At 45.3% G+C, this 115343-nt stretch carries 80 protein-coding genes and 1 pseudogene (2 of these 81 only partly in view); 70 read left to right on the top strand and 11 right to left on the bottom strand.

What is annotated here, in order from left to right; all coding sequences use genetic code 11:
* From GC096_RS01005 to GC096_RS00920, 18 genes are all read left to right on the top strand, one after another.
* On the top strand, nucleotides 1-1027 hold the 3' portion of the coding sequence (locus GC096_RS01005) for a response regulator (RefSeq protein ID WP_171628435.1). It extends 650 nt beyond the left edge of the window; only the last 1027 of its 1677 coding nucleotides appear in the window; the start codon falls outside the window, past its left edge; the stop codon is at nucleotides 1025-1027.
* 212 nt (nucleotides 1028-1239) lie between these two features.
* A complete protein-coding gene (locus tag GC096_RS01000; protein WP_171628434.1) occupies nucleotides 1240-2136 on the top strand; it encodes an ABC transporter permease in 897 nt (298 codons plus the stop codon).
* 17 nt (nucleotides 2137-2153) lie between these two features.
* The gene (locus GC096_RS00995; protein WP_171628433.1) at nucleotides 2154-3044 is read left to right on the top strand and encodes a carbohydrate ABC transporter permease; all 891 of its coding nucleotides are present in this window, start codon (nucleotides 2154-2156) and stop codon (nucleotides 3042-3044) included.
* Between the two features lie 48 nt (nucleotides 3045-3092).
* Nucleotides 3093-4790 carry an extracellular solute-binding protein gene (locus tag GC096_RS00990; RefSeq protein ID WP_171628432.1) on the top strand — a complete coding sequence of 566 codons (1698 nt, stop codon included), beginning with the start codon at nucleotides 3093-3095 and terminating at the stop codon, nucleotides 4788-4790.
* Nucleotides 4791-4906: 116 nt separating this feature from the next.
* Nucleotides 4907-8092, top strand: coding sequence for a golvesin C-terminal-like domain-containing protein (locus tag GC096_RS00985; protein WP_171628431.1), 3186 nt, complete (start codon nucleotides 4907-4909; stop codon nucleotides 8090-8092).
* A 73-nt stretch (nucleotides 8093-8165) separates the two neighbouring features.
* On the top strand, nucleotides 8166-9413 hold the full coding sequence (locus tag GC096_RS00980) for a carbon-nitrogen hydrolase family protein (protein WP_171628430.1): 1248 nt from the start codon (nucleotides 8166-8168) through the stop codon (nucleotides 9411-9413).
* Nucleotides 9414-9439: 26 nt separating this feature from the next.
* Nucleotides 9440-10372 carry a dienelactone hydrolase family protein gene (locus tag GC096_RS00975; RefSeq protein WP_171628429.1) on the top strand — a complete coding sequence of 311 codons (933 nt, stop codon included), beginning with the start codon at nucleotides 9440-9442 and terminating at the stop codon, nucleotides 10370-10372.
* Nucleotides 10373-10796: 424 nt separating this feature from the next.
* Nucleotides 10797-11630, top strand: a complete 834-nt coding sequence (locus GC096_RS00970) for a class I fructose-bisphosphate aldolase (protein ID WP_171628428.1) — start codon at nucleotides 10797-10799, stop codon at nucleotides 11628-11630.
* 30 nt (nucleotides 11631-11660) lie between these two features.
* On the top strand, nucleotides 11661-12818 hold the full coding sequence (locus tag GC096_RS00965) for a Gfo/Idh/MocA family protein (protein ID WP_171628427.1): 1158 nt from the start codon (nucleotides 11661-11663) through the stop codon (nucleotides 12816-12818).
* Between the two features lie 2 nt (nucleotides 12819-12820).
* Nucleotides 12821-14047, top strand: a complete 1227-nt coding sequence (locus GC096_RS00960) for a carbohydrate kinase family protein (protein ID WP_312886155.1) — start codon at nucleotides 12821-12823, stop codon at nucleotides 14045-14047.
* Nucleotides 14044-14592 carry a D-lyxose/D-mannose family sugar isomerase gene (locus GC096_RS00955; RefSeq protein ID WP_171628426.1) on the top strand — a complete coding sequence of 183 codons (549 nt, stop codon included), beginning with the start codon at nucleotides 14044-14046 and terminating at the stop codon, nucleotides 14590-14592. Before GC096_RS00960 ends, GC096_RS00955 begins: the two co-directional genes overlap by 4 nt.
* Before the next feature lie 10 nt (nucleotides 14593-14602).
* Nucleotides 14603-15625 (top strand): aldose 1-epimerase family protein, encoded by a 1023-nt coding sequence (locus tag GC096_RS00950; RefSeq protein ID WP_171628425.1) that lies wholly within the window; start codon nucleotides 14603-14605, stop codon nucleotides 15623-15625.
* 46 nt (nucleotides 15626-15671) lie between these two features.
* The gene (locus tag GC096_RS00945; protein WP_171628424.1) at nucleotides 15672-16439 is read left to right on the top strand and encodes a DeoR/GlpR family DNA-binding transcription regulator; all 768 of its coding nucleotides are present in this window, start codon (nucleotides 15672-15674) and stop codon (nucleotides 16437-16439) included.
* A gap of 305 nt (nucleotides 16440-16744) precedes the next feature.
* Nucleotides 16745-19072, top strand: coding sequence for a helix-turn-helix domain-containing protein (locus GC096_RS00940; protein ID WP_171628423.1), 2328 nt, complete (start codon nucleotides 16745-16747; stop codon nucleotides 19070-19072).
* Between the two features lie 151 nt (nucleotides 19073-19223).
* The gene (locus GC096_RS00935) at nucleotides 19224-20174 is read left to right on the top strand and encodes an ABC transporter permease (RefSeq protein ID WP_171628422.1); all 951 of its coding nucleotides are present in this window, start codon (nucleotides 19224-19226) and stop codon (nucleotides 20172-20174) included.
* 22 nt (nucleotides 20175-20196) lie between these two features.
* The gene (locus GC096_RS00930) at nucleotides 20197-21063 is read left to right on the top strand and encodes a carbohydrate ABC transporter permease (protein WP_171628421.1); all 867 of its coding nucleotides are present in this window, start codon (nucleotides 20197-20199) and stop codon (nucleotides 21061-21063) included.
* Between the two features lie 29 nt (nucleotides 21064-21092).
* Nucleotides 21093-22628 carry an extracellular solute-binding protein gene (locus GC096_RS00925; protein WP_246302499.1) on the top strand — a complete coding sequence of 512 codons (1536 nt, stop codon included), beginning with the start codon at nucleotides 21093-21095 and terminating at the stop codon, nucleotides 22626-22628.
* Nucleotides 22629-22646: 18 nt separating this feature from the next.
* Nucleotides 22647-24044: a sulfatase family protein gene (locus GC096_RS00920; RefSeq protein WP_171628420.1), complete on the top strand. Its 1398-nt coding sequence runs from the start codon at nucleotides 22647-22649 to the stop codon at nucleotides 24042-24044.
* Between the two features lie 119 nt (nucleotides 24045-24163).
* Here the strand turns inward: GC096_RS00920 and GC096_RS00915 are convergent, their stop codons facing one another.
* A complete protein-coding gene (locus tag GC096_RS00915; protein ID WP_171628419.1) occupies nucleotides 24164-25963 on the bottom strand; it encodes a sensor histidine kinase in 1800 nt (599 codons plus the stop codon).
* Nucleotides 25956-27056, bottom strand: coding sequence for a response regulator (locus GC096_RS00910; protein WP_171628418.1), 1101 nt, complete (start codon nucleotides 27054-27056; stop codon nucleotides 25956-25958). Before GC096_RS00910 ends, GC096_RS00915 begins: the two co-directional genes overlap by 8 nt.
* A gap of 232 nt (nucleotides 27057-27288) precedes the next feature.
* On the opposite strand from GC096_RS00910, the gene GC096_RS00905 reads away from it, so the two are divergent.
* From GC096_RS00905 to GC096_RS00875, 7 genes are all read left to right on the top strand, one after another.
* Nucleotides 27289-28239 carry an ABC transporter permease gene (locus GC096_RS00905; protein WP_171628417.1) on the top strand — a complete coding sequence of 317 codons (951 nt, stop codon included), beginning with the start codon at nucleotides 27289-27291 and terminating at the stop codon, nucleotides 28237-28239.
* 19 nt (nucleotides 28240-28258) lie between these two features.
* Entirely contained in the window at nucleotides 28259-29155 is an 897-nt protein-coding gene (locus tag GC096_RS00900; RefSeq protein WP_312886154.1) for a carbohydrate ABC transporter permease, read from the top strand.
* Between the two features lie 89 nt (nucleotides 29156-29244).
* The gene (locus GC096_RS00895; protein ID WP_171628416.1) at nucleotides 29245-30855 is read left to right on the top strand and encodes an ABC transporter substrate-binding protein; all 1611 of its coding nucleotides are present in this window, start codon (nucleotides 29245-29247) and stop codon (nucleotides 30853-30855) included.
* An 80-nt stretch (nucleotides 30856-30935) separates the two neighbouring features.
* A complete protein-coding gene (locus GC096_RS00890; protein ID WP_171628415.1) occupies nucleotides 30936-36317 on the top strand; it encodes a chitobiase/beta-hexosaminidase C-terminal domain-containing protein in 5382 nt (1793 codons plus the stop codon).
* A 72-nt stretch (nucleotides 36318-36389) separates the two neighbouring features.
* Nucleotides 36390-37826, top strand: a complete 1437-nt coding sequence (locus tag GC096_RS00885) for an alpha-L-fucosidase (protein WP_171628414.1) — start codon at nucleotides 36390-36392, stop codon at nucleotides 37824-37826.
* Nucleotides 37823-38836: an SGNH/GDSL hydrolase family protein gene (locus GC096_RS00880; RefSeq protein ID WP_171628413.1), complete on the top strand. Its 1014-nt coding sequence runs from the start codon at nucleotides 37823-37825 to the stop codon at nucleotides 38834-38836. The genes GC096_RS00885 and GC096_RS00880 overlap by 4 nt, the downstream gene beginning before the upstream one ends.
* 137 nt (nucleotides 38837-38973) lie before the next feature.
* Complete coding sequence (locus tag GC096_RS00875) at nucleotides 38974-39843, top strand: alpha/beta fold hydrolase (RefSeq protein ID WP_312886153.1); 870 nt, start codon at nucleotides 38974-38976, stop codon at nucleotides 39841-39843.
* 132 nt (nucleotides 39844-39975) lie between these two features.
* Here GC096_RS00875 and GC096_RS00870 read toward each other — a convergent pair whose 3' ends face one another.
* On the bottom strand, nucleotides 39976-40086 hold the full coding sequence (locus GC096_RS00870) for a YjcZ family sporulation protein (RefSeq protein ID WP_171628410.1): 111 nt from the start codon (nucleotides 40084-40086) through the stop codon (nucleotides 39976-39978).
* A 305-nt stretch (nucleotides 40087-40391) separates the two neighbouring features.
* Entirely contained in the window at nucleotides 40392-42293 is a 1902-nt protein-coding gene (locus tag GC096_RS00865; RefSeq protein ID WP_171628412.1) for a TOMM precursor leader peptide-binding protein, read from the bottom strand.
* Nucleotides 42294-42542: 249 nt separating this feature from the next.
* On the opposite strand from GC096_RS00865, the gene GC096_RS00860 reads away from it, so the two are divergent.
* Nucleotides 42543-42824, top strand: coding sequence for a 50S ribosomal protein L33 (locus GC096_RS00860; protein WP_171628411.1), 282 nt, complete (start codon nucleotides 42543-42545; stop codon nucleotides 42822-42824).
* 234 nt (nucleotides 42825-43058) lie between these two features.
* On the opposite strand, the gene GC096_RS00855 is transcribed toward GC096_RS00860, so the two are convergent.
* Nucleotides 43059-43169 carry a YjcZ family sporulation protein gene (locus GC096_RS00855; RefSeq protein WP_171628410.1) on the bottom strand — a complete coding sequence of 37 codons (111 nt, stop codon included), beginning with the start codon at nucleotides 43167-43169 and terminating at the stop codon, nucleotides 43059-43061.
* Between the two features lie 632 nt (nucleotides 43170-43801).
* Here GC096_RS00855 and GC096_RS39275 point away from each other — a divergent pair.
* The 10 genes from GC096_RS39275 (at nucleotide 43802) to GC096_RS00805 (ending at nucleotide 60936) form a co-directional block, all read left to right on the top strand.
* Nucleotides 43802-45586 carry a sensor histidine kinase gene (locus GC096_RS39275; protein ID WP_171628409.1) on the top strand — a complete coding sequence of 595 codons (1785 nt, stop codon included), beginning with the start codon at nucleotides 43802-43804 and terminating at the stop codon, nucleotides 45584-45586.
* 2 nt (nucleotides 45587-45588) lie between these two features.
* Entirely contained in the window at nucleotides 45589-47181 is a 1593-nt protein-coding gene (locus GC096_RS00845; protein ID WP_171628408.1) for a response regulator, read from the top strand.
* A gap of 144 nt (nucleotides 47182-47325) precedes the next feature.
* On the top strand, nucleotides 47326-48279 hold the full coding sequence (locus GC096_RS00840) for an ABC transporter permease (RefSeq protein WP_171628407.1): 954 nt from the start codon (nucleotides 47326-47328) through the stop codon (nucleotides 48277-48279).
* Nucleotides 48280-48306: 27 nt separating this feature from the next.
* On the top strand, nucleotides 48307-49173 hold the full coding sequence (locus GC096_RS00835) for a carbohydrate ABC transporter permease (RefSeq protein WP_171628406.1): 867 nt from the start codon (nucleotides 48307-48309) through the stop codon (nucleotides 49171-49173).
* 74 nt (nucleotides 49174-49247) lie between these two features.
* Nucleotides 49248-50765, top strand: coding sequence for an extracellular solute-binding protein (locus tag GC096_RS00830; RefSeq protein ID WP_171628405.1), 1518 nt, complete (start codon nucleotides 49248-49250; stop codon nucleotides 50763-50765).
* Between the two features lie 194 nt (nucleotides 50766-50959).
* Nucleotides 50960-54442, top strand: a complete 3483-nt coding sequence (locus GC096_RS00825) for a right-handed parallel beta-helix repeat-containing protein (RefSeq protein WP_171628404.1) — start codon at nucleotides 50960-50962, stop codon at nucleotides 54440-54442.
* A gap of 101 nt (nucleotides 54443-54543) precedes the next feature.
* Nucleotides 54544-58008, top strand: coding sequence for an endo-1,4-beta-xylanase (locus tag GC096_RS00820; RefSeq protein WP_171628403.1), 3465 nt, complete (start codon nucleotides 54544-54546; stop codon nucleotides 58006-58008).
* Between the two features lie 103 nt (nucleotides 58009-58111).
* Nucleotides 58112-59017 carry a carbon-nitrogen hydrolase family protein gene (locus GC096_RS00815; RefSeq protein WP_171628402.1) on the top strand — a complete coding sequence of 302 codons (906 nt, stop codon included), beginning with the start codon at nucleotides 58112-58114 and terminating at the stop codon, nucleotides 59015-59017.
* A 33-nt stretch (nucleotides 59018-59050) separates the two neighbouring features.
* The gene (locus GC096_RS00810) at nucleotides 59051-59842 is read left to right on the top strand and encodes a sugar phosphate isomerase/epimerase family protein (protein WP_171628401.1); all 792 of its coding nucleotides are present in this window, start codon (nucleotides 59051-59053) and stop codon (nucleotides 59840-59842) included.
* Nucleotides 59843-59937: 95 nt separating this feature from the next.
* Nucleotides 59938-60936 carry a hydroxyacid dehydrogenase gene (locus tag GC096_RS00805; RefSeq protein WP_171628400.1) on the top strand — a complete coding sequence of 333 codons (999 nt, stop codon included), beginning with the start codon at nucleotides 59938-59940 and terminating at the stop codon, nucleotides 60934-60936.
* 624 nt (nucleotides 60937-61560) lie between these two features.
* Here GC096_RS00805 and GC096_RS00800 read toward each other — a convergent pair.
* Entirely contained in the window at nucleotides 61561-62118 is a 558-nt protein-coding gene (locus tag GC096_RS00800) for a DUF420 domain-containing protein (protein ID WP_171628399.1), read from the bottom strand.
* A gap of 314 nt (nucleotides 62119-62432) precedes the next feature.
* Between GC096_RS00800 and GC096_RS39685 the strand changes: the two are divergent.
* The 12 genes and pseudogenes from GC096_RS39685 to GC096_RS00745 all read left to right on the top strand — a co-directional run.
* A pseudogene (locus GC096_RS39685) lies at nucleotides 62433-62558 on the top strand (DUF3977 family protein); the annotation flags it as partial.
* Between the two features lie 318 nt (nucleotides 62559-62876).
* Entirely contained in the window at nucleotides 62877-63302 is a 426-nt protein-coding gene (locus GC096_RS00795) for a hypothetical protein (RefSeq protein WP_171628398.1), read from the top strand.
* A gap of 70 nt (nucleotides 63303-63372) precedes the next feature.
* On the top strand, nucleotides 63373-63849 hold the full coding sequence (locus GC096_RS00790) for a UPF0158 family protein (protein WP_171628397.1): 477 nt from the start codon (nucleotides 63373-63375) through the stop codon (nucleotides 63847-63849).
* 238 nt (nucleotides 63850-64087) lie between these two features.
* Complete coding sequence (locus GC096_RS00785; protein WP_171628396.1) at nucleotides 64088-65047, top strand: AraC family transcriptional regulator; 960 nt, start codon at nucleotides 64088-64090, stop codon at nucleotides 65045-65047.
* Between the two features lie 79 nt (nucleotides 65048-65126).
* A complete protein-coding gene (locus GC096_RS00780) occupies nucleotides 65127-66539 on the top strand; it encodes an effector binding domain-containing protein (protein WP_171628395.1) in 1413 nt (470 codons plus the stop codon).
* A gap of 232 nt (nucleotides 66540-66771) precedes the next feature.
* Complete coding sequence (locus tag GC096_RS00775) at nucleotides 66772-67173, top strand: hypothetical protein (RefSeq protein ID WP_171628394.1); 402 nt, start codon at nucleotides 66772-66774, stop codon at nucleotides 67171-67173.
* Nucleotides 67174-68034: 861 nt separating this feature from the next.
* A complete protein-coding gene (locus GC096_RS00770) occupies nucleotides 68035-68265 on the top strand; it encodes a hypothetical protein (RefSeq protein ID WP_171628393.1) in 231 nt (76 codons plus the stop codon).
* Between the two features lie 546 nt (nucleotides 68266-68811).
* On the top strand, nucleotides 68812-69243 hold the full coding sequence (locus GC096_RS00765; protein WP_171628392.1) for a hypothetical protein: 432 nt from the start codon (nucleotides 68812-68814) through the stop codon (nucleotides 69241-69243).
* Between the two features lie 150 nt (nucleotides 69244-69393).
* The gene (locus GC096_RS00760; protein WP_171628391.1) at nucleotides 69394-69777 is read left to right on the top strand and encodes a nuclear transport factor 2 family protein; all 384 of its coding nucleotides are present in this window, start codon (nucleotides 69394-69396) and stop codon (nucleotides 69775-69777) included.
* 204 nt (nucleotides 69778-69981) lie between these two features.
* A complete protein-coding gene (locus GC096_RS00755) occupies nucleotides 69982-70614 on the top strand; it encodes a stalk domain-containing protein (protein ID WP_171628390.1) in 633 nt (210 codons plus the stop codon).
* A 167-nt stretch (nucleotides 70615-70781) separates the two neighbouring features.
* Complete coding sequence (locus GC096_RS00750; RefSeq protein WP_171628389.1) at nucleotides 70782-71036, top strand: hypothetical protein; 255 nt, start codon at nucleotides 70782-70784, stop codon at nucleotides 71034-71036.
* 322 nt (nucleotides 71037-71358) lie between these two features.
* On the top strand, nucleotides 71359-71829 hold the full coding sequence (locus GC096_RS00745) for a pentapeptide repeat-containing protein (protein ID WP_171628388.1): 471 nt from the start codon (nucleotides 71359-71361) through the stop codon (nucleotides 71827-71829).
* A 305-nt stretch (nucleotides 71830-72134) separates the two neighbouring features.
* Here GC096_RS00745 and GC096_RS38550 read toward each other — a convergent pair whose 3' ends face one another.
* Nucleotides 72135-72353 carry a LysR family transcriptional regulator gene (locus GC096_RS38550; RefSeq protein ID WP_246302497.1) on the bottom strand — a complete coding sequence of 73 codons (219 nt, stop codon included), beginning with the start codon at nucleotides 72351-72353 and terminating at the stop codon, nucleotides 72135-72137.
* 254 nt (nucleotides 72354-72607) lie between these two features.
* Between GC096_RS38550 and GC096_RS00735 the strand changes: the two genes are divergently transcribed.
* The 12 genes from GC096_RS00735 (at nucleotide 72608) to GC096_RS00685 (ending at nucleotide 88707) form a co-directional block, all read left to right on the top strand.
* Nucleotides 72608-74431 carry a sensor histidine kinase gene (locus GC096_RS00735; RefSeq protein WP_171628387.1) on the top strand — a complete coding sequence of 608 codons (1824 nt, stop codon included), beginning with the start codon at nucleotides 72608-72610 and terminating at the stop codon, nucleotides 74429-74431.
* Complete coding sequence (locus GC096_RS00730) at nucleotides 74424-75944, top strand: response regulator transcription factor (protein ID WP_171628386.1); 1521 nt, start codon at nucleotides 74424-74426, stop codon at nucleotides 75942-75944. Before GC096_RS00735 ends, GC096_RS00730 begins: the two co-directional genes overlap by 8 nt.
* A gap of 172 nt (nucleotides 75945-76116) precedes the next feature.
* Nucleotides 76117-77595, top strand: a complete 1479-nt coding sequence (locus GC096_RS00725) for an ABC transporter substrate-binding protein (protein ID WP_171628385.1) — start codon at nucleotides 76117-76119, stop codon at nucleotides 77593-77595.
* A gap of 75 nt (nucleotides 77596-77670) precedes the next feature.
* Entirely contained in the window at nucleotides 77671-78609 is a 939-nt protein-coding gene (locus GC096_RS00720) for an ABC transporter permease (protein WP_028553304.1), read from the top strand.
* Between the two features lie 29 nt (nucleotides 78610-78638).
* Entirely contained in the window at nucleotides 78639-79559 is a 921-nt protein-coding gene (locus GC096_RS00715) for a carbohydrate ABC transporter permease (protein ID WP_171628384.1), read from the top strand.
* Between the two features lie 45 nt (nucleotides 79560-79604).
* Nucleotides 79605-80924 carry a glycoside hydrolase family 125 protein gene (locus GC096_RS00710; RefSeq protein WP_171628383.1) on the top strand — a complete coding sequence of 440 codons (1320 nt, stop codon included), beginning with the start codon at nucleotides 79605-79607 and terminating at the stop codon, nucleotides 80922-80924.
* Nucleotides 80921-84040: a beta-galactosidase gene (locus GC096_RS00705; RefSeq protein WP_171628382.1), complete on the top strand. Its 3120-nt coding sequence runs from the start codon at nucleotides 80921-80923 to the stop codon at nucleotides 84038-84040. Before GC096_RS00710 ends, GC096_RS00705 begins: the two co-directional genes overlap by 4 nt.
* A 3-nt stretch (nucleotides 84041-84043) precedes the next feature.
* Nucleotides 84044-86773, top strand: a complete 2730-nt coding sequence (locus GC096_RS00700; RefSeq protein WP_171628381.1) for an alpha-mannosidase — start codon at nucleotides 84044-84046, stop codon at nucleotides 86771-86773.
* A 163-nt stretch (nucleotides 86774-86936) separates the two neighbouring features.
* A complete protein-coding gene (locus GC096_RS00695) occupies nucleotides 86937-87062 on the top strand; it encodes a DUF896 domain-containing protein (RefSeq protein WP_246302496.1) in 126 nt (41 codons plus the stop codon).
* A 215-nt stretch (nucleotides 87063-87277) separates the two neighbouring features.
* Nucleotides 87278-87430, top strand: coding sequence for an NADPH-dependent FMN reductase (locus GC096_RS38545; protein ID WP_246302495.1), 153 nt, complete (start codon nucleotides 87278-87280; stop codon nucleotides 87428-87430).
* Nucleotides 87427-87666, top strand: coding sequence for a hypothetical protein (locus GC096_RS38540; RefSeq protein WP_246302494.1), 240 nt, complete (start codon nucleotides 87427-87429; stop codon nucleotides 87664-87666). Before GC096_RS38545 ends, GC096_RS38540 begins: the two co-directional genes overlap by 4 nt.
* Nucleotides 87667-87705: 39 nt before the next feature.
* Nucleotides 87706-88707: a type I glyceraldehyde-3-phosphate dehydrogenase gene (locus GC096_RS00685; protein WP_171628379.1), complete on the top strand. Its 1002-nt coding sequence runs from the start codon at nucleotides 87706-87708 to the stop codon at nucleotides 88705-88707.
* Between the two features lie 149 nt (nucleotides 88708-88856).
* Here GC096_RS00685 and GC096_RS00680 read toward each other — a convergent pair whose 3' ends face one another.
* Together GC096_RS00680 and GC096_RS00675 are read right to left on the bottom strand one after the other, a co-directional pair.
* Nucleotides 88857-89972 (bottom strand): response regulator, encoded by a 1116-nt coding sequence (locus GC096_RS00680; RefSeq protein WP_171628378.1) that lies wholly within the window; start codon nucleotides 89970-89972, stop codon nucleotides 88857-88859.
* Nucleotides 89953-91701: a sensor histidine kinase gene (locus GC096_RS00675; RefSeq protein WP_171628377.1), complete on the bottom strand. Its 1749-nt coding sequence runs from the start codon at nucleotides 91699-91701 to the stop codon at nucleotides 89953-89955. The genes GC096_RS00680 and GC096_RS00675 overlap by 20 nt, the downstream gene beginning before the upstream one ends.
* 270 nt (nucleotides 91702-91971) lie before the next feature.
* On the opposite strand from GC096_RS00675, the gene GC096_RS00670 reads away from it, so the two are divergent.
* From GC096_RS00670 to GC096_RS00640, 7 genes are all read left to right on the top strand, one after another.
* Nucleotides 91972-94977 (top strand): cadherin-like beta sandwich domain-containing protein, encoded by a 3006-nt coding sequence (locus tag GC096_RS00670; protein WP_171628376.1) that lies wholly within the window; start codon nucleotides 91972-91974, stop codon nucleotides 94975-94977.
* 105 nt (nucleotides 94978-95082) lie between these two features.
* Nucleotides 95083-95823, top strand: a complete 741-nt coding sequence (locus GC096_RS00665; RefSeq protein ID WP_171628375.1) for a LamG domain-containing protein — start codon at nucleotides 95083-95085, stop codon at nucleotides 95821-95823.
* Nucleotides 95824-96596: 773 nt separating this feature from the next.
* Nucleotides 96597-98501, top strand: a complete 1905-nt coding sequence (locus GC096_RS00660) for a golvesin C-terminal-like domain-containing protein (protein ID WP_171628374.1) — start codon at nucleotides 96597-96599, stop codon at nucleotides 98499-98501.
* A gap of 223 nt (nucleotides 98502-98724) precedes the next feature.
* A complete protein-coding gene (locus GC096_RS00655; RefSeq protein ID WP_171628373.1) occupies nucleotides 98725-104931 on the top strand; it encodes a golvesin C-terminal-like domain-containing protein in 6207 nt (2068 codons plus the stop codon).
* A 20-nt stretch (nucleotides 104932-104951) separates the two neighbouring features.
* On the top strand, nucleotides 104952-106904 hold the full coding sequence (locus tag GC096_RS00650) for an S-layer homology domain-containing protein (RefSeq protein ID WP_171628372.1): 1953 nt from the start codon (nucleotides 104952-104954) through the stop codon (nucleotides 106902-106904).
* A 178-nt stretch (nucleotides 106905-107082) separates the two neighbouring features.
* Nucleotides 107083-108615: a response regulator transcription factor gene (locus GC096_RS00645; protein ID WP_171628371.1), complete on the top strand. Its 1533-nt coding sequence runs from the start codon at nucleotides 107083-107085 to the stop codon at nucleotides 108613-108615.
* The gene (locus tag GC096_RS00640) at nucleotides 108612-110390 is read left to right on the top strand and encodes a sensor histidine kinase (protein ID WP_171628370.1); all 1779 of its coding nucleotides are present in this window, start codon (nucleotides 108612-108614) and stop codon (nucleotides 110388-110390) included. The genes GC096_RS00645 and GC096_RS00640 overlap by 4 nt, the downstream gene beginning before the upstream one ends.
* A gap of 295 nt (nucleotides 110391-110685) precedes the next feature.
* Here the strand turns inward: GC096_RS00640 and GC096_RS00635 are convergent, their stop codons facing one another.
* Complete coding sequence (locus tag GC096_RS00635; protein WP_171628369.1) at nucleotides 110686-111696, bottom strand: HAAS signaling domain-containing protein; 1011 nt, start codon at nucleotides 111694-111696, stop codon at nucleotides 110686-110688.
* The gene (locus GC096_RS00630) at nucleotides 111696-112046 is read right to left on the bottom strand and encodes a PadR family transcriptional regulator (protein ID WP_171628368.1); all 351 of its coding nucleotides are present in this window, start codon (nucleotides 112044-112046) and stop codon (nucleotides 111696-111698) included. Before GC096_RS00630 ends, GC096_RS00635 begins: the two co-directional genes overlap by 1 nt.
* A 283-nt stretch (nucleotides 112047-112329) precedes the next feature.
* Between GC096_RS00630 and GC096_RS00625 the strand changes: the two genes are divergently transcribed.
* The 3 genes from GC096_RS00625 to GC096_RS00615 all read left to right on the top strand — a co-directional run.
* Complete coding sequence (locus tag GC096_RS00625) at nucleotides 112330-113292, top strand: ABC transporter permease (RefSeq protein ID WP_171628367.1); 963 nt, start codon at nucleotides 112330-112332, stop codon at nucleotides 113290-113292.
* Nucleotides 113286-114146, top strand: a complete 861-nt coding sequence (locus GC096_RS00620) for a carbohydrate ABC transporter permease (protein WP_171628366.1) — start codon at nucleotides 113286-113288, stop codon at nucleotides 114144-114146. The genes GC096_RS00625 and GC096_RS00620 overlap by 7 nt, the downstream gene beginning before the upstream one ends.
* A gap of 80 nt (nucleotides 114147-114226) precedes the next feature.
* Nucleotides 114227-115343 carry the 5' portion of a type 2 periplasmic-binding domain-containing protein gene (locus GC096_RS00615; protein WP_171628365.1) on the top strand. Its footprint extends 437 nt past the window's final position, so only the first 1117 of its 1554 coding nucleotides appear in the window; its start codon is at nucleotides 114227-114229; its stop codon lies off the right edge, out of view.

Genomic DNA, 115343 nt, shown 5'->3' with positions numbered 1-115343 from the left:
GGCAGACAAGTTCCGGTTTTTATTTCTGTTGTACGATCGCTTTCGATTCGTCTGGTTCATTCAACCTAAGCAGTTCGCACTCCCTCAAGGGGAAGAAGCTGAGGTGGCCTGGGAGCGTGTACGGCAATTCGTAAAAGGAACATCTGAATCCATCCAAGCGACCTGCAGTCAGTTGCTAAAATTGCCGATCTCTCTCATGCTAAGTTCAAAGCCAAGTTCGTGGGAGAAGGCGGCAGGTCAATTCGATTCGCTCAAGCTTAATCTTAGCAGCGGACTGATTCGAAGCGAAGAAAAGCTAGTTGTGGAGCCTAGTTCAGACGCAGCCGGGCTAGAACGTTCCAGTAAAACTTTTTTCGCAGAGATGGCGGTGCGAAATCATATGCGGAAACTAGACCTGTTGGAGGCTCATTTGGATAGCGGGGATAAAGTTCAGTTCGTTCAACATTTCCATGAGTTTACTCGGCTGAGCAACATGGAATTGTCCGAGACAAAGCTGACCTATTTAACCATGGAAATGTTCGCAAATCTATCCTCCTTCTTTCTCTCCTATATGAGTCGGCGAAATCTCATTGACGAGCTTGGCGCTCCAATGAAGTTGGATAAATATGTGCAATTCGATAACCACAGCTCTTGGGAGGCTGCATTAGCTTATTTCCGACAGCTAGGGGAGATGGGGGCTGACTTCAACGGTAGACTGCAGCAAGAAAGAACCCATGAAATGATCCGTATTTTACACCAATATGTGCATGATTATATGAGGGAGGATTTGACACTTACGCGGTTGGCCGAGGTCGTCTATCTCAGTCCGCCGTACTTGTCTCGGTTGTATAAGCAGCTTACCGGCAATAACCTGACGGATTATGTTACCGAACAACGAATGGTGCGTGCAAAGAAGTTGCTCAAAAACACAACGATGAAAATCCACGAAATTGCCTACGAAGTTGGCTTTGAATCGGCGCCGTATTTTACCCGAGTATTCAAGAAACTGACAGGTTCTACGCCAATTGAGTATCGCGAAAGTAATTAAATGCTGTGTGAATGAACTACCGCCGGACATGCGAGCCCCCCTCGTTGATGTGGATTCGGCGGTATTTTTGCGTGTCGTGGAGAAATAGAGATTTATTTTATAAAGTTCAAGAGAGAATATAAGGAAGTATGAAATGTCTCGTATTTTTACATCCCAATACCTTTTATGATGAAAGAGAAGCAGGGCATAACGAAGGGGGTGAGAGAAAAGTAATGAATAATCGATGGGTTTCCAAGGTTTCCTTGCATCTTATGGTTTTGCCAGGCATTATCACAGTCCTTATTTTCAGCTACATACCGTTGTTCGGTTTAGTGATGGCATTTGAAAAGTATGTGCCCTCCAAGGGAATATTGGGCTCGCATTGGGTGGGGCTTGATAATTTTCGCTATGTCATTCATCTGCCCGACTTTTTCCAAGTAATCTTAAATACCATTATCATCGCAGTCATGAAAATTATAGTGGGTCTTGTGGTACCTATAGCCATTTCGCTGCTCTTAAATGAAATGCGCATTACGTTCATCAAGAGAAGCATCCAAACGCTTGTATATTTACCGCATTTTCTGTCCTGGGTAATCTTAGGGGGCATCCTAGTGGACATCTTGTCCCCATCGACAGGAGTTGTGAATCAACTGCTCCAAGCAGTTGGAATCGATCCGATATTTTTTCTAGGCGATAATAAGTGGTTTCCTTTTACGCTGGTGTTGTCCAACGAATGGAAAGAATTTGGTTTCAGTACGATTGTATATCTGGCCGCCATTGCAGGTATCAATCCGTCGCTCTACGAGTCGGCCGTTATAGATGGCGCCAATCGCTGGAAATGTGCGCTTCATATCACGTTGCCTGGTATTGCGCCGATCATCGTGTTAATGGCTACGTTAAGTATCGGTAGCATTTTGAATGCCGGCTTTGAGCAAGTGTTTAATCTCTACAGTCCAGTTGTCTATCAAAGTGGTGACATTATTGATACTTTTGTATACCGGATAGGCTTGATCGACGCGCAATATGGTGTGGCAACAGCAGTTGGCATGATGAAGTCAGTAGTCTCGCTAGTACTCATTTCCGTGTCCTACTATCTTGCCTACCGGATTGCGAACTATAGAATCTTTTAGAGAGAAGGAAGTTGAACTTGGTAGATCGTTACTCTTGGTCGAGATGGCTGTTCGTTGTGCTCAATTATACGTTTCTGATCCTGCTGGCGGTCTTATGTTTCCTTCCGCTGATTCATGTACTCGCTATCTCTCTTAGCTCAAATCTTGCCGTCTCTGCTGGATTGGTCAAGCTTTGGCCGAAAGATTTAACGTTCATATCCTACGAATTTATTCTCAGAAAGTCGGAATTTTTATTGTCTCTGCTTGTTACACTGAAGCGGGTTCTGCTAGGGGTGGCAGTCAATATGTTGCTTACGATATTGGCAGCCTATCCACTGTCGAAGGAATCGTCTGAGTTCAAAGGTCGAACGGTGTATGTCTGGATCTTGGTGTTTACGATGCTTTTCTCGGGCGGTCTTATCCCTTTGTATATGACGGTTAAGACGCTAGGCATGCTGGACTCCATTTGGTCGCTGATTCTGCCACATGCCCTTCCGGTTTTTAATGTCGTGCTGCTCCTGAACTTTTTTAGAGGAATTCCTAAAGAGTTAGAGGAAGCGGCTTTCATCGACGGGGCAGGATATATGAGGATCTTATGGAAAGTATATGTTCCGTTATCTATGCCATCCATCGCGACATTAACGCTGTTTGCTACTGTTGGTCATTGGAACGCTTGGTTCGATGGACTCATTTTCATGAATTCACCGGCAAATTATCCGCTTCAAAGTTATCTGTACACCATCGTTAATAATGTAGATGCCATTATGGGGAACCTGGATCTTGTTAATATCAAGTTATACGAGGAAGTTTCAAGCCGGACTGCCAAAGCGGCACAAATCTTTTTAGGTGCGCTTCCTATTTTGCTCTTGTACCCATTTCTTCAACGTTTCTTTATAAAAGGAATTGTTGTAGGCAGTGTAAAAGGTTAAGTTTAGAAAAATTAGTAGGCAACAAACTTATTCCCAGGGGGATTGAAAATGAAAGTTAAAAATGTCAACGCGCTGAATATTATTATGATTGCTGCTCTCATGACGCTTTCCGCGTGCAGCAGCGATACGAATGAAAAGGGGAGTCCAAGCCCATCCGAACCAGCCAAAGAAGCTAATTCGCAGTCAGCAACGCCAACCAATGGTAAGTACAATCCGCCTATTGAAGTATCGACGGTAAGGTATATCGATGCCGGGTTTAAATTTAAAGATGGAGAGTCGCTGGATAAAAATATTTGGAACGGTATTTTTGAAGATGAACTTGGCGTGAAGGTGAAAAATATGTGGGTTGTGGACAAATCGCAGTACAACCAGAAATTAAATGTAACGATTGCTTCAGGCAGTTTGCCTGACTTCTTTGAAGTCGACAAGGTGACCATGCAGCGACTCGTAGACGAAGGAGCGCTCGAAGACTTGACGGCTGTCTACGAGAAGTATGCAAGTCCATTTGCAAAGAAAACGCTTACAGTCGATGGTGGGGCGGCTATCAAAGCAGCGACCGTGAACGGTAAATTGATGGCAATTCCGCATACAGCCTCAAACGGAGGCGTTGCTTCGACTGAAATGATCTGGCTTAGAACCGATTGGCTGAAAAAAGTGAACCTTCAAGCGCCTAAGACGATGGATGATGTGATGAAAATTGCAGAAGCATTCAGCAAGATGGATCCGGATGAGAACGGAAAAAACGACACGTACGGTCTTGCAATTAACAAAGAGATGCTGCAAAATTTTGGATCGGTCAGGGGCTTTTTTAACGGGTACCATGCTTATCCAGATTATTGGGTAAAAGACGCATCGGGTAAAATCGTATTCGGTTCGGTGCAGCCAGAAATGAAAGTCGCGTTGCAGAAGCTTCAGGATTTGTATAAAATTGGCGTCCTAGACAAAGAGTTTTCCGTCAAGGACACGAACAAGATTCTGGAAGACGTGAATGCGGAGAAAATCGGCTTAATATACGGGCATCTTTGGGATCCACCAGGCAAAACGTATGACATTAATTATTTGAAAAACAAGGATGCCGCTTACCCGCTTTGGCAGACATATCCAATCGTCTCTGTAGACTCCGCCCCGGCGAAGGTACAAGCGAATCCAACGGCAGAAACATTTTTTGTTGTAAGAAAAGGTGTGAAGAACCCGGAAGTTGTTATCAAGCTGCTGAACACTTATTTGAAAAAATATATTGAAACCGATTATTCCGGTTCAGTCAATCCTTTTATTGCGAAAGACGGGATTTTCCCTGCCAAATTTGCTCCGGTGCAACTAGAGTCACCTAATCTTAATCTAGAAGCTTGGTATAAAGTTGTCGACGCACTCAAGACAGGGGATGGCAGCAAACTTGATTTCCCTGCCTCTGTTCACTTTGACCGTATTTCCAAGTTTAGAAATGGCGATTACAAGATGTGGTATTCAGATCGGACGTTTGGTCCAGAGGGAGCCTTTAAAGTCATTGATCAGTACGATAAGCAGAAAACATTTGTTTTTGACGAATTTATCTCTTCACCGACACCAACAATGGTCGATAAGCTTTCAACGCTAACGAAAATGGAAATGGAAGTTTTCACTAAAATTATCATGAATGCAGCACCGATCTCTGATTTTGATAAGTTTGTTGAGCAATGGAAACTGTCAGGTGGAAGTAAGATCGAACAGGAGGCTAACGAGGCGTACAAAAAAAATCAAGGTAACTAACAGAATCTGCAGGAGGGCAGGGAATGTTCTGTCCTCCAATCCAACAACATTCCCTTATTAAAAAGGAGGAAATGAAATAATGAGATGTAAATGGATGGCTTGTAAAGTGGGTGAAAATGCCGATAATGATGGCGGCTTTTGCGATTACGGCTATGTTTGGAGCATCATCTGTGTATGCATCTGTCTCAACAGTAACCATAGATACATCTTCCATTGTTAACAATGATTTCCTCGGATTCGGTGGCGAGTTTGATCCTACGCAGTTCATGAGTGAAGCTGTAGCCAATGGTTTCAATGATGACTGGTGGGAAGTGGAGAAACAGCGGGTAGCAAAGTTGCATCCGAGCCTTGTTCGCGTGTGGTATCAGACCGATTGGATGGAGCCTGCGAACGATAACAACGACCCTGACGTCACGAACTGGTCGAATATGCAGACGAATAGCGCTAAGATGCAGTCTGTCTACAAAGTGCTTGATTTCCTAAAGTCAGAACATATTGATGTAATGCTCGTTGCCGGTTGGAAAATGGATGCTGCCGTACAGAGTTGGCTCGCATTCAGCGGATTACCGAGTCCAGTCAATAGCGCCCCGAACGATCTGGATGAGTGGGCCGAGTGGGTTTCGGCATCGCTGCACCAACTGATTACGGTGAAGGGCTATGATAACATTAAGTATGTGATGTCCTTCAATGAACCAAGTGGTGGTGATTTCGAGACACCAGCTGGCATTGATCCAAAGGACTATTACAAGGACATGTACAAAGCTATTCACGATCGGTTAATTGCAGATGGCATGCGCTCCGCGATCAAATTAGTCGGGCCTGATGAATCCGGTGGAAGTTCAGAATGGACAGCGTATGCAGCGACGTATATGAATGACGTTCTCGATATTTACGATGGTCATGCTTATAACATGGATTACAGCACATTGCCGGTTTGGCTTTCAAATCGCAAAAATTATGTCACGCCTACGGGGAAACCACTCATCTTGACCGAATTTGCAGCTCGTGGGACCAATGAAGACCGTAATACCTTTCAGTATGGCGTTAATCTTGCAGATTTAATGGTATCAGGAATGCGAAATGGCGTATCCAGTATGCTATATTGGCGCCTTGCCGATCAACAGTTGGTAGATCCGCTGAACTTTATCGATACTTCTTTTGGGGCTTGGCCATGGCTGCCGGAATCAACGATGCCCCGGTATTCGTACTATTCGCTTGGCTTGTTTTCTAATTATACAGGTTCGCATGCGCAGGTGCTATCGACAACGTCGGATGATCCTGACTTGCATGTAACGTCAGTGAGAAGATCTGATGGCGAGTACACGGTGTACGTTGTTAACAGCAGTTCTTCGAATAGTAAAAGCGTATCCTTTCAGTTTGACTCGAATCTGAACAAGACCGTAAGCCGGCATTTATATACCAGCACGTTGGTGCCTACACCAGGAGCTGTAACGATACCTAGTGATGCCTCTTGGACGAGTGTTGGGAGCAGTTTTAGTGATACGAATCTGCCTGCGAATAGTGTAGCCGTGTACACGACGGTTGGAGAACAGGAGCAGATTGAGATTACGCCTGGAGAAATCTCTGCTGTCTTGGGAAGCACAACTACGTTCAATGATACAGTCATTGGCAGCACGTACGGAACGACATGGTCTGTGCTTGGCAGTGTGTCGCAAGGAGCGATCTCGACCAGCGGGACATTTACTGCGCCGAACGCCATGCCGCCTATGCCCCAGACCATTGTTAAGGCAACGAGAGTCGGCGATCCAAGAGTATATGGATTAGCTGTGATTCAGTTCAAAGTACTTGGACTCAAAGCAGTTGGCGATTATCCGAATGTGAATTTAAGTTGGCGGCCTTCCCAAGGGGCATCTAGTTATAACGTTAAACGAAGTACGACTCCAGGCGGACCTTACACGGTGATTGCTTCAAGTGTGACGGCAACTACTTATGTAGATTCTGATATATCGGATGATACGCTCTATTACTATGTCGTCTCTGCCGAGAGTGCGTACGGAGAAAACGGAAATTCGAGTGAAGTCACACCGAGCAATTATTTTATTGATAATTTTAACGGCGCGGCAATTGATGTAACAAAATGGAGAGTCATCGACAAGGGATTTCGGTCGACAGCTGTGACTGGCATTGGTGCCAGCCAATCCAGCGGATCGTTGACATTTTCAGGTACGACCAGTGTGAACTACTGGGGTGGGAAAGGAGTGCAATCCGTTCCTTATTTTCAGGCGACAGCGAGTTCACCATTAACCGTGAAAGTAGATCGGGTTTCTGCGAATGGTACGGGCTCTGGGTATCGCAGCGGCATTAAGCTGTGGCGGAGCTATACAGAGAATATTCATTTTAGTCAAAATAGTGATACGGGCGTATGGGCATACAATTTAAATGATGGTAGTGATGTTACCATGTATACGAATTCGGATCATGGTGACCATCACATGAAACTTGTCCATGATGGCAGCAGTGTCCATTTCTTTGTTGACGATGTGGAATATGCGAGTGTTCCCGTCATATGGAATAATGATTTCAGTATCATGGTGACTGGAGAAGCGAGGCAAAACGGAGATTCCGTAACCGCAGTATTCGATAATTTCGAGGCATATTCTTCAACGCAGTTTTTGCCTGCTCCATCAGGTTTAACGGCAGTTGCAGGTGATTCACAGGTCAGTTTAAGCTGGGGAAGTGTGCCTGGTGCAACCAGTTATACAGTTAAGCGACGTACTGTCGCTGGCGGGCCATATACCCAAATCACGTCCAATCTAGTGTCTCCCGCCTATACGGATACAGGTTTATCCAATGGAACTGCTTACGATTATGTTGTAACGGCTGTAAATAGTACACTGGCGAGTGTTCACTCCGCCAAAGCTCTGGCTACGCCTACTGACGGCAGCATTATTATTGATAATCTGCAAGCCGAGAAGACAGGTACCTGGAACTCTTCGGCCTCGCTTCCTAATTATTACGGTTCGGATTATGCGGTCAATGCAACAGGAACCGGAGCAGATTCCATTCGTTGGAGGCCAACGATCACGCAGGCTGACAACTACAAAGTGTATTATCGATTGCCGAATGGGAATGGTGATCGGGCTTCCAATGCACCATTCACCGTGTACTACAATGGTGGCTCCCAAACGTTCTTGGTCAACGAGCAATCGTCGCCTGGAGGCAATTGGATTTTATTAGGTACTTTTGACTTTGCCCTAGGGACTACAGGGTATGTAGAGCTTACTGACAATGCCAACAGTAATTATGTGATTGCCGATGCAGTGAAGTTTACTAAAGATTAGGTTCTCTGGAGGGGCTGAAAAGCCCCTCTTTCAGAATGCGATCATGCATAGAATCAGGAGGGAACTCGCCCCGATGCGAACAATCATGAGTATGGAAGATGGGGAATGGCAATTCTGGGCACCCAGAGAAGAAGTATCGCCTTCCTATGCGCGAATTGCGTTGGACGAAGGATTACAACTGGAGATGAGCGGTGCAGGGAAAAAAGGGTGTTATGGAAGTTGGCATAGCCGGAATATCCATATTAGAGAAAAGCAGAATTATGCCATTCAAGCGGAATATCAGGTGAGTGATGTTCTCCATGAGCACGTGAGCGTCTATATGATTGCTACATGGATGGACGATGAAGGTACTTTACTGCAGCGAGACTATCTTGAACTCGTTGAAAAAAACGATGAAGCGTGGAGAACTTTGCAACGTACATTGGATGCGCCTTCGCGTGCCGCACAATTGCGTCTGGAGCTGACGTTTCGTTGGAGTGCTGATGGAACCGTCATGTGGCGAAACGCACAGGTTCAAGCGTGCGAAGCTACGACCCCAAGAGCTGTACGAGTCGTCACTACCTACGCCAAACCCACGGAAGACATGGATACCAATCTGAAATTAATGCTGGATTTGCTTCATATGGCGGGGCGTCATCATCCGGATATCATTGTGCTGACAGAGACATTCTATGAAGGCTTCGTGCAGCTTCCATTGGTTCAGAGATGCCAGCCTATCCCGGGTCCGCTTACTGAGATCCTATCGGAGCAAGCGAGGGCTCTTAGCAGCTACATTCTCTTTACAATGTATGAACGCGACGAAGGACATATTTACAATACGGCAGTACTGCTGGACCGTGAAGGCAAGATTGCGGGCAAGTATCGGAAAATACACCTGCCGTTGTACGAAGCGGAAATGGGCGTCATGCCCGGCAATGCGCATGTTGTCATAGACACTGACTTTGGTCGAATGGGGATTTTAATTTGCCATGACCAGGAGTTTCCCGAATCAGCGCGGGTCTTGGCGCTGCAAGGTGCGGAAGTCATTTTTATCCCAACGATAGGAAATGGCTTATTGCAGACAAGAGCCAGGGCACGGGATAATGGACTGCATGTCGTCGTGGCTGGTTGCGGGGGCGGAGCTAACGCCAGTCGAGTGATTGCTCCTAACGGTGAACTGATCGGATATGTTCAGGACCAGGAGATGGGTGTTTTTGCTGTTGATCTTAACTTGGATCAACGGTTGTATAAGTATTGGCTGTCGGTAGGCCCAGGAAATGGGGAAGCGCGTAGCCTATTCAGAAAAGAAAGAAGACCTGATGCTTACGCGGATCTAATATAAATCGTACTTTGGGGAGGCTGTGAATCATGAGCATCGTTGATCGCAGAGAAGAATTGATGGGACTGCTGGGCAAGCTGCCGTCTCGAACGAAGCCGATTCAAGCGCATCTGTTGCAAGAACAAGAGAACAGTTCATATATACTAGAGAAACTCGTATTGGAATTGAATGATCGCGAGCCAGTTCCTGCTTATTTTTTACGCGCCAAGAATGCAAGTCCCCGTTCGCCGGTTATTCTCTACAACCACTCGCATGGCGGGCGATACAAGGTTGGCAAAGAGGAGTTGCTGTCGCCAGCCCCTTATATGTACGCGGCATCCTATGGCGAGAGTCTCACGCAACTGGGGATTTCTGTGTTATGTATTGACGCTTGGGCGTTTGGGGAGCGAAGTGTGCGCAGCGAATCGACCATCTGTAAGGAGCTGCTCTGGCAAGGGCGGACGATGTGGGGAATGATGGTATTTGACAGCCTGCGTGCTGTGGATTATCTCGTATCTCGTTCTGATGTAGATCCTGAACGGATAGGTACGCTAGGAATGTCGATGGGGAGTACGATGGCATGGTGGCTCGCAGCGTTGGATCCGCGTATCCAAGTGACGGTTGACATCTGCTGCCTGACTGATTTTGAGACGCTCTTGGAGGAAGACGGGCTCAACCGACATGGATTATACTACTACGTACCCGATTTATTGAATCATTTTACAACGGCTCAAATTAATGCCTTGATTGCCCCGCGATCCCATTTGAGCTTGGCTGGGAGTCTTGATCCCTTAACCCCGGTCAAGGGCTTAGATAAGATAGATCGCGAGTTAAGAAGTGTCTATAAAGCATTAGGAGCTTCCGAGTCATGGAAGTTATCCAGGTATGACGTTGCCCATCTGGAGACGAAGGCGATGCGCGAGGAAGTTATTGCTTACTTACGAGCGTGGAGAGATTCGGGATTTTTTAGGTTAGGGAGATGACTATGTGGGGAAATATCGAGTCACTGTCACTGAAGAAATACGAGCGAAAGTGCAATCGCTCAGCCATAAACAAAGTCAGGTAGAGGTGAGACGGCCAAGTTGTATTTCCCGGAAAATAACTTGCATAAGGAAATCAAGTTGAAAGGCTTCGAAATTGTTACGCTACGGTATCGTAAAGAAACAGGAGAAGTTGTGCAAGAGTCATTAATGGAAGGTTATTAAGGTTGATTCCAAGTATTGCAATCTGGGATCTGTAAAAGAGTACGTTAACCATGCGAGCCCTAGAGTTGGATCTAGGAGCTCGTATTTTTTTTATCGCAGTAGAATAGAAATAGAGATAGACGGATGTTATAAAATAACATATTATAATGTTATAAATAGACTTTTTAATGTTATTTTAAAACAAATGAAAAGGGTGGTAGACATGTCCGTTCAACCAAGATTAAATCGCATGTTTAGTGAGCAGGGGAAATGCTTTGATGTAGCTATCGATCATGGCTTCTTTAATGAGGCTCAGTTTCTAACCGGAATTGAAAATATGAAGGAAGCCGTTGAAACCATCGTTCATGCGGGTCCGAACTGTATCCAACTTAGCATAGGTCAAGCCAAGCATTTGCAAGCCATCCCAGGCAGTCATAAACCAGGACTTGTGCTTCGTACAGATGTTGCCAATATTTATGGGCATGTGCTTCCTGCGTTTCTTTTCAGCGAACTGATTGACAAAGCGATTGAACAAGCGGTCCGGATGGATGCTGTAGCTGTATGTGTGAACCTGTTGCAATTGCCGAATCAGCCCCAACTTCATTATCAATGTGTGAAAAATGTCTCACATCTTAAAACAGCATGTGAAAAATTCGGCATGCCGCTGATGGTAGAGCCTCTAGTTATGCTCGCAAACGAGGAAAAAGGCGGCTATATCGTCGATGGCGATATTAACAAAATTATGCCGCTTGTTAGGCAAGCTGTTGAACTTGGGGCAGATGTCATTAAAGCAGACCCATGTGAGCATGTAGAAGAGTATCATCGTGTCATTGGGATTGCTTCTGGCGTTCCTGTCCTTGTCCGCGGCGGAGGCCGAGCAAGCGATGAAGAAATCATGAGCCGCACGGTGGAGCTGATGAAGCAAGGCGCATCGGGTATTGTGTACGGCCGCAATGTCATTCAGCATCCGAATCCTGCTGGCATGACCAAAGCTTTAATGTCCATTGTTCACCACGGGGCTTCGGAAGATCAGGCGCTTGCGTTACTGCGTAAATAACTTAACGTACCAGAAGGAGGTCATCTCATTTTGACTAGGACAATTATTCGGTTTGGCGTTATCGGCTGCGGCTTGATGGGCAAAGAATTCGCTAGCGCCGCAGCAAGATGGTGTCATCTTACCGAGATGGATAGTGAACCCCGAATTATAGCGGTTTGTGATGCCAACCCTGCAGCGACACAGTGGTTCAAGGACAGCTTATCAAGTGTGGAAGCTACCTATACGGATTATAGGGAGATGCTTGCGAACCCGAATATTGACGCGATTTACTGTGCGGTTCCCCACAATCTGCATGCTCAAATCTATATCGATATCATTGAAGCAGGTAAACATTTGTTAGGTGAAAAGCCATTTGGTATTGATCAGGCATCCAATACCTTGATATCGGAAGCTATTTCACGCAATCCGCACGTCATCGTCCGCTGCTCATCGGAATTTCCATTTTTCCCAGGCGTTCAACAAATGGTTCAGTGGGTAGAAGAGAATAAATTTGGGAAGATCATTGAGGTTGAGGCTGGATTCTGGCATTCAAGTGACTTGGATCCGACGAAACCAATCAATTGGAAAAGGCGTATCGCTACGAATGGCGAATATGGTTGTATGGGCGATCTTGGGATGCACGTTCTTCATTTGCCTTTGCGTTTTGGTTGGAAACCGAAATCCGTAAGAGCTTTGCTATCCAAAATTGTCCCAGAACGTCCCGATGGCAAAGGGGAGATAGTTCCTTGCGAAACGTGGGATAATGCCATATTGGCCTGTGAGGTAGATACGGGAGGGCAACAATTTCCGATGGTCTTATCGACGAAGCGTATTGCCCCAGGACATGCCAATACGTGGTTCATCCGGATTATGGGTACGGAATTCTCTGCGGAATTTACAACCAAAAATCCAAAGCAAGTGAGTTCATTACCTTACAGTCCTGGCGGGGTACAGTCCTGGCATAGCACAGATTCTCCTTATAAGTCGGCATACAGTACCATTACAGGAGCTATCTTTGAGTTCGGCTTCTCGGACTCGATCTTACAAATGTGGGCTGCATTCTGTGATGAATTAGCACACCCTACAGAGATGGCGCAGCCTTTTTATTGCGCCACGCCAGAAGAAGCGGCAGCCAGTCATCAGGTGTTTACAGCCGCGTTAGAATCCAATCGAACCGGTCAAACCATAGCGCTACATTGGGAGGAATAAATGTGAGCGGCAAAGAGGAAGTCATCGTGGCTGGGCATATTTGCTTGGATATTATTCCAACGATGGATGAGAAACAATCGAGCTTGGCTGCCCTGCTATCACCGGGGAAGCTTGTGAATATCGGACCAGCCGTTATTTCAACGGGAGGTGCAGTTTCGAATACCGGAATTGCGCTTTATCGTCTGGGAAGTAAGGTGAAATTAATGGGGAAGATAGGAGCGGACCCCTTCGGTGAAGCCATACTTACCCTGTTGAGGCAGCAGGATCCTTCCTTAGTTGAGGGGATGATTGTATCGCCGGAGGCTAATAGTTCCTATTCCATCGTCATTAGTCCACCGAATATGGATCGGATGTTTCTGCACTCGACGGGTGCAAATGATACGTATGCGGCTTCTGATTTGAAACAGGAACAATTGCAAGGAGCAAAGCTGTTTCATTTTGGTTATCCACCTCTCATGAAGAACATGTTCGAGAATGAGGGGGCAGAGCTTGTATCCTTATTGAAGAAAGTCAAAGCGAGTGGCTTGACGGTTTCTCTTGATATGGCAAAACCAGACCCCGAATCAGCTGCTGGAAGGGGGAATTGGCGAGAAATTCTGACGCAAGCTCTTCCTTATGTCGATGTTTTTTTACCAAGCTTCGAAGAAATTGTTTATATGCTCGACCGAGAGCGTTACGACCTCATGGAAAAAACGGCTACAGATGGCGACCTGTTGTCTTATGCTGATGGCGTATTATTAGCTCAACTATCCGCTGAACTCATCCAAATGGGGGTGGCGATTGTAGTCATTAAACTCGGGGAGCATGGGTTATATGTACGAACAACCTCAGATGAGAAGAGATTTGCACGGATAGGGCTAAGTTCACCCCAGCAGAATCAATTCGATGATTGGCTAAATTGCGAATACATTTCCACTTGTTATGAAGTGGATGTTGTAGGTACAACAGGGGCAGGTGACTGCACAATTGCAGGTTTCCTATTCGGTCTGACAAGGGGCTTAACATTGAAGGAGTCATTGCAGAGTGCTGTTGGCGTAGGCGCGTTCAATGTTGAACAAGCGGATGCTACTAGCGGCATACCCGAATGGACAGCTGTCCGAGACCGAATGAACAAAGGATGGAAGAAGCGGGCGACGAGTTTGAAACTGGTCAATTGGCATTTGCATGAAGATCTGATCTGGATAGGACCTTATCATAAGTCTCCGAAAGAGAGCGTGAGAAGCGAATGAAGCGAAGTGAGATTAAGCAAGCTCAGCAGCGGGCTGAACATATGTTGACATCATCAGGCATTCAATTAACTGAGGAAGAGATTGCGCGCATTGAAGTTGCAGACTTTGGACTGGGACAGCTTGAGGTACAAGGACTGGAGCTAATTACATATATAAATACCGACCGATATTGTGCCAAAGACTTAGTTCTTTTTCCACGACAAACTTGTCCCGAACATCTTCATCCTCAGATCGCGAACGAACCAGGTAAAATGGAAACCTTTCGCTGCCGCGCAGGGGTTGTCTATTTATACGTAGAGGGAGAGCCTACGCCAGAGATAGCGGCCATTGTACCTTCAGGCAGTGAAGATTCCTATACCGTCATGAACGAAATCGTTCTCCAACCTGGCGAGCAATATACCATTGAACCTGGGATAAAACATTGGTTTCAAGCTGGCGATGATGGAGCCATCATTTCCGAATTTTCAAGCACGAGTCGGGATGAGTTGGATATCTTTACAGATCTGCACATTCAACGAATGCCGATTATTCATGAAGATGCGTAGGTAGAATCCTATGGACCTATATGGAAAAGCATGGTCGCGACGAGAAATAGAAGCGCGAGTCGGCAAGATGGAGCAGATAGCTGGCATCAAACGCTTCGTTGCTATAGAAGGTAAAGATGCAGGTGTGGTGTACATTCAGGTGCGTACAGGTGCAGGCTTAAGTTATAACGTGACGCCATCCAAGGGTTTAGATATCTCATTGGCTGAGTATCATGGTGTGCCGATTAGTTGGCAATCGCCGAATGGAGATGCTCATCCATCATACTATGAGGCGGAAGGCAATCAATGGCTTCGGACAGCATCTGGCGGGCTGCTTATGACATGTGGGCTCATGCAAGTAGGGGCTAGTTGTGAGGACAAGGGGGAGCGTCTTGGACTTCATGGACGTTACCATCATACACCAGCAGAACAAGTATGTGCGCGAAGCACTTGGCAGGAAGATGAAATGGAAATGTGTATTTCAGGGCTCGTCAACGAGACATCCATATTTGGTGGAAGGCTTCAATTAGCTAGAGAAATCAGTAGTCGAGTTGGTGACAATACAATTCTGATTAAGGACGAAGTTCGTAACATGGGTTTCGAGTCCTGCCCGCATATGATTTTGTACCATTTTAACTTTGGATTCCCGTTACTTATGGAAGAGACACGCATTCAATTCTATAGTGATCAAGTGAGTCCGCGTGATCAAGATACTTCTATCCATGCCTATGGTGAGTGGCAGGCCCCTGATGCTGCTTATCTAGAACGTGTGTATTATCATGAGTCTCCCAAAAAACCGCTGGTGCACATTAGTAATCCTCATTTTCCTCTTCATGGTGGGACAACGCAGGTTCAAGCGACGCTTCAATGGTCTTCACAAACACTGCCTAACCTCGTCCAATGGAAAATGCCAGGTAGCGGGACGCATGTGCTTGGTATCGAGCCTGCCAATTGTCATGTGGGAGGTCGTAAAGAAGAGCGTGAGCGAGGGACTTTGGTATTTCTGGAGCCAGGTGAAACGGTAAAATATGAAATCAGGTTGAACCTCAGTTAAATGATTGGGATAATAAGATGAAAAGAAACATTGACGGGGGTTCTTCATGATAACAAATCAAATTAATGGTCGGCAGCAACAAATCTTAGATCGGATGGCACTCGACGGTGAGATTCGAATTGCTGAATTGAAAGAAATGTTTGATGTCACTGAAATGACGATACGTCGTGATATAGAGAAGCTTGAGATCATGGGACTGCTTAGACGAACCTTTGGAGGCGCTATCCTCATAGGCAAGGATATTGCCCTGCAAGATCGTACAGGCGTCATGATGGAAGAAAAAATGAAAATGGGCCTCCGCGCTGCACAGCTCATTAATGAAGGGGAATCCATCTTTCTGGATGGAGGTTCAACGACACTTCAAGTAGCAAAGTATTTAACACCGAATATGCCGATCACTGTGGTTACCAATGCATTGAATATTGCAGCCGAGCTGCAAGGCAAGCAAATTCCGACCATTGTCGTGGGAGGCATGCTGCTGGATAAAACATCGACACTCGTTGGCCCAGTCGCAGCCGTAGCGATTGCCAAAATGGCGTTTGACCGCGTATTTATTGGAACAACGGGTCTCACCATCAAACACGGATTCAGCAACTCCAATATGCACGAGGCTGAAATCAAAAGGCTTGTTATCGAACAAGCGTCTGAAGTAACCGTAATGATGGATCACACGAAGTATGGCGTTCGGGATCTGTTTTCATTTGCTGAGATAGGTGCGGTGCATCGCATTATTTCAGACAAGTACCCAGAAGGTGAACTTCATGCGACTTTAAAAGAAAGCGGAGTTCAATTGCTTGTATGTTCGGATGCATGATCATCAGATAGCGATACTGGCGAAGCGGGTTGTACGTTTTAGGGATGGGCGGTTGTTGGAGAGTGTTTAGAATAAGATTGAAATAAGGCCAGGACTCCTTGGGTAATTGGGGTTCTGGCTTATTTTAATTGGATTCTTGCCATGGTTTCGTTTGATATAGAAAGTGAAGAGTTACAGCGAAATTCTTTTTTTAATTCTGGCGTGGAAGCGATGATAATCAGAGGAGGCATTTCAAGTTTCTATCTGGACGGAAGATACCCATCACGGTAAAATATAGAAATTACCAAAAAGGGGGAGGGCATCCGGTGAAACGATCCATCTATATCCGTTTGTTGCTTCATTTGACAATTGCTGTCATTCTGATTACATGTCTTGTTGGAGCTCTCGTATACCGGTACACGACAGCTATGCTGAAGGAGGAGGTTATCGGTGCCAATAATGAATTGTTATTGCAGACGAGCAAAATTGTCAATCAGTCGCTTGGTGAAGTCCAACAAATTGCTACGACGCTTGCTTTGAACAGTGACGTGCAAAAATCAGTTTGGCTCCCGTGGAATTTGGAAGAAGAATATCGGTTTCTGAAAAATACAGGAGCGTTGTTCGATGAACGAATCAATTCGTCCAACTACGTACACTCCATATATTTATATAGTTCCGTCAACCGGAAGCTAATATCGAGCTCGGGCATAACCGACATGGCTGACTTTTCGTATCGATCGGTATTAGATCGTTTTGTAGAAGGTCCGAACAGCTCTTCCTGGTTAGCGGCAAGCATGTTGACGACAGGTGGCGATCGGGACAACGTCATTAGCTTTTTAATTACTGTACCGTTCAATAGCGTAGAAAAGAAGGGTGTCTTGCTGATTAATCTCAAAGAGGACGTGCTCTACAATGCGGTAGTCAATACGAACAACCGGAAGCTTGGCAATGTCGCGGTTCTCAATAGCAACGGCGAAGTGCTGTCCTACAAAGATAAAAGCATGCTGCTCGAACAGTTCAAGCAGGCAGACATCAAGCGAATTAGCGAGCATAAAGAAGGATATTTCGTGGAAACAATCGGCGGTAAAAAGATGTTCGTATCGTTTCTGAGCTCGTCGTTTAACAACTGGATATACATTACGTTGAACCCGCACGGAGAGTTATTTAAACGCTCCAACGAAGTGATTCGGATTACACTGCTTATCTCAGTAATTAGCTTGGCAGCGGGAATGTTGCTGATGGTAGTCGTCTCGAGACGGCATTACCAGCCGGTCCGGAACATGGTGCAAGCTCTCATCTCTTACATGGAGAAGCCGCTGCCGAAGGCGAAATACGGGGATGAGTTCGGATTTATCCGCGAGTCGATCGACCGGTTGCATCACGAAAACGAGGAGTTCAAGACAAGGTTTCGCGGACAGGAGCTCATTTTGAAGGATCATTTACTTCTAAATCTGTTATCAGGCAAAACGGCCGACGAGGATGAAATGATCGGGCAATTGAACTATTATCACCTTAATCTAGAGCCGCACGGTTTTCTGGTGATGGCCATGCGGGTCCATTTGAATGGTCCTATGCTCAGGTCTTCTGACGAGCAGGTTCGTAACCTGATTCATTTCCAGATCCGCACCATTTGTGAGGATGCTATCGGTCTCTATGGTAAAGGTGCTTACATCAGCAGGTTTCATAAGCACGATGTCATCATTCTCAACACGGGACATTGGGATTCGGCTAACCCAGCAATCGACAAGGCGAAGGAACTCGCTTTCCGGATCAAAAACGAGGTGACCTCGACACTCGAAGGCGTCGTCGTTACATTCGGAATAGGCGGTAATTACGAGCTTATTACGGAAATACCACTTTCCTACAACGAAGCAACCGAAGCGCTTTTGCACGAAAGGATTGCCGGGATCGGAAGCATCTTGTCGATTCACGATCTAGATGTCAACCGTGCTAATCGGAACCAGTTTATCGCGTACCGTCAGCAAGTAGACAAACTTGTCGGCGATCTGAAATCTGGCCATTTAGATAAAGTGAAAGAAACGAAGGACAGCATCATCAACCAGCTCGAACATGACGGCCATTTCGGCCTCTCCTACAAAAACATGATATTGCTCCACTTGCTGAACGCTCTCGTGACAGTACGGGTAGAGCTTGCCATATCCGGAGAAGAAACGGTCGAGCAAGTAAACCGATGGCACCACGAATTCGCTAAGCTTCAAAATTTAGAAGAAATCACTCTTTGGCTGGACCGTATCCTGACTAGTATCGCTGGCGACATAGAGCATAGGCGTGACAATAAAAACGCAGAAGTGATCGCTAAATTGGCGGCCTATATTCGCGATCACTACCGAGAGCCTCTCGGTCTTCAGCTGCTGGCCGACATGGCATACATGAACAGTCAATATTTATCGAAGCTGTTTAAGGAAATGACGGGATCGACGTTTATCGATTATTTGACGGAGACGCGTTTCCGTGAAGCGTGCCGGCTATTGAAAGAGACGGACCGTAATATTAACGATATCGCCGAAGCGACGGGGTTCGGACAAAAGCAAAATTTAATTCGCACATTCAAAAAAATGACAGGTTTGACGCCAACAGAGTACCGGAATGGGGAGGTATTGGACCGTCTTGAGAGCCTAAATACGAACGAATGAATCTAATCCGATGAATTGACACCTAACGCAAATGACATTATGAAACCGTTATCAACAATTGAATCTTGAGGACACTTCCCCCTCCACTTTATGCTGAAAGTGCTTACTTGAGCTACAGATAACAAGCATAAGGAAAGGGGGAATTTTGTCCATGGCTGTTCCATCGACCACGTCGGGGCCGAAACTCGATATACGGAGACGATTGTTGTGGAAACGCATCGCATCCAACCGTTATATTTATTTGATGCTTTTGCCTGCGATTGTTTATTACGGTGTCTTCCATTATTACCCGATGTATGGAGCTCTAATTGCGTTTAAGCAATTCAGCATTACGAAGGGGATTATTGGGAGTCCATGGGTAGGGTTTAAGCACTTCGAAACGTTGTTCGCGCTCGACAAGTTTTGGCAAGTGTTTTGGAACACAATCGTCATCAGCTTATATAGGCTTGTTTTCGGTTTTCCGTTGCCTTTGTTTGTGGCGGTATTGATGAATGAAGTTCGCAAGATTGCATTCAAGCGCACGGTACAAACGGTTATTTACTTGCCTCACTTCATTTCCTGGGTCATCCTCGGTGGGCTGTTGATTAATCTGCTATCGACCGACAGCGGTGTCGTCAACAACGCGATTCGCTCGTTTGGGGGCGAGCCGGTAGGCTTCCTGACCGATGAAAGCTATTTCCGCAGCACACTCGTCTGGTCGATGATCTGGAAGGAGTTCGGTTGGAGCACAATCATTTATATGGCTGCTCTCGCCGGAGTCAATCCGCAGTTGTATGAGGCTGCGGTAATGGATGGCGCCAACCGGTGGAGGCGTATCTGGCATATTACGTTGCCGTGTATTCGCAGCACGATCATCATTTTATTGATTTTGCGGATTGGCCATCTGATGGAGGCGGGTTTCGAACAGATTTTCGTGTTGTACCATCCTGGCGTCTATCAAACATCCGATATTATCGACACCTATGTGTACAGGATCGGGTTGACCGAAGGACGGTTTAGCCTGGCCGCAGCAGTCGGCTTGTTCAAATCGGCGATTAACTTTTTGCTGCTTATTATCGCGAATCGGCTGGCCCGTATGATGGGTGAGCAAGGTATTTACTAAAACGGCAAAGGAGGAATGCAGCATGGTTCGCGGCAGTTTCGGCGGAAAGTTATTCGACGCAGCGAATGTTATATTTCTGGTGTTGATCACGCTGTTGACGCTGTACCCGTTCTGGGACTCGCTCATCGTCTCGATCACGCCCATTCAAGAAAGTCTGTCATCAAGCATCCATCTCTATCCACAAACAATTACATTCGAAGCGTACACCTATATTCTCGGTTTGAAGCAGTTGTGGGTTTCGTACAAAGTGAGTGTCATCGTTACTGTACTCGGAACATTGATCAGCATGATAGCGACCCTATTGGCCGCTTACGCACTCTCCAAGAAGGAGTTGCCAGGCGGACGTATCATCATGTTCGCGATCGTATTCACGATGATGTTCGGCGGAGGCATCATTCCAAATTATCTGGTAGTCAAACAGCTCGGAATCATCAATTCGATGTGGGCAATGATGATTCCCGCAGCGATTCAGACGTATAATTTGATTCTCATGCGCAGTTTCTTCTCATCCGTTCCGGAAAGCTTGGAAGAGTCTGCGCGCATCGACGGCTGCAATGATTTCGGTATATTGCTGCGAATTATCGTCCCACTGTCGATGCCAGCCATCGCTACCATATCCTTGTTTTATGCGGTATCGAAATGGAACGAATTTTTCACAGCGGTCATGTATGTGACGGATAAGGAAATATGGCCGCTCCAGTTATTTTTGCGGTCCATGCTCATTGATAACGAGGCCGCCTTTCAATCTGGAGGTGACAGCCCGTTTCTGCTCGGTCAATCGATCAAGATGGCGACGATTATGATTTCCACCATTCCAGTCATGCTCATATACCCGTTCTTTCAGAGGTATTTCGTGCAAGGGGTTACGCTAGGAGCGGTTAAGGAATGACGGTTCGTATTAGAAGAGGAGGACAAACGATGCTAAAAAATAATAAATGGCTTGCACTTGCACTTTCCGGGGTGCTGGCGGTATCTGTAGCAGGATGCGGAAACTCCGAGAATGAGTCTGGGGCAGGTGCCACCGGAACGAATAAGGAAGACAAAAAGGTCAAAATCGTATTTCTCACCCCAGGCGATGGTGCTGCCAAGGCAATCAATCCGGGAGACCGGGTTATTGCTGAAATCAATAATAAACTCGGTATTGATTTGGAAGTCAAGCTCGTGCCGGAGAACGGCTTTGAGAAGATCAACGTTGCTATGGCGACCGGGGACTTGCCGGATATCGTGACCATTAATTATCCATCCCCATCATTAAACCAATGGATCTCGGAAGGCTTACTCGTACCGTTAAACGACTATTTGCCCGTGATGCCGACCGTCAAGGAGAAGCTCGAGAAGCAATTGTCTTGGACCGCTGTTAACGGTAAATATTACGGGTACCCCTTCATCGAGGAGCGCTCGAACACCACGGTTGCCTATCGCGCGGACTGGCTTGAAACACTCGGATTGAAGGTGCCGCAGACGCTGGACGAATTATATACGGTGCTCAAAGAAATCGCGACGAAAGATCCCGACAAAAATGGAAAGGCCGATACATACGGATTGACAGGCACCAAAAGCACTGGATTCAACGGTTCCTTCCATTTCGTCCTTTACGGTTATGGTTTGCCTCATGGCGATTGGGTTCTGGACAGTACAGGCAAGGTCGCTCCCATATTCGAGCATCCCGCTTTCAAGCAAGGCGTTCAATATTTGCGTAAGTTGTGGGAGGAGAAGCTGATTGACCCGGAATTTCTGCTGAACGATACACAGCAGCGGGAGCAAAAGTTTTTTCAAAGCAAGGTCGGATTCATGGGCACACCGCTGTTTCGTCACGTGAACCGTCTCGAAACGAGCCTGCAAAAAGTGAATCCGCAAGGCAAGCTTGGATTCATGGCACCGCCGGCCGGTCCGGATGGCAAAAGAGGCATGGCGAGCGCGCCGAAGGGCGGCCTGTTCACAGCGGTTACGAAAAATTCCAAAGATCCGCAAAAAGCGGCTAAATTAATCGAATTCATGTTGTCTAAGGAAGGCCGAAGCTTGCTAGAGCTTGGTATCGAAGGCGTTCATTACACGAAAGCAGGCGACAAAATTACGTACAATGAAGAAGAACGGGCCAAAGACGGCTTTGCCACTAACGGCTGGTCGCATCCACTCGCTTGGGGCAGCGTCGTATGGCCGCTTACGGAAAATTATTTGCCGCAAACTGAGCCTCAGGCCGACCGGGCGAAGCAATCCGTAGACATTGCCACAAAAAACCTGGTCCCGAACCTCCTGAATGTGACGACCGCTGAGGAAGTGGAGATGGGCAGCGTGTTGGGCGAATTGTTGAATCAATATTATCTCGACATGATTGTTGGCAAGAAGGAAGTTGACGCTGGTTTGGCCGAGTTATCTAAAAAATGGCGTGACCAAGGCGGCAACAAAGTGCTAGAAGCGGTTAACAAGGCGTACTTGGCGCAGCAGAAGAAGTAAGGAAAGGGTGTTGATAGGATGCTTCCATCTGTACAAAAGCAGCCGAACATAGTTTTCATATTGACTGACGATCAAGGAGCTTGGGCGATGGGCTGTGCTGGAAATCACGAGATTCAGACGCCGAACTTGGACCGCTTGGCGGCTGAAGGGATGCGGTTCTCGAACTTTTTCTGCACCTCGCCGGTATGTTCGCCTGCGCGCGCTTCGCTGTTGACCGGACGCATGCCGTCGCAACACGGCATACACGATTGGATTCGCGGTGGTAATGTGGGGGATCGACCGATTGAATATTTGAAGGGCCAAACCGCCTATACGGAACTTTTAGCTAATAGCGGTTATACGTGTGGATTGAGCGGGAAATGGCACCTTGGCGACAGTATAAATCCCCAAAAAGGATTTACACATTGGTATGTGCACCAGCAGGGAGGCAGCGCTTATTATAATGCGCCGATGATCCGCGATGGCGAATTGATCGACGAACCGGGTTATTTGACCGATGTTATCACCGACGATGCCTTGCATTTCCTTGAGTCACAACAAGATGATCAACCGTTTTACTTGGGTGTGCATTACACGGCGCCGCACAGTCCTTGGATCGACAGCCATCCTCAGGAGTTCGTCGATATGTACGATAATTGCCAGTTCGACACCTGCCCGCAGGAGCCGAAGCATCCCTGGTCGATCCAAACAGCGCCTTGGTCCGACGACCAGCGGGAAAACCTGAAAGGATACTTCGCTGCGGTGACGGCAATGGATCGCAATGTTGGCCGCATTCTTGACAAGCTCGAGGCGAAGGGTATGCGCGAGCAAACGCTGATCTGCTTCTTGAGCGACAACGGTTTCAACTGCGGTCATCACGGCATATGGGGGAAAGGCAACGGTACGTTCCCGTTCAATATGTTTGATACGTCCGTTAAAGTACCAGCCATCTTCAGCCACCCGAGCCGCATTCCGCAAGGCCACGTCTGCGACGAACTGGTCAGCGGGTACGATTTCATGCCGACATTGCTGGCGTATGTCGGAGGGATTGAGCATCCAGAAGCGGAGAATCTGCCTGGTCGAAGCTTCCTGCCCCTCCTGATTGGCGATGAAGGGTCTGGACGAGAGGATGTCGTCATCTATGACGAATACGGTCCGGTTCGCATGATCCGTTCGCGGGAATGGAAATATGTTCACAGGTATCCTTATGGACCGCATGAGTTATATAACTTGGTGGCCGACCCGGACGAACGCAACAATGTGATCGACGCGCCGGAGGCCGAAGAACAGCGACGTTCCATGAAGGAACGGCTGGATTCCTGGTTCGTCAGCTATGTTGATCCGAGCCGTGATGGTACGCGGGAAGCGGTGACTGGCTTTGGTCAGCTGGAGCTTGCCGGACCCGACGGGCAAGGAAAGAAAGCGTATCACGAGTAACCTCTTTGAGATGCACTCCTAATGCAGGAGCCCTCTTGACCTAATAATCGCCTTTGGCTTCCGTGATGCTCATTCGCACGGCGTCCAGGGCGATTTTGGGGATTCAGTGACCCAACTCGTTATAAAGGAAGCTTAATGATGACAGTTGTGCCTTTCCCGGGTTTACTTATCAAGCTCAAGCCGTAGGCTTCCCCGAACGTGAGCTTCAGCCGCTGGTTGACGTTCTTCAGTCCGATATGCTCGGCGTGCAACATACGTTTTTGCTGCATGGTGGCATTGAGCGTGTCCAGTTTCTCCGCTTCGATTCCAATCCCGTTATCCCTAATGTGAAGCAGCATGAGGTCGTTTTCGATAAACCCGGTTATTGTTATTTCTCCTTGTTTCCGACTCGGATGTATGCCATGCTGAATGGCATTCTCGAGCAGAGGCTGAAGCATAAGCTTGATGACCTGCACAGACATTAGCGCTTGTGGAATATCCCACACGATTTGAAATTTATTCTTATAACGAATATCCATCATGCGCAAATACAAGTGAGCATGCTCCACCTCCACTCGAAATGGAACTAGACGGTTATCCATATCGAGACTCAGCTGCATCAACTGTGAGAGTGTTCCAATCGTGTCGGACACTTCGTTAGGTTCTCCGTTGGTCAGCTCGATCGCCATCCAATTAATGGTCTCCAAGGAGTTTCCAATGAAATGAGGGTTAATTTGTGCCTGCAGGGCAGAAGCCTGAGCCTCGTTCAGCAATTGGGAGCGATGGGACAGTTCCTCTTCAATTCTGCGTTTGGTTTGGGCACTATTGAGGATGTTGCCAGAGATGTAACGCACCTCGTTATCTCTGCCATCCGGTGATCTTGTCACCCCATCTCTCTCCAGTTGTTCCATCAAGTGAATGATATTTCGAATCGGCTGAAAGGTTCTTACGGAAATAAGAAAGGCCACGATAACGCCTAACGCGGCAAACAATAGCAGCAGTAAGACTGTGTAGTTCAAAATGTTACGGATATTTGATTCGTACTCTTGGATGGGGAGAAGGGACAGACAGGCCCAATTATTGAAGCTTAGCTTGGCTAAAGTCAGGATGTAGGATTCGCCATCGAGCTTCACTATGCCTGAATAGGGTTCTTTTTGATTGAGCAGTTCATCCAGTTTTTGATCCAATGCTTGCAGATAAGCAGGCTTTGATTTCCCAGGAAATAGAAGTTTCATGTCTTGGTTGTAAATGTAGTTCTTGTTTTCGTCGATGATAAAGAGTTGATGGTCCTTCTTTCCGTCAGCTGGCTGAATGAGCTTCCCAAGTTCCTCCAGGTCGATATTGATGATGACCGCACCTATTTTATCCTTGGCGTTCAGGTAGCTGGGCTTAACAAAAGAAAGGACGAACGGGTAGACCTCGCGGCTCTTGCGGGGAAGTGACTTGGTATACACAGAATCGCTTTGCTCGTAGTAAGGATACCACGATTTGTCTGCAAAATTATCGTAAAAGTTGTTTTCTTTATTGGAAATGACGTACCCGTTTTTCTCCGAATAGACGTATATGGACGAGATGTATTCATAAATAAGTGTGAACATGCTGATTGTGCTGTTGATTTTATTGTACTCCCCACGCACAAGATTAGCTGAGTTCGTATCGAGCATAAAGAGCTGCGTATCTGTCTGCTGGGATATTTGTGTTGAGAGCATGCTTGTTTCTCGGAACAGGACATCCAAGATGTCCCTAACTCGGTAAAGCGAGCTTTTGTTGACTTGACTCACCTCTCCCTCGATAATCTGGTGGGAGCTGCGATAAAGAAAGGAGCTCATACCTGCCAGCGGCAATATGACGAGCACCAGAACAATCAAGAAGTTACGGACGAATATACTCTGAAACCTGTAGTTTTGGATGTAGTACCAGATGCCGCGTTTACTATTCATCTTCCAGATCGCTCCCCATTAGAATCAGTCGAACATACTCTTTGGGCGTATATCCGAAGGCTTGCTTAAACTGCCTATTAAAATATTTACTACTTTGATAGCCGACTCTTTCGCTGATTTCGTAGATTTTATACTTGCGCAGTTTCAGCAGTTCTACAGCTTTATTCAAGCGTATGCGTGTCAGCGCTTCGACAAAGGTTTCCCCCGTCTGCTGTTTGTAGAAGCGGCTGAAGTAGGTAGAACTGACGTAGATGGAGCTTGCCACCTCTTCCAGTGAGAGATCCTTGGTATAGTTCGCTTCTATGAAAGTCTGTGCTTGTTGTAGTAGGTAAGACGGGTTGTTTTGGTTGCGCTTGGATAAACAGGAAATTGTATCTTGCAGCACCTGTTCGCCCCAACGACGAATGTCGGCAGGACTCTGTTGCGGGGTAAGCAGACGGTAGTCGAACCGTCCTCCCGTAAGGCGGAACAGGTCCAATTCTTTGAAAGCGTTTGCAATATCTGTGAAAAGATCGATGACAAGCAGATAGAGCAGATCGGGTCTCGATTGGAGAATGTCGTCGAGCAGCATATTGAAACGATCAATGACAATAGACGAACTCCCTGCCTTCATGCCCTCCAAGATGTTAGGGTGATGCCTCCGAATCTGTTCATGCTCTCTCTGTTCCAGAAAGTGACCTTGTCTGGCAGGAAAATCGTCAAACGGCTCCGGGCGTTCTTGATCGAGAGCCGTTCGAATGTTCGTAAAAACTTGCCGCATTTCCTCCACATTGGTCGGTTTAATGAGGTAGTGCTCAACTTTATATTCTATCGCACGTTTGGCGTATTCAAACTGGGCATAGCCGCTGTTAATGACGACTTTAACGCGTGGACGTTGCTCAAAGACATATCGAGCTAATTCGATCCCTGATAATTGAGCCATCCGGATATCGGTCAGTACGACATCAGCTTCATGGTGCTGCAAGTAATGCATCGCATCAGCTCCGTCTTCGAAATCGGCAACACAATCGAATCCGAGACCAGTCCAATTTATAAATTTCTTCAACCCGTTGCGAATCCGTTCCTCATCATCAACGATGACCAACTTATACAAGTGATCTCCCCCTTATCTCTTGCGAATAATTCTAATTCTATCATGTAGTGTGAATAGTAAGTTGGAAAAAAATAAAGATGCAAAGAATATGCACCAAAGGCAAGATGTTGGAATGTAATCTAAGGATGAGAGCGCGTACAATAGGGATTGCACAACACTCCTGATCAAAGTGTTTGATATAAATTCGGAAGCGGTTTGGCAGAACTGTTCCTATGAGAAAAGGAGGAAACGCATGAATGAAATCACATTGACGAAACGGCAGCGTACAAGAGTGGGACGGAGATTGTCGGTTTTTGTTGGACATGTCGAACTGTTTCTATTAACTCTACCCGCCATTCTGTATTTTATTGTATTTCACTATTTGCCGATCGGCGGTGTGATCGTTGCTTTTAAGGATTACCGATATGATCTCGGTATTCTAGGAAGCAAGTGGGTGGGGGTTCGTAATTTTGAATTCTTTCTAACCTCACAGGATGCTTGGCGCATTACAAGGAATACAGTCGCGTACAGCTCGACTTTTCTTGTTATCGGCATCATGGCTTCGGTGACCGTAGCTTTGCTGTTGTTTGAAGTAAGGAACCGGTATGCAATTAAAGTGTACCAGACGAGCATGATTCTCCCCCGATTTCTGTCTTGGGTCATCGTAGGATACATCTCATACACATTGCTTAATCCGGAGCTCGGAATATTGAACCAACTGAGAGTGTTTTTCGGAATGGAACCGGTGCAATGGTTCGGGGACACGAAGTATTGGCCGTATATTCTCGTAGTTTCGAATTTATGGAAGCATATCGGGCTTGATTGTATTATTTATTACGCTGCATTGCTAGGTATTGATCAAGAACAATATGAAGCTGCGCGAATCGACGGCGCGAATCGACTCAGGCAGATGTGGCATATTTCGATTCCCTCGCTTGCGCCGTTGATGTTTATTCTTGGCATTCTGGCGGTTGGCGACTTGTTCCGAGGCGATTTCGGTCTCTTCTATCAAATTCCGCGCAACGTAGGGACGCTATATCCCGTAACGGATGTAATTGACACTTATGTGTTCCGTGGACTTCGGTTAGGTGAGATTGGCATGACCGCCGCCGTCGGATTGTTTCAATCCGTTGTCGGACTTGTGTTGGTCGTAAGTGTAAATTTAATTGTAAAGAAAATAAGGCCGGACAATTCATTGTTCTAAGGCAGGAGGGAGAGTGCCGGTGACGAAGCCTGTTAAGTTAAAGTTCAGCACCATGTTCATTCATCTGTTTTTTATCCTATTCTCGTTGGCGTTCTTACTTCCGTTTCTCATGATCATCTCCGTATCGCTCTCGAACGAGCAGGAGTTGATGCGAGAGGGCTATCGACTATTGCCGATTCGAATCGATTTCACTGCTTATCGCTATGTATTCGAAAATCCGGCGCAGATGATCGATTCCTACATCATCACGGCGTTTCAGGCTCTATTCGGGACGTTGCTCGCTCTAATTGTTATGGCGCTCTGCGCCTACCCATTATCGCTAGTGCATTATAAACTGCGCAATACAACTACTTTTTTTATCTTTTTCACCATGTTGTTTGGTGGCGGGTTGATTCCATCTTACATTCTAAACACACAGTATTTGCATATCGGCAATACCTTTTGGATTTATATTCTGCCTACTTTGGCCAATGCGTTCCACATTATCATCTTACGGACATTCTTCCAAGGGATTCCATACTCACTTGCAGAATCTGCGAAAATGGATGGAGCTCGCGAGCTGACGATTTTCTTTCGTATTATTATGCCTCTGTCCAAGCCGGTTCTGGCCACGATTGCGTTGTTCAATATTTTGGATCGTTGGAACAATTGGTACACTTCCTTGATCTACGTGAACAATTCCAAGCTCTACACTTTGCAATATTTGCTTCAGAAAATATTAATGGACGCAGAGTTTGTAAAGAGTTTAGCCCAAGATGCGCCACCCGGGATGTTTACTGGCAGCATGTTGGAAGTTCCGACGGAAAGCATGAAATTTGCAATGTGTATTGTAGCAGCTGGACCGATGCTCGTGATCTTCCCTTTCTTCCAGAAATATTTTGCCAAGGGACTAACGATCGGAGCGGTTAAGGGGTAGCGGGCTATGTATACGATCGATCGCTATATATGCGAATTAAGCAGGGGGAACACTTGACTTATTAAATGAATCCAATTGGAGGATGAGAAATGGATATGTTCAGAAAAAAAAGAAGCAAGCTGTCTGCGATTTCGCTCTGTGCAGGCTTGATGCTTGCCCTGACAGTGGCGGGCTGCGAAACCTCCGGGAACAATGGAAAGAGTTCGACGAGCAATACGACAGTGCCAACCGCAAGTACACTGGCTGACAACAAGGCGGTAAAATTGAAATGGGTATTTATGGGTCCGGGCAAGCAAGAGGATTCCGAACGGGTATGGGCGGAGTTTAACAAAAGGCTGCAGCCGTTGTTGCCCAATACGACAGTTGAATTTGTCGAGTTGAGCCGGACGGAATTCGTGGAAAAATGGAAATTACTAGCTGCATCAGGCGAGGAGATTGATTTGGCTTGGACCGGCTATTTAATTCCGTTCGTACCGGAAGTGAAGAAGGGTGCCTTCTTGCCTCTTGACGATCTGATCGCCAAATATGCGCCTAAACTAGCAACTGGTGTGCCGGATTGGGTCATGAAACGTACCGTCGTAGACGGCAAAACGTATGCAGTTCCAAATCAGCAGCTAGAAGCCGGCATGGGTCCAAGCCTCAAGGTGCCCAAGGATCTGGCAGACAAATATTTGGACGTGAAGAAGCTGCAAGCGGTCAATTTTGGAGCTAAGACGTCGGTGAAAGAGGCCTATGAACCTATTGAAGCCTATTTGAAAGCGCTTAAAGATAATAATTTGCTTGGCAAAGGGGCTTCCATCTCGACGATTATGCAGTTTATTCAAACGAAAGGGTACGAGACGTTCAGTTCCACGAATTATATTGCGGGCTACCGAATTGACGATAAGAGTTTCAAAGTTGTCAATATGTACGAAACGCCGGAATTTAAGGATTCGTTCGATGTAGCCGCTGACTGGTTCAAGAAAGGCTATATTCGGAAAGATATTCTGTCGATGCAAGACCCTCGCGTTGATGACGGCAAGCTGAACGGAAGTGTGGTCTGGGCACACAACCAAGTTGAAGAAGGCACCACGGTGACCCCAGGCAATGCGCAAGCAGGCACAGTGGAGTACTACAACATCCCGCTGTCCAACCAAACGTTTATCTCGTCAGGGGATGCCGCAACCGCTACAGTTATTCCACGCACAAGTAAAAACCCGGAGCGTGCGATGCAATTAATCGAGCTAATCAACACTAGCAAGGGGAAAGAACTTTACGATCTGCTTGTGTGGGGCTTGGAGGGCGAGCACTATAAGAAAGTTTCCCCGACGCGCATGGAGACCATCGGCTACACTGGGCAAGGCACACCAACGGCCAAATACGGCTTGTGGAAATGGGTGCTCGGCAATACGTTCCAAACGTACGAAACACAGGCGGACAAAGAAGGATATAACACTTTCGTGAAAAAACTTCACGAGACGGCGACCAAATCGGCGCTGATGTCGTTCAAGCCGGATACGACGGCGATCGCTACGGAGCTTGCTCAGGTAGCGGCCGTACGCACAGAATTCGAAAATGCGTTGAGGAGCGGCGCGCTTGCCGACTATGAGGATAAATATAAGCAGGCAATTGATAAAATGAAAAAATCCGGCTCCGATAAAATCGTTGCCGAAATGCAAAGGCAGGTTGATGAATTCGTTAAGAAAAACAACATTAAGTAAAAGGAAAGTTGGCCGGAGCTGCTATGGCAGTTCCGGCGACTCACCATTTCGGTTGGTCTCACAACCTCAAAGGAGTGTTCATGATGTCAATAACGAAACGTATCACAGCCTTATGGTTGGTCCTCGCTTTTCTTAACGGTTTCCTTCCAATCCTTGGTTCTCAGCAAGCCGAGGCATCGGGAGTAATGCCCCAGCTCCCCACGGTCGTATCGTCGGTCTACGAAGATTATGAATCGAAGTCGGTTGGAGATGCTCTTCTTACTTCTGGCAATTACCAATTGACAGTGCAGCAAGATCCATCCGAAGCAGGCAATAAGGTCGCTCGACAGCTGTATGGAAGCACAGCACCAAGCGGGTACACACCTACAATGTCATTTACGCCGTTGACAGGCACATTCGTGTTAGACCAGAAGGTGAGACTTGATGGAAGCGGAAACAACCTGTATTACGTCATGTATATGCGGACCCAGAGTGGAAACATTCCGGTGCCGATTTGGCGTATCCATTACCCAGGTTCAAACCCTGGATTGTATCTGACGAAAGCGAATGGCAGTGGCGAAGAGAATGTCGTGCCAGCGAATCTGATTCAAACGCAAGTGTGGTACGCCATTCGGACTGTGATTAATACGTCCACCGCTACGTACGATATTTACTTGCTTGACCAAGCCGGCAATCGGTTGTATGGCAGCACAGGCCGCCATTTGCCTACTGTCATCGGAACGACAACCGTAGACTATTCAGCCGGATTTAAATGGCTGTACGGCAAGCATAGCGGTTCGACATTGGGTTACGCAGCAACATACAGTGACGATCTGTTTCTCTATACGATGTCTGCGGCTACACAGGCGGAGTTCTTGGTAAATAACGCTGAAATTGGACGCAATAAAGCAGAAATTACTTATGCCGACGGGAAGGTGGCAGCATTGGCTGCCGGAACAGTCAAAACCAACATGCAAATGAGACTGTCCGCTCTTCGTACCGGTATGGTTGCGCAAGCGTCGGCAGCTGTTTACACGGCCGAGCAAAGTGAGCTAGAAGCTGATCTCGCTGCTGCTCAAGCGCTGTTGCGAGAGCTGCCTGACGACGAAGACATCAGCACGCTACAGACACGTGTGAACGCACTTGCTGGAAGAATCAATCACTGGTATTTAAATAATGACTATCAGCTGAACTCATTAAACTCCATCGTTTTTAATCAAAATAATTACGATGTTCGTGTTCAGAAGGACGCTGATGGAACTGGAAATTACGTAGCCAAGATGACATTTGGGCAGATTCCGACGAGCGGCTTTTGGGGGGGGAGCAGCTTCGCCTCGCCAATTAAGGGTACAGTCCTCTATGAGAAATCGTTTCGCTTCGAAGGGACAGGAACGGGCCTGTATCATCTACAAACCATACGAACGCAGGACGGCAATCAATCCGTCAATTTATTTCGGATTCAAGCACCGGGAAACGCTTCGGGTGTCTATGTAGGGAAAGCGGACGGCAGCGCAGGAGAGGATCGGCTTGCAATCGGCTCAATCGTGAATGATCGTTGGTATCGAATTATCGTTGTCATGCATCTGGAAGAAGCTACTTATGATATTCATATCATTGATTCCAGCAGCAGTGAAGTCATCGAGTCCTCCTTAGGCAGACATTTACTCATCAAGAACGCCAATACCCAGCCTATCAACTATACGTTGGGAATCAAATCAACGGCGGTGAGAATTACGGGTACTGCTGCCAGCTACGGCGATGCGGCACTTTATATGGACGATGAGCACATGTATGGCAATACATCGTCCCGTATTGCTGCTCACGTGCAGAGTTTGCTGGATCACATCAGGGAAGAGACGATTTATTATTCATCCTCGCTTAAGCAGCGAATTATTCAATCAATCGTCCTGTACCCAGATCGTGCTTACAGCTATGTCCGCAATAAACGGAAGATGATTTCAACGGACCACCCGGACGTCAGGCCCGAGCTGGTTAACGGCATTGCGATGGCGCCGGTGCAGTTTCTCGCTAACCAGCTGGGCTGGACGGGGAGCTGGAACGAATCGCAAACCGTCTATACCGTCACTTATGGCGGCACGACCTTGCAGTTGTATCCCGGATTGCCGACGATGACAGTCAACGGTGTCTTGATGCCGCTAGATCATCCGGCCGTCCGTGAAACTAACGCCTTACAGGTTCCTATCGGAAATGTCGGGCAGGTGTTCGGGTTGACGTTGTTTCAAGATAATGCTCGCGGTGTATGGGTGCTGGACGCGAATCCCAACCTGTTCGATCCAATCAACGATGCTGCGTTGCTGGATGAGCTGAATAAGGTTCGCTTCGGAATCCGGCCGCCTACTATTACAGTTAATGCGACTGCGGCTGAACCGAGTGGTGTTTCCGCTCAGCAATCGGAATTTAACGACCGAAATTCTGCAGCCAGTGTAGAGCAGCTTGCCAAAAAACTCGCTGGCGTGCTCGACCCGACGGTTCCGGGGCTGACCGATTTCCGACAACTGGTTACAAGCGAGGATTATGAAGGAGCGTTGATGGCGTTTCGCAGCTATTTCCTGAATAAACTGCGCAATATCAACACGTTCAATTGGGACCAAGAGCTGTTGAGTTTTACATTCGGTAAGGGTGATTCGATGCCCGACGAGCTTCTGTACAACATACTAACGACGCCCGATATGAGAAAAATCCTAATTGGTGAACCTGGCCGAATCGATTGGCGCTTCGAAGCACCTGCCACCAATGCAGGGTATGCGTCACGCAATAACTATATGTGGCATATTGATCAATTCTATCCGTTGCTCAATCGTTTCAATAGTTCGGGAAATCTATCCTATTTGGACAAATGGGGAGACTATGTCGATGACTGGGCGCTTCACTCTCACGGTTATGATGCCATTCTGCCTGCTGAAATTCCGGACGCGGATCAATCCGGAGCACGTGCAGTCGTGTACCTAATGAGGCAATTGAAATTGCTTGCCGACCATTTGCCGGCTGATGGGGAAGGGCTGCCGGCTACTACATTGGCGAGGGTATTAATCAAGATGCAGGAGGAATATCCTCCGATTTCGATCGTATACGGCAGGTCCAATCCGCAAAACTGGACAACTGGCATTTTTACTTCGCTGATCATGAACGGACTTCTACTGAGTGAATTCAAGGACAGTTCCTTCTATCTGCGGGAAGGGTTTCGCCGCATGGAGGACTTCGGCACCACACATTATATGCCGGACGGCACGGAGTCGGAGCAATCGTTATCCTACAACCGGGAGGATTTGCGTTACGGTGCGGGACTTGCTTATCAAGTCGTAAAGACGCTGCGGCCCGATTTAATGCCGCCTGAGCGAGAAGCGGAAATTAAAGAACGGTTGATGGCGCGTGCCAAGCTGATGTCTCACGCATTAAATTTGAAGGGCAAATTCCCGGCTGGCTTCCGCATCGATTGGCGCGACTGGACGGCGACTGTGAAGGAATTGCTGCAGGATGCGATTCCAGAAGCACTCCAGGATTCGAATATTGCAGCTATTCTGGCCATCGGCTCCGGGAGCCCGATACCGGCGGAGCCCGATTTTACATCGGAATGGTTCCCTTATGGTGGCTATTCGTTCATAAGGAGCGGTTGGATGCCGGACAGTCAGGAAGCGTTCTTGTTCAGTTCGAGCCATCCAGGCAATTACGGATACCATAGCTTGCAGGGCAACAATATGCTTTCGATTCAAGCATTCGGTCAAGATATGGTGGTACCTGGCGAGGTGGGAGCATATGACAACATCCCAAGCCCGCTTACCGTCGATGGAGACATGCAGAATTACTCGTACGGTATCTCCAGCTGGGGCCATAGACAGACTCTCGTGTCCAGCTGGGATGAGCCGGCTGATCTGCGATGGTATGAATCTCCTTCGTTTCAATTCACAGAAGGCATGTATGAGGGACATTACGGAAAAGACGAAGGTACCGGTACCGACGATACGGCCCATCAACGCATGTTGACATTGCTGCAGGAGCAAGGCCTATGGATTGTGACGGATCGTTTGATCAGTGGAGGTACGCATAACTATCGAATGGATTTGCGTCTGCCTTCGCAAGTTATCGGTTCCCGGTCACCCGGCTACCGCGTGTTTGATCCGACGCATATCGAGCGTGGACAGTCCGACGCTCGTTCCGGCTACATGCGCACCCAAGATCCTGGCGTCAGCAACTTGTCCGTGTATCAATTCGGAAGCTCCGCGATTACGACTACCGGTACTGTAGAAACCGTGGCGGCTACGAACCTGTATAAGGTATCTGATTTTTACAGATTGAGCGCTTCCTTCTCTGGAAGCGGTGATCAAGCGCTTGTGAGCGTCATTTATCCACGCCAAACCCAGCAGGCCGAACTCATATCGATCGAGCCACGCAACGGTAGCGGGGTAGCCGGATTCAAGGCGATTATGTCAGATGGAAAAGTTGTACAATATCAAGCGGCAGCGGATAAAAACGAGGTATTGTCGCTGGGATCGGTTTCCATTCAAGGAGAAGCGCTTTTGCTGCTAACGGATGTGAACGGGGACACGAAAGGGATGGCACTAGGAGTTACCGTTATGTCTGAGAGCGGAACGCCGCAGAACGTCAGCTTCGAGTTTGAAATTCGAAATGGGGTTATGCAGCAGTTGGGAAGCATAAATAAGCCGGTTGGCGAAGTCACCATCACTCCCGGAGCAGATGTATTTGTCGATTCCGTAACGGTCACGATGGCGACCTATACAGCAGGCGCGTCCATACATTACACATTGGATGGTAGTATTCCGACTCTTTCTTCATCACTGTACACAGGTCCGTTTGTGCTAACGAATTCGGCTAAGGTGAAGGCGAGAGCTTTTCGCGCGGGTGTCACGAACGTCAAGGATACCATAGACAGCACGAATGTAAGCTCCGTTCGCACAGCGACATTCACGAAGCAAGCACTTCGACAGGCTGTTTCGGCCTCAACTGTGAGCGGTGTGGTTTACCGCTATTATGCAGGGGATTGGAAAGATCTTATGGTTCACATGGATCGGATGGATCCTACATCGCTGGGCACGGCGTCGGGACTGTTCGATTTCTCGGCGAAGGCAACCGACGGCGCATACGGCTTCGAATACAGCGGATGGCTTGATATTCCATCGGATGGTGTCTACACCTTCCGGGCGCCGGAAGAATGGCTGCTCCCCAATATAATGGCAGGCTACGATCTGCAATTGTTTATCGGCGACGAGCAATGGTATCCAATTACGGGAAGGCAGGGCTTTGGCACTTGGTCGATCGCGCTTGAGCACGGATTGCATCGCATACAGGTCCGATATGTCGATTATCGTGGGCAGACGGCTGCTGCTTATAACATTCCGAACTTGACGCCTCGCATATGGGAAGGTGTTATACCTAACTTGACCATCTCGGGACCGAATATGACCGAGCAAGCTTTACCGTCTTCCATGCTTCGACGCAATCCATAGTATAGATTCTTGTACGCAGGCTCTCTTCCTACGTTAAGGGAGCTTGCGTACAACATAAGGAGAGTGAACAGAATGACAACTCGAAACGACGAGGCTAGGGATCATATGAAAGCAAAAGAAAGGAAGGAATCGTCTGATGCTGTCGCATTGCAGCACGCCGTTATCGGCCATGCGGACTACCCTTTATTCGAGAGGCTTTATTCACCGAATTCCCACCCCGATACGGCCTGGTTCGAGACAGCGGCTCTCGGTCTATTCATCCATTGGGGAATTTCCGCAGTTGACGGGGAGTGTGATCTTTCCTGGGGAATGATGGCCGGGAAGCCGTGGGAGGCATCAATCGGTGAAGAAAAGACCATATTGCCGGAGGATTATTTCCGTCTAGCTGAACGATTCCGACCGAAAAGTAACCCAGCGGAGGAATGGTTGTCGGGTGCCGCTGAGGCTGGGTTTCGTTATGCAGTGCTTACAACCCGGCACCATGACGGTTTCTCCCTTTGGCCAAGCAAATGGGGACAGTTTAACACAGCCTTCACTTTAAACGGAAGGGATTTTGTCGGAGAATTCGTGGAGGCGTGCCGTCGAAACGGGCTTAAAGTTGGCTTGTACTATTCTCCTCCCGACTGGTACTACAATCGTCACTATATGTCGTTTCATTATGGCAGTGCAGCGGGGAGCGGAGCAACATCTTTCGCGGGAAGGGCGCATTATGGCATGCATCATGAGCCGATTCAGCTGCAGCCGCAGCCTCAAGGCTGGCATGAGCAATTCCTTGCTTATATTCGGGGGCAAGTAATGGAACTGCTGACCCAGTACGGCAAAATAGACATGTTATGGTTTGATGGAGGCCGCGATTTGAGCGATGCGATCTCGATAGAGGAGATTCGCAAGTTCCAGCCTGGCATACTCATAAATACCCGGATGCATGGCGTTGGGGATTTCGATACTCCTGAATGTCATATGCCGAAAGAAAGGCCGGTTGGCCGATGGGAACATTGCAACATATGGGCGGAGGGACCTTGGTGGGCATATATTCGGTCGAGTGAACAGTATCGACCGGCCTCTTGGATGCTATCGAGGCTCGCAGAGGTTCGGGCATGGGGCGGAAATTTCCTCGTGAATATCGGGCCGAAGGCCGACGGCACGTTGCCTGAGGATATATCAGTTAGATTCGCAGAGGTTCGTGAATGGATGAGACACAGTGGTGAGTCTATCTACGATGTCAAGGGAGGGCCCTATCCGGAATGCTCTAACGTTCCAGTGACATGTGGCTGGGCGTATTGGTATTATCATCTGCTGCCTGGCATGGAGGGCCCAGTCATATTGAAAGAAACTACGGCTATTCCTGAACGCGTGTTTATGCTGCGAACTGGGCATTCCATTACGTTTCGCCATGAAGGTGGCCATCTGCTTTTGATCGTTCCGGATGAATGCCGCACGACGCTTGTCGATGTTGTGGCCATTCAATGGACAGCGTCACGGGAAGGCGAAACAGGTGACAGGGTATGATACATCGAAATGTAGAGCTTCATAACGTCGTTGAACTCGAGTCTAGAGAATATTACCCAGGTGTAGGCCTGCATCGCTTCCCAGCTTCCGTTCGAAATGCATTGGGCAAGAGGGGGAAGCTTGTTTCACGGCAATCAAGCGGCTGTGAAATTCGGTTCGTGTCGGGTTCGCCGCAAGTTTGCGTATCCTTGTCATCGTTCGACAGCAACGGAGAGGCGCTCGTATTTTATGGGGATATTTTCCATTCCAAGCATAGTTTGATACAAGGCTCAATACATACGATTTTACTTGAAAAGCCAGTCGAACTGGAAAATATGAATTCCAAAGTATGGAGTAACGCGAACTTCTCGTTAGGGGTATGGCGGGTGATGACAGGTAGATACCATGCTGTTTTTCATGGCGTCGACACATTCGGTGGGGGCTGTCGTCCGCCTAACGATAGTGAGCTCCCCCGGTTGCGATGGCTAGCATACGGATCTTCCATTACGCACAGCGCACATGCTACGCATCAGGGAAACGCTTATGTTAGCCAAACGGCCATGAGGTTGGGGCTTGATGTTTTGAACGCTGGCTTGAGCGGCGCATGTTTGTGCGAGCGTGAAGTAGCGGATTATCTGTCTGAGAGAGAGGATTGGGATATAGCCACCCTAGAGATCGGCGTCAACATGCGCAGCGGCTTCAGTCCAGAGCAATTTCACTCAAGAGCCGACTACTTGATCGAACGGATGGCCAATAAGGGGCCGGGCAAGCCAGTCGTGCTGATTACCTCCTATCCCAATGCAGCAAGCGCGGAGCTAATTCCAAGTGATTCGGGGAAGAATCAGCACGAATTTAATCATATTTTACGGGAGCTATCGTCAGGTTATACGAATGTTCATTTATTTGAAGGCAGCGATATCTTGAGCAGTTACTCTGGATTGACATACGATATGATTCATCCATCCGATTACGGTCATGTGTTAATGGCCGAAAACCTATCAAGGCTGTTGCGTCCTGTTCTGCCGGTCTAAAATTTAGACAGGCGAGGTGGGTTGTGCGGTTTCGGGATACTATTGGCGGTGTTGTGACGGCAGGCAAATGGACTTTTCCGGCTGATCGCTTCATATCTTTAAAAACAAGTAACCCAAAATGAAAAAGAGGTCTGAAGGTGCTTGTACCCGTTCTTTATAAGAAAATGGTAGTGGATGGACTCTCCATCTTTTATCGTGAAGCCGGCAATCCCAAGAACCCTGCCCTTATTCTCCTTCATGGATTCCCCAGCTCTTCCTACATGTTCAGAGATTTAATTCCTTTGTTGGCTGATAAGTATTATGTCATTGCGCCAGACTATCCTGGTTACGGGAACAGCAGCATGCCCGCTGTGGATTCTTTTTCTTACACCTTCGAGAATATATCCCTTGTAATCGAAAGGCTTCTCTATAATCTCCGCATCCCTAGGTACATCTTGTACTGCCATGATTATGGCGGTCCAATAGGGTTTCGCTTGGCTGTACGCCATCCACAACGTATTCTTGGATTTGTGATTCAGAATGCAGTCGTTAACGTAGAAGGATTAGGTCAACCATTTGACCTGTTCAAAGCACTCTGGGCGGATCCAAGTCTGGAGAATAAAGCTGCCTTTGCAAGTTTGGTTACCCCAACCTTCACTCAAAAACAGTACCTTACCGGCATTTGTCACCCTTATCTAATTAGTCCGGATGGTTACTCCATGGACCAATATTTTCTAGACCGTCCGGGGAATTCGGAAATTCAGTTGGCCTTGGGATATGACTACCGGATGAATGTAACACAATATCCGCGCTGGCAGCATTATTTACAAACTTTTCAGCCGCCTACATTGGTGGCCTGGGGGAAAAACGATTTCATTTTCACACTTAATGGAGCTTATTCGTTCAAAAGGTATGTTCAGGATGCCGAAATACACATGTTATGTGGAGGACACTTTGTTCTAGAGGAAGCACACTATGCAATCGCTGATTTGATTAAAGGTTTTTTTGGTCGTAAATACGGCATCTAGCTTTCGTTTATCATAAAAAGTCAACTTGAGATTAAGCTTGGTGATTTTTATGATAAAAACAACGAGAAAAAACAGCCCGTATTTTATTTCACGGACGTTTTTTCTCGTTATTATTTGTGTAGGATTAAGGAATTACCATACAAAAGCTGACGTGATGATAACCAAAAGAATAAAAAGAACCAAAATAGCTGCTGCACTTGAACCGTGACCTGCACAACTTCCACCATAACCTACTGCTCCCATGTTTACTCATTCCCCTCTGGTGATTTGTCACTACGGTATAAAATATGTTCGTTATATAGTAATTGATTGGACGTATGTACCAAATTGAGTTTACATTTACCTAACACCAGGAAAAAATAACCGCATATTCTCCCTATGAGTACACACATTATTTTAAAATTTGAATCTTATGTATTAAACCTCCACAGCTACTCAACTCATGATTTCAACCTTCACTTACTAGAAAAAAGTCACCCTGGGATAAGATTTAGGGTGACTTTTTCTCTTTGTTTTTTTATTGCAAAACGATACTGATCATTCGGCTATTATAGAAATGGATGCGGATGCGGATTGAGTTGACCAGCCTTCAGCGGTCCTTTCGCATATCCAAGCTTCGCCGGCACCCGATACACTCTCTTTAACCCCGTCAAGCGTTTCAAATGATGTCCGAACGTCATCGGCAGCATTCCCGGAATCAGTACTTTTACACAATGCAGCCCGTTTCGCTGCGTTTCTAGCGATGATTGATCCACCACAATCACATCGAGGTTCAAGTGGTGAAACACCTCGATCATGTCCTTCAGATCATCGGTTAGATCCGCATGACTTGCCTTACGCTTGAACTCCTCGTCAAACGTTCTGAGCGGGCGCTGTCCGTTCAATAAAAATTGCAGCCGTTCCTCTGCTTGCGGCAAACCGTAAAGCAGGGCATGATCCTCCATTTGATATACGAGAAATGGATCGTCGAGCATCTGCCTAATATGTTCTTGGCCCTCCTCAAATTTCTCTTGCAAAAAGTTTAACCTGCCGGCAAATTCGTGAATGGCGCTTTTCGCTGCCCGTACTGGATCCAGATGTGCTCCCGCCGAACAGATCATATTCATCTTCCCAGGGCTGATGCTTTTCGCGAGCGCCCAAATGCTCGGAATCCCATTCTCCATCGTCATATTAAACAAATGTATATCGTATCCGGCAACAACGCGCAGTCTTTCGAGCATGAGCAGCAGTTCCTGATCGTTAGTGGAATAGGGGTCCAGGCGCGGGATAGGCAACTGCGCGTACCAAGTCATCAGGAACGCGTCGCGCTCCACCACTTCCAAAATACCGTGCAAGATGGCTTCCTCCAAGCTCCCGCCTAACGCACACCCGTTAGAGCCTTCCTGAACAAAGGCAGAACCAAATCCCGAGCTGTAATAAGCGAGACTCTCAGGAACAAGGATCGGAAACTTCTGCACGAGTGAATAGCCCCAAATCCAATCGATCGGGAGGGCGGGATCAAACGGTTCGAACGTACAATCAGACAGGGCGTACTGTTTCTTCGAATATAATCCAACCTTGGAGGGGTCGAGTGCTTGATCCGCAACATGGTTGAAGCTGTCGTAGACTACGGTCCGTTTGCCGCGGGGGGTTATTCCACAGTGCCGCTCCAATCCTTCCAAGATTGCGGTCAATTCGCTTTCCGCATAAGAAAAGCTGCGACCTCCCGTTACCTCATCTCCCATCATAAACGACGGCAGATTGACCCCCACCCCAGCAAACGGCGACACGAGGTCAAGCATCTTGGCATTAAAAACGCCAGTCCGGTAATCCATATAGTCTTTGACCAAATGTTGTTTCAGGTCCTCTATCGGACGGCATCGGTAACTGTCTGCGCTTATCTTCGGGCTCGGCTTGAGCGAAATGTTGGCCGCCTCCGATGAATCGTCTGGTAAGCAGCCACACACCGAACAAAGCGAGTCAGGCAGAATGAAATGGAGCGAGCTACTCAGATTATTAAGGTTAACGATATACATATGCTGTTCTGTATGGGCTCGGCTGCCCTGCAGCACTCGCAGCGTCTCGGCAACCAGCAAGTGAGCAACATGCCAAAGTCCTGAGGGCGAAGATCGTACTGCATGTTGTATGTCCGCTGGCGACGCCGTAAAACGCCGGTTATCCGCACATTCAGTGCATCCGGGTACACCCGGACGAATCAAAGGCCCGACTATGCCCTCATCCATTGAAATAAAGCCCCGCAGCCACGGGATGCCAACCTGCTTTAACGCCTCTTCAGCCTCTGAGTATCCCGAAGAAGGCCAGTCATCGTGCAGCACCACAACCAATTTCGCCGCTTTCGGTATGTCTGAAGTGAAATTTTTCTGTCGAACGACCTGATAATGGTCCGATAACATTCCGCAAACGAAGTCGACCAATAAACCTGTTCCTACAACGGATATGATAGCATTCATGCAGATCACCTCATCTCGCAGCAATATGCCCCGCTCGTTTCGGCGGGATAACAACCTTTCTTTAAGATGACTTCATTTTATAGGAGTGATGACCAATATATGCACGTATTGGACAAGTTGCTTACAATTTTCAGATGTAGGTGAATGACTGTTTTTACACATGGGTGGACAGGTATCCAATCGATCTAACCTAAACAGGAGTACATTGTATAGCAATGTATCTCTGGTGGCAGAAGGAGGTGGACGTTCATGACATCCCAAATTCGGAAAGAGGACGTTCGTAACATGGTTGGTAAACAAATTATGGCACTGAAAAAAGACGGAACAAGCGTATCTGGCAAATTGGTCAGAATTAGCGGTAACAAATTGGTTATAGCTCCACAAAAAGGTGAGAAAGTACAGGTTAAAGCGATCATCCCATTGGTTTTATTTGATCTCTTAGCTATCGGCACTGAACCTTTTGCATTTGGTGGTTTTGGCGGGGGCTTTGGCGGCTTCGGCGGTTTCGGTGGTCCAGGATTCTGGTGGTAAGTTGAAATAAGGGGCTGCACCGAAAGATTTATTTCGGCGCAGCCCATTTTTATTGAAGAATTACATATGACTGAACTCCTTTGGCGTGTTGTTGCGAGTGGAAGGATCCCGGTAAGCAGAAGTAAGTATAAAGAATAAGGATGATTTTTTTATGATAAGAACAAAGAGAAAAAACGGCCCGCATATTAATTCGCGGCCGTTTTTTCTTGTTGTTCATTTTGTAGGATTAAAGATTTACCATACAAAAGCTGACGTGATGATAACCAAAAGAATAAAAAGAACCAAAATAGCTGCTGCGCTTGAACCGTGACCTGCACAACTTCCACCATAACCTACTGCTCCCATGTTTACTCATTCCCCTCTGGTGATTTGTCACTACGGTATAAAATATGTTCGTTATATAGGGATTGATTGGACGCACGAACCAATTTGTGTGTAAGAATTTCCGCCAACTGAGAATTTCACACAAAAAAACGGTCTTATCGCGAGGTAGATGCGAATACAGACCGTTTTTTTTCGTTTTATTAATGAGGGTGACGATTAAGTTGACTGTGCTGGGTGGCAATATCAATATATGGTCAAGTGGATGGTTCCGCACTAGGTTGATACCCATATTTCGTTATTACTTACCCTAGGTCGAATCTGTGAGTGGAAATAATACGTTCCTGAATGCACTTCACAAACAACATATTCATTTAAAACAGTTTCTATTATTATCACTTCATCCGAAAGTCTAAAGGCAATTCCACTTTCTGTTATTTCATGTGAATGTAGAGCAGGAATGATTGTCTATTTCTGAATCTGAGGATTTGGGACAGTGCAGAGCAAGTTTGTGGCCACGTTTCCTGTAGCGGGGGCCCCACACCGGGTCATCCGTACTGCATGACCTCGGCGATGTTCTATTTGACCTTGTAATAAATTCCCTTTAATCTATTCGGATTTCGGATTAGAATGATGGAAAAAGGAGGTAGGCCAATGTGCTTCTTCGTCAGAAATTTGAAAAATCCATTCAGTTTAAATTAACGACGCTATTTCTCCTCATCCTTCTTCCCTTAGTCTCGGTCAGTTTGTTCGGCAATCAGATGTCCCAAACGATCCTTAAAAAGCAGATCGGTGATCGGGTACACGCTTCTATTCTAACCTCTGTCGGTTACTTGGATTTAATCGTGCAAAATGTGGGACAGATGTCTTTCCTGATTAGCACAGATAAGAATGTCAATGAGGTTCTCAGTAAAATTACGAAAGAGATCTCAAGTGAGAGCTTATATGAGCTAAGAAAAATTCAGCAACAATTTTCAGTCATTATTAATGTGAATCATATGGTGCAGGAGATGTCCGTTATACATGGTAGCACGGGGAATGCATTATCCTACGAAACGGGAATTGTGCACTTTAATCATGTGTACGAACAGCCATGGTATCAGGAAGCGGTACGAGCCAACGGAGCTATGATTGTTTATGTGCCAGATCAGGAAACAAGAAATATCCAGCCCTATTGGAAAGAGGATCGCATCTATTTTATTCGCATTATGGACCCCTATAATTTGGAATCTCTGGAAAAGGATCTTGTCATCACGGCTATTGCGAAATCGGCCTTGATGGATATTGTCGAACCGCTTATTCCATCCAATAAGACAGAGCTGAGTTTGTCTTTCAAAGGCAAGCCAGTCATTGTCCAAGCTGCGAGTGAGCAGTCGGATGAGTCCAAGTTGTTTTCACATTCATCGGGAGAAATGGCTTCTGGATGGGAACTTACGATTAAGCAGCAAGAGCAGGAAATCCTGAAATCCAATTATCAAATTCGTAATTTTACGTATGTGATTATGCTAGTAAGCATTTTGTTGGCTTTATCTATTTCGATTTTCGTTTACAGTGGTATTTCTAAGCCCTTATTTCTTCTGTCTTCTCAAATGAAACAAGTCAGCATCGGAAATTTAAATGCCTTCGTACAGCATCAACGACAAGATGAGCTTGGGTATGTCATGAATACCTTCAATACGATGGTTACTACCCAGAAGCAATTAATTGAGGACGGATATGAAAAGGAATTGCACCTAGCCAAATCACAGTTTAGGCTGCTTCAGTCCCAAATAAATCCCCATTTTCTGTATAATACTCTGGATTGTATTTACACCGTTTCGGAAGAGCATGACGTGCATGAGGTGAGTGAAATGGTGATGAATTTAGCCAACTTTTTCAGGGTGAGCCTTGGCAAAGGACGTGAGACCTTCACGGTGGAGGAGACGCTTGAGCACCTTATGTATTATATTCGCATTCAACAAATACGATTGATGGATCGATTTACGGTTAACGTAACGGTACAGCCAGAAGCGAGGAAGGTTCCGCTGCTCCGACTGTTGCTTCAGCCATTAATTGAGAATGCGATCGTACATGGATTGGAAAAAGTTGCGGGAAAAGGGAGCCTCACGCTTACGATTACCCTTGAGCAGCAATGCCTTCATATTGTCATTCAGGATACGGGCATAGGATTGAAGGAAGATGCGCTGCATGCGTTACAGGAAGAGCTGGAAAAGATTGGCGAGAGTCAAGCCAATATGCTTGTAAGAGAAGAGCAATCAACTTCGGTGCAATTTTTTGCTTTGAAAAATGTGAAATCGCGATTAAAGCTGTTTTATGGGGAACAAGCTGATCTACGTATGGAGAGTATAGCTGGAGAAGGAACGAAAGTGACTGTCATTATGCCAGTCGGTGACAGTTCCGCTGAGAGGGCTCAAATTCAAATAAATGAGAGCGAGGCATAAGGATGAAGCTGCTTATTGTGGAAGATGAAGTCAGATTGCGAGATCGGATTGCCGAAGGAATTGCATGGGAACAGCATGGCATAGAATTGATCGGAGCCGTGGGAACCGGTGAGGAAGCGTTGCGATTGGTTGAGAAAATGGGAGCGGACATTGTTCTGACAGATATACAAATGCCTGTCATGAGCGGATTAGAGCTGGCTCGTTTATTGCAGCAGCACCATCGACATATCAAAATGATCGTGCTGACTGGACATGATGAGTTCGATTACGCAAGAGAAAGCATTGAATATGGGGTAAGCAAATATGTACTCAAACCAGCCAGTAACGATAGTATCTTGGAGAGTGTAATGGATGCAGCCAGCAAGAGGAGGTTGGAACTGGAAGAGAAGCATCAATATGATTTGCTTAAAGAAAGATGGAAGACGAATCTCCCTCGTCTGCATGAAGCATTTTACCGGAATTGGCTAACTGGTAGTTATGCGAGTTGGGAGCTCGAGAAGCGAGGCGAAGAGGTGCATTTGAAGCTGCCAGAACAGTTGTATATTCCCGTTATTTTGGATATTGATCCGCTCAATGAGGACGATATCCGTTTCCATCAATCGGACAGATCACTGTTGTTATTTTCATTAAACGGGATTGCGAAGGAACGTTTAGCTGAAACGTCAGCGTTCATCCTACAGGATGCCGATGGGACCACGGTTGCATTGTTCATGGGAAGTCTGGAAGAGAACAGAATGGATTTCTATCAGCGTGTGAACCACGCAGTTACCGATGTTTTGACATTGATGAAAGATAGCTTAAAAATTACAGCTAGTGCAGGGATCGGTCCGATTGTTGCCGCCAAGGAATTGCTGCCTGACGCTTATTTAAAAGCAAAAATGGCCCTTCAGACGCGGATCGTATACGGGCATAACATTGCAATTACGTTTCATGAGGATCAAACTACTGCGAATAAATGGACCTCCCTGGCAGATATGGAGAAACAGCTGGAAACTTCGTTTGAGCTGGGGGACGAGCATCAAGCCAAGGAGGTGGCGGGACAGATGATTCGTTCTGCCTTTTCGACGAGCAGCGTATCTGAGGTGCGAGAATTTCTGATTCACATCAGCGGTATGCTTTCTAGGTTTATTCATGCTAGACAGTGGCTGCTAGCGGAGGTAACGGGTGATGATTATCCGTACTTCGAGAGTCTAAATCAACTGCTAACGAAAGAACAAATTCAGGAATGGATTATTCGCGTCATTGGCCGCATCTGTCTCGTTGTGAATGAAAGCCGAAAAAGCAGCACCAAACAGTCCGTCACAGATATTCTGAAATTCATTGACGCCAGATTGCATGAAGATATTAGCTTATACCAAATATCAGAAATTTTATTTATGAATTCATCCTATCTGAGTCGATTGTTCAAAGAAGAAATGGGGATGTCCTTCACAGATTATGTGCTTGAACGCAAAATGGAGCGGGCAAAGGCCTTGCTGGTTCAAGGTGCAAAGGTGTATGAAGCAGCTGAACAGGTGGGCTTCCGGCATGTCAATTATTTTTCCAAGGCATTCCAGAAGTACTGGGGAATGAAACCAGGAGACTTGAACAAGTAGGTCAACCTATCATTGTTTTGGAAGATGGAAGTCATGAAAGTTGCGTAGGATGTCATGCTAGTGTCATTGGAAACGTATTCAGCTATCTGTAAGATAAGAGTATCGAAAGCAGCACGATCACTTATCTGCTAGAGGAGGAGCACCATGAACACGAACATTTCATCAACGCGAACCGGTGGGCGAACACGCATTAAAACCACCTTATGGACAACCGTGGCTAAACACTGGGACTTATACTTGATGTCCATTCCGGGACTTATCTTTCTGATTATATTCCGGTACACACCAATGTATGGCGTCGTCATTGCCTTTAAGGATTACAATATTATTCAAGGTGTGATGGAAAGTCCATGGATAGGCTTGGAGCATTTTCGAACGCTATTCGCTTATGACGAGTTTCCCAAGGTCATTCGAAATACGTTAGTTATTAGTTTAATGAAGCTGGTATTCGGCTTTCCTACCCCAATTATCCTAGCTATTTTAATCAATGAAATGAGACATGTTTTCCTCAAAAGGACGATCCAAACGATCACTTACATTCCTCATTTCATCTCCTGGGTCGTTGTCGGAGGCATTTTCATTGATCTTTTGTCCCCAGGTTCAGGCATTGTAAATTCGTTCATTAAAGCACTCGGCGGCGAGCCGATCTTTTTTATGGCCGATCCTGGTAAATTTCGTTGGGTACTGGTACTGTCTGAAATCTGGAAGGAAACCGGATGGGCGGCGATCATTTATTTGGCTGCCATACTCGGAATCAATACAGAGCTCTATCAAGCCTCCATTATGGACGGCGCGAATCGCTTCAGACAAATTTGGCATATTATGATCCCTGGCATGCGTTCCACGATCATTATTATCCTACTGCTCAGAATCGGCCATCTCTTGGACGCTGGTCTGGAGCAGGTGCTGATTATGTACAATCCTGCGGTCTACGATGTATCTGATATTATCGACACCTACGTCTTCCGAGAAGCGTTTGGCAAAATGGAATTTGGACTTACGTCTGCAGCCGGCCTCTTTAAATCTGTGATTGGTTGTATCCTTCTGGTTTGTGCCAACTGGTTTGCGAGGAGAATGGGTGAAGAAGGTGTCTATTAATCAGATGATCGAAAGGAGACCGCTCCAATGATTTATTCAAAAGGCGAGAAAGTTTTCGGGTGGCTGAATTATATTTGCCTATCGCTGCTTGGCTTATCTATGCTGCTGCCATTTATCCATTTATTAGCAAAAGCCCTAAGTGATGAATCCTATGTACTGGCTCATGAGATCACATTTTGGCCTAAGGAAATGCATTTCGATTCATTTGCATATGTGCTGAATAACCAACAATTTATTAAGACATTTGGCAATTCCGTCTTTATTACGATCGTAGGTACATTACTTAGTCTGCTCATTACGATGCTAGCAGCGTATCCCTTATCCAAGGTTGGCTTTCCAGGACGTCGATTCATTTTATTTTTATATGTGCTAACGATGTTCTTTAGTGGTGGTATCATTCCGACGTATCTGGTCGTGAAAGGAATCGGCATGACGAATACGATCTGGTCCATGATCATTCCGACCCTTGTTGCGCCTTTTAATTTGATCCTAATGCGAAGTTTCTTTATGGGTATTCCAGATGCTTTAGATGAGTCTGCCAAAATAGATGGTGCTTCGAACACGCGTATTTTATTTTCGATTTATGTACCTTTGTCGATGTCTTCGATCGCTACGATCTCGATGTTCTATGCAGTTGGCTATTGGAACAACTTCTTTAGTGCCATGTTGTACATCACAGACCGCAATCTCATGCCATTGCAAGTCTATTTGATGTCCATCATTCAAGATGAGAACAATGTCAGTATGAGTAATGTGGAGGCATTGATGAATTCCGCACCAGAATCCATCCGAGCAGCGACAATCATCGCAGCGGTTGTGCCTATTCTGCTGATCTATCCGTTCCTGCAGAAATATTTTGTAAAGGGTGCTTTGGTAGGAGCTGTTAAGGAGTAAGGACGCAGTTGTGGGTTCAAGGGGACGCCCTTCATATAGAACCAGGATCTACTTATAAATAAGGAGGTTGCAAGATGAAGAGAGAAAGAAAAAAAGTATTCGTTTCATTAATTGCCCTATCCATGTTAGCTGTAGGTTGTTCGTCCAATGGAGGCGATAACGCGCAGCCATCATCTTCTGCGGGACCGACAACTGCCACAACAGCATCAACCTCACCGAAGAATAAAAATGTTAAAATTGTGACGGTTTACAATGCGGCAGCGGAAACATTTAAAAGTGGGATGGAGATCAATAATAATCCGATTTTTGCCCTGCATCAACAGAAATCGGGTTATAATCCGACGTTTGAATTGTTGCCCAAAGATGATTCCAAACAAAAGATTTCTCTAATCTTAGCTTCTGGCGATGTGCCGGATTGGCTGCCGATCGGAAGTAAGGAAGATTTCTACAAGCTTGCTCGTCAAGGCGCCTTCATGCCTTTGGATGATTTGATCAAGAAAGCACCTAATTACCAAAAACTTCTCTCTAAGGAAGAGTTGGACGTAGGGCGAGTCGATGGCAAACTATACGCATTCCCTTACCCGAATACGACTTCTTTGGCTAAAGGATTACTCCTCCGAACTGATTTGCTGACAGAACTGAATCTCAAGCAGCCAACGACGCTCGATGAGTATTATCAAGTTTTCAAAACAATTAAAGAGAAAAAAGGGATGATTCCGTTTACCTTTGCTGCAGGAGGTCCAGAAGACATTGATACCTCGTTAGGATCCATTGCAGGTGCTTTCGGAGTCAGTTCCAGAACCGTTGTGAAGAACGGCAAGCTGGAATTTGCGTATACACAGCCGGAATATAAAGAATTTCTGACTTTTATGAAAAAGCTCTATGATGAAGGTCTCGTTGATCGGGAGTTTGCCGTTACCAAAATATCCAACGTAAAAGACAAGATCATTGGCGGGCAAGCAGCATCAGCCGATATCGCCTGGTGGGAAGCAAAAACGATTGCTGACACATTAGCAACGAGAATACCGACAGCCAAGACGCAATACACAACGTTACCTGTTGGTGCGTCCGGAAAATCGGGCATCATTCAAGAGGCGGTAACCAATCGTTTCTCGACGATTCCGAAAGGAGCCAAAAATCCCGAAGGCATGGTGGAATTCCTCAATTACTTCTCTTCACCTGAGGCGCTGAAACTCCAGGATTACGGTATCGAAGGCACGGATTATAAAGTGGAGAACGGTAAGGTGAATCAAACGGTTGAACAAAGCACAGCAATTGGCTGGAGAATTCTGTATCAAATTATGGATACGAAAGAGAATTTCCAGAATCGACTAGCGGCTAAAGGCTTCGTTCCTTACTATGAACCGTTAACCAAAAATACACAGATAAAAGAAGAGACATTCTATGCCCCTTCCATTGATGCTTATGATAAAAAGCTTACTGATCTGACTACGTTCAAAAATGAGAATGTTGTCAAGTTTATTATGGGTGCGCGGAATTTAAATGAGTTTGACACGTTTGTTAAGGAATTTAACTCCCGTGGAGGGACTGCAGCTATTGACGCGATGAATGAATGGTATACGAAAAAATAATGATTCTCCTTATGTAATCCTGGCCTAGGTTCAGCCTATGGCCGGGAGGGAACAGGGCTGTTCGTTACTAACATTAATTTACTGAATATTCAGTCTAAATTATTTGTTTTGCGGACAGCTTTATTTTCTGATGCTAGAAATAGCGCTTACAAAAAAATGTATCCAAATAATGTAGCCAAAAGGAGGCAAATGATTTGTTAATCAAACAGATTCGCAAAGAGATCGTTCTCTTCTTGTTTCTGTGTGTTGGATTACTCAGTGTACTGTCGCTGATGCATGTGGCTTATGCAGCCGGAGCGACTTATTATGTGGATGCCTCAGCAGGAAATAACAGCAATGACGGAACTTCGTCAGAAACTGCTTGGCAAACGATTACGAAGGTAAATGGCGTATCGTTGCAGCCTGGAGACCAAGTCTTGTTTAAACGTGGTGAGATTTGGCAAGGCATTACGCTTCGGCCATCAAGCTCTGGCGTAGACGGAAATCCAATTCGATATGGATCTTATGGAGATCCAACGTCGGCTAAGCCCATCATCAGTGGGGGATCACGCATGGATACGTGGATCGGCCCAGATGCGAATGGTGAATACAAGAAAACGGGGCTGACCGGGGATGGCCTAAGGTTCACCGTGCTTGAGGATGGAAAAAGGCTGAAAGGCAATCATGTCGATGCCAGATTGCCGGGACCGACAATCGGCTCGTTGACGCCTGGCTCCTTTGTTGCAGATTCCGTCACTGGAAGCGTTTACTACAAACCGTCCACGGGTGTTGCCAACGATCATGTTATCGAAATAGCGAGTAAGAACAGCAACTTTGCCCTCTCATCAAATGGCAAAAGTTATCTGCTCCTTGATGGGATAGACTTCCGTGGCGGATACGACTTTGCCCTATTTATTGGTACGGGGAGTCATCATGTCACGGTTCAAAATTCCAATATTCATGGTGCCGACAGAGCGGGGGTGCGCATTAGCGGAGCCAGCTACAATCAACTTCTTAATAACCAAATCTATGATATGAATTACTTCGGGATTGCTCTAGAAGGAGGGGCAGCGAATAATGTCATCAGCGGCAATCATGTGCATGACATAGGCCTGCTTGATACAGACGATGGCGATACGGTCGGGATTCAAATCGTTGGAGGAGCGGCTGGATTAAACTCAAAGCAGAATACGATTGAGAAGAATGAAATCGATGGGATTGGCCGTGATATTTACAAAGGCAAAGGAGGTACAACCTCACGGGGGAACTTGTATCACGCAGGTATTCTAGTGGATTCTTCCACCGATACGACGATTGGGCAAAACCATATCCATGATGTGTATCGTTCAGGAATTCTCATCTTTACTGCTACGGGGGATGCTACGCATACAGCTATCCGCAACAATGTCATCGACCATGTGGGCAAGGTTACGTCTGTCGACTTTTTCAATTCGGCCATTTATTTAAATACGAGGTCTGGACTCATTGATGGCACAACCGTGTATAACAACACGATTGCCAATTCGCGTTTCAAAGCGGATACAGTTAACAGGGAAGCAGCGGTGTTCATTCGCGTTCAGGGCACATCGGTTGTGGGAGCTTTAGGTACGATGAATGGCGTAAGCATTATGAATAATGTGATTGCCGGAAATGAAGGGAATTATATGTTGTCCTTTCATGCCGATAATGGAGCGACGATCAGCGGACTAACGATCGATCACAACTTATACACAAGACCGAATTCGAGTGACGGCGGCGTGTATTGGAACCAAGGCGGAGTAGAGAAAAACTATAAGGCCAATCAGATGTTTGGAGCTAGCAGCTATTCGGTGGAAAAAAATCAGGATCAGCATGCTATTGTTGGAGAGCCGCTTTTCATGGATGCAAACCAGGCCAATTATGCCTTGCAGACTAGCTCACCTGCTATTGATGCGGGAGCGAATGTCGGCCTTACCGTTGATTTTCTAGGGAATCTTAGACCAGTAGGGGATGGGCCCGATATAGGTGCTTATGAAGAACAGCATCCTATTAACGTAGCTCCCATTGTATCTGGGGTGACGAATGGACAGATCTATCCAAGTGTTGTTTCGGCAACCTATGACCGGGGTGAGGCGTGGCTTACTCACAATAGTGATGCACCGATTGTGTATCTCTCAGGCTCGCCTAATACACAACCAGGTAATTATGTGCTCCGTGTAACGTATAAGTCTCAGACGACAGTGATCAGTTTCACCATCGAATTCCCTGGCGCTCTGATCGATGGGGTTCAAGACGGAGCCTCTTACAACCAACCTGTCAAGATCGTGTACAGTTCGGGACAAGGAACGTTGTCTCGCAACGGAGGCGATTATCAGTCCTACACATCTGGTACATGGATTTTGCAGGAAGGCGCTTATATTTTCTCCATTCTTGACTTAAATGGACATGTAACACAGGTCCGATTCACAATCGACACGACCGCACCAGTTATAACGGGGGTTGTAAATGGCCAAATCTATTCGGAAGACGTTACTCCCGTATTTACGGAAGGAAAAGCGAAGCTTTATCTGATGTCAACGTCAGAAGGAGAACAACAAACCGAAATAAGCACTTATGAGATCGTTACTCAGATCGAAGCCTCAGATGGCATTCTAGATAAAGAAATAAGTGAATGGGTAAAAGATTATGTTCTATCCAATGTCAGGTTGCAGACCGAAATCTTGGTGAACCCGAACTTCTTGTCAGGGGCAGTGATCCACGAACCAGGTTCTTATCGTTTGACGGTAACGGATGCTGTCTATAACGTAGCGGAGGTTTCTTTTGAAATACAGAATCATCCCGTGATAGAACCAGAACCAGAGCCAGAGCCAGAGACAAAGGCGAGCCTAGTCGTAACGGGGCCTACGCATGTCCACTCAGGTGCGGAAATGGCTGTAACTGTAGGACTTAAGAATGCGGTGAACGCATCTGCCATTCAATTTACAGTTGTGTATGATCCGGAACGCTTCACCTATGTAAGTTCCCACAGCTTGCGAAGCGGTATTGGTATTGTCCAGGAGCAGCATGATGCCGTACAGGGTAAGGTTCATTTCATTCTGGCTAGTTTGGGCAGCAGCAATGTGATAACAGGAGCAGCGAGTGTAGTTGAAATGAATTTCGTAGCCAAAGAAACGGTTACTTCGCAAACTTCAAGTTTGGTAATTAGACAAGTGAAGATTGCCAACGGGCAAGGTGTAGAAACGAATTTGGCAGAAGGCAGTTATACGATTCAAATTCTTAGTCATGTGAATAAGGATCTATTGCTTGCGAAGATCACTGAGGGAGAAGCTCTCATGCAAGCTGCCGTCGAGGGCAATGCCATTGGCAACTACTTCCCTGGTTCTATTGCGCTTCGAGGTCCAGCACTTGTGGCAGCGATTCTTGCTGCGAAGTCAATTGTGCAATCAGATACAGTTACACAAGCTGAAGTGGATGCTGCTCGTCAAGCATTGGAGATTGCGATTAGCAATTTTGAATTAGGAAGAATTCTGACCGAAACGGGTAATCTCAATAACCAACCAGGTATTACGGTCGGAGATCTAGGCATTGTCGCTTATTACTATGGCAGTACGTCTTCAAGTTCGAATTGGTCAGAAGCACAAATAGCTGATATTGATCATGATGGCGTAGTTGGCTTGAGTGATATGACGTTTATTGCATCGAGGATGAGCAATGAATGAATATAAGCGCTCGATTCATAGGATCGTCAGAGATATCTTACTTCTATCCAGTTGTTGGGGATAATCACCATTTTGTACAATTAGACAGGGAGGTAAAAGGGATGGAAATGAGTAACAGGCGCAGAGGTATGACAGCCCTGATATGGTTAATGATTTCAGTTCTAGCACTTTCCGCACTGCCGTTGATGCCCACTGTTGGGAACGCGGCCACCACGAATGCACAGAATACCTATTATTACCAGAATGATACACAATTTAAGCATTACACACGAGGCATTCTTCGGCCTGATCAAGGCACAATTGAAATGACGATGCATCCTACGAAGCCGGCGGCGGAATCGGGAAATGATTATGAATTCGCCTTCTCGGTTACACCTTCACGATTTTTAGTTAGCGGCGGCAATACATTGTTAGGTATTTATATACCGCCTGCGGAAGAGAAGAACCAGTTAAGTTTCGTCATTCGAAAAAATGGGAGTGAATCTTTCTCGGGTTCGCTTGCCTCATTTGCTTATACCCCTGGAGAGCGTGTTAATGTGGCGTTAACTTGGAACTACTCTCCTTCAGATAACATTAGCCGAGTTCGTCTATATGTGAATGGGATTCAACAGCAGCTCTCGACCAAGAATGGAACCGTCAGTGAAGTGCCCATGACCGGTTCCCTGAGTGAAGATCTGTATGCCAATGTGCTTCAGGTCGAAAAGGCGGAGCCGTTCAATGTTGAACAACTCAAAATTTCAACGAGAGAATTATCAGCGTCGGAACTGCTAAGTGTGCCGGACAGTAAATTTAAGGCCGATAGCGATACAAGTCTTCTTGTTAAAAATGAGATGAAAACCGTAGAGCGCTATAGAACGAACTGGCATCGCTTAACAAATTACCACGTTCTGGCACCTGCGTGGCGTGCTGAAACACAGCAATATGTTGTAGGAGAAAACATTAGTTTTCCTATGCTTTCTCTGAATTACAGCGGTGAAGATCTCAATTATAACGTCAACATTGAAGCCACAGCCGTTAACCTCGATGTTGCCAACACGAACAATTCACCAATTCTGAGCAAAAATTTCACTGTGCAGTCCGATAATGATGGGAAATATGCGATTCACGACTTGGCTTTACCGGAGTTGAATGGTGAGGGCTATTACAAGTTGAAAACAACAGTATCCTCAGGTAGCAGCCCCATCGCCAATTATGATAGTGCCATTGCTGTACTTCCTGCGAATGATACGTCTGTCACTGATGGGGTCTACGCGGATTTCTATGGCTTTCATTCCAAATATGATTGGGATCCGAAAATTTGGACAGATGTGAATGCTCGAATAACGCGCACTTGGGCAGAAGCTAAAGTATTCCTTTGGAATGTTGTGGAACCTACGAAGGGCGCCTTCTATTGGGAGAAGTCCGATCAATACGTTGCCAAAAGCAAAGCAGCAGGGCTTGAAGTTCTAGGCGTGTTAGGCTACCCGTCCCGTTGGGCAGCGACGAAACCGACAGATGCGATTATGCAAACGAGCAATTTGGCACAGCGTCCTGAACGTTGGGTCCCGAATGATTTTGAGGGCGAGTGGGCCAATTATATTTATCAAACGGTTAGCCGCTATAAGGGCGAAGTGAAATATTGGGAAATTTATAATGAAGTCAATTTCAATGCGGAGTCCAGCGTTGCAGCGACATTAACGGGAACAGATACCCAATACATGGAATTGCTCAAAATTGCTTACCGAGAGGTCAAACGAGCAGATCCCAATGCACGAATTTTGACGAGCGGGTATTCGGATCACGCCGATAATGTGAAACTGCCGACGGCATTCTTTGATAATGCGGCTCTGTATCAGAATGGCGTCAACTATTTTGATATTTATAATGTTCATGGCTATGATGGCGCCAAATCCAACTCGAAAACGACACCCTGGGTGATTAAATTAAAGCAGGCTCGTCCGGGAACAGAGTATTGGATGAGTGAGCAGATGCATTTTACAACACCAGATCGAGATACCCGGTTGTACATGACCGTGGAATGGTTCGTCGATTATTTGAAAATGGGTTACAGCAAATTTATTAATATGGGCACGTTTGAAGTGTTCTTTAATCGCTATACCCTTTCACCGGAACCAGATTACTATGTGTTAGGTGTGTTCAATAACAAAATTCGCAAAGTGAGTTCCATCAAAGAGACGTTGACGTGGCCAGGAATCTCAACGAACACCTTCAGAGTCAGACAGTCCTTTGAATTAACCAATGGGAAAAGGCTGTCTATCCTTGGGGCGAACAACACAACGGCGGGAGCTTACGAATATGAATTGAGTGGAAATATAGCGTCTGCTGTCGATCTTTATGATCACCCGATTACAATAACAACGAAAGCTAACGGCAATAAAGTGATTCAAAGTTCGAATATTGCTTATATCGAAAGCACGGGACCAATTCAAGTGGTAAGTGCAGTCGCCCTAGAATCGAGACCGCTGCTCAGAAACGCTGATTTTATTAATTTAACCGGGGATGTCAGTATGGGCATGTGTACGACAATTCCCCAAGAATGGGAGTATTTATATACGGCTTCCAAAGGTGGCAGCGTCTGTACGGTTCAAGGTCAGCAAGCAGGCAACTATGCGGTTCAAATGAGTGCGACAGGCCAGGAGCGAGTTACGATCAAACAGACAGGAATCATGCCTACGAAATCCGGTACTTATAGATTATCTGCGAAAATTAAAAAAATAGATGGAAATCCGAATGTTTACTTGTGGTTTCAAGGTGCGGCCTATGCCGATAAACAAATGACTAACTTGGGGTCGGATTACGTGACGATTACCAAAGATATTTCAATAGATCCGGTGCCAAATAGTGGCGTTACTATTGGGATTGGTATGACGGCGAACAGCACGGGCAGCTTTGTTGTCGAATCACTCGATTTCGTCAATATCGATGAAGCTCCGCAACAGGTGACGATGCAGTTGGACGCTTCTAAAAAATCGTATGTCTCCTTAGCAGCTTCGGCAAATCAATCATATAGCGACGAAACGCCAGCAGGAGATGGGCAGGGGGGCTGGGCGGACTTTGGTCCAGAGAACATTGCAAACTCGAATTTCCAAACGGGGGAGCAAGTGATCGGCGGCATTCCTTATCAATTGCCATCGAGCATGACGGATCCCAGCGTTGTGATGATTGCCGGGGGATCGACAATCAGGCCAAATTTGCCAGTGAGCATGACGGGGATACCCGTTAATCAAAAGTTAAGTAAAATCGGATTCCTGCACACGTTAATGTATCCGACCGTAACAGGAGGTACAACGGTTGGTAATTATATCATTCATTATGCTGACGGCACGCAAGTGGCTCAACCTATTGTGTTCCAACAAAATATTGATGATTGGTATGTGCCTTCCATTAATCCAGCAGTCGTCATTGCCAAGAAATATACCATGTCGGCTGGGGGAGAACGCGCCGTGTTTAACACGTTGTTTACAAACCCGAATCCAGAGAAAACAATTACTACAATTGATATGATCGGGCAGTCCAAAGCCATTATTGCTTTGATGGGCATTACAGGCGAGGTCTTGAATTCGTAGTGTTAAACAGAAGAAAATGTCGGTATTAGCGCCTCGGCGCAACAAATCGTAAAGGAACGAAAGAGCCGCCCTTAAAGCGGCTCTTCATGAAGGAGTATGAGGCATGCCAAGAAAAGTGAACGTCATTAGCACCTGCTTTAACGAAGAACTCATTCAAGGCTCTACACAGGAAGACAATTTGCAAAGAGCTATGAACATGCTGGATGCTTTCTCAGAGCTGAAGCCCGATCTTATCTGTTTTCCTGAAGTATTTCTCGTAACCGGAGGTGATCATCACCATGAAACGCCAGAGGAATTGACGCAGCAAACGTACCATGCCCTCTCTAAACAAGCCGAGCGGCTCAACAGCTACATCATCGCAAGTGTTCACGAATGGATCGGTGGCAACAAATATGTCGCCGCTTGGTTATTTGACCGAGGAGGCAAAATGGCCGGGAGATATCTCAAATATTATCCGACCGATGGTGAAATGAAGCTTGATGGCATAACACCGGGAACTGAAATCCCTGTGTTTGAGACGGATTTCGGCAAAGTCGGCATTGCGATTTGTTTTGATATCGGCTATCCGGATCTATGGCATTCACTGAAATCGAAGGGTGCTGAGCTTGTCGTATGGCTGTCGGCGTATGACGGGGGCTTTCCACTTGAAGCTCATGCTTGGCTGAATTCCTACTATGTTGTCTCCTCAGTAAGGACGAATCATTCGAAGATTATTGATAAGACGGGCAAAGTTCTTGCATCGACTTCCAAGTGGGGAGGATGGACGGCAAGGACAATCGATTTGGAGAAACAAATCTTTCATATCGACAATCAGTATGACAGGTTGCTAGAAATTCAAAGAAGACTAGGAAGCAAAGTGACCATCGAAAGCTTTTCACAGGAAAATATATTCACGATTGAGTCCAATGATCAAGAGTGGCCCCTAACGAGAATACAAGAATTATTCAAGCTTGAAACCTATAAGGAATACCACATGAGGTCTGAGAACGTTCAGCAATCAAAAAGATAAGCAGATGTTTAACTCAATGAAGGAGTGTTAAAAATGACGCAGTCACCTGTACAATTTTCAGTTTTTACCAAACCGTGGAGAACAACTCCCGTGCAAGAGTTAGTGAAGTTCGTGAAAGAGAGCGGCTTTGACGGTGTAGAGTTTCCCTTACGAGAAGGATTCCAACTGGAGCCAGCTGATGCGGAAAAAGGGTTGCCGAAGTTAGCCGCCTATTTCGCTGATCATGGCTTGCGCATTTTTAGTGTAGCAAGTCAAACGGATGAGCGAATTTTTTCGGCTTGTGCAGAGGCCGGGATTCCTAGCATTCGAATTATGCCGGTAATTTCACCTGAGGCGGGCTATCTTCAATCCGTTGCCAATCTTCGTAAGAATTTAGAAGACGTGTCCCTGCTCTGCGAGAAATACGGAGTTAAAGTTGGTGTCCAGCAACATTACGGTGACTTTATTCCGGATTCTTCGGGTCTGATGCACTTACTGCAAGGTCTCAATCCTAATTATGTAGGTGCCGTCTGGGATTGCTCCCATGATGCTTTGGCAGGACAGCAGCCTGAATTTGGCTTGGACATTGTCTGGTCACATCTGCATATGGTCAATCTCAAAAATGTTTTCTATACTCGCAGCAACGGACCGGAAGCGGAGCAAGCACAATGGGACCGTCATTTTACTTCCGGACGTCAAGGGATGGCTTCTTGGGAACGTGTTGCGACATATCTGAAAAAACGAAAGTACGAGGGAGTAGTCTGTTTGACTGCGGAGTATACGGAGGAAACCGAAGTAGATCGACTGATTCGGGAAGATATTCGTTATGCAAAGTCACTTTTTTAGATAAGCATGAGCTTTGGGATAATGGTCAGAGAGTGGAAAGCTCAGGCATGCATGCTTCAAACTTTATATGGCAGTTAGAGGAAGGGAGTGAGCCTGTGACTAGGAAAATTGTTGTGCAGATACAACGAAACGAGTTGTCTGCTTTTTTGGAGCCGGATGCATGGGAGAAATTACAACAGTTAGGCGAGCTTGTTGTAAACCCGTTTGACCGTCCATTCACAGCAGAAGAATTAGAAAGCCATCTTGAGGATGCCTCCGCTTGCATTTCCACGTGGGGGAGTTCCTCCATTACAAAGGAGATGCTTGAGTCAGCCACTAAGCTTGAGTTGGTTGCTCATATGGCTGGTTCCGTGAAACATGTCATAGCGGCTGAAGCTTTTGATCGAGGAATAACTGTATTATCAGGAGGTCATGCCATCGCGCAATCGGTTGCAGAATCCATAGTAGCTCTGATACTCGCTGTGGGTCATCGAATTAAGCTTGTGGATGAGTCGATGCGTGGGAATGTGAGCTGGAAGTCTCCCGCGATGGAAGCGGATGAGCTGCGAGGAAAAACGGTAGGTTTTATCGCCCTTGGCATGGTGGCTCAGGAGGTCATTCGCTTGCTGCAGCCGTTCCAGGTGAAATTTATCGCTTATGATCCTTATATGAAATCGGAAAAGGCCGCAGCACTTGGCGTGGAATTGCTGCCTTTGCATGACGTGCTGACACGTGCACAGATCGTTTCTCTCCATCTGCCTATGATTCCCGAGACCGACCACATGATCGGACGAGAGGAGCTCCGCTTACTTCAGGATGATTGCTTGCTAATTAATACCTCCCGAGGAAGCGTCATTCATGAGGAAGCATTGATTGGGGAACTGCGAACGAACCGTTTTTTTGCCGCACTGGACGTATTTGAACAAGAACCATTGCCGCTGGGCAGTGAGCTCCGCCGATTGCCGAATGTGCTCGTCAGGCCGCATATTGCAGGTGTGAACCCATCTTCCCGTATGAGAATCGGAAGAGCTTTAGTCGAGGATATGCATCGTTACTTTAACGGAGAACCGATCGAGCACGGCGTGAGCAAAGCTCGGTTAGCCTTGATGACTTGATTGTTTGTTCAAATAATCGGAGACCTATAACTTAATACAGACTGCAACGAGGCAGCCGGCATTAACCGGCTGCCATTTCCAATCGGACAGGGTACTTGGGTAGTATTTTCGTGAATCTGCTTAGATCCCATGCTATTCGCATATTTACTAATAATTTTCTGCATTTTCCTCCGCATTTGTCAATCCTGCTGAACTTTTATAAGTCCAATCGTTGTAATCTTATAACCGCCAACAGAGATGATCTCCCCTGAAATGTCTGTGCCCTTTTTTTCTAAAATGTCACTGTGATACATAGGAAGCGGCGTATCATAGGCTGACCTTTCTTGTTTATGTCGTAAAATGATTAAACTATAGTGTATATACTTGATATTTGTGAGTATACATACTGCCTTTACAGTCCTGGGAATATTTTGAAAATGAACTTATTTCAAAATCCAAGGAATTAATTGAAACATTACAAGAGATTAATAAAAATATTCTTAAAGCAAATTGTTTTACTAAGTTAAGAATATTTGCTGCTCTAAAGCGTTGAACTAACGGATAAGTTTAGCATACGAACTTGCTTTAAAATTAGCTTCTTCGCTCTAAAATAATAATTTTAAGGATGAGGCCATTCGATTCCCCTTAATAATACGGTTCCATCAATACAAACACGACAACTCCGGTTAAGCTGACATATAGCCAGATCGGCATCGTCCAGCGGGCAATTCTACGATGTTTATGCAACTGGTTAGTCCATCCCCATACGAGTGCGAACAGGGCGAGCGGTACGATGATAGCGGCCAGAATGCTGTGAGAGATCAGAATGAAGAAATAAATCGGCCGGATAATACCTTCACCACCGAACCTCGCCGTCTCCAAAGACATGTAATGGAACGTTAAGTAGGAGACAAGGAACAGCAGTGTAGAAGAGAAGGCCGCGAGAATGAACCCTTTGTGAAGTTTTATGTTTTTCCTTAGGATTGCGATCAAAGCGGCTAGCAGGAAGATGAAGGTGAAGCTGTTCAACAGCCCATTGATTCTTGGAAAGATGGTAAGGTCGAAATTGATTTCCCCCTTGTAGCCAATCGGTGAGAAAAACAGTAGTAAAATAACGATATTTGCGACCAATGAGATGGTGACGATGGCAACCGTATAATTTTTGTTGCTAGCTTGCCTTGGTGTATGGTAGTTTTCGCTCATTTAATCCGAAGATCTCCTTTCCTATCACATGGTAATGGTTTCATTATAAACGGGTTTTGTTCGACAGCAATCAGACGTTAATGTCAAATTAGCAAAATCTTATTGACGATTTATCGTCTTTCAATGAACTAAGATGTGGCTGCTGACAGTATCGGCAGCCTTAGCTCAACGAAAGGGCAGGAGAGTTCGAATATACGGATACTTTCCTCAGTTTACGTCAGCAATCGTAGTAGTATTAATTTAACTAAATGTAGGTTAGGATGGGGCTGCAAATTGAACATTAGGACGGAACGAGTAAGTGATTATGGGTTGGTAAAACGGTTTTCATTTGGGACTCCAAACAAGGATTCAAAAAAACGGCCAAACTGCTAAAAGCATTTAAAGTTATACTGGGGTTAACAAGTTATCTACCCGATGATGGAGTCCAGCTTGATGGTTAACCTAATCAGGAACGAGAGTTCAACACAACGACTGCCCGCAGCAGCTCGTAATTGCACTATCGGACAGAAAAATTTAAGTATTGAAGCAATACAGCATAATGGTTATTATTACCATAATAATAAGAGGTGGGGTAATTAAATGTATATTTCGATTTTGAAACAACTTCATCATCATGAGAGGCGTTAATACATTCCTAAAGATTAGGGATGGGTTAACGCACTTCGCGCTTCCCATCCTGCGATATAAAACGCGCAGGACCCATGGGGTCTAGCGCGTTTTTTTGTTTACGAACGACGTAATTTAAGGAGGAGAGATTTTTGTACATTAGATTTCATGGTAATTATTCTAGTCCTAAGACTAAACAACCTTATGGCATCTTTGTTGTTATTTATCACTTATTTCGAGATGATAAGCTTACGGAAAGTGACAGCAAGCTTTACCTAGACACCAAAGAATGGTTCGAGCAGAATTTGCCCAATCCACCCTTCTACGATGACAACAATTCAGTGAATGCAGTAACATGGTTTAAGGATGGTAATAAGACCCCAGAGATGATAATCCACTTGGAGCCCTTCATTAATATTGCCAAGAAATATAACGTCGAAATAATTAAGTCCATTTCCAAAGAGCTTCCTGGCATACTTATTTATGAAGATGAATACCAAGTTGGAATTGTTCATCCTTGCACTAACGGGAACGATAGTTTGATGACGAAATTTGGATTATCCATCTTACATGATTGAGGCTGCTGATAGGTAGCTTCAATTGTTTTTTTGGACATGATGTTTATATATATCGAAAGGGGCAAAACAATTGAAGAATAACAAACCAGTAAAATTGGAGGATCTAATAAGTGAGATTGAGCTTCAAATTGATGATACTTTTACTTTTATTAACACTAATACAGGCGAAGTTATTACATTAATGAGAGAAGAAATGCGAGCTGCAGAAGATGAAGAACCACTTGAAAAGTTTCCTGACTGGCAAAGAGAAAATATTGAGAAAGCTATCATCATAACTGAGGATGAAGACGGGGTTTACCTGGACTTTACATTAAGAAACAACTTCAATGAATATCAAATCATAGAGGAGTTTATTATTAGTCATCAGGATCAAAAAAATAGAGAAGTATTGTATGACACCATTCAAGGAAGAGGAGCTTTTCGAAGATTTAAAGATAAGATAGTAGAACTTGGCGTTGATAGTCAATGGTACACATACAAAGATAGTAAAATAAAGCAATTAGTAATTGAATGGTGTAAGGAGCACAACTTAGAAATCCAGGATTAAGAACGGATCTTAAGGCTGCCGCGCTATTGAACTGCATCCCAATTGTTAGACACAACTAACAATTGAGGTGCAGTTCAAAAGAGTGACAGCCTCATTAAGTTATCGGGTAGTTTAGTGGAATAAATTGTATTTAGCTCAGGCGATATATGGTATCATTGGATTGTTTCAGCTTTTAAATGGTTGTACACATTTTGAGGCTTCAGAAACCTCAATTTCGGGTCAAAGGTGGTATTACTGCTTGACTCATCAAAAGGCTCGAATCCTCGCAGACATTCAAACGGTGATTGAATATATTCACCATCATCCTTGGGAAGACCTCAGCCTCCATGCCTTAGGCAATCTGACTAGACTTACTCCCCATTATTTTCATCGGATATTTAAAAATATCGTTCAAGAGACGCTTTATGATTATATCAGGAGGGTCCGCATCAATATGGCTGCAAGAAGGTTAATTTTTGATGATTCTTCTGTAACCCATATCGCTGAAGAGTGTGGTTTCAACTCCTTGGCCAGCTTTTCCCGTACGTTCAAGCAGCTAAGGGGAATATCGCCTTCCAAATATCGCGAGCGTTATCGGATGTCTTCACGAACTGTCGATTCGTTCGCTGTGGAGCGCTTCCGACATCGCATGACCGAGCCTGGAAGCAAAGATTCGGTACGTGGTCTCGAGGATGTGATTGCCTGGGCACGAGTTAAGGTGCAGGAGACGACCATTACGCATATTCCTGATGTTCAAGTAATTTACTATCGGCATCAGGGAGCTTTTTTGGATCAATTGAACATTTCCATGGCAAATCTTTTTTCAACCCTTTACCGTGAAGCCGCGCGCCATGGTTACGTATCCCGCAGCTCCAAAATGATTGCCTTGTCATATGATGATCCACATATAACTGCGCATGACAAGTGTAGATTTGAAGTCTGTATGACGATTGAGGGAAAACTAAGGAAATTACCGCAGCACGTAGAGAGCAAAATAATTCCCGGCGGCAAATACGTCCTTCTCTCAATAGCGCAAATACCGACGATCTCTTCGTTTCTATGGGAGCTTGTCGTACAGGAGTGGCTCCCGCATAGTGGATATTATTGGGATTTGGGACGGCCAACCATGGAAATTTACGTTCACTCTCCAAAGCAAGACCCCTATAATCGCCAAGTGTTCGACCTTTATATTCCCGTACGAACGAATGCTATTTTTTAAAAATCGCAAATATTGTTAAATCCCCCTTTCAAAATTATTTTATAATCAAAAGCAACTTGTATTAGAAAGGGATGAGGAAATGAAAAAGGCAAAAGAAGAACGAGGGAAGCAAGAAAACATCGTCTACGACATTCGAATTGAATTAAAACCTCCAATTCACATTGTTGGCCAGGCTGTGAGAACCTCAAACGCTCAGCAGGCCAAAGAACAGATTGTCCCCAGTTTGATGTTTGATTTTATGGCAACGCGCGTGAATCTGATTTCGGATCGAGTAAATAAGCAAGCTTTCTACGGCATATTGGATATGTCCGAGGAATCCTATGACAGCGATTTTTTTACTTGGATAGCAGGGGTTGAGGTCAGCTCAGCCAGTCAGCCTCCATCCGGTCTCCTTATGCGCGAATACCCTGCGATGCTTTACGCGGTAGTGACTTGTAGTGGCATTGTCCCCGTAAGTCTTTACTCGTATGTGTATCGAGAATGGATACCGAAATCAGACTATGACAATGCGGGCCGCTATGCGATCCAATATCATGGGCCTCAATTTAGGGGCATCTTAGATACTCATTCAAAAGTTGAAGTTTGGTTTCCGATCCGCCCTAAAGTGTTAGAAGGGGAGCCGGTATCTCCCGCAGATCAAGGAGAGGATGCCGAAGACGGTCCTCCGATTCAACCATGCGACAACGTCCCATGTATTGTGTACGATGGAGCCGATATCGATGTGCTGTGGGATGGCCATGAGGAAGCGACCCGGTGGTACGAGTCCCATTTGGGTTGGAGGGTTGAGCAAAAAGAAAGCTGGAAACCGGATCCGCGAGTTTCGGAAGGAAAAATGACTCATATGGGAAGTGGTGTTTGGTTGGAGTCTGTTATTACGAGGGAGCGATTGCCATATCATTACGCAGAGCGCGGTACCGTCGACCCCACCGTAAGATGGTGTTGGAAGACGCAGGATATCGAAATGGCTTATTCCAAATTTAAGCAAGACGGGATTCGAGCATCTGAAATGATGACCGGTCTGGATTCCCGGCGGTTTTTCGATATTTGGTGCACATTGGAAGGGGCAAGATTAACCATTCATGAAGATCCGAAGATGCTTGTAGATGGGTTTCACGACTCTGAAATCAGAATCGGTGTAAAAAATCTAGAACATGCAATGGAATGGTACCAACGTTTCGTGGGATTGAGACTGGTTGCGGTGTACCCAGACAAAGGCTACGCTCAGTTTACCCTTGGCGTGAATCATAAACCAGACAAAGTGCGTACCTGGATCTTGGAACAGCTTCCATCCGATTCGTTCCAAGGCAATATAGATGGTACCATTCGACCACGCTGCTTCATTGAAAACAGGGATGCTTTCTTTGACTACCATCAATTCCTCCGAAACAATGGAGTTCTGACAGGTGATTTAGGCGGGTTCGTTCAGCGAGGGTATGTTAAATTCCACTTCTACGACCCTGACGGTAATCGTTTTAATGTATGTGCTTTTTAGAGATCGTGCATTCCTAACAGAGGGTGGCTTATTGAAACTGTAAGTTCCGCTGCCAAATGGCTACTGCGGCAACGGAACATGTTGCTGAACTAACGTAAGAACGAGAGTGGAGTAGTGTGCCGAGGCAGCTGCTCCACTTTTCTATTCAACTAAAGGGCAGCCTAGTTACAAATAAAGGGAAAATTCTTGTTGCAGAGAATAGCTTGATTAATACATTTTTGGAGGTACTCTCATGTGGATATCAAATGAAGCAAATCGCGGGTTTCCACCTGATTTTAAAGTTAAATATAGATTTTTTTCACAAGAAGAAGGAGGTAGGAAAATACTACCTAGACAAGGATATAGAAGTGATTTTGCTTTAGAAGAGGATTTTTTGGACACAGGGATTGAGTTGAGAGTCATCCACCCTGAGTTCGAAGATGAGAACGGTGACATTATTATTAATGAGACACGTTCAGTATTAGAATCGGGCACCGCTAGAATGTGGATAATGTTTCCTAAAGCACGAAAGCAAAGACATATTCATGATATTAAAGTAGGACTAAAAGGATATTTTATGGAGGGACCAAGGTGTGTTGCTGAAGCCGAGATTATAGAAATTATCGGTTTATTTACAAACCCTAGAACTGAATAGAGATGGATTTAATGTTCCGTAAACGGATAACAATAGTCTATTAATAAGAGGTAGCCCTTTCTCAACTAGAGATAGGATTGTGTAATCATTCCACGAAGCACTATGTGTACTTTGAACAGATGAAAGGGTCTGTGTTAGCAATTTTACATGTTGACTCGCAAAAGGAGAGTATTAGGTATGGAAAGAATCCCAATCTTCTCTGTTCATTCAATCGATCGAAGTACGAACAATGAACTTCAAATGATTCATGGGAGAGCTCTTAATATTGTGGAATCATGTAGCAAACTTTTTATTCGGAATCCGTTTCAGATACCAGCCATTGTATTGTAGATATTATTAAAAACGATACCAATAAATTTTCTTCACTTAGTATTATGGACAGTGGAACTATTGCACTTAGAACAGAACAGATAGCTCCAATTAGTCATTATTTATATGGCGAGTCTGTAAATGAATATGTTCCGACTCCTTACTTACAGGATTCCTTTCTTGAAGCAGAATGCTGTTGGTTCTTTTTTTATAACCATGAAATAGAAATTCCTGAACAAGACTGGGTTAGACGTATGCTCGGTACATATGCGGTATCAAAAAAAGGGGATATGAGTCATACCTATAACTTCTCTGATGACCCGATTAAGCTTCAAGACTACTTACAGGCAATGTCAGCTTATTTCAAAAAAAAGTCACATAAGTAACCCAAGATTGGGCTAACGTAAAAACGTTAGCTTAAACAAACCTAGGAGCAGATTGCCGTGGCAGCTGTTCCTTTTGTTATTAAGCTATTGGACAGATTAACGTGGTGATTGACATGTTAATTATTGTATAATATTCCATGAACATTAAGTTGAGAGGGGATATGGAATGAGCACAATTAAAATCCACGAGACCCAGACTGAGAAGGAAAGATTATATAACAACGATAATTTTGTTAATGAGGACCTTCGCTCTATTCAAAATATTGAGGGTGGAGGACCAATTAAAAGAATTGATTTAAATACAATGCCACGTCCTTTAAAGGCATTCGGATACTTCTTCTTCTCAATATTAGTGTTATTTGGTGCGACAACAGTTTTAATCAGTTTTTTACGTTAAATACGACTACCACCTGCAACTTCTTACGAATGGAAGTAATTTGATACGGCACGTACCAAAACAGTTACGAGTGACAATAATTTATGCTTGGCAGGAGATTGTGAAAAGATTATCAAAGCAAAGGGATTATGCGATACACATCATCAGTGACAGTTTAGAACAGGATCCACAGAGTTAAAATCACAAATGAAGCAGAAGCAGTTTCTTCAAAGTGTATGTAGAGCGGCTGGATGCAATGTTCTGAGTGGTAGGCTAGGTTTGTGCCAAGAGCATTTAATTGAGTTTCAATTATAAGTTCTGATGTTACTACATTATTAAAACTTCATTACTCTAACGTAAGAACGATACTTCAATAACGCAGCCTGCTGGAGTGATCCTGCAGGCTGTTCAACGAAAAGGCAGTTTATGTTAATACAGTTTAGCTCAAAATTAACTCGAGAAACATGATTTTTAGATGAAGAAGTAACCGTAAGGCAAACAAAAAAAATTGTAACTCTAATGCTATGCTACAATTTAGCTATATGAAAACTTAGGGAGAGATTGAATTTGTTACCTTTATACGGAAAAATTTCCCTCACTGTCTGTATAATAATTATTCTGTTTAGTGTTTTTTTAATGCATCGATTCCAACAATCAAAACCCATTTTTAGCGAGAGAGTTCAGTGGATACTTTCGCCAATTATGGTAGTGTTATTAATTTTATCCGTCGTGTTTGTACTCATAGCTAAAGACCAGAAACACAGATTGGAAATGGCCAACTACATTGAAAATACAGGGGCTGTGGTAATTTCAATTGAATCTTCGAGAAAGAGTTTAACACCGTTTAAAGATCTGGATAAAGGTAAGGCACGCCCCAAAGATGATTACTACATCGTCACATACTCTTTAGAAGATAAAGTGAAAATGGCTTGGTTTAAAGGAGATAACGCTCTGTATAAAGGGACACCAACGAGTGAGAAGGAAAAAATGGATTTTTGACGGTCCATAAACTCTACGGGCTGCGATATCCTAGACTGATCGTTAAACTAACGGGCAGCATATTTACAATATATGGTAATGCTACAATAGGAATAAGTTGCCTATGTAAATAAGGGTATCATCTTTTATGTAAAGGAAAGGAGTATGGTTATGGTTAGTAAAGAAATAAGGGACATAATTGAAAATTATCTTGAAGCATACAATTCATTTGAAATTGAAAGAATGGTTGAACTTTTGCATAAGGACATAATATTTCGGAATATTTCCAATGGAGAAACCACAATGGAGACCAGAGGAATACAAGCATTTAGGGAGTTGGCAGAACAGTCGTCAACGATGTTCTCCAGCCGTCGCCAGACAATTACCGATTATAGTGTTAAAAATGACAAAGTAGAGGTCGGAATTGATTATGAAGGTATTCTTGCCGCGGATTTTCCTAATGGATTAAAGAGTGGGGATAAGCTGCAATTAAAAGGAAAGTCAACATTCGAGATTAAGGAAGGAAAAATCTCATTGATTGAAGATTACAGTTGATTACACCACACGTTTTTTAAGCTAACGTAAGAACGTTTGTTGAATACTCATGTTGCGGCAGCTGGTCACCCGATCGGCTGCCGTTGTCTATTAGTAACGGGCTGATTAATGAAATAATCTGCATGAATAAAATTATAAATGGAAACATATTACAATTTGGTTGCGTCTAATTCATTAGAATTAAACATTGGGAGTGATGAGTCTTTGAAAAAGTTTATTCTAGGATTAATTTGTGGAATCGCTTTAACTGCAACAACTGCTGTTTATGCTTCTGAATCTATTCAGGCATACTTGTTTCCAGTCAAAATTGAAATTAACGGACAAAGCAAGGAATTACCTAGTGAATACAAAGTTTTAAATTACAACGGGCATGCTTATGTTCCAATACGCTTTATAGGTGAAAGTCTTGGTTTAGGCGTAAGATATATAAATAGTTTAGAGTCAGGCAAAGTAATTTCGATAATGAATGAACCGACGGACGTGGATGAAACCACAAAAAAAATATGGAAAATTCAATATCAGTTGAAAATATTACAAGATCAAGCATTCGTAAAAGAACTTCTTGGAGATCCCACTTTAGTCAGCACTGATCAAAAGCAAGAACTGGTATGGAGATATGATATTTCAGCAAAGTCAAATTATAAATTCATGGATTTGGGACAGGGTTATAATATTGATTTCAATGCCTTGGAAAAAGGGGATCTAGGTGCCCAACTTTTTATTAGCTGGTCAGAAGAGGGGAGAATTATGCTGATCGATTTAGGGTATAAGCAAAAAAAATGGATATATCACTATTATCTTTCACCTGATAATTCTGGTATAAATCTGATGGAATAACAAAAAAGCGGCAACGAGACCTGGAAATAAACATTTCGAAGAGAAAACACAGCTTCACAGTTCCCACGCACCAATTATTTATCAATCAGGCAATTGTTTATTACGGGGAGAACATATAAAAAGCACTAAATAACATAAAATAATAAGTTAACGGATGTGATTAGAAGTTGAAAAATAATGATTACACTGAACTTAATAAAAAGCTATTTGATGAACTCTGGAGAACTCTAGAGGAGCAGGATGATGCTTATACCACTAAATTTTTAAAAGACTCTTTGAGAAGAGTAGAAAAGAATAGTACAGTGGATGCGTTAAAAGAATTAATTAGTTCCCCATTATTCTGGTGTATTTTACTAGCAATTGTAGTGTTCATTCCCGCTATTTTCTTTCTAATCACATGGGTTCTAGGGATAAATGAGTGAAAACAGTTTGATCAGTTCCTACCTAGTAACTGTGAGGGAGCTGCTTTAGGTTATTTCTCAATTATTTCTCATATTTGCTATTTTAGAACTGATCTTGAAAAGCCATTAATGAAAATAGCAATAAAACCTTTATTTCACATCAAAACAGGGTGAAGATTGGAGTCAGAATAAATGGATTACTAAACTGGATACTATGTCGATGAGATGTCAAGAAGAATCAAAGCTCTATTGGCATTCATGCTTATTTTCGAGTGGTAAGTAAAGGGGTTTTCAGTGAGGTGTCGAACAATTGGTCTAATGATAATATTGGAGGTATTTGAAGATGGAATTAAAGGTTGAACGACTAGATTTTGAAATGGCAGATATCTCTGGGTCGAGGTTTCAAAAGATTAAAGCTGAGGAATTATATTTTGATAATGTTAATTTGACAAAGACACAAATTAATAATGCAAATATGAGAGGCATGGCATTAACTGATGTGAATATGTCTGATTTTAGAATTTCAAATGCTAATCTCTCTGGCACTGTAATCAAAAATGCCAATTTTAGTCATGCTGTTATTGACCATGTTCATTTAATTGGCACTGAATTTCGTAATGTTGTTCTCCCTATGGAGGGTGATGGTAATTACGATCCAGCTGGCAATTACAAACCAACTAGCTTTGTAAATTGTGACTTATCTAATGGGCAACTAACAAACTGTAATTTAGCAAATCTGGATATTCGCGATTGTGATATCTCTGGATTGAAGATTAACGGGGTATTAGTAGAAGAATTAATAAAAAATAAGTAAAGCATCAGCGATTATTCCGCTAACGAGAAACGATACTGGAGGGGCTTCCTACGCGGCAACTCCTCTTCTATTTATTCAATTAATTCGCTCAACTAACCTAAGGGCACGGTGACTAAACTCTAATGATTGAGTATTTGAAACATGTGACGATGGCGTCTAGGGGCTTTTTCTGTAAACATGCAGTGACACCCGGAATCATAATGCGGGGATTTGTATGTCATTCGTTACTTTAAAAATATGCGAAGCAATTCCGTATGTGGCATATACTCGCAATGTGAATATTTCTGAGAGCTGGGGCTATTCTTTCACGAAAAATTTCCGGGGCTGTGCCGATTTTTTATGATCGGAAGTGTCGGAGATGTAACTGCTTTGAAGCCCAGCGTCGCTTCCTCTAATGACTCAACGAGAGGTGCCAACAGCGTGTATAATTCTTTTCCTCGTTCTGTCGGAATCATTTTCCTAGCGGTTCTTGTAAATAGGGGTTCACCAACCTCAGCTTCCAACAAAGCCAGATGTTGGCTCATTGCGGGCATCTTTTAAGGGGGGCATTTTCAATGGCAATTATGATATTACTTGCCATTGCCATTTTATTTTTTGGAAAATGACAGAAGGTTCTAACATGTAAGTTAAAAAGATGAAGCCAGTAAACCCTCGGGTGTACTGGCTTCCATGCATTTAGGCAGCTCTTTTAGGTTTCTGTGCGCTTGGGCCTGAAATTCATCCCTTCGAGATTTTTATGCTATAATGATCCCGATTAACAGCAGGAGATGATAACTGGATGGTGCTGCGCAAGATATATCGGAATTATTTGCAAAATAATTTGTTTATGAGGCTGCTGCTCCTCTTTTCCATGATAACGGTTCTAACGATTATTTCGTTTTCTTATTTTATGTACTACTCGATGTCTCAAGCGGCGATCAATCGAGAGTTGGATATCCAGAAGAAAGCGCTGACGAACGTTAACAATTATTTGGGTGGAAAATATGATTCAGCCCAGTCCATCCTGTTTGGCCTCTATCGGGATAGCTCGCTGGCTTCGGGCGTATCTTTTATGCTCCAGCACCCTTTTCAAGAATATGTCCAACACGGTTTGGAGCAGTATAATTTAGGCGGCAACAGCATGTGGAGCGATGGGCTGCAATATTTTAAAAATCAGGTGGAAGACAACAAAGATATCCGTAATTTGCTGCTATACAGCGAGGATCAGCAGACGTTATATGCGCTGGGGCAAAATGGGCAGATGAAATTCGTTCCCACCAATCGCGCTCGCTCTTATATCCCGGATGTAATGGCTCTCGAAAGCAAGAGTGTGGAACTGCCAAATATATGGGTGCGTGAAGCGATCGGACAATGGGATCCCAACCTTTATGCGATTCGAACGCCAATCACGGACAAGTTAACGCTGAAGACGATTGGCCAGCAGGTCGTTTATTTTAGTACGGATGGGATTTGGAAGATTTTGCAGAACGATAAGGACGAGCTGAAAGGGATGATTCTTGTCTTGGCCCCGGACGGCGGTGTGCTGTTCGATTCTTCGAATCAATACGTTGGGAAGCTCTATCCGCATATGGATCAAATCAATGCGATGTATGAGAATGGTGGTTCCAGCCAAGGCGACTATGTGACGAAGCTTACGCAAAGCAAGGGGAATTTCAGCACGGTCAGCATCATCCCCCGCAAAGAGCTGGAAGCTACCTCCAAGAGAATCGGCAGTACAATTTTGCTCATCAGTGCGATATGTATTTTTTTCGCCATCCTGATTCCGTTCCTAGTCGTGATGAGTGTCGCCAAGCGGACCAATCAGATCATCCGATTCACCCGAAAGGTGAAGCAAGGCGATCTTAGTGTGCGGATACCCGATGTGCGGGAGGATGAGATCGGGCAAATATCACGGAGCTTTAACGAGATGATTGAGGAATTGAACCTCTATATTGATCGGGTGTATAAGGCGAACATTAAGCAAAAGCAGACGGAACTGACGGCGCTGCAAGCTAGGGTCAATCCTCATTTCCTCTACAATACGCTGGAAGTGATTCGGATGCGGGCAATTTCGCAAGGCGCGCATGACGTTGGGGAAATGATCTACAGCCTGTCGGCTCTGTTCCGGAGTTTTGTCCAACAGAAGAAAATCTATACGCTCAAACATGAGTTGGAAGCTTGTCGTCTGTATCTGGAACTATTTCAAATTCGATATAAAGATAAATTTACGTATGCCATCGATTGGGATCGGCGGCTCGGGTCTGTGCGCGTGATGAAAATGTCGCTGCAACCGATCATTGAGAATTATATTGTGCATGGATTGCGAAGCGAAAGCTCGGATAATGAGCTTCACATCCGGGTGAAACAGGTAGAGGCGTTTCTACATGTGCAGATTGAAGACAACGGCAACGGGATTTCACCCCAGCGGCTCAATGAATTGGCGTTATTTCTGCAAGATGAGGAATTGGAAGGGGAGTCTTTTGGGTTGCGAAGCATCAATCAACGGCTTAAACTGCTCTATGGCAGTGAATACGGCTTGAAATTACATAGTGAACCAGGCCAAGGAACGACCATTGATATCTGGTTGCCGATGGACGGTGGAACGGAGGTGGACGATGTTTAGGGTCTTTCTTGCGGACGATGAACCTTTCATTATCGAAGGGTTGTATGACATTATTGATTGGGCGGAAGTTGGTTTGGAAATTGTGGGGCATGCCAGCAATGGACAGAAGGCTTTGGACGCTTTGCAGGAAACATCCGTCGATATTTTGGTGACAGACATTTCCATGCCGATTATGAATGGGCTGGATTTGATTCGGCACGCGAGAGCGGTTCACCCGGAATTGAAAGTGATCGTGCTCAGTGGATTCGATGAGTTTGCTTATTTGAAAGAGGGCATGCAGCTAGGCATCGAAAATTACTTGCTCAAGCCTATTAACATCCAAGAACTCAAGTCGTCCCTGCAAAATACCGTTGAGAAGCTGAATACCCTGAACGAGACACAGTTGGTTCAGGCATACAGCAAGCAAATTTTGAAGGACAACACACTGCATCGTTGGTTGACGCAACAGATTGCGCCGCTGGAGTTCTATGAGCGTGCAGAACTTCTAGGCATCAACTTAGCAAGCGCTTATATGGTCGCGGTCGTTCTGCGAATGCCTATTGATGCAGATCAGGGCTTGGAATTTATCACTAGCCGGCTGGATGTCTACGAATGGGTAACCGTTTTCCGCGATCTGGACGGAGATATCTTGCTGCTTGCATCTATGGATCACATGGAAGAGGGCAAAAAAGATCTGATAGCACTGCTTCATCAGCTTCATACCGCGTTTCAAGACCAATCGGTTCGCATCTCGATAGGGACGGTCGGTCACCTGCCGGATGGCGTCGCGCAAAGCTATGAAGCTGCCAAAAAAGCACAGGAGTATTTCTGGATTTATCCTGAACTGTCAATTATGGATTATCAGGAGTTGGCTATGCATCAAGACAATCCCAAGGTGGATTTCTCGATCATTGATTGGCCGGCCTATGCCAAGCTTATTATTGCCAAAGATTTAGAAAACCTGCGTGCATGCATTCATAGCGACTTCAAGCGAATTCAAGCCTTGCCGGGAATTACACCGCACGATTTTCAGAATATCGCCTTTGAGATGGTCATTCATTTCAAGTTGGAAATCAAAGCAATCCGCCATACCGAAGAATTAGAGGTGTATCATCTTGCCTTTGACCAGATTCGCGAGGCGGTCGCGCTGGAAGAACTGGAAGCTGCCATCCTGGAGATTGCCGAGACGACAATTGGCTTTTTGATTTCGGACATTCGAAGTCCGATTGTGCAGCAGGTGTTGAAATATGTGCAACAGTCCTATGCGGAGGAGCTCTCACTCAAAATGCTTGGCGCTCACTACCACATCCATCCTGTTTACTTAGGGCAATTGTTTCAGAAAGAAATCAATGAGACATTCACGGAGTATATGAACCGTTTCCGGGTTGAGAAGGCGAAAGAACTGCTCAAGACAACGCATGCGAAGGTTCATCAGATTGCCAAAGAGGTAGGTTACTCCGAATTGGGTTACTTTTATAAACAATTCAAAAAATATGTCGGTATTTCGCCAACGGATTATCGTGGACTGCTCTAGGGAAACTTAGAAGCAGTCTTTTTTTTTGCGAAAATGATTTGATAGCGTTTTTTTCTTTAGTTTAGACAGGGTTCATTTAGTTTATCGTCTATTTGTAATTGCTTTCATGCAGTACTGTAAATATAGCCCCTACGGGCGTAGAAAACGAGTATTCACTTGGGAGGACTCAAAAATGAGAAAAATGAAAAAAAACTTGGTCACTACACTAGGATTAACCTTAGCTGTATCCTTGACGCTTAGCGCTTGTGGCAGCAAAGATGCCGACGATGCGAAAGGGAATGCGGCAGCGAATAAACCCGTTGAATTAATTTGGTATACAATCGGAACGCCACAGAAAGATGTGGAGCGCGTTATGGCTGAAGTCAGCAAGTACACCGCGGAGAAAATCGGTGTTACGGTGAAGATGAATATGACGGATTGGGGCGATTATGCTCAAAAAATGCAAGTAATGACCGCTTCCGGCACACCTATGGATATTATGTTCACGTCTTCATGGGCATTTGATTATGTGCAAAATGCGCGTAAAGGCGCATTCAAGCCGATTGACGAGCTGCTGCAAAAAAATGGACAAGGCATCGTCAAAGCATTGGACCCGGCTTTCCTTAACGGCTCCAAAGTAGATGGACATAATTACGGTGTTCCAGCGAATAAAGAGCTGCCAGCACAAGACGTATGGCGTTTCAACAAAACCCTGGCTGATAAATATAACCTTAGTCTGGATAATGTAAAATCACTGGAAAGCTTAGAGCCGCTTCTTTCAGTAATTAAAGCCAAAGAGCCGAACACTTACGGATTGGCTGTTGATAAAAACTACATGCCGTATGTGCCATACGACTACATCATTGAGAAAATGCCAATGGCTGTTAGCGTAGACAATAAAGATTTGAAAGTCGTTAACGTTCTAGATACACCGGAAATGAAACAAGCTTTGAAAACAATGAATAAATATTACAAAGCTGGCTACATTCCAACGGAAGCGTCCACGCTGACATCATTGAATGATGTACAAGTGACTGGCAAGTGGTTCTCTGATAAAGCGACCAATCAACCTTTCGCAGACAACCTTTGGTCAGCAAGCTATGGGTACCCCGTTGTATCCAAACCAGCAAGCCCAGCTTTAATTTATAACTGGTCCGTTATGGGCTCCATGCAAGCGATCTCGGCCAACTCCAAATATCCGGAAAAAGCGATGGAATTCCTGAACCTGCTTAACACAGATCCTGTACTTCGCAACATGGTCGATTCTGGTATTGAAGGCGAGCACTACAAAAAAGTCGACAACGACAAAATGGAAAACTTACCGGCATCCAAAAACTATGATATGCCTACATTCTCCCTTGGTAATGTACTTTTGACATACAAAGATGTTAAAGATCCTGAGAACAAGTGGGAAGAGTTCAAGAAATTTAACGATACAGGCGTACCTGCGCCGCTGCTTGGCTTTAACTTCGATCCAACCAAAGTAATCAACGAAATCGCCGCTGTACAGAACGTGAAAGAAGAGTTCTGGGCAACACTTATGACGGGAACCGTTGATCCAGATAAATACATTCCACTTGCCAACGAGAAATTCAAAGCAGCTGGATTGGATAAAATTATGACGGAAGCACAAAGTCAAATTGACGCTTGGAAAACAGCTAACAAAAAATAGAGGCAAGTTTAAGGATGAGGTGAATGTTCTGCATTCACCTGATCTTTGTCTAAATATCAGCGAAGGGGTGATTGTATGAACAGAATAGGAACTTTTTTCAAAGATGTTAAACAAAGCAGAGTGCTGCTGCTCATGGCATTACCAGCAACACTTTGGTTCCTGTTCTTCTCTTATTTACCGATGGCAGGGATGGTCATTGCTTTCAAGCAGTACCGTTACAGCCGTGATGGTTTTTGGGCAAGTATTGTGGAGAGCAAGTGGGTTGGCTTACAGAACTTCAAATTCCTTTTTAGTACGAACGACGCTTATATCATTACGCGCAACACACTGTTATACAATATCGTGTTCATTATTGCAGGTCTGGTGCTGTCCGTTGGACTCGCCATTGTGTTATCTGAAATTACGAATAAAAAGCTTGCTAAGCTATATCAAACAGGTATGTTCATGCCCTATTTCTTATCTTGGGTCATCGTCGGCTATTTCGTATTCAGTTTCCTAAGTGTGGATAAAGGAATGCTTAATCATATACTTCCCTGGTTTGGCGTGGATCCAATTCGTTGGTATAACGATAAGACGTATTGGCCACTGATCATTATTCTCGTTTACCTCTGGAAATCAGTCGGCTACAGTTCTGTTGTGTATTTGGCGGCGATCATGGGGATCGATAAATCGCTTTATGAAGCAGCCATGATTGACGGCGCGAGCAAATGGCAGCAGATCCGCAACATTACCTTCCCGATGTTAAAACCATTAATGACGATTCTGACGCTGCTCGCGATCGGACGCATTTTTTATGCAGACTTTGGCTTGTTCTTGCAAGTGCCTAGAGATTCCGGGACGTTATACTCCGTAACCAATGTTATCGATACGTACGTATACCGCGGCCTTAAATCTACGGGAGAAATCGGGATGAGTACAGCGGCTGGTTTGTATCAGTCCGTGATCGGCTTCATTCTCGTGATGACTTCGAACTATGTCGTTAGAAAATTTGATAAAGATAATGCACTCTTTTAACTGAGGATTGAGGAAAGGAGGAACTGATAATGAATGCTGTCAAAGCGATGAAAAAACAAGACTTTCATAAATTGCCGCCACTCTTGAATGTGTTCGCTCATGGGGCCGCAGGTCTTTTTACCCTTGCCTGTGTGTTCCCGTTTCTGTTTGTGACGATTATTTCGTTCACGGATGAGAAATCTTTGAATACGAACGGATATAGCATTTTCCCGGAGAAATGGAGCTTAGAAGCGTACCGTTATCTCTTCAAAGCAGGCGATCAATTGCTGATGTCTTATGGGGTCACCATCCTTGTGACGGTTGTAGGTACGCTTGTCAGCTTGATTCTGACCGCTACATTCGCCTATGCGATATCACGGAAAAGTTTTAAATTCCGAAATTTCTTCGGGTTTTTCGCTTTTTTTACAATGCTTTTCAACGGTGGACTTGTGCCGACTTATATTGTCATGACGCAATTGCTCGGACTTAAGGATTCCCTGTGGGCTTTGGTTCTGCCATTAGCGGGGAACGCCTTCTATATCATGATTATGCGTACTTTTTTTAGTACCTCTGTACCAGATGCCATTATTGAATCGGGCAAAATGGACGGAGCTGGCGAATTCGGCATCTTCGTCAAGCTCGTGCTGCCGCTGTCCCTGCCAGGGCTAGCGACGATCGGGTTATTCAGTACCTTGGGGTACTGGAATGATTGGTTCAATGCGCTGTTGTACATCGACACGCCGAACTTGGTGCCGCTTCAATCGATGTTGATGCGGATTGAGAACAGCATGCAGTTCCTGCTCCAGAACACAAACAACCCGTCGGTTGGCATAGGCTTGCTGCAATCGCTGCCGCAGGATACTTCGCGGATGGCTATGGTCGTGCTTGCGACTGGACCGATTATATTCGCCTATCCGTTCTTCCAGCGTTACTTCATTCAAGGCTTGACGATCGGTGCTGTAAAAGAGTAGTACCATAACCAACTTCGTAGATTATAGAAATGTGGAGGATTTACCGTGGAACAATTCAGACTGCCCAAAATTCCGATGCCTAAGCTGGAACTGCCCAAAGCCATTCAAGATGTCTTATTGGAAGCCGAAGAAAAGCTGGCGCATCGTCCTAAACTCCTGCAATTATTTAAAAATTGTTTTCCAAACACATTAGAAACAACAACCAAATTGATGCCAGATGGCACCACATTTGTCATCACTGGAGATATTCCGGCTTCCTGGCTGCGTGATTCTGTTGAGCAGGTCATGCATTACGTGCCGTTTGCCAAAGAAGATACGGATCTTCAACGTATCATTAGTGGTTTAATTAAACGTCATATGCAATACATCCATATCGATCCGTATTCGAATGCATTTAATGAGTCGGCCAACGACTGGCATTGGAATAAAGCAGACCAAACGGAGATGTCGCCATGGGTGTGGGAGCGTAAATTTGAACTCGATTCCTTGTGTTTCTCGATGCGTCTGGCTTATGCGTATTGGAAGGAAACCGAATTGACGGATATCTTTGATGCTGGCTTTAAAGCAGCGATGGTTAAGATCTATGAGTTGTTCCTAACCGAGCAGTATCATTTTGAAAAGTCGCCTTACCGCTTTACCCGCAATAACGGGATACCGACCGATTCTCTACGCAATCATGGCTTGGGCATGCCTGTGAATTATACGGGGATGGTGTGGTCAGGCTTCCGCTCCAGCGACGATGCGTGCGACTTTCATTACAACATTCCAGCCAATATGTTTGCGGTTGTCGCTCTTCGCCATATGCAAGAATTCGCGGAATGGGTATTCCGAGACATGGATTTCCTTGCACAACTCAAAGCGCTCGAAGCGGACATTGACCATGGCATTCAATTGTACGGGATTTATCGTCATCCGACATTTGGTCCCATTTATGCGTATGAAACAGACGGCTTCGGCAATTATTGCTTGATGGATGATGCCGGGACGCCGGGGCTTATGTCGATTCCATACTTGGGCTATGTGAGCGCGGACGATCCTATTTATCAAAACACAAGACGCTTTGCGCTTAGCAAAGAGAACCCGTTTTATTTTGAAGGCAAGGTGGCTCGAGGAATCGGCAGTCCGCATACGCCGGACGACTACATTTGGCATATGGCTCTGTCCATGCAAGGTATTACGGCATCAACGGCGGAAGAGAAGCTGGAGATGATCGCGATGTTGGAAGCGACAGATGCAGATACGGGATTCATGCATGAAGGGTTTCACGTCGATGACCCAACGATTTTCACGCGCAAATGGTTTGCGTGGTCGAACAGCCTGTTCTCTCAATTGGTTTATCAAGCGATGAAGGATGGTCTTCTATGAGTCGTCCGGTCCTAATCTTCCATGAACCCGGATTCCCGAGCAGTACGTGGAGCGATGTGCAAATCGAGCAATTGACGGCGCAAGGGGCGGTTGTAGTAGGTGCCCATGCACTTGGAGAGGCATTAAGATCAGCAGTTGGCGGATGTTTCGTCAATTTGCATGCACCATATTTTCCGAAAGCGGCGTGGCCTGACATTCTAGCGTTCTTGCAGCGTGGCGGCGGTCTGCTGAGTGTTGGCGGCGCAGCCTTCAAGCGTCCTGTCCGCTGGGAAGATGAGCATTGGCAGGTGGAATCTGAGCAAACGGGCTACCACCAGCAGCTGCATGTTCATGAAATTCTCCGAGTCGAAGGTACACCAATCCGCTCTTATCTCACGTCGGAAACGTTACCGCTGCTGCAAGGGCAAGAATCCTTGTTCGCGCTTGCCGATACTTGGAATATGGTGCCGCATACGACGCGAGACAGTGATTTGCCTCATCAGATGGGCGCGGCGGGTACGATGAGCACGCAGATTTATCCGCTGTTGAAAAGCATCGGCAAGACAGGCCGCGAAGTAGCGGCTCCTGTCGTCCTATGGGAGAATTCGCGTGGTGCGTTTATCGGTTCGCGTTGGATGTTCGTCAATGTGCCGCTGAGTCCCTCGTTCTGGAGTGAAGGCGGCGCGCAGAAATTGGTCCAATGGGCGAGATTCTGTGCGAGCGGTGTGACCGAGCTGTGGATCAAGCCGAATTATGCCAGCTATGAACCTGGCGAGCACGCGATGCTGACGATTCAGACACAACTTATCGGGGATAAAGATGCTGTTAAGGCGTGGACTCTGGATCTTCGTGTCGAGGATGAAAAGGGTACACAAGATGCTTGGACGCATCGTCTAACGGTTCAAGTCAACAAAGAATTTAATGTGGTGCGCATTCCGGTACCGATTAATATACAGCGTGGTTTATATCGAGTTACGTGCAAAGCAGTCTCGGAGGACGGCGAGCTCCGCTTGCTTCGTCAAGGATTCTGGGGGCACGATGCTGGTCTCCTTGCAGAAGGTCAGCCCATCACGTGCGGACGCGATTATTTCATCAAGGATGGTCGTCCGCTGCCTGTCGTTGGCATGACGTACATGACGTCCGATGTGGCTCGCAAATTCTTATTCCTGCCGAATAGCGATGTCTGGGATCGGGATATGGCCCAAATGGCCAAAGCAGGCATTAACTGGATTCGTACGGGTATTTGGACTGCGTACCGCAATATCATGCAGGTGGATGGCCATGCTTCGGAAGAAGTATTGAGAGCCATCGATGCGTTCCTCCTGACGGCCAAGAAGCATCAACTGCAGGTCACGTTCACCTTCTTCTCTTTCACACCTGAAACTTGGGAAGGGGTTAATCCCTATCTCGATCCGCAAAGTGTGGAAGCTCAGAAGCGATTTATCCGCTCCATCGTTTCCCGACATGGGGCGACAACCCATGTGGATTGGGACCTGATTAACGAGCCGTCGATGTTCGATCCCGCTCAGATTTTCTCGGATGGACCTCGTTCCAGTCGAGATAAGTATGAGAAAGAAGCTTTCATTGTGTGGCTCAAGCAGCGTCATGAGCGCATTGAACTGCTGCAAGAACGCTGGAATATGACGCCACTGCAACTGCCGACTTTTGAAGCGGCAGTCATTCCGGAGGCAACTGACATTAATTTCGATGTGCAGGACATGCACCGGGCGAAAAAGGGAACACGCTGGCTGGATTACTGCCTATTCTCGATGGAGATGCACAACCAGTGGGCCAAACAGCTATATGACACAATCAAAGAAATCGTGCCTGGGCATCTCGTTGTGGTCGGTCAGGATGAAGCGCTTGGCGCGCAGCGGCCTTCACCGCTTTTCTACGAAGAAGCGGTAGATTACACAACCGTCCATTCGTGGTGGCTGAACGATAACCTCGTTTGGGATGGCATCTTTGCCAAGACAGCCCACAAACCGAATGTTATTCAAGAAACCGGCATTATGTATGTAGAGACTCCGGATGGACGTGCGAAACGTTCGGAGATTGAGCTGCGCAGCATGTTGGAGCGCAAATATGCTTACGCCTTTGCAACTGGAGGCGCAGGAGCGATTCATTGGATTTGGAACACCAATTTCTATATGGATAACGCGAACGAGTCACACATCGGAGCGCTTCGTGCCGATGGCACGGAGAAACCGGAAGCGGATGTATCCTATGAATTCGGCCGCTTTATGGCCGAGATCAGAGATTTATTCCAGGAGCGGGAGCTGGAAGACATTGTGGCTGTATTCCCTTATTCGAATGATTTTTCCAATCGGAAACTGGCGTTCGATGCAACGACGTCCATGACGCGCGTGCTGTCATACGAGATGAAGCTGCCGTTCCGCGCGGCTTCAGAATATCATTTGGAGGCGCTGGAGCAGCAACCGGCGAAGCTGATTGTGCTCCCAAGCGCGCATAATCTGGATGAACAAGCATGGAATAAGCTTATCGATATTGTGAAGCGCACGGGTGCGACATTATTGGCTACAGGACCAATCAGTCTGGACGCGTATTGGAAGCAAAAGCCGCGACTCTTCGATGAACTGGGTGAAGCTGAACTTCACAATGTACGCCGGGAAGAAATGCTTGAGCTGGAAGGCACTTCGCTTCATGTCTCCTATAGTCGGCGCCGAATTGCGGAAACGTTGAAAGAAGTGCGGCTTGGCGGTTTGGAAGCGAAGGTTGGCGCTGCTGGGGATCGTGTTGTCGATCTTCCTTTAGGGAATGGCCGATTGATATGGAGTCCTCTGCCAGTGGAAGTAAACGACCGGATGGACACGGTTGAGGCACTTTACCGATATGCCGTGAATGCTGCAGGTTGCAACAACAGCAGCGGATTGCAGTGGCTTCAAGGTGATATCGCGGGGGTTTACGGAAGGAAGCTGCGTTTCAAGGGCGGTTTCTTGTATGTATTTGTCTCCGAATTTGCCTGGGATGTGACGGTAAAAGTTCGGGATATCGATAGTGATACGACATATGCGTTCACTCTGGAGAAAGAGCGTTCTGTGCTCTTTGCCGCAGATAGACAAGGGCAAGTGATTTCCATTTACCGCCCAGATGAAGTCCATATTGAAAGGAGCTAACCCATGAGTACCAAGCGAACGGCTCATATCATTTCCCATACCCATTGGGATCGGGAGTGGTATTTACCTTATGAGAAGCACCATGTGCGTCTAGTTAAACTCGTAGATACGTTATTAGATAAAATGGATCAAGATGCGAATTATCGCAGTTTCTTTCTCGACGGTCAGACGATTATTCTGGAGGATTACTTGCAGGTCAGACCCGAACAGAAGGATCGCCTAAGCAAATTAATCCGGGATGGCCGTATCCTCATCGGACCTTGGTATATTTTACAGGATGCCTTCTTAACGAGCGGCGAGGCCAATGTTCGCAATATGCAAATTGGACATCAAGATGCGAAAGCGTATGGCGATGTGTCGAAAATCGGATATTTTCCCGACACGTTCGGCTTAGTCGGGCAGACGCCGCAATTGATGCAGCAGTCTGGCATCACGAATGCCTTATTCGGACGAGGCGTGAAGCCGACTGGTTTCAACAACACAGTGTCCGACGGTGATTTTGAATCCTCCTTCTCGGAGCTGGTCTGGGAAGGGCCAGATGGCTCTCAGGTGTTGGGTATTCTTTTTGCCAACTGGTATTCCAACGGCAATGAGATTCCGGTTGATAAGGAAGAAGCACAAGCCTATTGGGAGCGCAAACTAGCGGACGCTGAGAAATATGCTTCCACGGGCGAACTGCTTTTCATGAATGGTTGTGATCATCAGCCTGTTCAATTAGATCTGCCAGAAGCGATTCAAGCGGCGTGTGAGCTTTTCCCGGATACCACCTTTGTTCATTCGAATTTTAACGATTATTTGGCTGCGGTTCAGCGTTCAGGCAAGCAGGAACTTTCGACGGTCAAAGGCGAGCTGCGCAGCCAGCGGACGGACGGTTGGTCTACCCTTGTCAATACAGCTTCGGCGCGCGTGTACTTGAAACAGATGAATCAGCTCGGACAAGCGATGTTGGAGAAAGTGGCAGAACCGCTGGCGGCTTTCGCCCATGTCCTTAAAGTCGGGGAGAAGTACCCGCATCATCTGTTCACTTACGCCTGGAAAAGCTTAATGCAAAACCATCCGCATGACAGTATCTGCGGCTGCTCGGTGGACGAAGTGCACCGTGAAATGGTCACGCGCTTCGATAAGAGCCGTCATGTTGCTGAAGCCATTATCGATGACAGCAAGCAAGCCATTGCGGACGCGATCGATACGTCTGACTTTATACTGGCGGGTGATGGTGCTCTGCCCGTTGTCGTGTTTAATACGTCGGGTTGGGAACGCTCGGGGGTTGTTAGTATCGAGATCGACGCTTTACGCCTCTATTTCCGAGATGGCTATACGCTGGAGGAAGCAAGCGCTTTTGCTAAAGCCGCAGATCTCACAGGACGAGTACTCGTGGATGCGTCATCGCAGCCTCTTCCATGTACGGTCGAGGACCTTGGTTTGCAATTCGGATACGATTTGCCGGACGACAAGTTCCGTCAGCCCTATATGTGCCGAAAAGTAAGATTGACGTTCGAAGCCGACAAGGTACCAGCACTAGGTTTGAAAACTTACGCTTGGGTGAAGAGGGAAGCAGAATTGACAGATTCCTCGTTGTTCACAGATGAGCGGGTTATGGAAAATGCAGCGATCAAGATTGAAATCGCGGATAACGGTTCATTCACGCTGACGGATAAGAAGAACGGCAGCACGTACCGGGATTTGGGTGTGTACGAGAATACCGGAGATATTGGCAACGAGTACATGTTCCGTCAACCGGATGGCGAAAGGCCGCTAACAACGAGCGGATTACAAGCTCAAATCCGTGTGCTCCAAGATACGGCCTACCAAGCTTCCGTTGAAATCGTCCATGAATGGGAAATCCCTGCATCGGGCGACGACATGCTGGACGTTGAACAACGTGACTTAGTTTACTATCCGCATCGCCAAGCACAGCGTTCAACGCGCATGATTCCGATACGGATCAGCACGGTGGTTAGCTTGAGCCGAAGCGGACAAGGGGTAGAGATCGAGTCATCCTTCAACAATCAAGCGAAGGATCATCGTCTGCGGATGTTATTCCCAACCGATCTGACTGCGCAAACTCATCATGTTGATTCGATGTTTGAAGTCGTACAACGGGATAATACGCCAGCCGCAGAGTGGGAAAACCCAAGTAATACGCAGCATCAACAGGCATTCGTTGATGTCAGCGAAGCGGGGGCGGGCTTGGTCGTTGCCAATCTCGGATTAAACGAATACGAAGTTCTACGCGATGGGCGGAATACGATCGCCGTTACGCTTCTACGCGCGGTTGGCGAACTCGGCGATTGGGGCCTATTCCCGACTCCTGAGGCTCAGTGTCTGGGTGAACATACGGTTCGATTGGCGATCTTCCCGCACACTGGTGAAGGTGCACAATACGAAGCCTATACGGCTGCCTACCAGTTCCAAATTCCTTGGACAGTGGCACAAACCGGCATCCATTATGGCCGAATTGCTTCGACATTTGCACCTTTCCAATGGGAAGGTGAAGGTCTGGCTTTATCCTCGATGAAAATGAATGAAGCATCAGGTGATGTACTGCTTCGTTGGTATAACATGCGTTCATTGCATGCGGAAGTTAAGGTCCGAACGCAACTTCCTCAGCAGAATTTCTATAAGAGCACGATCTTGGAAATACAAGGCGAGCGTTTGGCCGTGGAGGCAGATGGCAGCTTGACGTTGCCAGTAGGTCCTTGTGAAATCGTTACGATCGGGATTCAGCGGTAGTCATTGCCAGCTTGCAAAGACATGATTAGCTTAGGCTATTCTGGTCTTTGCAGGCTTTTTTTTGCGCTTGGCAGCGCATCGTACTACTGGTCGTGCGTGTATCTTTAAATTAAGATAAATGATTTTAAGACAGTATCTAAATGACTTCAAGGAGGTAATGGGAATGATTCCAATTTTGAACCGTATTAATGAACTGAGCAGATTTGAGCGAGGATCAGGTCTATCTGATACTGAGAAAGCGGAACAAGCAGCGCTTCGGACGCAGTATTTACAGATTTTACGCGGGTAATTCATAACTACGCTTCTGAGTGTGTCTGTTATGGATGAAGAAGGGACGATGTTGCGCCTAAAAAGCTTATTGATAAAAAAGCAGCTAATGATCAATAATTGTTGTCATACATCTTAAAATTAAGAATACGTATTTTGAGATTAAATCATGGAGTGATATATCCTGTATGAAAAGTATTGTATGAGTATATGAGAATGAATTCTGGAGGTTGGCTAATGTCCCAAAGAATAGGGATTATTGTAGGAAGTTTGAGGGAAAACTCTTTTAATCAAATGATTGCGAATTCGATTCCAGAACTTGTAGATTCCGCAGAATTTGAATACATATCGATTGCCAATCTTCCCCTCTATAAAAGCCTGCAGGTGTGATAGGTGCAACACCAGGCGTAAAAGGGACGATTCTTTCGCAGCAGCAAATCAGGCAAACGTTAGATGCCACCCAGTCCTACGTGATGCCGGCTCAAAAAATGTATATTTCTCAAATCACGGACAAGATTGCTTCAATTACTCGTAAGCTCACGGATGATGCGACTCGCAAATATTTGCAGCGTTATGTTCAATCATTTTTGCAATGGATTAATCAGGTACAACGGCTTAATGAGTAGTAAGGATACTAATTAATCTAATAAATAATGGAGGCTATTATGGGTGAAATTGCGCTTTTTGGATTTGGACGTATCGGAAGACAGCTCCTTCGGGCGGCATTGCAACAAAATTTGTTTGTTCCCTTTTCCATTTCGGATATTAAAGACGAAGCTACGCTTGCCGCACTTTTTGAAGTGGATACAAATTACAAGCGTTGGCATGAGAAAGTATCTGCTCAAGAAGGCGCAATCGTAATTGGCGACCGGGAGATTCGTTATTTGAATTCGGCCGCTGAATTGCCGAATTGGGGTGAGTTAGGCGTAGAGTTGGTCATTGATTGTACTGGGCGAGCCGTTACGCGATCAGTAGCTGAACTGCACTTGGAACGAGGCGCCAAAAGGGTGCTTGTCAGCGGCCCGAGCAAAACCTTAGAAGATTGCGACGCAGTACTTCTTAAAGGGATTAACTTAGAAAGCTTCGATCCGGAAAAGCATAAAATTATTAGCATGGCGAGTTGCACAACCAATGCACTTGCACCGGTAGTCAAATTGGTCAGAGAAAACTATGGTATTCAATACGGCTTATTCTCAACAGTACACTCGTATACGAACACGCAATCGTTGACGGATCAGCCGATGAAGGACCGTCGGGATTCATGGGCAGCAGCCGAGAATATCATTCCATCATCCTCAGGTGCAGCGAAAGCTCTGAAATTCATTTGGAATGATCTGCAAATTACAGGCAAAGCCTACCGCATTCCGACCCGTACCGGAAGCATCGCAGAACTTAATTTGATAACGGAAAAACGATGCACCGTTCAAGAGATTAACGATATGTTTCGAGAAGCTGCGAGAGAAGGCCAATTAAAGGGCGTACTTGATGTTTTGGAAGGGGAATGGGCCTCGTCCCGCATCGTAGCTGATCCCCACTCTTCAATTATTGACTTGAATTTAACCCAAGTACAAGGTGAGCTATTGTCTGTCGCTACTTGGTACGACAACGAATGGGGCTATGCTTCACGGTTGGCTGAAGTAGCCTATTATCTAGTTGCAAAATCATAAGCTAGGCGACGGCCAATACAATCTAAACAGGGAGCAGTTTGCCGCGGCAACTGCTCCCTGTTTTCGTTCAATTAACGGAGATTAATGTGGTATTCCTATTGGAAATTGTGGACTACAATGTACATTGCCGTAACACGAGAAGGTGATCACTAATATTGTTCATATAGTTGTTGAACAATCGACGAAGGCTGCAGGTCAAGCTCTTGAAGTAGCAATTGCTTGTAGTGCTCGTAATGGTTATGTAGGGACTGATGATCTCCTGTAACTCCGTAGATATGCAACAGAAGAAGATTGGACTCTTCTTCAAATTCATTACGAGATATAAGTCTTCTCGCAATTTGTGCCGCTTCCCTAAATTGCTGCCGATTCAGTAACCAATTGGCGAGACGTTTGGCAAAGGAATCGTATATGATGGCCAACCGCTCATGTTCCACTGTTGCCCACACAAACGAATTATTCTCGAACAGCTGCCCTGTAAACTGTTTCTCCAGATCGATAGCTGCCGTTATATTCCCTACGTTGATATCAGATAGTTCCTTCACGTCCTGCTCAAATTGAATAAAATCAACATCTGCTTGATCCAAGTCTATACGATACTGCTCTTGAGCTGAAATGATCATTTCCTTGAACCCATGCGGTGACAACGCCTTCCTAAGTTGATAGACTACCGTATTGAGATAAGTTTCTGCATTCTTAAGAGGCCTCTCCGGGAAAATATCCTCCAAAATCCGGATTTTAGTTACACTTCTACCCCGGTTAACGAGCAAATAGGCGAATAATTCCATGCTTTTTTTGGAAATCCATTTCACAGCACCCGCTTGCTTACTACTGGCCTCGAGGCAACCCATCCCCCGAACCGCCAGCCGAGGAAGTATGAGGTCGCCAGCATCATCATCTGAAGAAGCACTCTGTCTGCTCGTTGCTTGAGCAATTGTCTGGGCCAGTCGGTTTCTAGAAATGGGTTTAACCATATAGTCCAACGGATAGACATCGTAGGCATGAAGTGCAAACTCGGAATGTGAGGTGATAAACACGATGCCAAGTTCGGCACGAAGCGACCGCAAACGGCGGGCAAGCTCTAATCCGTCTTCCGCATCGATCTTGATGTCCAGAAATGCTAGATCCACATCGCCGTTCCGGACGAAGTCCAGTACTTCCTCCGCATTCTGGAAGCTCCCAACGAGCTCCACGTCTTCGATCGTCGCTAGCATCCGCTTCATGACGAACAACATGGCAGGCTCATCGTCAACTATGAGAACTTTCATCACGTCGTTCCCCTTTCATGGTGAAGTAAAAGACACTTCCTTGCCCTACTTGGCTTTCCACCCACATATTCCCGCCACTTCGTTGTACAAACTGTCGACTTACGAGAAGTCCAAGTCCCGCGCCCTTTTCTCCCATCGTGCCGGGTAATGAATGAAGCTGCTTTTCGCTAAATAGCTGACGAGTCTGTTCCTCTTTCATACCCATCCCATTATCGCGGACAGAAACGGTTACCATGTTTCCCGATAACTGATCTTGTATATGGACTGAACCGCCTAATCCAGTGAATTTAATGGCGTTGGATAATAAATTACGAATAATTAATCCAAGCGCTTCCCGATCAGCATACACCCGAGTACCTGATGCAATGTTATTATGCACCACAATCTGTTTGGCTCCGCTTCTAATATGCAGCATATGACAACATTCCTCCACGACCTCAGATAACGCCAAGAACTTCGGACGAAGAGCCATGTCTTCCCGCTGGCTGCGAAACCATTCTAACAAATTAGCAGTCATCCCGAGTGTATTACGAATCTGGTCACCCAGCATCTCAACGATTTCCCGGTGATCCGTACTGAAACTGTCTCGATCTTCTTCCAGTAATTCAACAAGTTGAAATTGCAACGCCAGAGGACCACGTATATCGTGCGACACGATCGTAAACAATTGATCCTTCAATTGATTGAGCTGGGCAATCTGCTCCAGATGGCGCTGTTTCTCCGTAATATCAAAAATAAGAGAAATACTTCCCTGTCCCTGCCTACGTAGTGTATGCAGTGGATATACGTTCACACTGTAGATTCTTCTTTCTCCATTCAGCCAAGCATCAATCTCAATATTGCCTTGTTGCATAGACTGGCACAACTTAGTCCAATTGGGCCAAGGTGCCAATAGCTCCGCGATATTCCGCCCGGAAATCGTTGCATAGCCCATCTCTGAAAACCAATGAGAAGCCTGCTTATTACTATCAATAATTTTGCCGGAAGCATTCGCAATCAGAATACTCTCCTGAAGGGTATCAAGTACAATATTTCTAGCAAAAGGAGTGAGGGAAAAGAACTTGTACCGCAGTATAATGATTAGAACTAGCATGCCTAAGAAACCACAGTAGACCGACATGGGAAGCAACCATGACGACCATTCCGAATTGACTAATTTCACAATCTCGATGATAAACGAAAATGAAATTAGAAACAGAACCCACATTCCTGGGGTACGCAGATCTTTACGGATATTCCGTAAATACTGAAATAGAAAATAAAAACATGTAGCCAAGATACTATAACAAATCATAGCGTATGTGATAGAATAGATGGTTTTCGTCGTTAATAAATGACCATTATAGAGTTCAATTTTACGATAGATGACATGAAGATCTGAATCGAACCACATCAGCATTGACCAAAGAGCGAATAACGCGATAAGCACAATCTTCCCTCTTGTTCGTAATAACTTATCATAGGCGACCAATTCAAGTACGAACAAGACAAAGAACGGGACCATTACATTTAACGCTGTTTGATGAATATTCCGGAAAAAAAGTTTACCCATTAAGCTGTAACTGTTTTCCTCGCAAATAACACCACTTGCATAAATAATTCGGCACACGATTACACCGATCAGAAAGTTAATACCGCGCTCTTTTCTAAACCCAAATACAAAGATAAAGATGATGCACATCATGATCACTGAAGCAATCATAAAAATAAGTTGCATAGATGTAGTCATTGAATAAGTCCCTTTTGTTTAGTCGATTTATATCCGAAGTGTATGTCCTTCCTTTATATATCGACCGTGGAGTTAGTTTCTATAAGGCTTTGAATGGACATTTCGTGGGTAGCCCGCTCAGCGGAATCAGTAAAAATAACGATCTTTCATAATTCTTTCAGAGCACTATATTACCATGTTAATGTGTTGCTTGAATTGACGCGTTTATTCTGAACCTCAAAGAAGCGCGAAAACAGGCGAAAACATTACTTTATAGTGGAGGTTGTACACGTGATATTTCTACAAAGACAGCAGTTCCTGTTGGCAAAGATTGCATTGGTTGTCATTCTATTCATTACCCTATATACACCTAGGCAAGTTCATGCAGCAGCGTTTCAGACAAATAACTACGGGGCTAGTTCAACTATAGATGTGGCTACTGTTGATTTGAACAATGATGGTCATCTCGATCTTGCAACGGTTCTCCAACCAGGGAACGGAACCAGTTCGTTCAGTATTCGGCTTGGAAACGGTGACGGAACCTTTGGAGCTGAGACAGCCTACACATTCTCAGGATACGCTTCAGCGATCACGTATGCCGACTTTAACGGTGATTCGAATATTGATTTAGCTATTACTCGCGCTTCCCCCTCTTCGTATTTAATTTTATTAGGGAACGGAGACGGGACCTTTCAACCTCCATTATCTGCCTCAATTGGCGGTACTTCTAACTTTATTGCGGCTGCAGACTTTGATCATGACGGAAAAATGGATTTAGCGATGACCTATGTTAGCGGCAGCAATGTATATGTCATGCTTGGGAATGGGGATGGCACCTTCCAAGCTAGCACTAGTTTTGGCACAGGATCAGTGACGTTTCAGTTAACTGCCAAGGATTTTAATGGAGATGGTAATCCGGATTTGGCAGTCGTCTCGTATCTTGATCGTAAAATAAACGTTCTGTTAGGGAATGGAGACGGGACTTTCGCAGTGAAAGTAGATTATTCCGCTGGACAATTCGCACAGCGAGTGGCAACAGGTGATTTGAACAAAGATGGAATCTTAGATATGGTCGTGTGTAGCTCATCGGGGGCGATTACGATTTTACTTGGGAATGGGGATGGCACATTTCAAAATTTAGGAAATAAATCTTTTGGTGTTGATCCTCGTGCTGTGCTTATCGGAGATTACATCGGCGATGGGGAAGCAGATATTCTAATTGCAAATTTTGGGTTATCAAGTAACATTTTTAGCATTTTTGAGGGTCATGGGGATGGTACATTTGAATCTGCCAAGCGATATGGTTATTCTGGTGAAGGTAGCACTAGTCTTCAAATGATGAGTGGAGATTTTAACGAAGACGGATGGTTAGATGTGGTTATTATCAGGCAACTTGGCAGTACGGTGGATGTTGTACTGGCTAATCATCGCATTGCACAATTACAAAGCTTAAACTTGTCGGGAGGAGCAGCGCTTCATATGCCCTTCGATACAGAAACCCTTATTTATACCTCAAGAGTGCCATACAGCGTGTATGGAATAGACGTTACGCCGACGGTAACGGATGCAACAGCAACTGTAACCGTCGGGGTATATGGAGACACGCAAGAGACGGTAAATAGCGGACAACCGAGCAGTTCGCTGCCGCTGAACGTTGGTGTGAATACGATCGAAGTGACTGTAACAGCGCAAGATGGGACGACGATTCAAACGTATACGGTGGACGTAACACGCGAGCGAAACACAGATGCGAGTCTCAGTGGATTGAGTCTCACGGGTGGTGCGGCATTAAGTCCGTCCTTCTTAAGCAGTACGTTAAACTATGCCTCGACTGTTGCCTACAGCCAAAGCAGTATTCAAGTGACGCCTGTGGCAGATGCAACTGCGACGATGAAAGTCAAAGTAAATGGCGGTACACCGGAAGCGGTAAATAGCGGACAACCGAGCAGTTCGCTGCCGCTGAACGTTGGCGTGAATACGATCGAAGTGACTGTAACAGCGCAAGATGGGACGACGATTCAAACGTATACGGTGGACGTAACACGTGAGCGAAACACAGATGCGAGTCTCAGTGGATTGAGTCTCACGGGAGGGGCTGCGATAAGCCCGACCTTCCTGAGCAGTATGTTAAACTATGCCTCAGCTGTAGCCTACAGCCAGAGCAGCATTCAGGTGACACCTGTAGCAGATGCAACTGCGACTGTCGTGGTCAAAGTAAATGGCGGTACACCGGAAGCGGTGGATAGCGGACAACCGAGCAGTTCGCTGCCGCTGAACGTTGGCGTGAATACGATCGAAGTGACAGTAACAGCGCAGGATGGGACAACGACTCAAACGTATACAGTGAACGTAACGCGTTTAGCGGAGACGAATACGGGAAGTGGTAGCGTCCAGCTATCTAGTAATGCAGATCTCAAACAGCTTACCGTGAAAGTTAACGGAGATGAACTGAAGTTAACACCAATATTTACAGCAGAAATGACAAGCTATCAAGCTCAAACATCAGCAAGTGAGGTATCAATAGAAGCATTTGCTTCCGATCCAGGGGCAAGTGTAACGCTAGGGGGGATCAATCTTGTTGGGAACACAACAGTCGCGCTTACAAATGGGGACAATGTGTTTAAGATAATCGTAAAAGCGGAGAACGGCACGGTCAAGTCCTACAGCCTGACGATTCAACGTCAGACAGAGCTTGCACCATTGCCAGTGGAGAGTCCGGCTTGTGCGTTCCTTGACATCAAGGGCCATTGGGCAGAGCTTCACATTTGTGAAGCCGCGGAGAAAGGGATTGTTAAGGGCAAGTTGGAAACGGAATTTGATCCGCAGGGGCTCGTTACACGAGTAGAATTTACGACTATGCTGCTTCGCGCACTTGGGGTCACTTCAGAAGCTGTTGGTGGGAACAAGCAAATCTTTACCGATCAGGCTCAGATTCCCTCTTGGGCCATTGCTACAGTTAGTCATGCAGTAGAGATGGCCATCGTGCAGGGATACCCTGACGGCTCATTCCAACCAATGCAGACCGTAACCCGATCGGAGATGGCTGCTATGCTGGCAAGGGCCATGAAATGGGATACCCAGCTGGATCCGAAGACCACCTTTGCTGATGATGCCGATATTCCAAAATGGGCCAGAGAAAGCATTTACACTTCTGCGAGTCGCGGGCTGTTGAACGGACGTGAAGGAAATCGTTTAGTTCCGGGCGGAATGACGACCCGAGCAGATGCAGCAACTGTTATGCTTCGTGTATGGAACCTTTCTCGAGCCATGGTTGGACAGGGGCAAACGGCGCATTAAATTATTGTTAGGACCACCGCCTTAGAATCATACCAAAAAACGTAGAATTCGCATTGGTAGATAGCTGATCCTCGCTGTAAAATGAAAAGCAAAGGGGGATTGTCTATGTTTTTGGATAGTAAGCTTGTCGTTGAACATCCAGCTTTGATTTCGTTTTGGGACTTTCAAGGAGAAGATGATCTCGCAGCCCAAGGGCCATATGCGTACAGACTTGAGGAGATGACGGAAGATATAGCTCGTCCTACAGATGGCGTGTTTGGCCCGAAATCGCTATCGATTGAGCTTGGACAATGGCTTCGGATCCCGCGCAGCGAATGTCCAGCACTGAACTTTCACGGTTATGGCGTGAAGATGACGATCGTGGCATGGATTAAACGGAAATCTATTGAATCCGGTCATTGCCAAGCGGTTGTTGGCATGTGGAATGAAACGCAGCGGCTGAGACAGTATTGTCTATTCTTGAATCTGAGGATTTGGGACAGTGCAGAGCAAGTTTGTGGTCACGTTTCCTGTAGCGGTGGTCCCACACCGGGTCATCCGTACTGCATGACTTCGGCGATCGGAGCAACTCCGGTGCGGACTGACGAGTGGGTCCAGGTGGCATTTACCTATGACGGCTGTTTCTCCAGGGTGTATCTCGATGGAACGCTTGACGCTAGGCTTGCGTTCAACCCGTTCCCCTACTTCCATGGAATCTACGATGGTGGAGAGAACGGATCCGATTTCACGGTTGGCGCGGTCCACCGGGCAGGCGAGATGGGCAATTTCTTCGCTGGTTCGCTTGGAGGTTTGGCTGTGTATGGGGACGCACTCAGCGAAAAGGATTTATTGGCACTGGTGCCGTAGCGATCTGCTTTAAGCTAAAACTATATAGCGACGACACTGCTTTGGACCTGCCCGACATGTAGTCGGGCAGGTTTTTCAATTGTTGGCGTGCCCAGAGGCACGCATTATCTAGTTGTTCCGGAAGCGGATCAACTAGAGGTGATTTAACGAGGATAGGTAGTGAAGAGCATTGCAGATATTGCCTGTAAGATGGGCGAGGTCTGCCGGGCACTGCTGTCGTAACTATGACGTCTTCCGATGGAACGACGAGCAGTACGTATACGATTTAGTTTACAGCATCGGCGGGCTTTAGCCGAGAGTTTGCGAATCAGTTTCGGACCACACGACTTAGTGTGCGTAAGAATTACCAGCAAAGGATCGGGCAAGTTTAATGAATGTAAATATTATTTCTGACCCGGCCGCATCACAGGTCGGGTTTACTGCTTTTTTGCGTCTGATTTACGTTGCTTCGTGTTCACAAGCTCAAAAAATTCAACAATATAGGAGTAGATCTTGAGGGCAGTTGAAGACTGAGGACATAAATTGATACATTTATTGTAGATTTCATGTATACAGCACTTCATCCCTTGAACCATATAATAAAAGAAACAAAGGGAAAGAGGTGATAGGACAACAGCTGCCATATCTTTTCTGAAAAAGCGAAAACAGTACCAAAAACGGAAGGGAGAGATGTTTTCTATTTTTATCGAAAGCGCTTACACTTGTTTATTCATGCTGTCATTGAAAATGCTAAAAAGGTCTTCCAATGTACTTCGATCAGAAAAGGAGTGTAGATGATGTTAACAATAAGCATGAAAAAAAGAGCTTTATTCGTCTTTTCTGTGATTTTGGCAACGCTGTTTGAACTGATTCTTGTTGGATTCGTCAATCAGACTGAAGTTAAGGCTGCAGCGACAACCTATTATGTTGCCACGACAGGTAATAACACGTATCCAGGTACTTCGAGCCAGCCCTTTGCTACAATTCAAAAGGGAATCGACATGGCGGGAACTGCCGGCCCAGGTTCTACCGTTATAGTAAGGGGAGGGACGTACAATATAACATCACCGATCATGATCACGACCTCAGGTACAAGTGGCAGCCCAATCACGCTAATGGCATACCCTGGAGAAACGCCGGTCATTTCCGGTCAGAATACGTACCCGAATCACCCTCTTAGTCTTGAAACAATGACTTATACGGGGATACCCGTTACGAATGATGGAGTTACGTATACGACGGGACAGCAATTCACTTTTTCCTGGGGCGCTTTGTTGAGTATCACTGCAAATTATATCGAAATAGACGGACTTGAAATGAAACAATCCTATGGTGTGGGGATTTATGCGGGTAGTGCAACTACCCCTAGATATCATGATATCACGATAAAAAATAGTAGGATTCATGACAACCGTAATTTGGCCTTGTTAGTAGAGAATGTTGATCATTTTACTCTGGATGGTAATGAGATGTGGGAAAATGCCAATTATGGACGTTTCAGCAGATTATCAAGTGAAATGAACTGGCCTTTAATTTTAATGATAAAAAATAGCTCGAATGGCACAATCAAGAACAGCAAAATATATAACAATTGGGGGGAAGGCGTTGGTTTCTGGAATGACACACATGATGTGGTGTTAGAGGATAGCTCTGTCTATGATAATTATGCACTGGAGGTCTATGTAGACAAAGCTTATGATATAACCATCCAGAGGAATATGATCTATAAGACGGGAAATCCGATTTATTTTAGAGGTACAGGCCCTTCCATGGGGATTGCCATAGCAGATGAGCCTTATCTCAGTTATCCAGCAGGACACGATAGGAAAATTATTAATAATTTCCTTATTGGGAACAGTCAGAATTTTGCTTACTGGAATACTGGATTAGCAACAGGCACTTCTTTGAATAACGATCTTATTGCAGGCAATACGTTTATTGATGCAACGAATACGAATATATCCATTACCGGTGGAGCAAATCATGTCAACACAAGGATAGAAAATAATATATTCAAATCAAGTGCGGGTACATTACAAAATGTAGATCAGAAACCGGGATTGGTCTTCTCCAATAACTGTTGGTCTAGCGCTGTCAGCGGAGTTGCCTCGAATGGGAATGATGTCATTGGGGATCCTTTGCTAGTCGGCGGCACGTTCGGACCCGACTATTTCAAGCTGCAGACCCATTCTCCGTGTATAGCGAAGGGCAAGAATAATGTAACGGATGTCGCAGAAGATTATTTTATGAATGTAAGGCACAATCCACCAAGCATAGGAGGATATGAGCATCCTACAGTTCTAGTCGATAACAGTGATTCGACTAAAGTAACGAAGACAGGAACCTGGACGGCCAGTTCTTTTAGCCCCCAAAAATATGGCACTGACTATCTGCATGACGGCAATGCAGGGAAAGGGTCAATGAGCGTGACGTTTACGCCCGCCATTGTCTCTTCAAATACTTATGACGTCTATATGTGGTGGAATGCCGATACGAACAGAGCAATCAACGTACCGGTCACGGTAAACCATGCTGGCGGGACATACAGTACGACAGTTAATCAGCAGGCAAACGGGGGACAGTGGAACTTCATAGGAAGTTATACCTTCCATGCAGGAACCTCGGGTAATGTTGTGATTAGCAATACGTCGACATCGGGATTCGTAATTGCGGATGCTGTTAAATTTGTTCCACATTAATTCAAAAGTGAGGGTGAATGAGCGACAGCTTGTTCACCCTCTTCTTCATGCAGAACAAGAATTGGTACATTTATCGTATCTTTTGTGTATACCGAAGTTCAATTCTTGGGTGATAAAATTAATATAGAATGAAAACGATTTCAATCGTTGAAGAGGGTGATTTATTTTGGAGTAAGGAATTATAGAACGAGGGGATCTGAAATTTTATTAGGAGGTTGTATAAATGAGCAAGTTTACATTGAGAGCAGTATCAGGGTTCATGATCTTTATATTCGCTGTAAATGCGATGTTATTCAGCAGTGCACAACCTGCAATGGCGGAGGTGACTCCCAGTGGAAGTGTGTATTACGTTGATGCTACGCTTGGAAATGATAGCAATAACGGACTGAAAACGGAAACGCCATGGCGAACGATGAACCGGGTGAATAGTCAAATTCTGGCGCCGGGTGATAAGGTACTGTTCAAAAGAGGAGAGAGTTGGTATGGCTCGACATTAAAACCTGCAAGCTCAGGCACGAATGCAAGTCATATTATTTTTGATGCATACGGCTCTTCCACGCTTCCCAAACCGAAAATTTCTGGAGCAACGCCAGTAGCGGTGTGGATTGGGCCTGATGCCAACGGAGAATATTACTCTTCGCTGCCAGCTGCAGCAGCTTCCAAAACCATCCTTTTGGAAAATGGCAAACGATTAAAAGGTAAAATGCAGGATTCACTACTGCCAGGCCCTGTAAAAGGATCTCTTGCAAACGGTTCCTGGGCACTAGATTTAGCAAATAATTATATCTATTATAAACCGTCAAAAGGAACTTCCAGCGAGAATATGACGGAACTTGTGACTGGACCAGCGAGAGCATTTGATTCCAATGCCCAAAGTTATGTGGAGGTCAACAACCTTGAATTAACAGGAGGCATGGATGAAGTAGGTTACATTGCACCTGGCAGTTCAAATGTGATTGTGAAAGGAAACGATATTCATGGAGCCGTTGGAGCGGGTATTAGAGTAAACGGTTCCGCCAGCATAACGATAAGTTACAATTATGTTTTTGATATCAATTCAAGAGGTATTTGGGTTGAAAGCGGTTCCGCAGGCAGCGTTATCACTTACAATAGAGTCAGCGCTATAGGGAAGTTAAGTACGGATGACGGGGAACTTACTGGAATTGAGGTTGGGGGGACCCATACCCTTTCAAAACCTTCTGCTAATATCATTGATTACAATACAGTGACCGACATTGGCAGGGACTTCTATACAGGGAAGAATGGCACCAATGCTAGAGGCAGTATGAGCAGTACGGGAATTGAGGTTAATTCATCCAGTTCAAACATCATTAGATATAATAAATTATCGAGTATTTGGCGGACGGGTATACAGCTTAAGACTGATTTTGGCGATGCTGCCTCCAATCAGATCTATGGAAACTTGATTTTTGATACAGGGAAAATGTATTCGCTTGATTCAGGCAGTCATGGTATTCTGCTGGAAAACAAGAATGGCAGTATCGGCGGCTCGAAAATTGTGAATAATACGATCGCCAATTCCAAGTTTACCAGCAGTACGGGGAAAGAAGCTGCGCTTGGACTCAAGGTAGTTGGTGGGGTCACGCTCGATAACTTACAGGTGAAAAACAACATGATTGCCTTAAATGCTGGCGATTATGCTGTTGCTGTGGAACTGGACACAGGATCAGCTCTTACGAACTTCGTCTCCGATTATAATCTGATTTACCGATCTTCAGGCAATGCGGTTTATTGGAAGCAAAACGGAGTCTCCCAGATCTATGATTCCTCGCATATCATCGGTAATACGACGGGGTATTATTCTTTTGACAAGTCGCAAGAAAGCCATTCGATCGCCAGTGATCCCCAATTTGTTTCGGTAGAGAAATCGGATTTTCATTTGCTTGCCACGTCCCCAGCTGTGAATGCAGGGATCGATGTAGGTTTAAATAAAGATTTGGATAGTCTTCCGATACCGAATAACAGTGGATTTGACATGGGGAGTTACGAAAGTGCATGGAGCAAGGTAGACACGACGGCAGCCATTGTACCCGGAAGTGCGCTTGACCTATCAGGCATGAATGATGGCCCAGCCGGTCAATACGGGTTTATTAAGATGGATGCAGAGGGAGAGCTGCACTTTGAAGGAAAGCCCGAAGAACCTGTTCGCTTCTTCGGACCGAATGTCAATTGGAACATGTCTTTTCCAACGCCTGCTGAAGCCGTAATTATTGCGGACAGACTGGTTGGGATGGGATATAACATTGTAAGAATCCATGGCCAGGATTCCATGGAAACGTGGGCACCGGGTATGTTTAAGACACCAACTTCATCAACAGTTGAGCTTGATATGGAGAAGGTCAAACTGCTTGACAATTTTATTTTTGAATTGAAGAGGAGAGGCATTTATCTACAGCTTGACGTTTTCCATTTGTATGATTTTAAAAACGTGCCTGGGCTTGGCAACTATGCGGAAGGACAGAGCTCTAAGTATCTTCTTCCGTTTTTTCCGCAAGCTTTCGATATGTGGAAGCAGGCAGTCGACTTGTGGTTATCCCATGTTAATGAAAAAACGGGACTGGCGCTTAAGGACGATCCTGCTGTGATCGGCATAAGTCCATGGAATGAGCAACTTTTGACCAACCTAGTTCCGACCAAACCGGATTTTAAAAATTTCTTACTGGATGACTTCAATGCCTTCCTGCAATCGAAGGGCCAACTGCCTATAACCAGTTATCCGGCATCCTTTTGGAACACCTTCGGACCGATCAAGGGCTATATGATGGAATACTATACGGGTAAAACATTGGCCGTCTACAACAACATGAAGGATTATCTCAAAAATACCCTCGGCGTGAAGGCTGTTATTGGCGGCATGAATCATATTATGAATCCGATGGTGGATTACTGGAGAAGCGAGGCGTCTGATGTTCATGAGACGCATATGTACTATCAGCCGTTATTTAGCGGGTACCAATACGATCCGTCGTCAATGAGGAGATTAAGCAAAGCATTTGACGTAATTGATGGCAGTTTTGAAAACTACTATCCTGCATTGTCATTGAAACAGCTATATGCCAAGCCAGTCTTTCTAACCGAGTATCAGGACAACTATCCGATGAAGGGCAGAGATGAAACGGATATATTCACTGGAGCCGTCGGCGCCTATCAGGGCTGGGATATGCTGAACAGGTTTGACTTTGGGTATAACCCGGCACATGCCATCGACAATCTTGGGATTGGGGAATTAGGGAGTTTTGAGATCCTCGGCGACCCTCTGCAAATCATGTCTGAATATGCAGGAACGCTGTTATTCCGAAATGGCTTCATTGAAAAAGCGGATCCGAGATTTATATTTGTAAGAGATAAAACGTATAGCACCACGGATGAGAAGGGCGCACAGCCGCAAATTGGGCTTGAGAACCTCTATTATATCTCTCATTTATATAATACACAGACGGTTTATGCCGACAAACCAGGAGAACCGCTTACCATCTATAAGGTGACCCCTGATCTGACGCCAGATCAAATCGCAAGCGGGAATATTCCAGCGCAAAATAAACTGAATATAACTTCCTCGATGACATCGAAAGAAGCAGCTCAGGTTTTCATTCGCTCACTTGGCAATGAAGATGCGGATATTAAGAATAAGCAGCTTGCCTATTTAGAGCAGAACAAGCTGATTTCCGATACCGGGGAGTTGGTCTTCGACATCGGGACAGATGTATATACCGTGAATACACCGTATTTAGTCGCAGCTGCGGGAACGCTCAATCATCACAATTTCACGTTTGATAAAGCGTCAGCATCTTTTCAGGGCAGTGTGGAAAACGGCACGTTTATGGCATCATCCTTGGAAAGTAAACGACTAGATCAGAGCAGCAGAATTTTAGTTACGCATACAACAGACGCGGCAAGTACGGGTGAAAGCCTTACCCAATTAACCAATGGGGAAGTACTATTCAGCAAAGGGAGCAGACCCACATTAACCAAATATGGTTCAGCCGAATTCGGTATGACAACAACGCTGGATCCAACGCAATTCAAGGCTTACAAGCTGGCGACGAACGGAGCAAGACTGGAAGAAATACCTGTCCAGGTGAACGGTCAGCATATCTTGATTAATCTGGATACGGCGAAAGGGTTCGCTTTTGAGTTGGTTGCGTATCCAATTAACCTTCCGATAGTTGTACCTCCAACAACGCCGCCTCCGGTTGTTCCACCAGCACCTGTGAAACCAGCAACGGAGATCATTGTCGATAATGGAAGTGCGGAATTTACGGGAACCTGGAGCACAGCCTCTATCAATGCCAACAAATATGGCTCGGATTATGCCATTGTGGCCGGAGGCGGAGCAGGTGTCAATAAGATGAGATGGAGGCCGAATATTCAGGCATCCGGCGAATATGAGGCGTACTACTGGCTGCCTGATGGCAATAGCAGTATGGCGAAAAACGTTGCGTTTACGGTTTATAATGGCTTGGCGAGCAAAGCCATAACGGTGGATGAGAGTAAACTTGGCGGACAGTGGGTTTCGCTTGGCACGTATACGTTTATGCGCGGCACTTCGGGGTATGTTGAAATTTCTGACAATGTGACGGGCAACATGGTTGGTGACGCTGTCAAGTTCGTGATGAGAAGCATCATCATGGATGATAACGATGCGCTAGCCACTGGGAAATGGACGCAATCCAGCTTTAATCCCAAGTATTATTCGGCTGGTTACGTGAATGCCACGAACGGAGCAGGAGCAAACAAATTAACCTGGAGACCGTACATACCGGTGAGCGGCAATTACGACGTCTACTACTGGCTCCCTGACGGCAGCAGCAACAGAGCGAATGCGGCACCGTTTACTATTAATTACAGCGGTGACAACCAAGTATTTTATGTGGATGAGACTGTACCCGGGGGTAAGTGGGTTGGATTCGGCAGCTTCTTCTTTGATGAAGGGACGAGTGGCTATGTGGAGCTTAATGATAACGCAAGCGGTTATGTGATCGGCGACGCCATTAAATTTGCTCTTCCTAACAGCACACCGCCCGTGACACCAGAGATACCGACGACTCCACCTGTCACCGAACCAGTGGAAATTATCGTGGACAATGTGAATGGGATATCTACAGGAACAGGAACATGGAACCTTGGAACAAGCCAACCTAACAAATATGGTGCCAACTATAGTACCATTACGGGGGATGGCACTGGCACGCATAAATTCAAATGGGCACCAACTATCGCTTCGGAAGGCGATTATGACGTGTATTACTGGCTTCCAGATGGCAGCGGCAATCGTCCGAGTGCAGCCCAATTTACGGTATTCTATAGCGGAGGCAGCAAGCTGTACACGGTTGATGAAAGGGTTGTTCCAGGGGGCAACTGGATCTTGCTTGGCAAGCATCACTTTGTTCCGGGTACTTCAGGGTATGTGGAGTTAACCGATAAAGCAAGCTATGGCAATATCATTGCCGATGCGATCCGATTTTATTTGCCGGCAACACCGCAAGTAGATATGCAGCCGCCTTCATGGCCGGGAGGAGGCCATATAACCGTCAGTAATGCTACCTATAATAGCGTTACTTTAAACTGGCTGCCTGCAACCGATCTTGTTGGTGTAACCAATTATAGAATCTATCAAGATGGGGCCTTGCTCCAAACCGTTGGGGGAAATGTCTATCAGGTTGAGGTAACCGGCTTATCGACGAACACCACTTACAAATTTAAGGTTACAGCTGGAGACGCAGCTGGCAATTGGTCAACGGAGAGCTTGACCACAACAACGAAGTTGAATGTGAGTGCAGCGAATTCACTGTATACCTCTTTTGACAATAAAGCCAAGATTATGGAAGTAGGGGAAGAAACAACATTAAGTTTGATGTCATCGGCCGCTGTATGGGGCGGGAACTTCAGCATCTCCTACGATAATAGCTTGTTCGACGTTGGGACAGCTGACATTATGCTGAGCAGTCAGTTGGCTAATCTTGGCGTAACGGCGTCGGTCTATACAAACGTGTATAGTTCGAGCGGTGTTATTTCCATTCAATTCCACTTGAATGAACAGATCAACCCGCAGCCTGGCATCTCCGTCGAACTCCTGAAAATTAAATTTAAAGGAAAACAGGCAGCAGGCAAGGTGCCATTTAAAGTTCGCAAGGAAAGTCTGATATCGAATAAAGACGGCAGCTTTACGTTCGCTCAAAATGATTACCAGGACAACATGATACTGGCGAATTCCAATATAGACGGCGTTGCTATAATGAACGAACAAGCCTATGAAAAGGTGCTAAGCTATATCGCCAATCATTCGAGACTGACTAGCAGCGATAATAATTTTGACCCAAGACTAGACATGAACATGGACGGAAAGATCGACATCGTGGATATGGTCTATGTGTATAAAAAGCTTAACCTGCTGAGAAGTCATCCGTAACAAAAAGGAGAGAGAGTACGATGCGGAATGTACGAACGATACTTCTGTCGTTAATATGTTTATTCGTTGCGGCATCTGCGATGGATACACATAAAGCCCATGCTTTGAGTAGTAGTACAATCGTAGCAACGACAGACCAAACAAGCTATTACGTAGGCGATACCGTAAAGGTTATTATCAAGGGAGAGAATATTCTCGACTTGAGTGGGGTTGGATTTACTCTGAATTATGATCCAAGCCAGTTGAGTTTGCAGGGAGATGGTCTTGTACTGTCTTCCTCGTACGAAACTTTTGGCGGGGCGATTGTAGATACAATCAATGGCAGACTGACCTATGACATATTAAATAAGGCTCCTGTTCAAATTACAAAAACCGAAGCTATTGGTCAGATCCATTTTAAAGCGCTGAAGAGCGGAATAGGGATGATACAACTACGTGGCATTACAGCTGTAAACGGTAATCTGGTGCAGGTTCAGTCGAGTACACAGATGCAGACGGCATTTAGTATCGGCACGCGACTGCCAGTGAATGCCCCTGTAACAACCGCAACTTTAACCCCAGATACGCCTAACGGGGAGAACGGTTGGTATAAGACGGATGTATCGGTAAGTTTGACCGTTAGCGCCAGTGAAGCTGGAGGCGTTGTCACGACCGAATACCAGGTGAATGACGGTGCTTGGAACACCTACACCGGTTCCATTCCTGCTTTCGGAGATGGGACATATAAGCTCGGTTACCGCAGTAAGGATCAAGCTGGCAATGAAGAGGCTCTCAAAACAGTCGAGTTCAAGGTTGACAAGAAGGCACCGACGCAATCTTCATCGTCGAATCCAACTTCAACCATACCGACAACAACAACCCCGAAACCGACGACAACTCAGATTGTAAAACAAAATGATTTGCCTGCTGCCGTTAAGGGGAGGATAGCCGTTCAAATGGAAGAAGGCAAAGATACTGTGCTGCTGCCAAGCCATCTTACTGATCTGATTGGAGATAACAGCCTTCAATTCGTGCAGAAAGATTTTACAATCGAATTCTCCAAGGAAGCGCTCAAAAATATGCAAGGAGCTCTTGCTGGCAAGCAAGCTGAGGGCGCACAACTTAGCTTCTCAGCAACGATTGTCTCCCACGATGAGGTAACCAACCTCGTTCATGACGCCATAAACGGTTCTACCCGTGTAGTCACGGCAAGTCAAGTGTATGATTTTAACTTACATGTTGTAACTACGGATGGAACGCGTATACCTATCACAACGTTTAAGGAACCGCTGGTGCTTTCATTTAAAGTGAATCCGAATGCGGATCCTCATCTGTTAGGCGTGTATTACATTGCGCCTAACGGAACGATTCAATATGTGGGAGGCACTTTGGTTAATGGTATGATGACCGTCAAGGTAACCCATTTCAGCCAATATGCCGTGCTGGAATACAACAGAACATTCTCAGACGTAGCTTCGTCTTTATGGGCTAGTGGTGTTATTAAGAAAATGGCAGCCAAGCATATCATTGAAGGTGTTACAGATACGGAATTCAACCCTGAAGGACATGTGACACGGGCACAATTTGCAGCTTTGCTTGCACGAGCTTTAGATTTGAAAGCGGTTGGAAGTGCTCACTATAAGGATGTAAATCCTGGTGATTGGCATGCACAGGTGATTGCAGCCGTTAGTGAATCGGGTATCGTATTTGGACGCAGTTCAGATACATTTGCACCCGACGATGCCATTACGCGTGAAGAAATGGCTGTTATGGCCGTTCGCGCTTATGAACATGTGAAGGGTGAACAAGTTAAGTTGACGAACACCAGCTCGTTTAGTGATCAAGATCAAATTCACGAGTGGGCACAGAACGCAGTACGTGCTGCACAAGAAATTAGTTTGATTCAAGGGCGTAGCAGCAATCAATTTGCGCCGCAAGCGCTGATGACGCGTGCGGAAAGCGCGCAAGTGATTTCCAATCTTTTGAACGATTAGCCGAGTTTTAGACGCGTAATTGATACTATTGCACCGAATGTATGCAAGCTCTATAATTGGAGGATAATCATTATAGCTGAGAGAGCCCCAATATTTTTTGGGGCTTTCTGTATATTCAAAGGCAGTATTTTTTCATGCATACGGTTCTAATCCCATCTCGATGAATGGAGACCCTGAAATGGATGATCAGGTTTTAAGCGTACTTATTGTAGATGATGAAATTCCCATTCGGCAAGAATTACAAATGTACAATTGGGAAGCTCAAGGCGCCGTGCTTGTAGGTGAAGCAGGCAATGGAGAAGAGGCGCTTGAGTTTTGTAGAAAATATGTACCTGATGTGATGATTACCGACATTACAATGCCCGTTATGAATGGGCTGGCACTAATTCGAACCGTAAAGAAGGAATTCCCACAGATTCAAGTCGTGATCCTTACCTGCCACAGTGACTTCGAGTATGCAAGAGAGGCATTGAAGCTAGGGGCGATTGGCTATGTCATTAAAGTCATGATGGATGACAGTGAATTGGAACAAACACTTGCAGAGGCACGACGCGCAATTGAAAAGGAAAAGTCATACAACACGAAGAAAAAGGAAGAAAACAGGTGGAACCAGTCTAAGCTGCTGGGACAATTGCTGACTCACAACGATTCCACGATGGACGTATATAAAAGCTTGGCGGATAAGGGGCTCCCTCTTACTTTTCCGCTCCAGATCGTACGATTTTATGTGGAAGCGAAGCATGGCGATTGGCTGTTTGTTGACCGCGAAGTTCGGCAAGTACTGGGGAGTTATGACCATGATTTTGCCTGGGTACCGGTAGATATCGGAGAGCATTTTGTGTACTTCGGTCATCCCAATAAGGATCGCCTCTCTATGATCACTACAATCGAAGCGGTCATTTCGGACATTCATTACAAGTTGGAAAGTATTCACTTGCATAAGCGGGAATGTATTCACATCTATGCATCAATAAGCGATGACGTCGATAAACCGGAGCAATTCCAACAAGCGTTTCAAGTAATGAGCCTATGGAAAAATGACTATTTTTACGACAGCAGCACTCGCGTATTTCTGGGGAAACCAGAAGGTGCACATGTCATTGAGCCCAAGGCACTTGCAAGGATTGAAGAGAAGATGAAGAAGGTCATCTGGGATCAGGCGGGGATATCCGCATTTATCGAAGGGGACTTTACGAATTGGGCGAGGGAGCATCGCATCCTGCCGAATGAGCTCAAAAAATTGATTCATAAATGGAACATTCTATGGAATAAAGAACGTGGTGATTTTGATCATGATGAAATCTTGTCTCAACATATTTACCAGACGGTAACCCTGCATGAAATGATGACGGCGTTGCTTCATGATATACATATCAATTTCAGCGGGGAAGAAAGGTATCGGCCGGAAATTCGGCTTGCCGGGAAGATCATTCGGGAGAAGATCAGCCAGCCGCTTAGTCTGTCCTCTGTAGCAGAAGAAGTCGGTTTAAGCTCATCGTATCTAAGCCGTTTATTTAGCGAAGAGGTCGGAGAGTCCTTTAATGATTACGTGACTCGGCTGCGCATGGAAAAGGCGGCATATCTACTGAAAAATATGAATCTAAAAATATATGAGGTAGCCGAACAGGTTGGGATTCCAAGCTATCGGTATTTTTCAATCGTCTTCCGCAACTGGATGGGTGTTACCCCATTGGAGTTTAAAAAGGGATGAGACAAATGCAGAACAAGAAGTATTTTGTGAAAAGCTACAGAAACTATGGCATTGGAACTAAACAGTTTTTATTGCTTTTTGTGCTGACGGTCACGATATTTATGATGATTTCTTGGAATAACATTGGGATATCGAAAAAAAGCTTTGAAACCAAGATGATGGAAGATTCGAAGTTAATGATTTTGCGGACAAATACCTTTTTGGATATGTATCTGGAGAATATTACGAATATTTTGCTGCTTATTTCCGCACAGAAAGAATTGTTTGAAAACGGAATAAGCACAGAGGCGCAAAATGTTTTACAGCATTACGGAGAAACGAATAGTCAACTTATCAAGACGCTGTATGTCGTGCGAGCAGACGGGCAGGTTTTTAGCAGCAAGCAAGTCCTGTATGATATCTACGGAAATCGAATGCTGCCCAAATTGAATGAAATGGGAAGTCAGGGTGTTAACGGTTTGAAGTGGAGTGAACCATACGAAACCGCATTATCGGATCGAACAGTGGCCTTCGTTTTTCCAGTCAGGAGTAAGGCGAACAAGTATTTAGGGGCGGCCATAGCTGAGATTAGCATAGAGTATTTGAATCAGAAAATCATTCCCATGGTTTCAAGCCGTGGGCAGACAATAACGTTAAGTTCTTTAGCGAACGAGCCTATCGTTTATGATCCTCAGAGTGATCTGCTGCCTTATGAAAAGGGGATTTTTCCACCAAAGATTCAAGGTGATTTTATTACGACCCTCGAACAGATGAGCGATGGTATCAACAGAACCGAATTTGGCGCACAGAGCTTTATCGTTGCAGATTCAAAAGGAAATAATTTGGGCTGGCGAGCATCTTTCATTATGAATGAAAACATCTTGAATATGAACGTTTCTAAGCTGTATCACAATTTCGAAGTGACGGCTCTGCTCTGGATTATCGTGTTCTTGTTTGGTTCTTTTCTGATCTCCTATTATTTTACGAATCCAATTCGCAAGCTTGTTCTTAAAATGAATGCTGTTACGAAGTACGGAAGATTATCCCATATTGAAATGAACCGTGAAGATGAAATAGGGCAGCTTGCCAGGAGTTACAACTCCATGATGGATCGGATTCATATTCTAATTCATGAGATGAAAGAAGTTGAAGTGCAGAAAAAAGAATATGAGCTAAAAATGCTGCAAAGCCAGATAGGCCCACACTTCTTGTACAATACATTGGCTTGTATCGGGAGTTTAGCTAAACAGGGACGGAACACGGAAGTCCGGGATACGGTTCGTTCACTTGTTAATTTGTTGTCGTACAGCTTTGACAAAAAGTATGAGTATATTGCGCTCGAAGAAGAAATCGATGCTTTGAACAGCTATATGAATATTCAAAAAGTCCGCTATGGCGATACCTTCACATGTCATTTTGATATCAGCCCGGAAATTATGACATGTAAAGTTCTCAAGCTGACCTTGCAGCCTATTGTGGAAAATGCCATATTTCATGGTCTGCTTTCAAAGAAAGGCACCGGCAGAATTGAAATACGGGGGCGAAGGGTCAACAATACAGTGCGATTGTATGTGTGTGATAACGGTATTGGTATGGAGAAAGAGCAATACTGCAAGCTGTTGATCTCTAGCAGAGACAGGAAGATGCAAGACAGGTTTAACAGTATTGGCATCATCAATGTGCATGAACGGATTCAAATTTACTTTGGTAAACCATACGGCCTGCATATTGTAAGCCGTCCCAATCGGGGGACGATCGTTCGTATCGATGTGCCCATTATGAAAGATGAACCATGAGGACGAAATGTGTAGGGTGCTATGACCTACATACCGACTGTCACTTTTAGTATTGCTGCTTCTACTATTAACTCAACTCTCTGCTGTACCAGTTGCGCGACACGCATCACCCTATTACTCCAACGGTGAATAATTTCAGGGCACTCTTGACGGGTGCCCTAGGTTGTGTAATGAATTTTATTTACTCTTCAGCATGAATACTTTTATAGCGTCCTTCCGGCAATTCTCAACAGTCGAGCGTACCAAGTGCATTCACTTCTAAAATCACCAGTCTGCAACTCCCTGTTACACTTCTTCACTTGAGAAACTTCAAAATGGCCTTCCCTCTGCCAAAGAGATTCACAGCCATAAAGACGATGATTATAGCTAGAGCAGTTCTCCACAAGTTTCTGATGAAGGTTCCTACATCACCAATAATATCTGTACTCGACATAGCTTCTGATATGGCCGAGTTGTTAATAAGTGTCGTGTCCTGAACCATGATAAGTAAGAGTACAATAACAGCGATAGACAGCAACGATTCAGCAACGACTGTAAATAGGGTATACCTTTTGCTGATAAGGACATAAAGACTTATAACCATAACAAGCATTATCTCAATGTTCCAAAAAATCATGTAGTCCGCCAATCTGTCTAGAGAAAGGATTTGCAAAAAACCTGAATCTTGGTCTCCTGCTCGATTATAATAAATCCCTATTTTTTCAGCAAAGAAATTGAAGACAACAAGCGTCAATACGGAAATAATGATTGTAGTTATCAATCCTGAATATTTGATTTGTACATGGGATTTCGGAATGGCTTCCAGTTTGGATGGATGCCAGGCTGAATTCATTTTCTTTTTCAAGAAATCTTTTCCTCGTGCGTTGCCGAACCATTGTATAAGAAAAAAACTAATTGTCACCAAACCAAAGACATGAATCCCTTCATTAACTATCTCCACCAAGAGGCGGAAAATAAACCCGAAATAATTATAACTCTCTGATAGCTCTGGAGTTTTATTTGATATCAATGAAAATATCCCTATAGCCGCGAGGATTAAACATATTTTCAGTACAAGCTTATACGTATCAAACAAGCCTGGACCTATCAGATAGTTTGCATCTTTACGGTACTTGCACGCAAATTCTCGAGGTTCACCAAGCTCAAGTAAGATCTCGTCTATTTGTTGTTCTGTTGGCGTTTCTCCATCTGTTCGCTCTTCAATTATGTCCTCTATCGTCGATCGAATTTCCTTCTTGATATCTTCTCTATGTGACTTTGGCAAGTGTTTGCCTACTGCGTAAACGTACCTATCCACTTTCACCATTAAGAATCACCTTCCTTTGGATTCATAAATTGATTCATGACAACCACCATTTCATTCCATTCCTTTGTTAAAATCTCCAACGCTTGAAAACCGTCTGCACTAAGCTTGTAATATCTTCTTGGTCTGGAGCCATCGACGCCCCAGTGGCTTTCAAGCAAATTTTGACTCTCAAGCCGCCTAAGCAGAGGATACAACGTGTTTTGTTCAAGTCGAAGCCCATTCGCATTCAAAGATTGAACAAGAGAATACCCATATTGCATTTCTTTCAGCTGACTCAATACACTAATAACGATCGTACCTCTTCTTAACTCCTGGTTTAGTTTATCAATGGTGTTCTCTAACTCCGTCATACACTCACTTCCTTTCAAAATCAGCATACTGTATGATGCACACTAATGTCAAATTTATAATACTTTAAATGAGTAAGTCGTTAACTCAGAATCGCTTAAGTCACATCCAAGAACCCTTCTTTATCGAACATGCTTTGGATCAAGACAAAATCTAGAACATAATTGAAGGTTTTATGTATATCTGTCTGTATGGCAGGGGCGATATAATAGGTATAGAAATTGAATGAAAGCGGTTTATTAGAAGGTCAGAGGTTTGAAAGTAGTCATATGGAGGGAACGGGAGATGCAAAAGGACTTAGCGATAAAACGATCTAATGAGGTGGAACGGAAACTTGTAGGTAAACAATTTTTGCTCAAAATATGGAAGTATAGAGCTTTATATGCCATGCTTTTTCCTGGTATCCTCTACTACGTGATATTTAAGTATTTGCCTATGTTTGGGATTATCGTTGCATTCAAAGAGTACAACATTACGAAAGGTATTCTGAATAGCCCTTGGGCAGATCCCTGGTATAAGTATTTTGAGGTTTTTGTAAGTTCACCCTATTTTTCGCAACTGTTGACGAATACGATTTTAATTAGTTTTTATAAACTCATATTTGGCATGATTCCACCCATTATTTTGGCAATACTGCTGAACGAATGTAGGGTCTCGTGGTTCAAAAGGATCATCCAAACCTTGAGCTATATGCCGCACTTTTTATCGTGGGTGATTATTTATGGGATTTTAATCGCGTTGTTATCACAGGATAGCGGCCTTTTCAATCGATGGATTGTTGAAGCCGGCGGCAAAGCCATTCCATTTCTGACATCGGAAAGTTGGTTTAGAAGCATTCTGGTGAGCTCGGACATATGGCAAAATATGGGGTGGGGAGCGATCATTTATCTGGCCGCAATCGCAGGCATCGATCCCTCTCTATATGAAGCAGCAACAATAGACGGGTGCAAACGGATTCGCCTCATTTGGCATGTGACGCTTCCTAATTTACGCTCGATCATCACGATCCTTTTAATCTTAAGACTTGGGAGTATTATGGATGCAGGATTTGAACAGGTCTATGTCCTGTACAACAGTTATGTGTATTCCGTGGGAGATATTATTGATACATGGGTGTTCCGTACTGGTCTTGAACAGTTGAATTTTAGTTTGGCTGCAGCCGTTGGTTTATTCAAATCTATCATTGGCTGTATGTTGGTCTTGCTTTCTAATCGAATCGCTAAAAAATGGGGTGAAGGTATATGGTAAGGGGGAAAGGAGATCGGATTTTTGACGGTTTTATTTTTACTTTTCTGATAGCTGTCGGCATTGCTGCTTTATTTCCGTTATTGTATGTTTTTTCGGTTTCACTCACCCCTTTTTCTGAGTTATTGAAAAATGGCGGGTTTGTCATTATACCGAAATCAATTACTTTCTCAGCGTATAAAGAACTATTCTCGATGCCACGTATACCGGATGCGTTTCGAGTAACGCTCTTTATTACCGTCGTAGGCACGATTGTTAATATGATACTAACGATATTGCTGGCTTATCCACTAAGTAGAAAAAAGCTTCCTGGTCGTAGTTTTTTCTTGTTGATGATTGTGTTCACTATGCTGTTTAGCGGAGGGATCATTCCGTCCTACTTGACCGTTAAATATTTGGGGCTGCTGAATAGCGTATGGGCTATGATCATCCCAGGAGCGATTTGGAGTTTTAATGTCTTGATCGTAAAAAGCTTTATTGAAAGCTTGCCAGAGGAGCTAATTGAGTCCGCTAATATAGATGGAGCTAAAGAGTTACGGATTTTAATGCAAATTATTGTCCCTCTGTCCATGCCTGTCATTATGACCGTTAGCCTCTTTTATATGGTCGGACATTGGAATGAATTTTTCCAGGCAATTTTGTATGTGACACCGATTAAGCTTCAACCGCTCCAAATCGTTGTCAGATCCATCCTTTTGCAGTCCAATCAGGCTTTTGAAAATCCGGAGGCAACGTTGCCTTCCGCTACGCTGCAGATGGCGGTGGTCATATTTGCGAGTGCACCGATGATTATCGTGTACCCATTCATTCAGAAATATTTTACTAAAGGCATGATGCTTGGCGCAATTAAGGGTTGATATTTTGACAAGGTATTGGGTTTTTCGTTACCGATGTTTGTCAAATTCAATAAATAAGAAAAATAGAAGGGTTGATTACGATGAAGAAATTAAGGGGCTTAACGACGTTTCTAGCCATGTCAATTCCAGTTGCTGTCATCATGGCCGGATGCTCTAATGGAGCAGAAACCAAACAAACAGCTGCAACCAATGCACCAGCAGCAAGCAAAGCGCCATCAGCGCCAGTCAAAATTGAATGGATGCAAGTAGGATGGGGCACGAATGTGCCTTCTAGCGATGACTTTGTCAAGACGGAATTGGATAAAAAATTAGGAACAAATCTTATTTTAACATCTCCAGCTACAAATGAAGATTATCAGAACCAATTGAATGTGCGTTTGGCTGGCGGGACGGCACCGGATGTGTATCAAATTTTGAACAGAGACAGCTTGCTTAAAAGCATTGCTACGGATAGTTTGATAGACCTAACCCCCTACTTGAAAACCAAGTTGAAACCATTTGCTGACTTTGTTGGCGAGGATACACTGAATAACGATAAGGTAGACGGAAAGTTATACACCATTACGAAGAAACCTGGTGTTGGTTCCAACAGTTATTGGCTCCGCAAAGATTGGCTCGATAATTTAAACTTGAAAGCACCTGTTACGTTGGATGATTTGTATGCGGTTGCGAAAGCCTTTACGAATGATGATCCGGATAAAAATGGCAAAAAGGATACCTATGCGATTACGGGAGCAGGATTTGATGCTTTCTCTGTTATTTATGGAGCGTTTGGTGTCGGCTCTCCAACTGCGAACAACAGTTTGCCGGAAATCTATATTAAAGACAATAAAATGGTAAGTTCACTGTATGATCCTAATATGAAAAACGCGCTTGCTTTCATTAAGAAAATGATTGATGAAGGACTTGTAGACCCTGAATTGCTTGCGTCCACGGGGCAGCAATATGTTCAGAAGGCCATTCAAGGTAAGGCTGGAATGGGTAACTTCTCATGGACAGACCTAGCGAAGGATGCACCTGCGAAACAAATTAAAGAGGTCAATCCTAAGGCAGAGTGGATGCAGATTGCACCTCCTAAAGGGCCGGGTGGCCAGTATGATGTTTCCACAGGAAAAGGAACGTCCTTTACTTTGTTTGGAATTCCAAAAGCCTTAGAGAAGGATACGGCCAAACTAGATAAAATTTTTGATTATATTA

Origin of the sequence: Paenibacillus plantarum (genome assembly GCF_013141695.1) — a bacterium.
GTDB lineage: Bacteria > Bacillota > Bacilli > Paenibacillales > NBRC-103111 > Paenibacillus_E > Paenibacillus_E plantarum.
The sequence above is the reverse complement of the archived record's forward strand: the minus strand, read 5'-3'. Positions and strand labels throughout refer to the sequence as shown.

Excerpts from the sequence above, each read along its gene's own strand:
- GC096_RS00835 (WP_171628406.1), top strand. The coding sequence starts at position 48,307 with ATGATTTATTCAAAAGGCGAGAAAGTTTTCGGGTGGCTGAATTATATT.
- GC096_RS00855 (WP_171628410.1), bottom strand. The coding sequence starts at position 43,169 with ATGGGAGCAGTAGGTTATGGTGGAAGTTGTGCAGGTCACGGTTCAAGC.
- GC096_RS00715 (WP_171628384.1), top strand. The coding sequence starts at position 78,639 with ATGAATGCTGTCAAAGCGATGAAAAAACAAGACTTTCATAAATTGCCG.
- GC096_RS00675 (WP_171628377.1), bottom strand. The coding sequence starts at position 91,701 with ATGACTACATCTATGCAACTTATTTTTATGATTGCTTCAGTGATCATG.
- GC096_RS00745 (WP_171628388.1), top strand. The coding sequence starts at position 71,359 with ATGGAATTAAAGGTTGAACGACTAGATTTTGAAATGGCAGATATCTCT.
- GC096_RS00955 (WP_171628426.1), top strand. The coding sequence starts at position 14,044 with ATGAAGCGAAGTGAGATTAAGCAAGCTCAGCAGCGGGCTGAACATATG.
- GC096_RS00930 (WP_171628421.1), top strand. The coding sequence starts at position 20,197 with ATGGTTCGCGGCAGTTTCGGCGGAAAGTTATTCGACGCAGCGAATGTT.
- GC096_RS00870 (WP_171628410.1), bottom strand. The coding sequence starts at position 40,086 with ATGGGAGCAGTAGGTTATGGTGGAAGTTGTGCAGGTCACGGTTCAAGT.
- GC096_RS00945 (WP_171628424.1), top strand. The coding sequence starts at position 15,672 with ATGATAACAAATCAAATTAATGGTCGGCAGCAACAAATCTTAGATCGG.
- GC096_RS00915 (WP_171628419.1), bottom strand. The coding sequence starts at position 25,963 with ATGAATAGTAAACGCGGCATCTGGTACTACATCCAAAACTACAGGTTT.
- GC096_RS00810 (WP_171628401.1), top strand. The coding sequence starts at position 59,051 with ATGACGCAGTCACCTGTACAATTTTCAGTTTTTACCAAACCGTGGAGA.
- GC096_RS00770 (WP_171628393.1), top strand. The coding sequence starts at position 68,035 with ATGAGCACAATTAAAATCCACGAGACCCAGACTGAGAAGGAAAGATTA.
- GC096_RS00905 (WP_171628417.1), top strand. The coding sequence starts at position 27,289 with ATGAATGAAATCACATTGACGAAACGGCAGCGTACAAGAGTGGGACGG.
- GC096_RS00665 (WP_171628375.1), top strand. The coding sequence starts at position 95,083 with ATGTTTTTGGATAGTAAGCTTGTCGTTGAACATCCAGCTTTGATTTCG.
- GC096_RS00880 (WP_171628413.1), top strand. The coding sequence starts at position 37,823 with ATGATACATCGAAATGTAGAGCTTCATAACGTCGTTGAACTCGAGTCT.
- GC096_RS00895 (WP_171628416.1), top strand. The coding sequence starts at position 29,245 with ATGGATATGTTCAGAAAAAAAAGAAGCAAGCTGTCTGCGATTTCGCTC.
- GC096_RS00685 (WP_171628379.1), top strand. The coding sequence starts at position 87,706 with ATGGGTGAAATTGCGCTTTTTGGATTTGGACGTATCGGAAGACAGCTC.
- GC096_RS00885 (WP_171628414.1), top strand. The coding sequence starts at position 36,390 with ATGACAACTCGAAACGACGAGGCTAGGGATCATATGAAAGCAAAAGAA.
- GC096_RS00775 (WP_171628394.1), top strand. The coding sequence starts at position 66,772 with ATGTGGATATCAAATGAAGCAAATCGCGGGTTTCCACCTGATTTTAAA.
- GC096_RS00970 (WP_171628428.1), top strand. The coding sequence starts at position 10,797 with ATGTCCGTTCAACCAAGATTAAATCGCATGTTTAGTGAGCAGGGGAAA.
- GC096_RS00990 (WP_171628432.1), top strand. The coding sequence starts at position 3,093 with ATGAAAGTTAAAAATGTCAACGCGCTGAATATTATTATGATTGCTGCT.
- GC096_RS38545 (WP_246302495.1), top strand. The coding sequence starts at position 87,278 with ATGTCCCAAAGAATAGGGATTATTGTAGGAAGTTTGAGGGAAAACTCT.
- GC096_RS00620 (WP_171628366.1), top strand. The coding sequence starts at position 113,286 with ATGGTAAGGGGGAAAGGAGATCGGATTTTTGACGGTTTTATTTTTACT.
- GC096_RS00720 (WP_028553304.1), top strand. The coding sequence starts at position 77,671 with ATGAACAGAATAGGAACTTTTTTCAAAGATGTTAAACAAAGCAGAGTG.
- GC096_RS00735 (WP_171628387.1), top strand. The coding sequence starts at position 72,608 with ATGGTGCTGCGCAAGATATATCGGAATTATTTGCAAAATAATTTGTTT.
- GC096_RS00975 (WP_171628429.1), top strand. The coding sequence starts at position 9,440 with ATGAGCATCGTTGATCGCAGAGAAGAATTGATGGGACTGCTGGGCAAG.
- GC096_RS00980 (WP_171628430.1), top strand. The coding sequence starts at position 8,166 with ATGCGAACAATCATGAGTATGGAAGATGGGGAATGGCAATTCTGGGCA.
- GC096_RS38550 (WP_246302497.1), bottom strand. The coding sequence starts at position 72,353 with ATGAGCCAACATCTGGCTTTGTTGGAAGCTGAGGTTGGTGAACCCCTA.
- GC096_RS00780 (WP_171628395.1), top strand. The coding sequence starts at position 65,127 with ATGAAAAAGGCAAAAGAAGAACGAGGGAAGCAAGAAAACATCGTCTAC.
- GC096_RS01000 (WP_171628434.1), top strand. The coding sequence starts at position 1,240 with ATGAATAATCGATGGGTTTCCAAGGTTTCCTTGCATCTTATGGTTTTG.
- GC096_RS00655 (WP_171628373.1), top strand. The coding sequence starts at position 98,725 with ATGAGCAAGTTTACATTGAGAGCAGTATCAGGGTTCATGATCTTTATA.
- GC096_RS00680 (WP_171628378.1), bottom strand. The coding sequence starts at position 89,972 with ATGAAAGTTCTCATAGTTGACGATGAGCCTGCCATGTTGTTCGTCATG.
- GC096_RS00725 (WP_171628385.1), top strand. The coding sequence starts at position 76,117 with ATGAGAAAAATGAAAAAAAACTTGGTCACTACACTAGGATTAACCTTA.
- GC096_RS00730 (WP_171628386.1), top strand. The coding sequence starts at position 74,424 with ATGTTTAGGGTCTTTCTTGCGGACGATGAACCTTTCATTATCGAAGGG.
- GC096_RS00840 (WP_171628407.1), top strand. The coding sequence starts at position 47,326 with ATGAACACGAACATTTCATCAACGCGAACCGGTGGGCGAACACGCATT.
- GC096_RS00645 (WP_171628371.1), top strand. The coding sequence starts at position 107,083 with ATGGATGATCAGGTTTTAAGCGTACTTATTGTAGATGATGAAATTCCC.
- GC096_RS00705 (WP_171628382.1), top strand. The coding sequence starts at position 80,921 with ATGAGTCGTCCGGTCCTAATCTTCCATGAACCCGGATTCCCGAGCAGT.
- GC096_RS00920 (WP_171628420.1), top strand. The coding sequence starts at position 22,647 with ATGCTTCCATCTGTACAAAAGCAGCCGAACATAGTTTTCATATTGACT.
- GC096_RS00640 (WP_171628370.1), top strand. The coding sequence starts at position 108,612 with ATGAGACAAATGCAGAACAAGAAGTATTTTGTGAAAAGCTACAGAAAC.
- GC096_RS00925 (WP_246302499.1), top strand. The coding sequence starts at position 21,093 with ATGCTAAAAAATAATAAATGGCTTGCACTTGCACTTTCCGGGGTGCTG.
- GC096_RS00890 (WP_171628415.1), top strand. The coding sequence starts at position 30,936 with ATGATGTCAATAACGAAACGTATCACAGCCTTATGGTTGGTCCTCGCT.
- GC096_RS00700 (WP_171628381.1), top strand. The coding sequence starts at position 84,044 with ATGAGTACCAAGCGAACGGCTCATATCATTTCCCATACCCATTGGGAT.
- GC096_RS00695 (WP_246302496.1), top strand. The coding sequence starts at position 86,937 with ATGATTCCAATTTTGAACCGTATTAATGAACTGAGCAGATTTGAGCGA.
- GC096_RS00660 (WP_171628374.1), top strand. The coding sequence starts at position 96,597 with ATGATGTTAACAATAAGCATGAAAAAAAGAGCTTTATTCGTCTTTTCT.
- GC096_RS00650 (WP_171628372.1), top strand. The coding sequence starts at position 104,952 with ATGCGGAATGTACGAACGATACTTCTGTCGTTAATATGTTTATTCGTT.
- GC096_RS00760 (WP_171628391.1), top strand. The coding sequence starts at position 69,394 with ATGGTTAGTAAAGAAATAAGGGACATAATTGAAAATTATCTTGAAGCA.
- GC096_RS00800 (WP_171628399.1), bottom strand. The coding sequence starts at position 62,118 with ATGAGCGAAAACTACCATACACCAAGGCAAGCTAGCAACAAAAATTAT.
- GC096_RS00635 (WP_171628369.1), bottom strand. The coding sequence starts at position 111,696 with ATGGTGAAAGTGGATAGGTACGTTTACGCAGTAGGCAAACACTTGCCA.
- GC096_RS00830 (WP_171628405.1), top strand. The coding sequence starts at position 49,248 with ATGAAGAGAGAAAGAAAAAAAGTATTCGTTTCATTAATTGCCCTATCC.
- GC096_RS00815 (WP_171628402.1), top strand. The coding sequence starts at position 58,112 with ATGCCAAGAAAAGTGAACGTCATTAGCACCTGCTTTAACGAAGAACTC.
- GC096_RS00630 (WP_171628368.1), bottom strand. The coding sequence starts at position 112,046 with ATGACGGAGTTAGAGAACACCATTGATAAACTAAACCAGGAGTTAAGA.
- GC096_RS00950 (WP_171628425.1), top strand. The coding sequence starts at position 14,603 with ATGGACCTATATGGAAAAGCATGGTCGCGACGAGAAATAGAAGCGCGA.
- GC096_RS00865 (WP_171628412.1), bottom strand. The coding sequence starts at position 42,293 with ATGAATGCTATCATATCCGTTGTAGGAACAGGTTTATTGGTCGACTTC.
- GC096_RS00985 (WP_171628431.1), top strand. The coding sequence starts at position 4,907 with ATGCCGATAATGATGGCGGCTTTTGCGATTACGGCTATGTTTGGAGCA.
- GC096_RS00860 (WP_171628411.1), top strand. The coding sequence starts at position 42,543 with ATGACATCCCAAATTCGGAAAGAGGACGTTCGTAACATGGTTGGTAAA.
- GC096_RS00845 (WP_171628408.1), top strand. The coding sequence starts at position 45,589 with ATGAAGCTGCTTATTGTGGAAGATGAAGTCAGATTGCGAGATCGGATT.
- GC096_RS00935 (WP_171628422.1), top strand. The coding sequence starts at position 19,224 with ATGGCTGTTCCATCGACCACGTCGGGGCCGAAACTCGATATACGGAGA.
- GC096_RS00820 (WP_171628403.1), top strand. The coding sequence starts at position 54,544 with ATGGAAATGAGTAACAGGCGCAGAGGTATGACAGCCCTGATATGGTTA.
- GC096_RS00625 (WP_171628367.1), top strand. The coding sequence starts at position 112,330 with ATGCAAAAGGACTTAGCGATAAAACGATCTAATGAGGTGGAACGGAAA.